This is a genomic window from Rhodococcus shunpengi, assembly GCF_048381395.1.
Classification (GTDB): Bacteria; Actinomycetota; Actinomycetes; order Mycobacteriales; family Mycobacteriaceae; genus Rhodococcus.
In genome coordinates this window covers 113,223-226,207 of sequence record NZ_JBLWIU010000036.1, presented here as the reverse complement: position 1 = coordinate 226,207, position 112,985 = coordinate 113,223, and the positions used below count along the sequence as shown (strand labels likewise).

The 112,985-nt window shown below is 68.4% G+C and carries 103 protein-coding genes (1 of these 103 only partly in view); 51 read left to right on the top strand and 52 right to left on the bottom strand.

Annotation, left to right across the window (positions count from 1 at the left end):
- Positions 1–2,886 carry the 3' portion of an alpha-(1->3)-arabinofuranosyltransferase gene (locus ACNJ7K_RS25295; protein WP_487042403.1) on the top strand. 1,401 nt of this gene lie to the left of the window's left edge, so 2,886 of the gene's 4,287 nt are visible here — the last part of the coding sequence; its start codon lies off the left edge, out of view; it ends in the stop codon at positions 2,884–2,886.
- Here the strand turns inward: ACNJ7K_RS25295 and ACNJ7K_RS25290 are convergent.
- The gene (locus ACNJ7K_RS25290) at positions 2,775–3,947 is read right to left on the bottom strand and encodes an acyltransferase family protein (protein ID WP_487042402.1); all 1,173 of its coding nucleotides are present in this window, start codon (positions 3,945–3,947) and stop codon (positions 2,775–2,777) included. The genes ACNJ7K_RS25295 and ACNJ7K_RS25290 overlap by 112 nt on opposite strands.
- Positions 3,948–4,192: 245 nt before the next feature.
- Between ACNJ7K_RS25290 and pgfA the strand changes: the two genes are divergently transcribed.
- The gene (gene pgfA / locus ACNJ7K_RS25285) at positions 4,193–5,428 is read left to right on the top strand and encodes a cell envelope lipid trafficking protein PgfA (RefSeq protein ID WP_487042401.1); all 1,236 of its coding nucleotides are present in this window, start codon (positions 4,193–4,195) and stop codon (positions 5,426–5,428) included.
- A 28-nt stretch (positions 5,429–5,456) separates the two neighbouring features.
- On the opposite strand, the gene ACNJ7K_RS25280 is transcribed toward pgfA, so the two are convergent.
- A complete protein-coding gene (locus tag ACNJ7K_RS25280) occupies positions 5,457–6,758 on the bottom strand; it encodes a polysaccharide biosynthesis protein (RefSeq protein ID WP_487042400.1) in 1,302 nt (433 codons plus the stop codon).
- Positions 6,759–6,800: 42 nt separating this feature from the next.
- On the opposite strand from ACNJ7K_RS25280, the gene ACNJ7K_RS25275 reads away from it, so the two are divergent.
- The gene (locus tag ACNJ7K_RS25275; RefSeq protein ID WP_487042399.1) at positions 6,801–8,612 is read left to right on the top strand and encodes an MmpA family trehalose lipid delivery protein; all 1,812 of its coding nucleotides are present in this window, start codon (positions 6,801–6,803) and stop codon (positions 8,610–8,612) included.
- Here ACNJ7K_RS25275 and ACNJ7K_RS25270 read toward each other — a convergent pair.
- Positions 8,523–9,752, bottom strand: a complete 1,230-nt coding sequence (locus tag ACNJ7K_RS25270) for a glycosyltransferase family 4 protein (RefSeq protein ID WP_487042398.1) — start codon at positions 9,750–9,752, stop codon at positions 8,523–8,525. The genes ACNJ7K_RS25275 and ACNJ7K_RS25270 overlap by 90 nt on opposite strands.
- Positions 9,753–9,918: 166 nt before the next feature.
- Between ACNJ7K_RS25270 and ACNJ7K_RS25265 the strand changes: the two genes are divergently transcribed.
- The 3 genes from ACNJ7K_RS25265 to ACNJ7K_RS25255 all read left to right on the top strand — a co-directional run bounded on the left by ACNJ7K_RS25265 (position 9,919) and on the right by ACNJ7K_RS25255 (position 12,137).
- A complete protein-coding gene (locus ACNJ7K_RS25265) occupies positions 9,919–10,674 on the top strand; it encodes a class I SAM-dependent methyltransferase (protein WP_120283687.1) in 756 nt (251 codons plus the stop codon).
- 22 nt (positions 10,675–10,696) lie between these two features.
- Positions 10,697–11,599, top strand: a complete 903-nt coding sequence (locus tag ACNJ7K_RS25260; protein WP_487042397.1) for an ROK family protein — start codon at positions 10,697–10,699, stop codon at positions 11,597–11,599.
- A 106-nt stretch (positions 11,600–11,705) separates the two neighbouring features.
- Entirely contained in the window at positions 11,706–12,137 is a 432-nt protein-coding gene (locus ACNJ7K_RS25255; RefSeq protein ID WP_174246985.1) for a CBS domain-containing protein, read from the top strand.
- A 7-nt stretch (positions 12,138–12,144) separates the two neighbouring features.
- On the opposite strand, the gene ACNJ7K_RS25250 is transcribed toward ACNJ7K_RS25255, so the two are convergent.
- Positions 12,145–12,561, bottom strand: a complete 417-nt coding sequence (locus ACNJ7K_RS25250; protein WP_230790623.1) for a hypothetical protein — start codon at positions 12,559–12,561, stop codon at positions 12,145–12,147.
- Between the two features lie 110 nt (positions 12,562–12,671).
- On the opposite strand from ACNJ7K_RS25250, the gene ACNJ7K_RS25245 reads away from it, so the two are divergent.
- Both ACNJ7K_RS25245 and ACNJ7K_RS25240 read left to right on the top strand, forming a co-directional pair.
- Positions 12,672–13,151, top strand: coding sequence for a nucleoside deaminase (locus ACNJ7K_RS25245; RefSeq protein WP_487042396.1), 480 nt, complete (start codon positions 12,672–12,674; stop codon positions 13,149–13,151).
- A 115-nt stretch (positions 13,152–13,266) separates the two neighbouring features.
- Positions 13,267–14,715 carry an aldehyde dehydrogenase gene (locus ACNJ7K_RS25240; protein WP_059383777.1) on the top strand — a complete coding sequence of 483 codons (1,449 nt, stop codon included), beginning with the start codon at positions 13,267–13,269 and terminating at the stop codon, positions 14,713–14,715.
- 86 nt (positions 14,716–14,801) lie between these two features.
- On the opposite strand, the gene epsC is transcribed toward ACNJ7K_RS25240, so the two are convergent.
- Both epsC and cysK read right to left on the bottom strand, forming a co-directional pair.
- Positions 14,802–15,380, bottom strand: a complete 579-nt coding sequence (gene epsC, locus ACNJ7K_RS25235; RefSeq protein WP_006552687.1) for a serine O-acetyltransferase EpsC — start codon at positions 15,378–15,380, stop codon at positions 14,802–14,804.
- 8 nt (positions 15,381–15,388) lie between these two features.
- Positions 15,389–16,324, bottom strand: a complete 936-nt coding sequence (gene cysK, locus ACNJ7K_RS25230; RefSeq protein ID WP_016694541.1) for a cysteine synthase A — start codon at positions 16,322–16,324, stop codon at positions 15,389–15,391.
- 243 nt (positions 16,325–16,567) lie between these two features.
- On the opposite strand from cysK, the gene ACNJ7K_RS25225 reads away from it, so the two are divergent.
- Genes ACNJ7K_RS25225 through ACNJ7K_RS25210 form a run of 4 tightly spaced genes read left to right on the top strand, consistent with a single transcriptional unit; the run spans position 16,568 to position 19,226 of the window.
- Positions 16,568–16,900, top strand: coding sequence for a DUF8129 domain-containing protein (locus ACNJ7K_RS25225; RefSeq protein ID WP_120280381.1), 333 nt, complete (start codon positions 16,568–16,570; stop codon positions 16,898–16,900).
- A 57-nt stretch (positions 16,901–16,957) separates the two neighbouring features.
- Positions 16,958–17,521, top strand: a complete 564-nt coding sequence (locus tag ACNJ7K_RS25220; RefSeq protein ID WP_120280382.1) for an SRPBCC family protein — start codon at positions 16,958–16,960, stop codon at positions 17,519–17,521.
- Entirely contained in the window at positions 17,521–18,690 is a 1,170-nt protein-coding gene (locus ACNJ7K_RS25215; RefSeq protein WP_487042575.1) for a zinc-dependent alcohol dehydrogenase, read from the top strand. Before ACNJ7K_RS25220 ends, ACNJ7K_RS25215 begins: the two co-directional genes overlap by 1 nt.
- Positions 18,691–18,749: 59 nt before the next feature.
- On the top strand, positions 18,750–19,226 hold the full coding sequence (locus ACNJ7K_RS25210) for a VOC family protein (RefSeq protein WP_159417500.1): 477 nt from the start codon (positions 18,750–18,752) through the stop codon (positions 19,224–19,226).
- Between the two features lie 3 nt (positions 19,227–19,229).
- On the opposite strand, the gene ACNJ7K_RS25205 is transcribed toward ACNJ7K_RS25210, so the two are convergent.
- The 5 genes from ACNJ7K_RS25205 to ACNJ7K_RS25185 all read right to left on the bottom strand — a co-directional run bounded on the left by ACNJ7K_RS25205 (position 19,230) and on the right by ACNJ7K_RS25185 (position 25,886).
- Positions 19,230–21,131: an NHL repeat-containing protein gene (locus tag ACNJ7K_RS25205; RefSeq protein ID WP_230790617.1), complete on the bottom strand. Its 1,902-nt coding sequence runs from the start codon at positions 21,129–21,131 to the stop codon at positions 19,230–19,232.
- 199 nt (positions 21,132–21,330) lie between these two features.
- Positions 21,331–23,163, bottom strand: coding sequence for a phosphoenolpyruvate carboxykinase (GTP) (locus ACNJ7K_RS25200; protein WP_230790615.1), 1,833 nt, complete (start codon positions 23,161–23,163; stop codon positions 21,331–21,333).
- A 280-nt stretch (positions 23,164–23,443) separates the two neighbouring features.
- Positions 23,444–23,821, bottom strand: a complete 378-nt coding sequence (locus ACNJ7K_RS25195) for a DUF6802 family protein (RefSeq protein ID WP_487042395.1) — start codon at positions 23,819–23,821, stop codon at positions 23,444–23,446.
- A 38-nt stretch (positions 23,822–23,859) separates the two neighbouring features.
- Positions 23,860–25,245 carry a hypothetical protein gene (locus ACNJ7K_RS25190; RefSeq protein WP_230790614.1) on the bottom strand — a complete coding sequence of 462 codons (1,386 nt, stop codon included), beginning with the start codon at positions 25,243–25,245 and terminating at the stop codon, positions 23,860–23,862.
- Positions 25,242–25,886, bottom strand: coding sequence for a hypothetical protein (locus ACNJ7K_RS25185; protein WP_487042394.1), 645 nt, complete (start codon positions 25,884–25,886; stop codon positions 25,242–25,244). Before ACNJ7K_RS25185 ends, ACNJ7K_RS25190 begins: the two co-directional genes overlap by 4 nt.
- A 135-nt stretch (positions 25,887–26,021) precedes the next feature.
- On the opposite strand from ACNJ7K_RS25185, the gene trmB reads away from it, so the two are divergent.
- The 3 genes from trmB to ACNJ7K_RS25170 are packed head-to-tail and all read left to right on the top strand — an operon-like array spanning position 26,022 to position 30,892.
- Positions 26,022–26,768, top strand: a complete 747-nt coding sequence (trmB, locus tag ACNJ7K_RS25180) for a tRNA (guanosine(46)-N7)-methyltransferase TrmB (protein WP_159417495.1) — start codon at positions 26,022–26,024, stop codon at positions 26,766–26,768.
- Positions 26,765–27,457 carry an NYN domain-containing protein gene (locus ACNJ7K_RS25175; protein ID WP_026061641.1) on the top strand — a complete coding sequence of 231 codons (693 nt, stop codon included), beginning with the start codon at positions 26,765–26,767 and terminating at the stop codon, positions 27,455–27,457. Before trmB ends, ACNJ7K_RS25175 begins: the two co-directional genes overlap by 4 nt.
- A 9-nt stretch (positions 27,458–27,466) precedes the next feature.
- Positions 27,467–30,892: an MMPL family transporter gene (locus tag ACNJ7K_RS25170; protein ID WP_487042393.1), complete on the top strand. Its 3,426-nt coding sequence runs from the start codon at positions 27,467–27,469 to the stop codon at positions 30,890–30,892.
- 55 nt (positions 30,893–30,947) lie between these two features.
- Here ACNJ7K_RS25170 and ACNJ7K_RS25165 read toward each other — a convergent pair whose 3' ends face one another.
- The 3 genes from ACNJ7K_RS25165 to macS all read right to left on the bottom strand — a co-directional run bounded on the left by ACNJ7K_RS25165 (position 30,948) and on the right by macS (position 33,515).
- The gene (locus ACNJ7K_RS25165) at positions 30,948–31,622 is read right to left on the bottom strand and encodes a DUF1707 SHOCT-like domain-containing protein (RefSeq protein WP_060650327.1); all 675 of its coding nucleotides are present in this window, start codon (positions 31,620–31,622) and stop codon (positions 30,948–30,950) included.
- Positions 31,623–31,685: 63 nt separating this feature from the next.
- The gene (locus ACNJ7K_RS25160) at positions 31,686–32,312 is read right to left on the bottom strand and encodes a response regulator (protein WP_487042574.1); all 627 of its coding nucleotides are present in this window, start codon (positions 32,310–32,312) and stop codon (positions 31,686–31,688) included.
- Between the two features lie 63 nt (positions 32,313–32,375).
- Positions 32,376–33,515 (bottom strand): MacS family sensor histidine kinase, encoded by a 1,140-nt coding sequence (gene macS / locus ACNJ7K_RS25155; RefSeq protein ID WP_230790611.1) that lies wholly within the window; start codon positions 33,513–33,515, stop codon positions 32,376–32,378.
- 174 nt (positions 33,516–33,689) lie between these two features.
- Here macS and ACNJ7K_RS25150 point away from each other — a divergent pair, with 174 nt between their 5' ends.
- The 5 genes from ACNJ7K_RS25150 (at position 33,690) to ACNJ7K_RS25130 (ending at position 39,175) form a co-directional block, all read left to right on the top strand.
- A complete protein-coding gene (locus tag ACNJ7K_RS25150) occupies positions 33,690–35,198 on the top strand; it encodes an adenylate/guanylate cyclase domain-containing protein (RefSeq protein WP_159419112.1) in 1,509 nt (502 codons plus the stop codon).
- A gap of 84 nt (positions 35,199–35,282) precedes the next feature.
- Positions 35,283–36,404 (top strand): lysylphosphatidylglycerol synthase transmembrane domain-containing protein, encoded by a 1,122-nt coding sequence (locus ACNJ7K_RS25145; RefSeq protein WP_225623646.1) that lies wholly within the window; start codon positions 35,283–35,285, stop codon positions 36,402–36,404.
- An 89-nt stretch (positions 36,405–36,493) separates the two neighbouring features.
- Entirely contained in the window at positions 36,494–37,048 is a 555-nt protein-coding gene (locus ACNJ7K_RS25140; protein ID WP_120280414.1) for a YceI family protein, read from the top strand.
- Between the two features lie 135 nt (positions 37,049–37,183).
- Complete coding sequence (locus ACNJ7K_RS25135; RefSeq protein ID WP_159417491.1) at positions 37,184–37,564, top strand: DUF3054 domain-containing protein; 381 nt, start codon at positions 37,184–37,186, stop codon at positions 37,562–37,564.
- Between the two features lie 138 nt (positions 37,565–37,702).
- A complete protein-coding gene (locus tag ACNJ7K_RS25130) occupies positions 37,703–39,175 on the top strand; it encodes a peptide MFS transporter (protein WP_159417490.1) in 1,473 nt (490 codons plus the stop codon).
- A gap of 22 nt (positions 39,176–39,197) precedes the next feature.
- Here ACNJ7K_RS25130 and ACNJ7K_RS25125 read toward each other — a convergent pair whose 3' ends face one another.
- From ACNJ7K_RS25125 to ACNJ7K_RS25115, 3 genes are all read right to left on the bottom strand, one after another.
- Complete coding sequence (locus ACNJ7K_RS25125) at positions 39,198–39,935, bottom strand: sulfite exporter TauE/SafE family protein (RefSeq protein ID WP_006552709.1); 738 nt, start codon at positions 39,933–39,935, stop codon at positions 39,198–39,200.
- Positions 39,936–40,039: 104 nt separating this feature from the next.
- Positions 40,040–41,719 carry an NTF2-like N-terminal transpeptidase domain-containing protein gene (locus ACNJ7K_RS25120; RefSeq protein ID WP_225623647.1) on the bottom strand — a complete coding sequence of 560 codons (1,680 nt, stop codon included), beginning with the start codon at positions 41,717–41,719 and terminating at the stop codon, positions 40,040–40,042.
- 79 nt (positions 41,720–41,798) lie between these two features.
- Positions 41,799–43,568 carry a penicillin-binding transpeptidase domain-containing protein gene (locus ACNJ7K_RS25115; RefSeq protein WP_230790606.1) on the bottom strand — a complete coding sequence of 590 codons (1,770 nt, stop codon included), beginning with the start codon at positions 43,566–43,568 and terminating at the stop codon, positions 41,799–41,801.
- 193 nt (positions 43,569–43,761) lie between these two features.
- On the opposite strand from ACNJ7K_RS25115, the gene ACNJ7K_RS25110 reads away from it, so the two are divergent.
- Positions 43,762–45,297 carry an ABC-F family ATP-binding cassette domain-containing protein gene (locus ACNJ7K_RS25110; protein WP_160874133.1) on the top strand — a complete coding sequence of 512 codons (1,536 nt, stop codon included), beginning with the start codon at positions 43,762–43,764 and terminating at the stop codon, positions 45,295–45,297.
- Positions 45,298–45,319: 22 nt separating this feature from the next.
- Positions 45,320–46,132 (top strand): alpha/beta fold hydrolase, encoded by an 813-nt coding sequence (locus tag ACNJ7K_RS25105; RefSeq protein ID WP_487042392.1) that lies wholly within the window; start codon positions 45,320–45,322, stop codon positions 46,130–46,132.
- A 16-nt stretch (positions 46,133–46,148) separates the two neighbouring features.
- On the opposite strand, the gene ACNJ7K_RS25100 is transcribed toward ACNJ7K_RS25105, so the two are convergent.
- On the bottom strand, positions 46,149–46,739 hold the full coding sequence (locus ACNJ7K_RS25100; RefSeq protein WP_487042573.1) for a TetR family transcriptional regulator: 591 nt from the start codon (positions 46,737–46,739) through the stop codon (positions 46,149–46,151).
- 328 nt (positions 46,740–47,067) lie between these two features.
- Positions 47,068–48,294 carry an acyl-CoA dehydrogenase family protein gene (locus ACNJ7K_RS25095; protein ID WP_487042391.1) on the bottom strand — a complete coding sequence of 409 codons (1,227 nt, stop codon included), beginning with the start codon at positions 48,292–48,294 and terminating at the stop codon, positions 47,068–47,070.
- A gap of 133 nt (positions 48,295–48,427) precedes the next feature.
- Between ACNJ7K_RS25095 and ACNJ7K_RS25090 the strand changes: the two genes are divergently transcribed.
- Complete coding sequence (locus ACNJ7K_RS25090) at positions 48,428–49,543, top strand: energy-coupling factor ABC transporter permease (RefSeq protein WP_487042390.1); 1,116 nt, start codon at positions 48,428–48,430, stop codon at positions 49,541–49,543.
- A gap of 27 nt (positions 49,544–49,570) precedes the next feature.
- Here the strand turns inward: ACNJ7K_RS25090 and ACNJ7K_RS25085 are convergent, their stop codons facing one another.
- Positions 49,571–50,206, bottom strand: a complete 636-nt coding sequence (locus ACNJ7K_RS25085) for a TetR/AcrR family transcriptional regulator (RefSeq protein WP_120280423.1) — start codon at positions 50,204–50,206, stop codon at positions 49,571–49,573.
- Positions 50,207–50,260: 54 nt separating this feature from the next.
- Here ACNJ7K_RS25085 and ACNJ7K_RS25080 point away from each other — a divergent pair, with 54 nt between their 5' ends.
- From ACNJ7K_RS25080 to ACNJ7K_RS25055, 6 genes are all read left to right on the top strand, one after another.
- A complete protein-coding gene (locus ACNJ7K_RS25080) occupies positions 50,261–50,353 on the top strand; it encodes a putative leader peptide (RefSeq protein ID WP_367269394.1) in 93 nt (30 codons plus the stop codon).
- A gap of 114 nt (positions 50,354–50,467) precedes the next feature.
- The gene (locus ACNJ7K_RS25075; protein ID WP_016694511.1) at positions 50,468–50,983 is read left to right on the top strand and encodes a DUF4242 domain-containing protein; all 516 of its coding nucleotides are present in this window, start codon (positions 50,468–50,470) and stop codon (positions 50,981–50,983) included.
- Between the two features lie 7 nt (positions 50,984–50,990).
- Complete coding sequence (locus ACNJ7K_RS25070) at positions 50,991–52,040, top strand: acyl-CoA dehydrogenase family protein (protein ID WP_088898274.1); 1,050 nt, start codon at positions 50,991–50,993, stop codon at positions 52,038–52,040.
- A complete protein-coding gene (locus ACNJ7K_RS25065; RefSeq protein ID WP_172414956.1) occupies positions 52,016–52,756 on the top strand; it encodes an ABC transporter ATP-binding protein in 741 nt (246 codons plus the stop codon). The genes ACNJ7K_RS25070 and ACNJ7K_RS25065 overlap by 25 nt, the downstream gene beginning before the upstream one ends.
- Positions 52,753–53,925 carry an ABC transporter substrate-binding protein gene (locus tag ACNJ7K_RS25060; RefSeq protein WP_088898275.1) on the top strand — a complete coding sequence of 391 codons (1,173 nt, stop codon included), beginning with the start codon at positions 52,753–52,755 and terminating at the stop codon, positions 53,923–53,925. The genes ACNJ7K_RS25065 and ACNJ7K_RS25060 overlap by 4 nt, the downstream gene beginning before the upstream one ends.
- Before the next feature lie 47 nt (positions 53,926–53,972).
- The gene (locus tag ACNJ7K_RS25055) at positions 53,973–54,743 is read left to right on the top strand and encodes an ABC transporter permease (RefSeq protein WP_269072686.1); all 771 of its coding nucleotides are present in this window, start codon (positions 53,973–53,975) and stop codon (positions 54,741–54,743) included.
- 7 nt (positions 54,744–54,750) lie between these two features.
- Here the strand turns inward: ACNJ7K_RS25055 and ACNJ7K_RS25050 are convergent, their stop codons facing one another.
- The 5 genes from ACNJ7K_RS25050 to ACNJ7K_RS25030 form a co-directional block, all read right to left on the bottom strand.
- Positions 54,751–55,224 (bottom strand): nitroreductase family deazaflavin-dependent oxidoreductase, encoded by a 474-nt coding sequence (locus ACNJ7K_RS25050; RefSeq protein ID WP_487042389.1) that lies wholly within the window; start codon positions 55,222–55,224, stop codon positions 54,751–54,753.
- Positions 55,225–55,228: 4 nt separating this feature from the next.
- Complete coding sequence (locus ACNJ7K_RS25045) at positions 55,229–56,128, bottom strand: alpha/beta fold hydrolase (RefSeq protein ID WP_174246984.1); 900 nt, start codon at positions 56,126–56,128, stop codon at positions 55,229–55,231.
- Positions 56,118–56,759: a TetR/AcrR family transcriptional regulator gene (locus ACNJ7K_RS25040; protein WP_487042388.1), complete on the bottom strand. Its 642-nt coding sequence runs from the start codon at positions 56,757–56,759 to the stop codon at positions 56,118–56,120. The genes ACNJ7K_RS25045 and ACNJ7K_RS25040 overlap by 11 nt, the downstream gene beginning before the upstream one ends.
- Positions 56,756–58,576 (bottom strand): N-acyl-D-amino-acid deacylase family protein, encoded by a 1,821-nt coding sequence (locus ACNJ7K_RS25035; RefSeq protein WP_487042387.1) that lies wholly within the window; start codon positions 58,574–58,576, stop codon positions 56,756–56,758. The genes ACNJ7K_RS25040 and ACNJ7K_RS25035 overlap by 4 nt, the downstream gene beginning before the upstream one ends.
- A 64-nt stretch (positions 58,577–58,640) precedes the next feature.
- Positions 58,641–59,504 (bottom strand): patatin-like phospholipase family protein, encoded by an 864-nt coding sequence (locus ACNJ7K_RS25030; protein WP_159417483.1) that lies wholly within the window; start codon positions 59,502–59,504, stop codon positions 58,641–58,643.
- A gap of 69 nt (positions 59,505–59,573) precedes the next feature.
- Here ACNJ7K_RS25030 and ACNJ7K_RS25025 point away from each other — a divergent pair, with 69 nt between their 5' ends.
- Positions 59,574–60,635, top strand: a complete 1,062-nt coding sequence (locus tag ACNJ7K_RS25025; protein WP_230790589.1) for an alanine racemase — start codon at positions 59,574–59,576, stop codon at positions 60,633–60,635.
- Positions 60,635–61,786, top strand: coding sequence for a PQQ-dependent sugar dehydrogenase (locus tag ACNJ7K_RS25020; RefSeq protein WP_487042572.1), 1,152 nt, complete (start codon positions 60,635–60,637; stop codon positions 61,784–61,786). The genes ACNJ7K_RS25025 and ACNJ7K_RS25020 overlap by 1 nt, the downstream gene beginning before the upstream one ends.
- 3 nt (positions 61,787–61,789) lie before the next feature.
- Here ACNJ7K_RS25020 and ACNJ7K_RS25015 read toward each other — a convergent pair whose 3' ends face one another.
- Genes ACNJ7K_RS25015 through ACNJ7K_RS25005 form a run of 3 tightly spaced genes read right to left on the bottom strand, consistent with a single transcriptional unit; the run spans position 61,790 to position 64,195 of the window.
- Positions 61,790–62,242 carry a MaoC family dehydratase gene (locus tag ACNJ7K_RS25015; RefSeq protein WP_159417481.1) on the bottom strand — a complete coding sequence of 151 codons (453 nt, stop codon included), beginning with the start codon at positions 62,240–62,242 and terminating at the stop codon, positions 61,790–61,792.
- Between the two features lie 28 nt (positions 62,243–62,270).
- Positions 62,271–63,017: a GntR family transcriptional regulator gene (locus ACNJ7K_RS25010; protein ID WP_120280430.1), complete on the bottom strand. Its 747-nt coding sequence runs from the start codon at positions 63,015–63,017 to the stop codon at positions 62,271–62,273.
- A gap of 26 nt (positions 63,018–63,043) precedes the next feature.
- Complete coding sequence (locus ACNJ7K_RS25005) at positions 63,044–64,195, bottom strand: acyl-CoA dehydrogenase family protein (protein WP_120280431.1); 1,152 nt, start codon at positions 64,193–64,195, stop codon at positions 63,044–63,046.
- Positions 64,196–64,407: 212 nt separating this feature from the next.
- On the opposite strand from ACNJ7K_RS25005, the gene ACNJ7K_RS25000 reads away from it, so the two are divergent.
- Together ACNJ7K_RS25000 and ACNJ7K_RS24995 are read left to right on the top strand one after the other, a co-directional pair.
- Positions 64,408–65,286, top strand: a complete 879-nt coding sequence (locus ACNJ7K_RS25000) for an HpcH/HpaI aldolase/citrate lyase family protein (protein ID WP_120280432.1) — start codon at positions 64,408–64,410, stop codon at positions 65,284–65,286.
- Between the two features lie 5 nt (positions 65,287–65,291).
- Positions 65,292–66,311 (top strand): MaoC family dehydratase, encoded by a 1,020-nt coding sequence (locus ACNJ7K_RS24995; protein WP_487042386.1) that lies wholly within the window; start codon positions 65,292–65,294, stop codon positions 66,309–66,311.
- 72 nt (positions 66,312–66,383) lie between these two features.
- On the opposite strand, the gene ACNJ7K_RS24990 is transcribed toward ACNJ7K_RS24995, so the two are convergent.
- Together ACNJ7K_RS24990 and ACNJ7K_RS24985 are read right to left on the bottom strand one after the other, a co-directional pair.
- On the bottom strand, positions 66,384–66,797 hold the full coding sequence (locus ACNJ7K_RS24990) for a DNA-binding protein (RefSeq protein ID WP_120280434.1): 414 nt from the start codon (positions 66,795–66,797) through the stop codon (positions 66,384–66,386).
- 43 nt (positions 66,798–66,840) lie between these two features.
- Entirely contained in the window at positions 66,841–67,890 is a 1,050-nt protein-coding gene (locus ACNJ7K_RS24985; RefSeq protein WP_487042385.1) for an enoyl-CoA hydratase/isomerase family protein, read from the bottom strand.
- A gap of 58 nt (positions 67,891–67,948) precedes the next feature.
- On the opposite strand from ACNJ7K_RS24985, the gene ACNJ7K_RS24980 reads away from it, so the two are divergent.
- On the top strand, positions 67,949–69,172 hold the full coding sequence (locus ACNJ7K_RS24980) for a CoA transferase (RefSeq protein WP_487042384.1): 1,224 nt from the start codon (positions 67,949–67,951) through the stop codon (positions 69,170–69,172).
- Positions 69,169–70,563, top strand: a complete 1,395-nt coding sequence (locus ACNJ7K_RS24975) for an amidohydrolase family protein (protein WP_487042383.1) — start codon at positions 69,169–69,171, stop codon at positions 70,561–70,563. The genes ACNJ7K_RS24980 and ACNJ7K_RS24975 overlap by 4 nt, the downstream gene beginning before the upstream one ends.
- Before the next feature lie 81 nt (positions 70,564–70,644).
- Here ACNJ7K_RS24975 and ACNJ7K_RS24970 read toward each other — a convergent pair whose 3' ends face one another.
- The 3 genes from ACNJ7K_RS24970 to ACNJ7K_RS24960 all read right to left on the bottom strand — a co-directional run bounded on the left by ACNJ7K_RS24970 (position 70,645) and on the right by ACNJ7K_RS24960 (position 74,481).
- Positions 70,645–71,715 (bottom strand): 2-oxoacid:ferredoxin oxidoreductase subunit beta, encoded by a 1,071-nt coding sequence (locus ACNJ7K_RS24970; RefSeq protein ID WP_487042382.1) that lies wholly within the window; start codon positions 71,713–71,715, stop codon positions 70,645–70,647.
- Positions 71,712–73,646 (bottom strand): 2-oxoacid:acceptor oxidoreductase subunit alpha, encoded by a 1,935-nt coding sequence (locus ACNJ7K_RS24965; RefSeq protein ID WP_487042571.1) that lies wholly within the window; start codon positions 73,644–73,646, stop codon positions 71,712–71,714. The genes ACNJ7K_RS24970 and ACNJ7K_RS24965 overlap by 4 nt, the downstream gene beginning before the upstream one ends.
- 121 nt (positions 73,647–73,767) lie before the next feature.
- The gene (locus tag ACNJ7K_RS24960; protein WP_487042381.1) at positions 73,768–74,481 is read right to left on the bottom strand and encodes a dienelactone hydrolase family protein; all 714 of its coding nucleotides are present in this window, start codon (positions 74,479–74,481) and stop codon (positions 73,768–73,770) included.
- A 215-nt stretch (positions 74,482–74,696) separates the two neighbouring features.
- Between ACNJ7K_RS24960 and ACNJ7K_RS24955 the strand changes: the two genes are divergently transcribed.
- On the top strand, positions 74,697–75,389 hold the full coding sequence (locus ACNJ7K_RS24955; protein WP_016692368.1) for an SDR family NAD(P)-dependent oxidoreductase: 693 nt from the start codon (positions 74,697–74,699) through the stop codon (positions 75,387–75,389).
- 5 nt (positions 75,390–75,394) lie between these two features.
- Here ACNJ7K_RS24955 and ACNJ7K_RS24950 read toward each other — a convergent pair whose 3' ends face one another.
- Together ACNJ7K_RS24950 and ACNJ7K_RS24945 are read right to left on the bottom strand one after the other, a co-directional pair.
- A complete protein-coding gene (locus ACNJ7K_RS24950; RefSeq protein WP_301951975.1) occupies positions 75,395–75,670 on the bottom strand; it encodes a WhiB family transcriptional regulator in 276 nt (91 codons plus the stop codon).
- A 202-nt stretch (positions 75,671–75,872) separates the two neighbouring features.
- Entirely contained in the window at positions 75,873–77,093 is a 1,221-nt protein-coding gene (locus tag ACNJ7K_RS24945) for a CaiB/BaiF CoA transferase family protein (protein WP_487042380.1), read from the bottom strand.
- Positions 77,094–77,298: 205 nt separating this feature from the next.
- Here ACNJ7K_RS24945 and ACNJ7K_RS24940 point away from each other — a divergent pair, with 205 nt between their 5' ends.
- Positions 77,299–78,732: an MFS transporter gene (locus ACNJ7K_RS24940; protein ID WP_487042379.1), complete on the top strand. Its 1,434-nt coding sequence runs from the start codon at positions 77,299–77,301 to the stop codon at positions 78,730–78,732.
- A gap of 52 nt (positions 78,733–78,784) precedes the next feature.
- Here ACNJ7K_RS24940 and ACNJ7K_RS24935 read toward each other — a convergent pair whose 3' ends face one another.
- Positions 78,785–79,681 carry a LysR family transcriptional regulator gene (locus ACNJ7K_RS24935; protein ID WP_487042378.1) on the bottom strand — a complete coding sequence of 299 codons (897 nt, stop codon included), beginning with the start codon at positions 79,679–79,681 and terminating at the stop codon, positions 78,785–78,787.
- Between the two features lie 71 nt (positions 79,682–79,752).
- On the opposite strand from ACNJ7K_RS24935, the gene ACNJ7K_RS24930 reads away from it, so the two are divergent.
- From ACNJ7K_RS24930 to ACNJ7K_RS24920, 3 genes are all read left to right on the top strand, one after another.
- Positions 79,753–80,670: a CoA transferase subunit A gene (locus ACNJ7K_RS24930; RefSeq protein ID WP_120280444.1), complete on the top strand. Its 918-nt coding sequence runs from the start codon at positions 79,753–79,755 to the stop codon at positions 80,668–80,670.
- On the top strand, positions 80,667–81,443 hold the full coding sequence (locus ACNJ7K_RS24925; protein WP_487042377.1) for a CoA-transferase subunit beta: 777 nt from the start codon (positions 80,667–80,669) through the stop codon (positions 81,441–81,443). The genes ACNJ7K_RS24930 and ACNJ7K_RS24925 overlap by 4 nt, the downstream gene beginning before the upstream one ends.
- Before the next feature lie 134 nt (positions 81,444–81,577).
- Positions 81,578–82,639 (top strand): DICT sensory domain-containing protein, encoded by a 1,062-nt coding sequence (locus ACNJ7K_RS24920; protein WP_487042376.1) that lies wholly within the window; start codon positions 81,578–81,580, stop codon positions 82,637–82,639.
- Positions 82,640–82,654: 15 nt separating this feature from the next.
- On the opposite strand, the gene ACNJ7K_RS24915 is transcribed toward ACNJ7K_RS24920, so the two are convergent.
- Entirely contained in the window at positions 82,655–83,881 is a 1,227-nt protein-coding gene (locus tag ACNJ7K_RS24915; protein ID WP_268654637.1) for an EAL domain-containing protein, read from the bottom strand.
- A gap of 316 nt (positions 83,882–84,197) precedes the next feature.
- Here ACNJ7K_RS24915 and ACNJ7K_RS24910 point away from each other — a divergent pair, with 316 nt between their 5' ends.
- Entirely contained in the window at positions 84,198–84,620 is a 423-nt protein-coding gene (locus tag ACNJ7K_RS24910; protein WP_268654638.1) for an STAS domain-containing protein, read from the top strand.
- An 18-nt stretch (positions 84,621–84,638) separates the two neighbouring features.
- Here ACNJ7K_RS24910 and ACNJ7K_RS24905 read toward each other — a convergent pair whose 3' ends face one another.
- The 7 genes from ACNJ7K_RS24905 to ACNJ7K_RS24875 all read right to left on the bottom strand — a co-directional run bounded on the left by ACNJ7K_RS24905 (position 84,639) and on the right by ACNJ7K_RS24875 (position 92,548).
- Positions 84,639–85,679: an acyl-CoA dehydrogenase family protein gene (locus ACNJ7K_RS24905; RefSeq protein WP_268654639.1), complete on the bottom strand. Its 1,041-nt coding sequence runs from the start codon at positions 85,677–85,679 to the stop codon at positions 84,639–84,641.
- The gene (locus ACNJ7K_RS24900) at positions 85,676–86,821 is read right to left on the bottom strand and encodes an acyl-CoA dehydrogenase family protein (RefSeq protein ID WP_159417464.1); all 1,146 of its coding nucleotides are present in this window, start codon (positions 86,819–86,821) and stop codon (positions 85,676–85,678) included. Before ACNJ7K_RS24900 ends, ACNJ7K_RS24905 begins: the two co-directional genes overlap by 4 nt.
- The gene (locus ACNJ7K_RS24895) at positions 86,818–87,426 is read right to left on the bottom strand and encodes a TetR/AcrR family transcriptional regulator (RefSeq protein ID WP_225623649.1); all 609 of its coding nucleotides are present in this window, start codon (positions 87,424–87,426) and stop codon (positions 86,818–86,820) included. The genes ACNJ7K_RS24900 and ACNJ7K_RS24895 overlap by 4 nt, the downstream gene beginning before the upstream one ends.
- Positions 87,423–88,991, bottom strand: a complete 1,569-nt coding sequence (locus tag ACNJ7K_RS24890; RefSeq protein WP_230790549.1) for an acyl-CoA synthetase — start codon at positions 88,989–88,991, stop codon at positions 87,423–87,425. Before ACNJ7K_RS24890 ends, ACNJ7K_RS24895 begins: the two co-directional genes overlap by 4 nt.
- A gap of 2 nt (positions 88,992–88,993) precedes the next feature.
- Positions 88,994–90,151 carry an acyl-CoA dehydrogenase family protein gene (locus ACNJ7K_RS24885; RefSeq protein WP_120280453.1) on the bottom strand — a complete coding sequence of 386 codons (1,158 nt, stop codon included), beginning with the start codon at positions 90,149–90,151 and terminating at the stop codon, positions 88,994–88,996.
- Positions 90,152–90,190: 39 nt separating this feature from the next.
- Positions 90,191–91,000: a crotonase/enoyl-CoA hydratase family protein gene (locus ACNJ7K_RS24880; RefSeq protein WP_120280454.1), complete on the bottom strand. Its 810-nt coding sequence runs from the start codon at positions 90,998–91,000 to the stop codon at positions 90,191–90,193.
- Between the two features lie 111 nt (positions 91,001–91,111).
- Positions 91,112–92,548 (bottom strand): ABC1 kinase family protein, encoded by a 1,437-nt coding sequence (locus tag ACNJ7K_RS24875; protein WP_268655789.1) that lies wholly within the window; start codon positions 92,546–92,548, stop codon positions 91,112–91,114.
- A 186-nt stretch (positions 92,549–92,734) separates the two neighbouring features.
- Here ACNJ7K_RS24875 and ACNJ7K_RS24870 point away from each other — a divergent pair, with 186 nt between their 5' ends.
- A complete protein-coding gene (locus tag ACNJ7K_RS24870) occupies positions 92,735–93,754 on the top strand; it encodes a sigma-70 family RNA polymerase sigma factor (protein ID WP_019290822.1) in 1,020 nt (339 codons plus the stop codon).
- A 9-nt stretch (positions 93,755–93,763) separates the two neighbouring features.
- Here the strand turns inward: ACNJ7K_RS24870 and ACNJ7K_RS24865 are convergent, their stop codons facing one another.
- The gene (locus ACNJ7K_RS24865) at positions 93,764–94,222 is read right to left on the bottom strand and encodes a VOC family protein (RefSeq protein ID WP_230790547.1); all 459 of its coding nucleotides are present in this window, start codon (positions 94,220–94,222) and stop codon (positions 93,764–93,766) included.
- 117 nt (positions 94,223–94,339) lie between these two features.
- Complete coding sequence (locus tag ACNJ7K_RS24860; protein WP_487042375.1) at positions 94,340–94,873, bottom strand: hypothetical protein; 534 nt, start codon at positions 94,871–94,873, stop codon at positions 94,340–94,342.
- 116 nt (positions 94,874–94,989) lie between these two features.
- Here ACNJ7K_RS24860 and ACNJ7K_RS24855 point away from each other — a divergent pair, with 116 nt between their 5' ends.
- The 5 genes from ACNJ7K_RS24855 to ACNJ7K_RS24835 all read left to right on the top strand — a co-directional run bounded on the left by ACNJ7K_RS24855 (position 94,990) and on the right by ACNJ7K_RS24835 (position 99,562).
- Entirely contained in the window at positions 94,990–96,195 is a 1,206-nt protein-coding gene (locus tag ACNJ7K_RS24855) for a sensor histidine kinase (protein ID WP_268654647.1), read from the top strand.
- The gene (locus ACNJ7K_RS24850; protein ID WP_159417460.1) at positions 96,192–96,848 is read left to right on the top strand and encodes a response regulator; all 657 of its coding nucleotides are present in this window, start codon (positions 96,192–96,194) and stop codon (positions 96,846–96,848) included. The genes ACNJ7K_RS24855 and ACNJ7K_RS24850 overlap by 4 nt, the downstream gene beginning before the upstream one ends.
- A gap of 53 nt (positions 96,849–96,901) precedes the next feature.
- Positions 96,902–97,513, top strand: a complete 612-nt coding sequence (locus ACNJ7K_RS24845) for a DUF1707 SHOCT-like domain-containing protein (RefSeq protein ID WP_159417459.1) — start codon at positions 96,902–96,904, stop codon at positions 97,511–97,513.
- A gap of 77 nt (positions 97,514–97,590) precedes the next feature.
- Entirely contained in the window at positions 97,591–98,514 is a 924-nt protein-coding gene (locus ACNJ7K_RS24840; protein WP_268654650.1) for a PaaI family thioesterase, read from the top strand.
- A 91-nt stretch (positions 98,515–98,605) separates the two neighbouring features.
- A complete protein-coding gene (locus tag ACNJ7K_RS24835; protein ID WP_268654651.1) occupies positions 98,606–99,562 on the top strand; it encodes a peptidase associated/transthyretin-like domain-containing protein in 957 nt (318 codons plus the stop codon).
- Here the strand turns inward: ACNJ7K_RS24835 and ACNJ7K_RS24830 are convergent, their stop codons facing one another.
- Positions 99,563–100,768, bottom strand: a complete 1,206-nt coding sequence (locus tag ACNJ7K_RS24830) for a serine hydrolase domain-containing protein (protein ID WP_487042374.1) — start codon at positions 100,766–100,768, stop codon at positions 99,563–99,565. It lies immediately after the preceding gene.
- 112 nt (positions 100,769–100,880) lie between these two features.
- Between ACNJ7K_RS24830 and ACNJ7K_RS24825 the strand changes: the two genes are divergently transcribed.
- Positions 100,881–102,851: a M13 family metallopeptidase gene (locus ACNJ7K_RS24825; RefSeq protein WP_487042373.1), complete on the top strand. Its 1,971-nt coding sequence runs from the start codon at positions 100,881–100,883 to the stop codon at positions 102,849–102,851.
- 86 nt (positions 102,852–102,937) lie between these two features.
- Here ACNJ7K_RS24825 and ACNJ7K_RS24820 read toward each other — a convergent pair whose 3' ends face one another.
- The 5 genes from ACNJ7K_RS24820 to ACNJ7K_RS24800 form a co-directional block, all read right to left on the bottom strand.
- Positions 102,938–103,660, bottom strand: coding sequence for a M23 family metallopeptidase (locus ACNJ7K_RS24820; RefSeq protein WP_060650268.1), 723 nt, complete (start codon positions 103,658–103,660; stop codon positions 102,938–102,940).
- A gap of 360 nt (positions 103,661–104,020) precedes the next feature.
- Positions 104,021–105,355: a cytochrome P450 gene (locus ACNJ7K_RS24815; RefSeq protein WP_487042372.1), complete on the bottom strand. Its 1,335-nt coding sequence runs from the start codon at positions 105,353–105,355 to the stop codon at positions 104,021–104,023.
- A gap of 79 nt (positions 105,356–105,434) precedes the next feature.
- A complete protein-coding gene (locus tag ACNJ7K_RS24810) occupies positions 105,435–106,271 on the bottom strand; it encodes an SDR family oxidoreductase (protein ID WP_447816847.1) in 837 nt (278 codons plus the stop codon).
- Positions 106,272–106,322: 51 nt separating this feature from the next.
- The gene (locus tag ACNJ7K_RS24805; RefSeq protein WP_447816846.1) at positions 106,323–107,135 is read right to left on the bottom strand and encodes a maleylpyruvate isomerase N-terminal domain-containing protein; all 813 of its coding nucleotides are present in this window, start codon (positions 107,133–107,135) and stop codon (positions 106,323–106,325) included.
- A gap of 73 nt (positions 107,136–107,208) precedes the next feature.
- Positions 107,209–108,669 carry an aldehyde dehydrogenase gene (locus ACNJ7K_RS24800; RefSeq protein ID WP_487042371.1) on the bottom strand — a complete coding sequence of 487 codons (1,461 nt, stop codon included), beginning with the start codon at positions 108,667–108,669 and terminating at the stop codon, positions 107,209–107,211.
- Positions 108,670–108,789: 120 nt separating this feature from the next.
- Here ACNJ7K_RS24800 and ACNJ7K_RS24795 point away from each other — a divergent pair, with 120 nt between their 5' ends.
- The 3 genes from ACNJ7K_RS24795 (at position 108,790) to ACNJ7K_RS24785 (ending at position 112,976) form a co-directional block, all read left to right on the top strand.
- Positions 108,790–109,791 (top strand): AraC family transcriptional regulator, encoded by a 1,002-nt coding sequence (locus tag ACNJ7K_RS24795; protein ID WP_487042370.1) that lies wholly within the window; start codon positions 108,790–108,792, stop codon positions 109,789–109,791.
- Between the two features lie 272 nt (positions 109,792–110,063).
- Complete coding sequence (locus ACNJ7K_RS24790) at positions 110,064–111,410, top strand: MFS transporter (protein WP_487042369.1); 1,347 nt, start codon at positions 110,064–110,066, stop codon at positions 111,408–111,410.
- Between the two features lie 24 nt (positions 111,411–111,434).
- Positions 111,435–112,976, top strand: a complete 1,542-nt coding sequence (locus ACNJ7K_RS24785) for an acyl-CoA synthetase (RefSeq protein WP_487042368.1) — start codon at positions 111,435–111,437, stop codon at positions 112,974–112,976.
- The last annotated feature ends 9 nt before the right edge of the window (positions 112,977–112,985 follow it).

Genomic DNA, 112,985 nt, shown 5'->3' with positions numbered 1-112,985 from the left:
TGGCTCGAGGACAACACGAGCGAGCGCGGCGAACGCGCCCTCATCGTTCCCGGCGCGCCGTTCGGCAGCCAGATGTGGGGGCTCACCCGCGACGAACCGATGCAAGCACTCGCGTCGACGCCGTGGGCCGTGCGCGACGCCGTCCCGCTCGTGCCGCCCGGCGCCATCCGTGCCCTCGACGCCGTGCAACGCGACATCGCCGACGGCCGTCCGTCCGACGGTCTCGCCGCGACCCTGCGCGGTCAGGGCATCGGCTTCCTGGTGGTGCGCAACGACCTCGATCCCGACACCTCCCCCGCCGCGCGACCGGCACTCGTGCATCGCGCACTCGACGGTTCGCCGGGAATCGAGCGGGTCGCCGAGTTCGGTGACGACATCGTCTTCGACAACCCCGACGACTTCGTCACCGACGCCGACCTGCGACCTGCCTATCCGGCCGTGGAGATCTACCGCGTCGCCGAACCCGCCGCGGCGCCCGTCGGTCCCTACGTCGTGGACGTCGCCGACGTGCCGGTCGTGCAGGGCGGCCCCGAAGCGCTGCTGCGCCGCAACACCGCGCAGCCCGATTTCGTCGGTCCCACACTCCTCGCCGCCGACGCGGCCCGCGCGGGTCTGCCCGTCGACGAGCTGACGGTCACCGACACCCCGACGGACCGCGAGACGGACTACGGGCAGGTCGACCATCATTCGTCGACGATCCGCGCGGCCGACGACCCGCGCCGCACCCACAACGCCGTCCCCGACTATCCGGTGCCCGACACCGAACTCGTCCGCGCCGAATGGGAAGGCGCCCGCATCAGCGTGTCGAGCGCGGCATCGGATGCCACCCAGCTCGGCGGCACGTCGGTCGCGAGCAGCCCGGCCGCGGTGGTCGACGGCGATCCGACGACCGGCTGGCACAGCAACGGTCTCGAATCGGCGATCGGCCAGTGGCTGCAGCTCGACCTCGACCGGCCGATCGAAGCGGGTCTGCTGCACCTGACGACGAGTTCCGGAGCCCTCGGCGATCCCGTCAAGTGGCTCGAGGTGTCCACCGACCGGGGCAGCACGGCGGTGCGCGTCGACGAACCGGGACGCGAACAGACGGTCGCGCTGCCGCTGGGCACCACCTCGTGGATCCGCATCACATCGGTCCACACCGAACGCGGCACGGTCGGCAACCAGTTCGGTCTCACCGAGGTGGTCGTCGAGGACTTCACCGACCGGAACGAACCGCACCCGATCGACATCCGTCGCCGCATCGTGGTGCCGGGCCCGGCCGAGGACGCCGCGGTGCGCGGATGGCAGCTCGGACAGGAATTCCCCGGCCGCGGCAGCTGTGTCGACACCGACGACCGCGTGCGCTGCGCGCGGGGACTCGCCACCTCCGCCGAGGAACCCGGCGTGTTCACCCGCACCCTGGACGTGCCGGAGGAGACCTGGGTCCGTCCGGAACTGCTCCTGCGCGGGCGTCCCGGGCCCGCGCTCGAGGATCTCGTGGACCGCTCGGATCGGGTCGTCGCGCGCGGTGACGCCGACGTTGTCGACCTGCAGGGCTCGGCGTTCGCCCTCACCGACGGTGATCCGCGGACGTCGTGGACCGCGGAGGAGAGCTCGCTCGAAGCAGGTGCGCCGCGGCCGTCGCTCACGCTGGAACTGCCCGAGGAACAACGCGTCACGGGATTGGACATCAGGGCGGCGCTGGGAGCGCTGCCGGTCGCGCCGTCGCGGGTCGCGGTGAATCTCGGCAACGGACCGCAGGTGCGCGAACTCGACGGTGACGACACGACCGTCGACCTGACCCCGCACGTCACGGACCGGATCGAACTCACCGTGGTGCGCTGGCGCGACACCCTCGATCGCACCGTGCTGGGTTTCTCGAAACTCACCCCGCCCGGGCTCGCCGAGGTGTCGGTGCTCGGCGACGACGGGCCGATCGGGGCACAGGGGTCCGTCTACGACGAGACGGTGACCGTCGACTGCGAGCGCGGACCCGTCGTGGAGATCGACGGGCGCAGCTACCGCACGTCGCTCACCGCGCGGGTCGCCGATCTCGCGGCGGGCGTGGAGGTTCCCGCGACGCTGTGCGACACCGACGTCGTCGGCACGAACCCGGGCCGGGTCGACATCGACGTCGATCCCGGTGCGGCCTTCGTCGTCTCGGGTCTACGGCTCGACGTCCCCGGTTCCGATGCGCCCGTCGCGGAGCCGACGGAACTCGACAAGGGCCGCTGGACGGAGAACCTGCGCGAGGTGACGGTCCCGGCGGGCGACGAGGACCGGCTCGTGGTGGTGCCCGAGAGCACCAACGTCGGCTGGGTCGCCCGCACCCCGGACGGTGCCGTGGCGACGCCGGTCGTCGTGGACGGCTGGCAGCAGGGCTGGATCGTGCCGGCCGGACCGGAGCAGACGCTGACCCTCGAGTTCGCGACCGACCGCTGGTACCGGCTCGGGATCTTCGGCGGGTTGCTGTTGCTCGTCCCGTTGTTCGCGGCGGCCGTGTGGCCGCGGCGGCGCGTCGACGATCCGGGTCCGATGCCGCGCACCTGGGGTTCGTCTGCTCTCGCGCTGACCGGTGTGCTGGTCGCGGCGACGCTCCTCGCGGGATGGGTCGGTGCGGCCGTCGCGGTCGCCGGCGCGGTGGGGGTCGGTGCGCTCGCGGTGCGCCGCGGACCCGACCTGGCGTCGCGCGTGCTCGTGGGCACCGCGGGCGGCGCGACGATGCTCGCGATGGCGCTGCTGTCCACAGGGCCGTGGCGATCACCCGACGGATATGTCGGGCACTCGTTCCTGATTCAGTTCGCGGCGCTCGTCGGCGTGGTCGCAGTGGGCCTGGCGGCGGTGCCGCGCCGGGCCTTGTCCCAGCGGTGGAAGGCGGCCCGCGCCGGCTCCTCGACGAGGGCGTAGCTGACGGACGCGACGGCCAGGCTCAGCACGACCGTCACCGTCAGGACGAACCAGAAGTGCCCCGCGAAGGCCGGGATCCCGAAGACGGGGAAGACGATCGACAGCACCGCGAGGTGCCAGATGAACACGCCGTACGACCAGCGTCCGACGGCCAGCGCGGCCGGGCTCGCCAGGATGCGGTGCCGCCGGCGCGGCGCGAGGGTCAGCGGGGCGAGCAGTGCGAAGCTCATGATCGCGCCCAGGGCGATCTTGGCGAGATATTCGGTGGGTGCGAGGTCGGTGAGCGTCTCCGGTCCGGCCAGCGGGGTGGCCGCGGCCGCGAAGGCGCCGACGGCGATCGCTCCCATCACCGCGCGCCGCGCCGCGAGCCGGTGCACCCACGTCTCGGGTCCGGTGACGAGTTCGGCGAGGATCATGCCTGCCGCGAACCAGGGCAGGTAGCCGGGCAGCCAGTTGGTGTGATTGATGTGGTCGGGGGTGCTCACCGGAACCCACGCCCACAGCAGCGACAGTCCGCTCACGGAGAGCAGCAGTGGGACGCGGTAGCGGGCAGCGTGCCCGCGCAGCCCACTCACCGCCAGGGCCAGCAGCGGCAGCACGAGGTAGAAGGCCACCTCCACCGACAGACTCCACATCTGGGTGAGGCCCTCGGTGAGGGTGAGTGGGACGAACACCTGCACGAGCGCGAGATTCGACCACCACACCGTCGCGCCGCCACCCGCACCGGGCAGCAACCACAGCACCAGGATCACGACGGTCCAGTAGGCGGGGAGGATGCGGGTCGCACGGGAGAGGAAGTAGCGGGTCGTCGAAGGGGACGGTCCGAGCCCGCGGGCCGCCGCGGCGTGCGGACGCCACAGTAGGAAACCGGACAGGGCGAAGAACAGGGCGACGGCGAGGTCGAACCGCGCCCACACCCGGCCGATCAGCGGGTCGTGCACTGCGCCGGTCTGGAACGCGACGTGGGTGATCAACACACCCACTGCGGCGAAACCGCGCATCCCTTCGAGTGCAGGAAGGAATCCGCTCACGCTGCGGGTCCGGTCGGTGGTGGTGGTCATCGGGCACCAGTGTGCCGTGTCGCGGGGCGGCGGACAGAGCAGGATCGCCCGGAACGGGACGATCCCGGCAGCGACGAAGATCGACTACGGATCCGTCCCAGTGGTGAGCGGACGCGCATATTGCCATACCGGGCTGTTAGTGTCTGAGCTCACGTGGTGTTCGCGGGCCGGATGCCAGGCGATCCGTGCAGCCCTGCTGCTGCCGGTGGGGGTACTCGATGACGACCGTTGAGTGAGGAGAAAGCATGGCTGAGCGTTCGAGCTCCGGCCGGATACTGGCAATGATTCTGGTGGGCCTGGGGGCCTTCCTCCTGGTGATCGCGATTCTTGTGCCGACGTACACGCTCGGGAAGCTGAGGACGACACCGCTCGATCTCGAGGTGACCACGGTCGCCGAGGGCACGGGCGACATCCTCAACTCCCGTCAGCTGCTCGCCGGCAACGCTCAGGTCGATCGTGACGTGCCGATCGTCGCGCAGCGCTTCGTCACCGTCGAGGATCCTTCGGACGCCGAGATCATGACGCTTCAGTCCGGTCAGACTGTGCGACGACTCGACATGCAGGGGGACACGGGTCTGGTCTCCGCCATCGTCGACCGCGTCACGGTCGACCGGAAGACGTCCATGCCCGTCTCGGCGGAGGACTACCCGGATCGCGTGAGCACGGTCCAGGTCAATGCCGACCGGCCGCCGGTGGAGATCGACAACCGCGAGGGACTGCAGTACAAGTTCCCGTTCGACGTCCAGCAGGAGTCGTACCCGTACTACGACATCAACGCTCGCGACAACTTCCCCATCGACTTCGTCGGTGAGGAAGAGATCAACGGCATGAAGGTCTACCACTTCCATCAGGAAATCGGCCCGATCGACCTGTCGAAGGCCGACCGCGAGGTCCCGACCTACAAGCTCAGCCTGCCCGCCTCCACCTGGGGTGTCGGCGAGGGCGACGAGCCGATCACGATGACCCGCTGGTACAACAACACCCGCGACCTGTGGGTCGACCCGGTCACCGGCGTCGTCGTCAAGGGCCAGGAGCAGCAGGACCAGTATTACGCCCGCGAGGCCGACAAGCCCGAGGTGACCGTTCTGAACGTGACGCTGCCGTTCAACGAGGAGACGATCGAGTACCAGATCGAGCAGGCCAAGGACGGCCAGGACACCATCTCCCTGTTCGGCCGCACCCTGCCGATCATCCTCGGCATCCTCGGCGTCATCCTGCTGATCGTTGGTTTCCTGCTCGGCCTCCGCGGCGGCGGCAACCGTCGCCCGGCCACCGCGACCGGCGGTCCCGCTCCGGCAGGCCCGGCCACGACCACGGTCGGCCCGGCGCATTCGGCCGGCGCACAGCGCGATCACACCGACGACCGCACCGAGGTCATCCCGCGCCAGACCGATCCGAACGCGCAGCAGCGCGACTGGACGACCGATCAGACGCAAGAGATCCCGCGAACCGATCTGCGGAAGCCTCCGACGCAGGAGTGATCGTCCGGTGGACGAACCGAGCCGCCCCTCACCGATCCCGGTGGGGGGCGGTGTCGTTCGTGGGTGACTCGTCGGCGGACGGGGTCGCCGCGTCGTCCGTGGACGACCGGGTCGCTGCAGCACCGCGCAGAGAAAGCACCGCGACCACCGCGGCCGTCGCGGCGGCCACACCGACGGCGATGGCGATGAACTGCCGCAGGGTCGACGCCACCGTGAACATCAGCACCGCCTCGAGGGCGAGTCCCGCCCACGCGACGAGCGCGAGATGGGTACGTTCCCCGGCGATCGCCGACAACAGCGCGCCTTGCAGGACGGCGAGACACGCGCCCTGCAACGCGAACAGCCACAGCAGCGACTGCACCGGCCCGTAGGCGTCGCCGACCAGCATCGGGACGATCGGTGCGCAGATCGCCGCGCCGGCGACGAGCACGGCGCCGATTGCGACGAGGACGGTGAGCGCCGACCGCACCGCGGCCGCCGACTGCGCGGGATTCGCCATCCGCGGATAGAGCACCACACCGACCGCCTGCGGCAACCAGAAGGCGACCTTCGTCGCCACCGCCCCCAAGGCGTAGAGGCCCGCCGAATCGGGGTCGAGCAGCATGCGGGCGAGCAGCAGGTCGAGCGACGTGAGCGCGATGAGGGCCAGCTGCACCTGGGAGGCACGCAGCACCGCGCCGGCGGTCGGGACCGGTTCCGTCCTTCCACCCGACGTGCGGCCCACGAGCACGCTCGCGGCCAGCGCGACCGCACCCGTGCCGAGCGCCCCGGCGAACAGCGCGGGGCCGGGACCGCCTCCGACGGCGAGCACCGCTACGGCAGGCACCACCTTCGCGACGCCGGCGGCGGCCAGGACGGCGCTGAGCGCTGCGAACCTGCCCCTTCCCTGCAGTAGACCCTGTTCGGCGGCGAGGAGGACGAGCAGCGGCGCGGTGACGAGCGACCCGAACGCGCCCCCGACACTCGTGTCGAGCGCCCAGGCCACGACGGGCACGAGGAGCATCGCGACGACGAAGGCGAGCACGGCGCAGCGGTAACCGAGACGACGCAGCGCCGCGGCGCCGGTGCCGTGCACGGCCTCCCGGGCGACGACCGTCTGCAACGCCAGTGCCGGCACGGCGAGGACGAGCTGCGCGGCGAGCAGGCTCGCGAATTCGCCGTATCCGGCGGGACCGAGCCAGCGTCCCGCCGGCAGGTGCAACAGATAGGACGCGAGGTTCGCGGTCATCGCGCCGACCGTCACCAGTGTCATGCCGGCGACGGCGGTTCCTGTCGCCGAACCACGAATGGTCTCGGTGCCCTCCGACGCGGGTCGGGGTGTTCGCGGCATCCGCCCATCCTCCCATCCGGAACGACACCGTATTCTGCCGCCATGTCCCGCCCGGAGTCGTCCCGCATGTCCACGACGGCGGCTCTCCCGGCGGTCTGGTCCCTCGTCCTGACGGTCGCGGTGCTCGGTCCGTTCCTCGCCTCCCCCGGCTACCTGCTCTTCCGCGACGCGGTGAGCACTCCCCGATCGTTCCTCACCGACTCCGCCCTCGGTCTGTCCGATGCCGCCGCCCGCGCGGTGCCGCAGGACGCCCTGCTGGCGTGGGTGAGCACCGTCGTAGACGGTGGTGTCGCGGTCACGGCGCTGCTCGTCGCGTCGTTGTGGGCGGCGGGATGGGGTGCGGCACGGCTGGTCGCGGTGGTGCTGCCGACGAGCGGAACCGGCGCCCGGCTCGTCGCGGCAACGGTCGCGATCTGGAATCCCTATGTCGCCGAGCGGCTGCTGCAGGGGCACTGGAGTCTGCTCGCCGGGTACGCCGCGCTGCCGTGGACGATCTGTGCGGCCGTCGCGATCCGGCGACGGAGACGCGGCGGCTGGGCGTCGCTGGCGGTCTGTCTGGCCGCTGCGGGGCTGACCCCGACCGGCGCCCTGCTGGCGATCGTGACGGCCTGCGCCGTCCTCGTCGCCCCCGGTGGACGGACGCGGGTGCTGCCGCGCGTGGGCGGCGCACTCGCGCTGGGTGTCGCGGTGTCGTTGCCGTGGCTGATCGCGACGGCGCTCGCCGGTGGCGGCACCGAAGCGGACCCGGCCGGTGTGCGCGCGTTCGCTGCCCGGGCCGAACCGCTGCTCGGCACGATCGGTTCGGTGGCGGGGCTCGGCGGGATCTGGAACGCCGAAGCCGTCCCCACCTCGCGCACCACGGCATGGGCGTTGATGGGCACCCTCCTGCTGCTCGCGGTGGTGGCGTGCGGGGTGCCGGCGCTGTGGCGGCGACGCAGGAATCCCGTGATCGTCGCGGTGGTGGTGCCCGCCGTCCTCACGGTGCTCGTCATCGCCCTCGCCGCGACCGGCCCGGGACTCGCCGTCGGCGAATGGGCGATGGTGCACGTGCCCGGCGCGGGACTGCTGCGCGACACCCAGAAGTGGGTCGCGTGGGCGATGCCCGCCTACGCGCTCGCCGCGGCGGCCGGCACGACCGTCCTCGCCCGGCGCTTCGCGGCGCCCGAACCGGTGTGGGCGACGGCCGCGATCGCCGCCGTGCTGGTCGCGCTGCCCGACCTGGTGTGGGGTGTGGGCGGGCAACTGCAACCCGCGCGCTATCCGGCGGGCTGGGAGAAGGTGTCGCAGATCGTCACGGCCGACGGCGGCGACGTGGCGGTGCTGCCCGCCGGCATGTTCCGGGTCTTCGATTTCTCCGGGCCCGTGCCGGTGCTCGATCCGTCCCCGCGCATGCTGCGCGCCGACGTCCTGCAGACCGGAACCCTGATCGTCGCCGAGGGCAGTGTCGCCGGGGAGGGTCGCCGAGCGGAGGACGTCGAAACCCTGCTGTTGTCCGGCGCGGATCCGAGTGCGCTCGCCGCCCGTGGGGTGGGCTGGGTGCTCGTCGAGCACGGCACACCGGGCGAATTGGGCGCCGCGAAGAGCACGCTCGGAGCCGTCGACACCGCGAAGAGCACGCTCGGAGCCGTCGACACCGCGAAGAGCACGCTCGATGCCCTCGAACCCGCCTATCGCGACGACGATCTGAGCCTGTACCGGGTGGAGGGGGTCACCTCGACCCCGTCACCCCATCGCGCCCTGGCGATCGGGGCGCACGTGGTGTGGCTACTGGTATTGGCCGGCGGCGCTGGCTGCGCGCTCGGGCAGCGGGTCGGCGAGCATCGACGGCTCGTCGACGCGCGGGAACAGTCCTGAGACGGTGTGCCCGAAGGTCGTGACGGACAGGACCTCGTGCACGCCCTCTCCCGTGGCCTCCCATGAGAACTCGCCGGCGCGGATGCGGGCCTTGTTGCCGAGCTGACGACGACGGTCGGCGTCGGCGAGCAGATCGGCGACGGCAGCGGTCAGTTCGGCGGGTGAGTCCACGAGCAGGCCGGTCACGCCGTCGATGATCGAGTCGGTCAGTCCCTTGGAGCTGCGGTAACCGATGGTGGGCACACCGTGCTGGGCGGCCTCGACCACCGCGAGACCCCACCCCTCCTTGCGCGAGGGCATCACGTGAACCCAGGCGCGGGAGAGCAATTCGTGCTTGCGCTGTTCGTCGACGTGGCCGTGGAAGGTGACGGCGTCGCCGATGCCGAGTTCGGCGGCCGCATCGCGGAGGTTCTGCTCCCACCAGCCGCCGCCGATGACGTCGAGATGCAGGCCCGGGACGGTGCCGCGCAGAGCCGCGACCGCGGCGAGGGCGTCCTCGATCTGCTTGTGCGGCACCAGCCGCGAGAGCACGCACACGCTCGGGTGGGCCGTGCGCGTGTCGTCGCCGCCCACCGCGACGCCAGCGGGGACGGCGTCGACACCGTTGCGGACCACCGCGATCCGCTCCCGATCGACGCCGAGAGCGCGCAGCTCGTCGGCGGACGGAAGGGAGACGGTGAGGTACTGGTTGCGGCGGTGTACGCGCGGCGACAGCGACGACTCGATCCACCAGCCGAGCTTGGCCATCAGCCTGCCCGCGACCGGCCACTGCTCACGATGGCAGTGGTGCACGAGCACCGTGACGGGCGCGCCGGCGACGAGCCGGGCGAAGAACGGGATGCCGTTCTGGGTGTCGATGACGGCGTCGGGGCGGATACCGGCGAGGGGGCCGACACCGAATCTGCCCGCGAGGATCGCGGCGAGCGCGCGCGGGTAGACGGTGAGCCGTCCCCCGCCGCGGCTGACGGTGATGCCGTCGATCCGGTCGCGCTTTGCGGCTCCGGGATAGGAGGCGGTCCGCAGGACGACGCGGACGCCGCGCGCCGCGAGTTGCGCCCCGACCTGCTCGAGATACCGCTCGCTGCCACCGCCCTGCGGATGCCCGGTATCGCGCCAGCAGAGCAGCAGAACCTCCCGCACGCGGTGACCCCCCTGTATGTCGACTCGACCACCCGGCCGGGCAGATGTGACTCGGACGATGACAGGGACACAGTAGCGGGTGCCGGTCGGCGACAGGTGAGGGACGAGTGCGCGGCCCGCATTAAGGTGACTGGACGTGCCATCGACGACCCGACCCCGCACCGACGTGACCCGGCTGTTCGCCCGCCGCGCCACACTGCGCCGTTCCGTGGGGTTGCTCGGCAGCTTCCGCTTCGAGCAGACGGCACCCGAGAAGTTCTACGGCGGTCTCGCGCGCGACACCGTTGATCTCATCGGCGATCTCTACTCGGGTCTGACCGGCGCCGATCTGACGGGCACCACGGTCGTCGACGTCGGTGGCGGACCGGGCTACTTCGCCGACGCGTTCACCGAGGTGGGGTCGCGCTACGTGCCGATCGAGCCCGACCCGTCCGAGATGCACGCCGCCGGCCTGCAGGTCGGCGGTGCGATCCGCGGCTCGGGCCTGGCACTGCCGGTGCGTACCGGCTCGGTGGACGTGTGCTTCTCGTCGAACGTCGCCGAACACGTCGCGACGCCGTGGGTGATGGCCGACGAGATGCTGCGCGTCACGCGGCCCGGCGGACTGATGGTGTTGTCGTACACCTTGTGGTGGGGACCGTTCGGCGGGCACGAGACCGGTCCGTGGCACGCCTTCGGCGGCGAGTACGCGGCCCGGCGCTATGCCCGCAAGCACGGCCGGGAGCCGAAGAACCGGTACGGGGTGTCGCTGTTCGACGTGGGCGCGAGCGACGGCCTGCGCTGGGCACGTTCGACGCCCGACGGTGAACTGCTCGCGGCCTTCCCCCGCTACCACCCGAGTTGGGCGTGGTGGCTCGTGAACGTGCCCGGCGTCCGGGAGTTCCTCGTCAGCAACCTGGTACTGGTCCTGCGGCGACGCTGACCCGTCGCTTAGTGTCGTCGCCATGACCGCATTGGCCCTGGACGTCGGCGGCACCAAGCTCGCCGCGGCCGTCGCCGCCGACGACGGCACCCCGCTCGAAGCCCGATCCGTGCCGGTCCCCCGGAAGGACGTGTGGGGCGCGTGCGCGGGACTGTTGCGGGAGGTCGCGGAGATCGGCGAGGGACCGGTGACCGCCGTGGGTATCGCCGCCGCAGGACCGGTCGACACGAACGCCGGGACGATCGGTCCGATCAACATCTCCGAGTGGAGCTCCGGCTTCGCACTCGTCGACACCGTGCGTTCCCTGTTCCCCGACGCCCGTGTCGATCTGGTGATGGACGGCGCGGCCGCGACCCTCGCCGAACAACGCTTCGGTGCCGGACGCGACGTCGCCGACCTGCTCGGGGTCGTGCTCGGCACCGGGATCGGCGGCGGTCTCGTGCTCGGCGGCCGGATCGTGCGTGGCCGCACCGGAAACGCCGGCCACATCGGGCACGTCGTCTCGCCCTACGGCACGACGGTGTGCGCATGCGGAGGGGTCGGCTGCATCGAGACCGTGGCGAGCGGCCCGTCGGCGGTGCGCTGGGCCCGTGCCCACGGCTGGGAAGGCCCCGACGGTGTCGCACTGGCCGCGGACGCCGAGGCCGGGGTCGGCATCGCCGCGGCGGCACTCGAGCGGGCCGGGACGGCACTGGGCCAGGTCATCGCGTCGGCAGCAGCACTGGCGGATGTGGGACGGGTGGTCGTCGGCGGGGGCTTCGCGCAATCGGGCGGGCACCTGTGGCGGCCGATGCTCGCGTCGGCGGCCCGGCACGCCCGCCTGCGGTTCGTGCAGGACCTGCAGATCGTCCCCGCCGAACTCGGCGCACTGGGCACCCTCACCGGCGCATCGATCGTCGCCGCAGGTCACGACTGGATAACCTGACCCGGCACACCCGGCTTTCCGGCCTACCCTGAGGACCACATCGGAGTCCCGGCGGAAACCGGTGACGGGCCGCCGGGATGCTCTGCGAGCAGATCGGCGGTACCGGATGCGGATTGCTGACATTTTGCGGAACAAGGGCTCGGCGGTGCACACGGTCGGGCCCGGCACCACGGTGTGCGAGCTCATCGGCGACTTCGCACGATTCAACATCGGCGCGATGGTGGTGTGCGAGGGCAAGAGCGTCGCCGGGATCGTCACCGAACGCGACGTCGTGCGAGCCCTGCACGAACGCGGACCGTCGATCCTCGCCGCCCCGGCACACGAACTGATGTCCCGGACGGTGACGACCTGCCTGCCCACCGATTCGGTCGACAGTCTCGCCGAGACCATGACCGAACAACGGATCCGGCACCTGCCGGTCGTGGTGGACGCTCAGTTGGTCGGGATCGTCAGTATCGGCGACGTGGTCAAGAGCCGCATCGACGAACTACAGACCGAACGCGACCAGCTCGCCTCGTACATCCACGATGGTGGCTGAGAACTGATCAGTTCTCGCCGGTCGCAGCGTCGTCGGGAGCCGTGTCGCCGGTGGCACTCTCCTCTGCGGCACTGTCTTCGGTGGCGCTCGGGCGGTCGAGGATGCTCACGCTCATCCCGTAGGGCAGGAACCGCACCGAGCGTCGCGGGTCGGTGTTGCCCTTGAGCGTGCGCAGCGCGTCGAGTTCGGTGCGATGGACCTGGTCGACGCGGGCCACGCCGTCGTCGTCGGTGGTGTAGACGACCCAGACGCCGTCGCCCTTCTCACCGGTGGTCTCGGGCCGCGGCTGCGTGCGCGTCGGCGCCACCGGCGGTTCGAGGAACGAAAAGATGCGGTCCTTCAGTTCCCGCAGTTCCTCACCGGCTTCCCGCACCACGCGGTCGAGATCTTCGGGGTCGAACCCGAACGGATTGTTCTCCGCCATGACATGTCTCCTGACCGTTGGGCACCCTCCAGTGTGGTGACGGTCGCCGATTCGCGCCACCCGACTCCTCCCCCGCCCTACTGTGCAGCCGAGGGAGGAAGGAGACGTCCATGGTGAACGACACGGATCTGCAACATCTGAGGCGGTGCGTCGAACTCGCGGAGGAGGCAGTCGCGGCAGGTGACGAGCCGTTCGGGTCGGTGCTCGTCGACGCGGACGGCGAGGTCCTGGCCGAGGACCGCAACCGCGTCGCCGACGGCGACAGCACCCGGCATCCCGAGTTCGCCCTCGCGCGGTGGGCCGCCGAACATCTCGAACCGGACCGGCGCGCCACCGCCACCGTCTACACCTCCGGTGAGCACTGCCCGATGTGCGCGGCCGCGCACGGCTGGGTGGGCCTGGGGCGGATCGTCTACGCGGCGTCCTCCGAGCAACTGGTCCGGTGGCTCGGCGAGATGGGTGTGCCGCCGGCGCCGGTCCGTCCGCTGCCGATCCGCGAGGTAGTGCCCGATGCCGTCGTCGACGGGCCCGTTCCCGAGCTCGAGCAGGCGATTCGGCTCCTGCACCGTCGCTGCCACCTCGGGGAGTGAGCCTTCCCGTCCCATCCGGTCTGGTCACCCCCTGGTCAATAGTTGTAACGTGTTCTAGTGTTCGAGGTCACACGAATACGGCCGATACACGAGCACAGCCAGGTGAGGAAGCGACATGACCGACTACGACAAGTTGTTCATCGGCGGCGAGTGGGTGGCACCGTCGACCGACGAGAGACTCGAGGTGTTCTCCCCCGCTACCGAGGAGCGCGTCGGCTCCGTGCCGGTCGCGGGACCGAAGGACGTCGACGCCGCGGTCGCCGCCGCCCGGCGCGCCTTCGACGACGGGCCGTGGCCGCGCACGTCGCCGGCCGAACGCGCACAGGTGCTCGCCAAGGCCATCTCGCTCATCGAGCAGCGCAACGACGAGATCGCCGGCGTCATCGCCTCCGAGCTCGGCCAGCCGGGCCCCTCCGTCCAGATGGTGCAGATGACCCCGGCCCTGGGGACGCTGAACTACTACGCCGGACTGGCGGATTCGTTCAACTGGGTCGAGGAGCGGACCGGATCCTTCGGCCGCACCCGCGTCACCCGCGAACCGGTCGGCGTCGTCGCCGCCGTCATCGCGTGGAACGTGCCGCTGTTCCTGTGCGCCAACAAGATCGCGCCCGCCCTGCTCGCCGGATGCTCGGTGGTGCTCAAGCCCGCACCCGAGGCTCCGCTGGCCGTGAACCTCATCGCCGAGATCTTCACCGAGGCAGGCCTTCCCGAAGGTGTGCTGTCGGTGGTTCCGGGCGGCGCCGAGACCGGCGAGAACCTCGTGTCCCATCCCGACATCGACAAGATCACCTTCACCGGCTCGACCGCGGTGGGCAAGCACATCGGTGAGATCGCGGCGCGCAACCTCAAGCGCTGCTCGCTCGAACTCGGTGGCAAGTCGGCGGCCATCGTCCTCGAGGACGCCGACCTCGACTCCACCATCGCCATGCTCGTGATGTCGGGTCTGATCAACACCGGTCAGGCGTGCGTCGGCCAGACGCGCATCCTGGCTCCGCGCTCCCGCTACGACGAGGTCGTCGAGAAGGTCGCCGGCGCAACCGCATTCTTCCCCGTGGGCCCTCCCGGCGACGAGGCCGCGCAGATCGGTCCGCTGATCTCCGCCAAGCAGCGCGACCGCGTCGAGGGCTACATCGCCAAGGGCAAGGAGGAGGGTGCCCGCGTCGTGATCGGCGGCGGCCGTCCGGCGCACCTCGACAAGGGTTACTTCGTCGAGCCGACGATCTTCGCCGACGTCGACAACTCGATGACGATCGCCCGCGAGGAGATCTTCGGTCCCGTGCTGTGCGTGCTGCCCTACGACAGCGTCGACGAGGCCGTGAAGATCGCCAACGACTCCGACTACGGCCTCGCCGGTTCGGTGTACACCACCGACATCGAGAAGGGTCTCGAGATCGCGTCGCGCGTGCGCACCGGAACGTACGGAATCAACTGGTACGCATTCGATCCCGGTTCGCCGTTCGGCGGGTTCAAGAACTCGGGCATCGGACGTGAGAACGGACCCGAAGGGCTCGAGGCGTTCTGCGAACTGAAGTCCGTGCTCTACCCGCCCGGCTACGAGGGCTGATCCCGCAAAAAAGGGGAGGATATGTGCGTTCTCGTCGGAGAACTCGCACATATCCTCCCCTTTTCGTGTTTCGGGAGGACGCGACCTCAGATGTACATCGCGGGATCGATGTACGTCGTCGGATCCACGAGCGGTTCGTGCTTCTTGCGGGACCGGACGGTCGCGGGGATACCAGTGGCGATCGAATCCGCCGGCACGTCGTGGGTGACCACGGCGTTGGCGCCGATCGCGCTGTCGTCCCCGATCACCACCGGGCCGAGGACCTTCGCCCCCGCCCCGACGGTGACCCGGTTGCCCAGCGTCGGATGACGCTTCTCCTTCGCCAGCGATCGGCCGCCGAGCGTCACGCCGTGGTAGAGCATCACGTCGTCACCGATCTCGGCCGTTTCACCGATGACCACGCCCATGCCGTGGTCGATGAAGAAGCGCCGGCCGATGGTCGCGCCGGGGTGGATCTCGATGCCGGTGAGGAACCGGGTGAACTGCGCGAGGATCCGCGCAGGTCCCTTCAGGGCGGGCACCTGCCACATCCGGTGCGCGATGCGGTGCGACCAGATCGCGTGCAGCCCCGAATAGACGATGGCGTTCTCCGCGTCGCTGCGCGCGGCCGGATCGTGGCCGCGCGCCGACTGCAGATCCTCCCGGAGAGTGTGCAGGATACCCACGACGGCGATCAGTCCCGGATGTGCTCGAACAGCGGCGTGGAGATGTAGCGCTCGCCGAAGTCGGGAACGACGACGACGATCAGCTTGCCGGCGTTCTCCGGACGCTTCGCGATCTCGAGGGCGGCCCACACGTTGGCGCCGGCCGAGATGCCGCCGAGGATACCCTCGTCGGTTCCCAGGCGACGGGCGACCTCGATGGCGTCGTCGAACTTCACGTCGACGATCTCGTCGTAGATCTCGCGGTCGAGGACCTCGGGCACGAAGTTCGCGCCGATGCCCTGGATCTTGTGCGGGCCGGGCTCACCGCCGGTGAGGATCGGCGAGTCGGCAGGCTCGACACCGACGATCTTCACGTCGGGCTTGCGGGCCTTGAGGGTGCGGCCGACACCGGTGAGCGTGCCACCCGTGCCGATGCCCGCGACGAAGATGTCGACGGCACCGTCGGTGTCGTTCCAGACCTCTTCACCCGTGGTGCGCTCGTGGATCTCCGGGTTGGCCGGGTTTCCGAACTGGCGGGCCAGGATGGCGTTCTCGGTGTTCGCGACGATCTCCTCGGCCTTCGCGACGGCACCCTTCATGCCCTCGGAGCCTGGGGTGAGGACGATCTCGGCACCGTAGGCGCGGAGCATCACGCGACGCTCGGTCGACATCGTCTCGGGCATCGTGAGGATGACCTTGTAGCCGCGCGCAGCGCCGACCATGGCGAGCGCGATACCGGTGTTGCCGGAGGTGCCCTCGACGATGGTGCCGCCGGGCTTCAGCTCACCGGACTTCTCGGCGGCGTCGATGATCGCGACACCGATGCGGTCCTTGACGCTGTTGGCCGGGTTGTAGAACTCGAGCTTCGCGGCGACGGTGGCGCCGGCCCCCTCGGTCAGACGGTTGAGCTTGACGATCGGGGTCCGCCCGACCAGCTCGGTGACGTTGTCGTAGATCCTGCTCATGCTCGATCCTCCTCATGGCCACACACGGCGGCTCGGGTCGCGGTCTCGGTCTATTGCACCATTTCGCCATCATCGGACGACTCGGCGGGCCCATCGATGTACGAACGTATCCGTACGCCGTCGTTATTCCCCGGCGAGTCGGCGTGTCTTCGCTCGGATCGGCCTCGACGGGTTCGTGCCCGGCGAGATTTCGGACCGGCTCGACCGGGTTTGCCCGGCCACCGAGCACGGGTAGCCGACCATATGAGTCATCACGATCTTCCCGTCCCCGATTACGACGAACTGGCGCCGGGCACGCTCGCGCCGAGGATCCGCGCACTCGACGAAGCACAGTTGACGGTCCTCATCGAGCACGAGCAGAAGAACCAGAACCGGCCGAACTATCTCGAAGTGCTCACCGCCCGGCGCGACGAACTCGCCTCCGGCGCGGAACCCACCGGTGGCGATCCGACGAACGCCCCACCGGTCGACCACACGTCGAGCGGTTCACCGGTCGATCCGTCGCACTCCCCGGACGATCACACCCCGCTACGGCACGGTGTCGCCGAACAGACGCCGAAACGCGGAAAACCCTGACTCCACCGAACACCGAGTACCGGACACCGGCCCGAGCATCCGAACAAGGAGACCACCGTGGTCGACTTCGACAGAGTCGTGCAGAACGCAAGCCGAGTCGTGGAGAACGCGAACAGGGCGATCGACGACGCCGGTCGCTCGGTGGGCGGATTCGTCCGGCGCGCCGTCGACCGGCCCGTCGACGCTCGGAAACCGCAGACGGTGACCGTCGCGGCTCCACGGGCGCAGGTCATGCAGTTCTGGCGGGATCCCGAGAATCTGAGCAGAGTCTTCGGCGACCGCGTCCGGGTGGAGACGGTCGAAGCGAACCGGCTGCGCTGGACCTGGGAGGGCCCCGGCGGGACGACCTGGGACACCCGCGTCGACGTCACCTCGGAAGGACTCGCCTTCGTCGGCGAGGACGACGCGGACACCCCGGGCCCGCGCGTGGTCCTCGCGGTGTCCGACGCACCCCGGGGCGGCACCGCGATGACCCTGCGTGCCGAGGTTCCCGTCCCCGATCTCGTCACCGGCGCCCTGACCTTCACCGCGCTCTACCGCGCGCGAGCCCTCATGCAGACCGGTGAGATCCCCACCCTGCAGGGCAGTCCGAGTGCCCGTGAATCGGAAGGAGACGCGTGATGCGAGCCCTGTGCTGGATGGGCGTGAACGAGTTGTCGGTGGAGACGGTCGACGATCCCGGCCTGGTCAATCCGCACGACGTGATCGTGCGGGTCCGCCTCACCACGACCTGTGGGTCCGATCTGCACTTCCTCGGCGGGTATCTGCCGGGGATGCGGGAGGGCGACGTGATCGGCCACGAGTTCATGGGCGAGATCGTCGACACCGGCCCGGAGGTGACCACCGTGCGGGTCGGCGACCGGGTGGTCGTGCCGTCGTTCATCGGATGCGGGAAGTGCCCGTACTGCGCCGACGGCCTGCACGCGGTGTGCGACACCACCAACCCGAACGCCGCGATGCAGCAACCGGTGCTGGGCTATCCCACCGGCGGAATCTACGGCTACACCCACCCGTTCGGCGGGTACCAGGGTTCGCACGCCGAGTACATCCGCGTGCCCTTCGGCGACGTCAACTGCTTCCAGATCCCCGAGGGTGTCGGCGACGAACAGGCCCTGTTCCTGTCGGACGCGGTACCGACGGGTTACATGGGCGCCGACTTCTGCGACATCACCCCGGGCGACACCGTGGCGGTCTGGGGCGCCGGCGCCGTCGGTCTCATGGCCGCGGCAAGCGCGAGGATCATGGGCGCCGACAGGGTGATCGTGATCGACCGTTTCCGCGACCGCCTCGACCGCGCCGCGAAGAAGGTCGGCGCCGAAACCGTGAACTACACCGAGGTCGACAGCGTCTACGAGACGCTCCGCGAGAGCACCGGCGGACGCGGACCGGACGCCTGTATCGACGCCGTGGGCATGGAGGGTCACGGAACCGGCGTCATGCAGGCCTACGACAAGGTCAAGCAGGCGCTGCGGATGGAGAGCGACCGCGCGACCTCCCTGCGCGAGGCGATCCTGTCCTGCGGCAAGGGCGGAGTCGTGTCGGTGCTCGGCATCTACGGTGTCACCGACAAGTTCCCGATGGCGCTGCTCACGAACAAGAGCCTGACCCTGCGGACGGCGCAGCAACACGGCCAGCGGTACATGCCCACCCTGTTCGAACACGTCCTCGAGAGCCGCCTGGATCCGAGTTGGCTCATGACGCACGACCTTCCGCTCACCGACGCGGTGCGCGGATACGAGATGTTCAAGAACAAGGAGGACGACTGCCTGCGCGCGGTCTTCCGCCCCTAGATCTTCACCGGTCGGATTTCTTCAATACGAGCGCACGGTCGGCGTCCGACACTGGCGCCATGACGAATTCGGTGAACCCCATTCCCGAGGGATACACCTCCCTCACCCCCTTCCTCGTCGTGGACGGCGCCTCCCGCGCGATCGACTTCTACTGCGACGCGTTCGGAGCGACCGTCGTCGACCGGATGGACGGCCCCGACGGGGCGGTGATGCACGCAGAGCTCGATTTCGGCAACGGCCGACTGCAATTGAGCGATCCCCATCCCGGCATCGGCCTGCACGCGCCGAGCGGAACGAACGACGTCGACCATTCGTACGTGCTGTACTGCGCGGACGCCGACGCGGTGTTCGCGCGGGCCGTCGCCCTCGGTGCCCGCGTGTTCGAGGAACCGTCGACCTTCGTCACCGGCGACCGGTTCGCGTCGATCCTCGATCCGTTCGGTCATCGGTGGGCCGTGATGACGCGGGTCGAGAACGTGCCCGCTGAGGAAGCGAAGCGACGACTCGACGAGTGGGCGGCAACGCAGAACGCGTGACGGTCAGGGCGTCACGGGCGCGGCGGCCCCGACGAAGGCCACCATCTCGTAACCGCCGGGGTTGGTCTGGATCGGGATCTCCTTCCAGTTGTTGGCCACCCACACGTTCCCGGCCTGGTCGATCGTGATGCCGGTGTTGCGGACGAGACCGTCGAATCCGTAGCCGGTGACGTCCGGGGAGATCGGTGCGCCCGTGGTGGTTCCGGGGCGGCAGTCCACTGCCCTGCTGCCGCAGAACTGGGAGACGGCCCGGCCGGCGAAGTTCGCGACCCAGATGTTGTCGTTGCCGTCGACGACCACACCCCACGGCACCCGGAGGCCGCCGCCGGTGATGGGGAACGGCGTGAGATTCCCGTCGATCATCGTGAGGCTGCCCTCGAGAGTGGGGGTCAGCGCGGGATCCGGGCAGGGGATGCCGATGACCCGCGAGTTCGCGACCCACGCGGTTCCCGCGGAATCGACGGCCACCCCGAGGGGTTTCTCGAGGCCGGCCCCACCGATGGCCGGGACGATCGGGGTGCCGGAGGCATCGAGCACGGCGACGGTGTCGCTGCCGTTGCCGGTGACGAACACCCGGCCGTCGGCGCCCTCGGCGAGGGCGAAGGGTTTCGTCACGCCGAGGTCGGTGAGGTTGCGTGCGGCGGCCGGGTTTCCGCCCGGATAGATCGTGACGCTGTCGTTGCCGCAGTTGGCCGTCCAGATGTCGCCGTTGCTGTGGGAGATCAGGCCCTGCGGCCAGTCGATCTCTCCCTGCGTGAACCCGGTGTCGGGTGAGATCGGCTGCCCGTCCGCCGTGAACACCGACAGGCTGTTGTGCGGTGGTTGCCGGTCGTCCGGGCAGCCGGGGGCGGGAGCCGCGAATCCGAAGTTGGCCACCCACACGTTGCCGTCGCGGTCGATGTCGATACCGAACCCTGCCCCGCTCAGTCCGCCACCGGTGTACGGCGATCCGGGGTAGAACTCGCCCGTGGGGGTGAGCCTGATGAGGTTGTCCGCGCCGCACACCGGAGTGTCGGTGCCGGGCGCGTATTCGTAATTGTTGGTCACCCAGATGTTGCCGTCGCGATCGACGGTCATGTTGCCGGGGCCGTCCATCGACACACCGTCGCCGACGAAGCGCAGCGCCAACGTCCATGCACTCGGGGGGAGGGCACGGTCGGGAACGATCGGGGACGGACCTGCCTTCGACACCGCGAACAACTCGACGACGTTCTGCCAGGGATGACGGGCGGTGTTCACCATGGCCTGCCAGGTGTCGGAAGCCGGTGCCCCACCGGGCGTCCCGGCGAGCCGCACCAGTTGGTCGCACACCTGCTGCAGGGCAATGCAGTTGGCGACCATGTCGGCGAGGGAACCGAAGGTGCCCAGCGCTTCGGTATCGGGGCCGTTCGGGGAAGTTCCGAGTACCGGAGCGATGTCGCCCGTGACGGGATCGACGAGATTGTGCGCCATACGTGCCGCGTTCTGCAGACCGGGCGACGGTCCGGCGACCCTACCGCCCTCGGTGAACTGCGCCAGCGCGTAAGCCGCTGCCACCGTGGTCTTCTCGTCGAGAACGACGTCCGCCGGCGAATTCCCCACGCCCAGCACGCCGCTCAGCACCGCCGGAGAGCCCGGTTTCCCGGCCACCGCATAGATCACCGACGACGCCGGCTGCGGTGTGTACCCGATCGCGAAGTCACCCGCCGGTCCCGACGTCGCGCGCCCCAGCAGGGCCGGACCGTCGGCCGACGTCGCGAACAGCGATATCTCGTAGCCGGGCAACGGAACCGCGGACGTGAGGACACGTCCGCGGAGTTGCTCTTCGTTCTGTGCGGTGGCGGGTGCCGCCAGGAGCGCCCAGGCCAGCGCCGTCGCTCCCACCAGTGCCGCACACTTCCGACCGATACGACTCGAACCACGCACGAGACGACCCTCTCGCCGACGGAAAGTAGTTGCAGTGCATCGTCGAACTACGTCACCGGTCAGCGTGGCACAACCGAGATGTCCGCTGTGGACGATTTCCCGGATTTCACCCCCGTATCCCCGCGGACGGCGTATCCCACAGACGGCGAATGCCGCCCCCGGCCGGAACCGGGAGCGGCATTCGTCGTGCTGTACGGACTCAGCCCAGACGCTGCTTGAGGGCCTCGAACTCGTCGCGGATGCCCGAGGGCACCTTCTCACCGAGGAACTCGAACCACTCGGCGATGCCGTCGATCTCGGCCTTCCACTCCTCGACGTCGACCTTGAGGGCCTCGTCGACGTCGGCGGTATCGACATCGAGACCGTCGAGGGTCAGATCGTTCGCAGTGGGCACGTAGCCGATCGGCGTGGACTGCGCGCCGGCCTTGTGCTCGATGCGGTCGACGATCCACTTGAGCACGCGCGAGTTCTCGCCGAAGCCGGGCCACAGGAAGCGGCCGTCGTCGCCGCGACGGAACCAGTTGACGTAGAAGATCTTCGGCAGCTTGTCCTCGTCGGCGTTCTTGCCGAGCGTGATCCAGTGGTTCAGGTAGTCGCCGGCGTTGTAACCGAGGAAGGGCAGCATGGCCATCGGGTCGCGACGGACGCTACCGACCTTGCCCTCCGCCGCGGCGGTCTGCTCGGACGACAGGGTCGCGCCGAGGAAGGTGCCGTGCTGCCAGTCGAAGGACTCGCTGACGAGGGGCACCGTCGTCTTGCGGCGGCCACCGAACAGGATCGCGGAGATCGGCACACCCTGCGGGTCGTCCCACTCGGGGGCGAGGATCGGGCACTGCGACATCGGGGTGCAGTAACGCGAGTTCGGGTGCGCGGCGTTGGTGCCGGACTCGGGGGTCCAGTCGTTGCCCAGCCAGTCGGTGAGGTGCGCCGGGGTCTCGCCGCCGATGCCCTCCCACCAGATGTCGCCGTCGTCGGTCTTCGCGACGTTGGTGTAGATGGTGTTGCCGGCCTCGATGGTCGCCATCGCGTTCGGGTTCGAGTCGGCGCTGGTGCCCGGCGCGACACCGAAGAAACCGAACTCGGGGTTGACGGCGTAGAGGCGGCCGTCCTTGCCGAAGCGCATCCACGCGATGTCGTCACCGAGGGTCTCGGCACGCCAGCCCGGGATGGTCGGCTGGATCATCGCGAGGTTGGTCTTGCCACAGGCCGACGGGAACGCCGCGGCGATGTAGTAGGCCTTGTCCTCGGGCGAGATCAGCTTGAGGATCAGCATGTGCTCGGCCAGCCAACCCTCGTCGTGGGCCATGGCCGACGCGATGCGCAGCGAGTAGCACTTCTTGCCGAGCAGGGCGTTGCCGCCGTAGCCGGAGCCGAAGCTCCAGATCTCACGGGTCTCGGGGAAGTGGGTGATGTACTTCGTGTCGTTGCACGGCCACGGGACATCCTGCTGACCGGCCTCGAGCGGCGCACCCACGGAGTGCAGCGCCTTGACGAACGGACGGTCGGTGCCGAGCTTCTCGAGCGCCGCGCTGCCCATGCGGGTCATGATGCGCATCGAGACGACGACGTACTCCGAGTCGGTCAGCTCGACGCCGAGCTTCGGGTCCTCGGCACCGAGCGGGCCCATGCAGAAGGGCACGACGAAGAGGGTGCGTCCGCGCATGCTGCCGCGGTACAGCTCGGTCATCGTGGCGCGCATCTCGTCGGGGTCGACCCAGTTGTTGGTCGGGCCCGCGTCGATCTCGTTCTTCGAGCAGATGAAGGTGCGCGACTCGACGCGTGCGACGTCCGACGGATCGGAATTGGCCAGGAACGAGTTCGGCTTCTTCTCGTCGTTCAGACGCGTGAAGGTGCCGGCCTCGACCAGCTGAGAGGTCAGACGGTCCCATTCCTCATCGGATCCGTCGGCCCATACGACACGATCGGGCTGGGTGAGCTCGGCAATCTCCTGGACCCAGGCAAGCAACTCGGCATGCTGGGTCGGGAGCTTGTCGTCGGTACCGTTCAAACCGGGAATGGTCGCTGAGGTCATCAAAACTCTCCTGGGGTGTGCCCGGAACCGGGATCCCACCTTCGACCTGCACGTTCTTCTGTGCGGACGATGGCAGACCCGGGCTTGCCCCTCTCGGCAGGGGTACCACCTACTTCGTCCGTGGCCGAACAGGCGAAGTAGGCGCCGGATGTCCTTTTCATAGAGGTTAACGTCGGAATGCAGACCGGCGTCACTCGGGGCCGGTCGGAAATCTCACAGAAACGATTCAGAACTTGCGCACAATACCGTCCCCTCCCCCTGCTGCGCAGCCGGATATGAATCACTTCGACTCTTCTCCGTGGTGTACGTCGTATTCAAGGCTACCTGTGTCCAGTCGGCTCCACCGACCCGATCCGTCGAGCTCGCGACAGTATTCCCACACGCCGTAACAGCCGTCGTCCGCGATCACCGACAGGCGGTCGCTGCTGCCGTCGAGATCGGTGTCGGTGGCCACCACCAGGCCGTCGCCCCAGTCGCCACCGACCCCCCAGCGCTCGGTATCGGCGACGACCGTCTCGGCAGCGCCGTCACCGTCGAGGTCCGTGGTCGGGGCGAGCGCGTCGGCCCAGGCGGCCACCTCGGCCGGATCGAACCCGGACGGATCGAACGGATCGGTGAACGGCTGGGGTGCGCCACCCGAGCCGGCGAATTCGGCCATCGTCTCCCCTTTCCGACCCGGCACCCGCCGGATCGCTCCTATCCGGTTGGACGCACCCCGGCACCCTGCGGTTCCGGGATGTGTCCGAGTGCCGCCAGGTCGCGTTCGCACGCGGCGATGCGGGCACGCCGCTCGCCACGGCGACGGGTGATCTCCACGTCGATCGCGGCGACGCGCTCACGCACGCGGGTCGCGTGCCGGTCGCGCGCGGCGACCGCGAGCGCGGTGGACTGCAGTTCCGTCTCGTGGATGCGGGTGCGGATCCAGGTGTCGAGTTCCGCCCGTACGGTCGCGAGCTCGTCGGCGATCCACCGCCGCATCCGGTCGCGGTAGGCGATGCGCCTGCGGATCCGCATCAGCCATCCGGCCGCCGGGACCGCGCACGCGATCGCGACCACCAGCGACATCCAGCCCGGCAGGTCCCCGAACGGGGTGAGGAGCAGTCTGCCGAGACCGGCACCTGCCGACGCACCGAAGACCACCGTCAGCGTGTCCTCCATCGACCGCGCGGTCTGCGGTGGGCGGGCCGTGCGCGTGGGTTCCGGCGCCGGCGTGCCCGGTGCGATCCTGGCCGTCTCGTCGGTGAGCCGCGCGCACAGGTCGTCGACGTGGGCGTCGATCGTCGTGACCACCGCATCCGCGTCCGCGGTCTCGAGCACCTCGCCCGCAGCGGTGGACGCCGCCCGCACGCGCATCGCGACCTCCTGCAACAGCGTCACCTGCAGCCGGCGCAGGTCGGGACCGGAGGTCGCGGGTGGTGCTGCGGCGATGAGGCGGGAGCGCTCCGCACGCAGGTCGCCTTCCTCGTCCTCCGCGCTCAGGCGCCCGATCTCCTCCTCGATCATCGGCCGGGTGGCGGCGACGACCGCTGCTCGTGCTCGTCGCGGGTCGTGCGACGACCGGACCGTCGCGGCCAGGACGTCCCGCAGTTCGACGAGTCCGGACGCGGTGAACAGGGTCTGCCGGACCGCCTCGCTCGCGTCGTCTTCGAGTTCGCGTGCCCGCCGCGCGGCTGCCGCGCTCACGGGCAGGATCACGACCCGCGGCAACCAGGACGCGTGCCGCTGCAGGATCTCGACGTCGGCGTCGCGCACCGCACGCCAGTCGGGGAAGCGGTCGATGCCCGTCAACGCACAGACGACCTCGATCGACTCGGCTGCCGCCGCGCGCACGAGGTCCAGTTCGGTGCGGCCGATCGTCGCCGACGGGTCGAGCACCACGAGAGTGACGGCGCGGCCCTCGTCCGTGATGTCCGGCCCGCCCAGATGTCGTAGCTCCGCTGCCAGCGTGCCGGCGCCGGAACCGGGCACTCCGACGACCCGCACGCCGGTCGCGGCCGGCCCGTGCAGTCCCATCCATCCGCGCGGGTTCCATCGGCGCAGGACGTCGTCGGCCGGATCCACGAGTCCGCTCGGCGGTGTCACTGCGGTCCTGCGGCGACGGACTCCATCGGGCCCAGCCCGATCAGGTCGAGGGTCTGTTCGACGAGTTCGCGCGCCTGCGGTGCAGCCGGGACACCCGCCACGACCCGGGCGAGCTCCTCGTCGCGTAGGCGGCGGACCTCGGCCGCACGCGCGGCGAGCGGTTCCGCGAGCCGCGCGTCGTCGCGGACGGCGACCACCTGATCCGGCGGCACCTCCGCCGCACGCGCGACGAGAGCGCACTCGGTGTCATCCGTCCCGCCCGTCACCACGAGGACGAGGCGGCGAGGATCGACGGCCGCCAGCGCGGCGCGGTCGGCCGGATGGGCGACGGCCGGGTCGAGACGACGCGGCACGACGTAAACGACGAGGTCACCGTCGAGGACCGGGTCGGGACCGTCCGGCGTGTCCACTGCCACTCCGGCCACGGCCGCGTCTACTTCCCCACCCTCGATATCGACCCTGCGGAGCAGCAGTTCGCGTACCTGCGCCTCGACGCACTCCCGGCCGGTTCCGGGCCGCCCCACGACCTGCACCCGCAGCGCGGCCGCATGCTCGGCCAGCGCCCTGCGAATCAACCGCCCTGCCTGCGCATCCAGTTGTTCGACCTGCGCGGCGAGGTGGTGCCACAACTCCCCCGTCATGATCCCCCGATCGTCGGCGGAGATTGTCGCAGAGAGACCGCTGACAGGCAGCCGAACGAATGCTTCCCTGAGAAAACACTGTGGCCACTCAGGTCACTCCCGCCACACACTCTCGGAATACGCGACAATGGACGGGTGAACGAAGCCGATCAGCACACCACCGAGACGCTCGACGAGCGCCCGACCCGCGGGAACCGCCTGTACCCCAGGGTGACGAGTTTCCGGTCCCGCCGTGGATCGCTGACCGACCCTCAGCAGCAGTGCTGGGACCGTCGTTGGCCCGAACTCGGTAAGGAGGTCGGCGACGAACCGCTCGACGTCGACGCATGGTTCGGCCGCTCCGCGCCCCTCGTCCTCGAGATCGGATCCGGAACGGGAACCGCCGCGGTTGCCATGGCCCAGGCCGAGCCCGAGGTGAACCTCATCGCCGTGGAGGTCTACAAGCCCGGCATCGCCCAGACACTGCAGAACATCGAACGCAGCTACGACACCGACGCGCCGATCCGGAACCTGCGGATCCTGCGCGGCGACGCCGTCGAGGTGCTCGAGAAGATGCTCACCACCGAGTCGCTCACCGGCGTGCGGGTCTTCTTCCCGGATCCGTGGCCCAAGGCCCGCCACCACAAGCGCCGGCTCTTGCAGGCCCCGACGTTCGCCCTGATCGCCGACCGGTTGAAGCCTGGTGGAGTGCTGCACGTGGCCACCGACCACGCCGATTACGCCGAGGCCATCGCCGAGGTGGGCGATGCCGAACCACGCCTCGCCCGCTTCACCGGCACCTCCCCGATCAGCCTCGAACGCCCGGTCACCAAGTTCGAGGACAAGGCACACCAGGTGGGTAGCGCGATCAACGAGTTCGTCTGGGGGAAGATCGGAGCATGAGTGTCCATGAAGAGCTTCCCGGCGTGACCGATTCCTCCGCGATCGACGGCGTCGAGCCGGTCCGTAAGGTCCTGCTCGTCTGGGACGCACCCAACCTCGACATGGGCCTCGGCGCGATCCTCGGCGGCCGTCCCACCGCCGCCTACCGTCCGCGTTTCGACGCTCTCGGCCGATGGCTGCTCGGGCGCACTGCCGAACTGTCGCGTCTGCACTCCGCGACCCTCGAACCCGAGGCCACGGTGTTCACCAACATCGCCCCCGGCAGCGCGGACGTCGTCCGCCCCTGGGTCGAGGCCCTGCGTAATGTGGGCTTCGCGGTGTTCGCCAAGCCGAAGATCGACGAGGACAGCGATGTCGACTCCGACATGCTGAACCACATCGAGCTGAGGCACCGGGAGGGTCTCGCCGGTGTCATGGTGGCCTCCGCCGACGGGCAGGCGTTCCGTGAGCCCCTCGAGAGGCTCGCTCAGGAGGGCATCGCGACCCAGGTGCTCGGTTTCCGCGAGCACGCCAGCTGGGCGGTGACCTCCGAGATCATCGAGTTCCTCGATCTCGAGGACATTCCCGGTGTGTTCCGCGAACCGCTGCCCCGCGTCAGCCTGGAATCGCTGCCCGACGAGGGTGCCTGGCTGCAGCCGTTCCGACCGCTTTCTGCTCTCCTGGTGGGGCGCAAGAGCGTCGCCGAATAGGAGACTTACGTGTTCGACCGTTGGGGAGAGCTCGTCTACCGCGCGCGCTTCACCGTCATTGCGGTGATGGTCGCGGGGTTGCTCGCGCTCGCCGGGTACGGGCTGAGCCTGAACGATCACCTCAGCCAGAGCGGCTGGGACGATCCCGGTTCGGAGTCCGTCGCCGCCGCCAAGCTCGCCGACGGCACCTTCGGCCGCGACACCGCGGGCGACGTGCTGGTGCTGTACACGGCGCCCGAGGGCAGCACGGTCGACGATCCCGCGTTCTCCGCGAAGATCACCGACAGCCTGAACTCGCTGGTCGCGGAGCACCCCGACGAAATCCTCAAGATCAACGGTGCGTACTGGCCCACGGACAACGCACCGTCGCTGCCGACGCTGGCCGACCCGTCGCGCCAGCACGCGATCGCGTCGATCGCCATCGCCGGCGAGGACGACACGGAGCTGACCGGCAACTTCCGCGAGGTCAAGGACGCCTTCTACATCGACGGCGTCGACGTGCAGCTCGCCGGTCTGCAGCCGATCTCCGGCGCGCTGAACGACACGATGGCCAACGACATCAAGCGCATGGAGATCCTCGCGATCCCCGCCGTCGGCATCCTGCTGTTCTTCGTCTTCGGCGGTGTCGTCGCGGCCGCTCTCCCGCTGATCACCGGTGGTCTCACGATCATCGCGGCGAACGGCATCGTCCGGTTGATCACCAACTTCACCGAGGTCAACTCGTTCGTCGCACCGGTCGTCTCACTGATCGGTCTCGGCCTGGCGATCGACTACGGCCTGTTCATGGTGTCGCGTTTCCGTGAGGAACTCGCCGAGGGCTACGACACCCCGGCGGCGGTGCGACGCACCGTCATCACCGCAGGTCGCACGGTGGTGTTCTCGGCGACGATGGTCGTCACCAGCCTCGGTGGCCTCGTGCTCTTCCCACAGGGCTTCCTCAAGTCGGTCGCCTACGGCGCGATCTCGGCGGTTTCGCTGGCCGCTCTGCTGTCGATCACGATCCTGCCCGCCATCCTGAGCATCCTCGGCCGGCGCATCGACAAGTTCGGCATGAAACGCTTCGGGCAGATCCAGTCGAACGAGCAGGTCGAGAACAGTTTCCTCGGCCGCCTCTGCCGCTGGGTGATGGTCAACCCGATGAAGGTGACCATCCCGACGGTCATCGGTCTGCTGCTGCTCATCATGCCGCTGACCGGCATCAAGTTCGGCGGCATCAACGAGACCTACCTGCCGCCCGAGCACCCCACGCGCGTCGCGCAGGAGACCTTCGACGAACTGTTCCCCGGCCAGCGCGCCGAGCCGGTCAAGCTCGTCGTCCGCGGCGCCGAGGGCGGCGATCTCAACAAGATCATCACGACGGCCAGCGAGGCTCCCGGCCTCGTCGAGAAGTTCCAGATCACCGGCCCCGCGAAGGACGGCGTCCGCGTGCTCAAGGCCGGTCTGACCGACCGCAACGAGTCCGCCGACACCATCGAGTACCTGCACGCGGCCGAATGGCCCGAAGGTGTCGAAGTGCTCGTCGGCGGCACCCCGGCGATCGAGCAGGACTCCATCGCTGCCCTGCTCGAGACCCTGCCGCTGATGGTCGTGGTCGTCGTGCTGTTGACGACGTTGCTGATGTTCCTGGCGTTCGGCTCGCTCGTGCTGCCGGTCAAGGCCGTGTTGATGAGCGCCCTGGGCCTGGGTTCGACGCTGGGCATCCTCACCTGGATCTTCATCGACGGCAACGGCGCCGATCTGCTCAACTTCACCCCGGGGCCGATCATGTCGCCGGTGCTCGTGCTGATCATCGCGATCGTGTACGGCCTGTCGACCGACTACGAGGTGTTCCTGCTCTCCAGAATGGTCGAGGCGAGATCGATGGGGGCGAGCACCACCGAGTCGATCCGTATCGGTACCGCCCACACCGGTCGCATCATCACCGCGGCCGCCCTGATCCTCATCGTCGTCACCGGTGCCTTCGGGTTCTCGGAGCTGGTGATGATGAAGTACATCGCGTTCGGCATGATCGCCGCGCTGATCATCGACGCGACCGTCATCCGCATGTTCCTCGTGCCCGCCGTGATGAAGCTGCTCGGCGACGACTGCTGGTGGGCCCCGGCGTGGATGAAGCGGGTCCAGGAGAAGATCGGCCTGGGCGAGCCGATCCTCGCCGACGAACTGATGCCCGAGGACGTTCCCGAGCTCATCACCGTCGGCATGTTCGGTCCGGCGACGGTCGCGGCCACCGGCGCGCACCGCTTCCCGGCAGGTGCCTTCGAGGGCGGCTCCGACCTCACACAGCCGTTGCCCAAGATCGCTCCGCCGAGGCCTGCCGCCGAACAGCGCAAGCTCCGCGATCTCACGCCGCCGCCGGTGCGACGGCAGGCCCCGGGCCGTCCTTCGGTCCGTCCGGCCGCGCCCGCATCCGGTCGTCCTCCTGCTGCTCCGCGGAACGGCGAACGGGTGCCGCCCGCAGCCGGGCGTCCGATGCCGGCGAGCCGTCCGGTGCAGCCCGGTACGGGTCCGGGGCGTCCGTCGCGTCCGGTCCCGGAGCCGCGTCGTCGCCCGGAGGATCGGCCACCGGTGGACGAGCGCAACGGCTCGGCTCTTCCGGGGCGCGGTGTCCCGGAGAAGGGTGTCCCGGAGAAGCCCGAACGTCGTGCCCCCGAGATGCCGCAGCGCGAGGTCACGCAGCGCGGTGCGCTCGATTCGACGCAGCGCGGTGCGCTCGATCAGACACAGCGCGGTGCGCTCGACCCGACACAGCGCGGTGCGTCCGACCCGTCGTCGCCGTCGTCGGTGCCTCCGCTCCCCCGCCGTCAGCGCGGGGAGGTTCCGCCGCCGTTGCCGCAGTCCTTCGTCCGGCCGCCCGCTGCCCCGGGCGATGCGGAGGCTCTGCCCGGTGCCCAGGCTCCGCGGCCGAGCGAGCCCGGCACCGGTCGTGGACGGGATCCGCAGGCGATCGAGAACTGGTTGTCCCAGTTGCGCCGCACGTCGCCCGGCGGGGAGTCTTCGGCCCAGCGGTCGAGGCCCACTTCCGGCGCACCGCGCCCCTCGGCCGCCGGAACGCAGCGACCCTCGGCGCCAGAGCCCCAGCGACCTTCGGCACCGGACTCGCAGCGTCCCCCGACATCGGAGGCACCGCGACCTCCGGCGCAGGGACCTGCCCGGCCGCCCGTGCCGGGTACTCAGCAGCCGCCCACGCAGGGCATGCTGCCGCCGACACAGGGCATGCAGCCGCCGCCACAGAACGGTCCCCGTGCGCCTCTACCCTCCCGGTCCCGTGGTCCGGAGCAGCCGTCCCGCCCGGCCGGCGAGCGGCCGGAAGCGCGGGCGAACGAATCGCAGCCGGAGCAGAACGACGCGGAGTCGCGGAGGCGTGGACGCCACGGTCCCGACAGCGGTCGTTCGATCAGCGTCAGCGAGCTGATCGCCCGGCAGCGTCGCGACTGATCTCCGAACGAACTCGAGGCGACCCGCAGAGCGGGTCGCCTCGGGTGTTTCCGGGTCAGCTGCCGTTGAAGAACTTCCGCAGCCGCGTGGACAGCGGATGGGTGACGTTGAAGCTCCCGCCGCGGACCTTGCCCGTCACCACGACGTGCAGCGGCCCGTACGGCGCTCCGCCGCGCACCTTCGACGACACGCTCGACGCGACGTTCTCGACGCCGTTGACGTCGGCCGTGGCCTCGGCGGGGAGCACGATGTTGATCGAGCTGAGGTAGTCGCTCACGTCGATCCGCACGACCTGCGTCTGCATCACCGCCTCGGTGAAGTCGAGGGTCACGGAGGACGCGACGGTGTCGAGGACGATGGTGGGCGGCACGTGCCAGCGACCCTTGCGTTCGATGCCGGAGACACGGCCCTTGATCACGAGAGGAGCGCCCTGGCCGGTCGCGGGGAATGCAGCCGCACTCGGCGCTGGGTAGCCGGCCGCACTCGGCGCGGGATAGTGCGCCTGCGACATACCCGGCAGATTCTGTTCCTGGAACTCGGGCCGGATCTGGATACCGGGTAGGTCGACGAGCACCTGGTTCAGGTCGCCTCGGGTCTTGGCCGCGAGGACGGTGTCCATCCGTTCGGTGAACTCCCCGAGCGAGAGCATTCCCTGCCCGACCGCCCGCTGCAGAAGTTCGCCGACGTGCTCGCGTTCGGCGTCCGACACCCGCAGATCCTTCGGTTCCATGCCCCCGAGCTTAACGGGACGAACGGTATGCCTCCGAAGTCGTCCGGGCCACTGTGCGGGGCGCTATTCGAGGCCCTGTTCGATGACGTAGCGGGTGAGTTCGACGCGGTTGGCGAGCTGCAGTTTGCGCAGCGTCGCCTGGACGTGGTTCTCCACCGTGCGGTGGCTGAGCGTCAGTCGCGCTGCGATCTGTTTCGCCGACAACCCTTTCGCGACGAGACGCAACACTTCGGTCTCTCGGCCCGTGAGCGTCGGTGGGAGTCTCCGGTCGGCGACGTCGTTCGACATCCGGCGGTACTCGCCGAGCACGAGCCCGGCCAGGCCGGGGGTGAAGACGGCCTGTCCCCGCGCGGTCGCGAGAACGGCATCGACGAGTTCGTGCACCGAGGCGCTCTTCACGAGATAGCCGGACGCGCCCGCCTTGATCGCGCCGAGCACGTCGTCGCGTTCGGAGGACGCCGACAAGACCAGCACCCGGCTGTCCGGAGAGACCTCGAGGACCGCGCGGGTCGCCTCGGTGCCGGTGCCGTCGGGCATCGCCATGTCCATGAGCACGACGTCGGGACGGACGACCGCGGCGCGACGCGCGGCGCTCGCGACACCGTCGGCCTCGGCGACGACGGTGAACCCGGCCTCCTCGAGGTCACGTCCGACGGCGTTGCGCCAGATCGGGTGGTCGTCGACCACCATCACGCTGACGGTGCCGCGTTCCTCCGTGGTGTTCCCGTGTGTTTCCACGCTGATCTCGGCCACTCATTCCCCCTTCGGTACCCGGATCTCCCATTCGGTTCCTTCGCCTACCTCGCTGTCGAGCAGTGCGACGCCGCCGAGCCATTCCGCTCGCCCGACGATCGACTTGGACACCCCCATGCGTCCCTGTTCGCGAGCTTCGTCGAGTCTGCCCGGTTCGATCCCGACGCCGTCGTCCCGGATGCTGAGCACGATCTCGTCGCCGAGATCCTCGAGAAGGATGTAGGCGGCGGCACCGGCACCGGCGTGCAGTTGCGTGTTCGACAGCGCCGCCGTCGTGAGCGCCGCGAGTTCCTCCGCTCGATCCCGCGGGATCATGATCGGGTCGGCGGGCGCGGACACCGTCGCACCGGTCCCGGCCCGGGCCCGGACGAGGGCGGTGAGGTCGGCGTACTCACCGCCGCGGTCGACGTCGGTGTCCTGTTCGGAGATCAGCTGCCGCAACGCGGCCTCCTGCTCCCGTGCCAGCTCGGCGAGTTCCGTCGCATCGCCGCCCAGCTCGAGTCCGCGCCGTTGCACGAGCGCGAGCACCTGGAGCACGCCGTCGTGCACCTGCCGGGCGAGCCGGTCCCGTTCCTCGGTGGCGGCTGCCACGCGCACGGCCTGCTCGAGTTGCCGGTGTGCACTGCGCGCGGTGGTGGTGGCGAAACCCATCGCCACACCGCATGCGACGAGCACGGGCGCCGTCGCGTCCCGCCACAGGTCGAGGTTGATCTGGTCGCGCACGACCGCGCTGACGACGGACATCAGCAGCGCCGAGCCGATGCCGGTGAGCGGACCGCCGAGGATCGCGGCCGACAGCACGGCGTTGGCGACCCACAGCGTGGTGGGCATGGTCTGGTGGTTGCTGTACCAGTCGTGGTCGGCGACCAGCCGGGTCGCCGCCATCAACGCGACGGCGAGGATCTGGTCCACCACGGTGACCGTGCGCCTCAGTCGTGCCTCGCGGGAGAGCAGCACCGCCGAGACGAGCGACCACGTCACGAGCACTCCGACGAAGAACCACGACAGCCCCGGACGGGTGTAGTTCACGACGGTCGAGAACTGCGATCCCACCGCGTATGCGACGGTCACGAGCCGGAAGACCTGGGCGGCCCGCCACAGGGGCGCATCCGCATCCGGACCGGTCGGAGACGGCCTCATGTGTACGTTTCGCACCTTTCGTCACAATGGGTGGGGCGAGTGAATCCAACCACTCCTCGCCCCCAACGGTGACCGCACCATCCTGTGACCGTCCGCACAGTGGTTTGATTTGAAGTCGTGCTGAGGTCGTACCGAGCTGTCGCCGCCACCTTGCGGAGTCGTTGGCCGCTCTACATGGTCTCCATGGGTGCGTCGAACCTGTTCGGTGCGATGCTCGTGTTCGCCTTCGTCCGATACGGCATCCCGATCGCCGAGACCGACGCCATCATCGCGGATCGGGTCCGCAACTTCGCGGTCTTCGCGGTGTACCTGGTCTTCGCCGGGATCGTGAGCCTCGGCGCCGCGGCGATCACGCTGCGCTCGGTCGTGCGGTGGCAGCTCCGCGGCGGCCCGCCCACCCGGGCCGAACAGATGGCGGCCCTGCACGCCCCGCTGCGACAGGCGATCGTGCATCTCGGCCTGTGGCTGCTCGGCGGTGTGCTCTTCGTCTTCCTCACCGCCGAGGAGATGCCGTCGCTCGCGGTGGCGGTCTCGCTCACCGTCGCAATGGCCGCGACCAGCACCTTCGGTTTCACCTACATGCTCGGTGAACGCATCCTGCGGCCGGTCGCCGCGCGGGCGCTGAGCGAGGGGAACTTCGACCGGACGATGGCTCCCGGCGTCGGTACGCGCCTGGCCATGACCTGGGGTCTGGGCACGCTCATGCCGGTCGCCGGGATCGTGCTGCTGTGCGTGACGCAGTTGAGCGCCAACACCGACTTCGACGCCGACGCGCTCGCCCTGTCCGTACTCGCGCTCGCGGTGACGTCGATCGGCCTCGCGCTCGTGTTGTCGCTGCTGACGTCGGCGCAGATCTCCGACCCGATCAAGCAGTTGCGCTGGGCGATCGAACGCGTGCAGCGCGGCGCCTCGGGAGTGCAGGTCGAGGTGTTCGACGGCAGTGAGATCGGACGCCTGCAGGTCGGCTTCAACCGCATGATGGCCGAGTCCGACGAACGCCGACGTCTGCGGGAGTTGTTCGGTCAGCACGTCGGCGAGGACGTCGCGCGCCGGGCCCTGCAGTACGGCACCGAACTCGGTGGTGAGACGCGCTACGTCGCGGTGCTGTTCGTCGACATGGTGGGTTCGACGGCGACGGCCGCCGAGCGCCCGCCGAGCGAGGTCGTCGAACTGCTCAACGAGTTCTTCCGTGTCGTCGTCGAGGTGGTCGACCACCATCACGGCTTCGTCAACAAGTTCATGGGCGACGCGGCATTGGTGATCTTCGGCGCTCCCCTCGACCGGCCCGACGCCCCCACGGCGGCGCTCGCGGCGGCCCGCGAACTGCGTTTCGCTCTGGACGAGATCACCGGACTCGATATCGGGATCGGCGTGTCGGCGGGACTCGCGGTGGCCGGCAACATCGGCGCGGCGGAGCGCTTCGAGTACACGGTGATCGGCGACCCGGTCAACGAGGCCTCGCGCCTGACCGAGCTCGCGAAACTGCGTCCGAGCAGGGTTCTCGCGTCATCGAGCGCGTTGTACTTCGCGGACGACGAGGAGCGCAGCCACTGGGAACTCGGCGACGAGGTGCAGCTGCGCGGCCGGCGGCGGATGACCCATCTCGCCTGGCCCGTGCGCTATCCCGGAGCCCCCGGAGAAGCGAACGGGACGGACGAATCGAACACTTCGACGGACGAGTGACGGCCCGTCCCGCAGGACCCGCGAACGACGCGGAACGTCCATAGCGCCCTCTTCGTGACCCGACGGTCGGTTACGGTGAACAGCGTGGCGCAGCCGCACGACGATCCTCCATGCCCCGACGCCACGCCGCGTCGGGGCTCGTTCCGGTGGATCAAGTGGGTGTCGGCGATCGCCCTCGTTGCTCTGCTGACGGTCGAGGCGATCTACCTGTGGCCGACGATGAGCGACTCGTGGCGCGCGGTCACGGAGATGCACTGGGGCTGGTTCGCGGCGGCCGTGCTGGCTCAGATGATCTCTCTCAGCGGCTTCGCGGGAGTACAGCAGCGACTGCTCCGCGCCGGCGGGGTGCGCGTCGGGCACTGGCGGTCGGCGTCGGTGATCTACGGCAGCACGGCGATGGCGGTGACCCTGCCCGCAGGCCCGGTCTTCTCCACGGCCTTCACCTACAAGCAGACCCGCAAGTGGGGTGCGACCCCCGTGGTCGCCTCGTGGCAGCTCGCGGTTTCCGGCGTCATCGCGGCCGTGACCCTGGCGTCGGTGGGCATGATCGGTGCGTTCGCGGTCGGCAGCCGGATCAGCCCTGTCACGCTCGTGTTGTCGCTCGCCGGGGCGATCGCGTTGATCTTCGGCCTGCGGTACGTCGCGAAGAACCCCATGTCGATCGAAGCGGCGGGCACGTGGGTGCTCCATCGGGTCAACCGCATCACGAGGAAGCCGAGGGACACCGGCTTCGACGTCTTCGAACGCACCCTCGCGCAGCTCGAGGCCGTCGAACTCGCGCGTCGCGACGGTGTGGCCGCTGTGGCGTGGTCGGCCGTGCACCGTGCCGCCGATGTCGCGTGCCTCGGACTCGCATGCTGGGCCGTCGGCGGCTCCCCGTCGGTGGCGGGGTTGTTCATCGCGTTCGCGGCGGCGAAGGCCGTAGGCAGTGTGCCGCTCGCGCCGGGCGGCCTCGGATTCGTGGACGGCACCCTCATCGCGACGCTCACCGCCGCCGGACTGAGCGCGTCGCAGTCGCTGGCAGCGGTCTTCGTGTACCGGATGGTGAGCTTCGCGTTCGTGGCCCTGGCGGGCTGGGCCACCGTCGCCGCGATGTACCGGGGCAACGGACCCGACGAGATCGATCCGATCGCCGAGCGCGCAGAACACGAGCGCAGCACCCTCGAACGGCGACGTCGTCCGGTCGAGAATTCCGAGCCGGCGTGATGCGCATCACAATGTAGTTGCGCAAGCAACTATTCGGTGGCATGGTTGTCGACAAGCAGTTGAAAGTTTAATCATCGAGGAGGACCACCATGACCACCGCCACCACCACCTTCCCCGGCCTGACCACCGGCACCTGGGCTATCGACCCCGTCCACTCGAACGTGGGCTTCACCGTCCGGCACCTCGTCGTCAGCAAGGTTCGCGGCACCTTCGAGAACTTCTCCGGCGCCATCACCGTCGCCGAGGACGGCACCGCATCGGTGAACGCCGAGATCGACGTCAAGTCGATCAACACCAAGAACGCCGACCGCGACGCGCACATCCGCTCCGCCGACTTCTTCGACGCCGAGCAGTTCCCCGTCGCCACCTTCACCTCGACCGACGTGCGTGCCGACGGTGACGACTACATCGTCACGGGCGACTTCACGCTCCACGGTGTCACCCGCCCGGTCGACCTGAAGCTCGAGTTCAACGGCGTCAACCCCGGCATGGGCCAGGGTCCGGTCGCCGGCTTCGAGGCCACCACCGTCATCAACCGCAAGGATTTCGGCATCAGCATCGAGATGCCGCTCGAAGGCGGCGGAGCCGTCGTCGGCGACAAGATCACCATCACCCTCGAGATCGAGGCCGGCCTGCAGGCCTGACCCCTCTCGCAGACGACAGCGCCCCTGCTCCGGCAGGGGCGCTGTCGCGTTCCACCCGCTCCACCGGCCCGAATCGTGCTCGAGAGCACGCACCGGAGATTCCGACGCGCCCCGCGCCGCCGCTACTCTGGACCCGTGAAGAAGTACACCCCGGCGTTGGCGATCGACGTCGTTCTCGTCGTCGTATTCGCCGTGCTCGGTCGTTCCAGCCACGACGAAGTGCTCGATCTCGTGGGGCTCGCAGGAACGGCATGGCCGTTCCTCGGCGGCCTCACCGCCGGATGGTTCTTCACCGCGTGGCTCTACCGCGACAAGTTCGACGCCTTCGCAGCCGTTCCCACCGGACTGCTCGTGTGGGTGAGCACCCTCGTCGTGGGGATGCTGCTGCGGGCCGTCACCGGTCAGGGCACCGCGACCGCCTTCATCATCGTCGCGACGATCTTCCTGGGCCTGTTCCTGGTGGGCTGGCGCGTCGTCGTCGGACTGCTCCAGCGTCGCAGGGTCGACGCTCACTGACCGCCCCGCGGTCGACGCCCACTGACCTGCACCGACTTCCCGGTCTCGTTTCTCACACTCGCACCGAAGTGTGATCTGCGACCGCGGGATACGCGAATTTTTCGCGCTCGCGCCCCGTGCGGTGGAACAGTGGAGATCATGTCCACGCTGGAACCACCTACCCTGACCGGGTCGCGATCCGACCATCGGTTCTTCGGTCAGCCACTACCCCTGGCCAACCTGTTCGGTGTCGAGATGTGGGAGCGATTCTCCTTCTACGGCATGCAGGGCATCCTGATCTACTACCTGTACTACTCGGCATCCGAGGGCGGGTTGGGGATCAGCCAGGGGGCCGCGACCTCCATCGTCGGCGCCTACGGCGGCACGGTCTACCTGTCGACGATTCTCGGGGCGTGGATCGCCGACCGATTGCTGGGTTCCGAACGGACCCTGTTCTACAGCGCCGTGCTCATCATGTTCGGCCACATCGCGCTCGCGGTGCTGCCCGGTTTCGTCGGGGTGGGTGTCGGCCTGGTGCTGGTCGCGTTCGGTAGCGGTGGTCTGAAGGCCACGGCGACGTCGATCGTCGGCGATCTCTACGACGAGCAGGACACCCGCCGCGACGCCGGTTTCTCCATCTTCTACATGGGCGTGAACATCGGCGCGCTCGTCGGCCCGCTGCTCACCGGCTTCCTGCAGACGCGCTACGGCTTCCACTGGGGCTTCGGTCTCGCCGCGGTCGGCATGTTCCTCGGCCTGCTGCAGTACACGATCTACCGCAAGCATCTCGGCGACATCGGCAAGGTGCCGCCCCACCCGCTGCCCGCCGAGACGCGCACGAAAGCCGCCGGGATCGGTCTGGTCGCCGTGGTCCTCATCGCGGTCGCCGCGCTGACCGGCCTCGTCACGACGAGCAACATGTCCGACATCGTCGTCGCCCTGACCATCATCGCGACGATCACCTATTTCGTCATCATGCTGTCGAGCAAGCAGATCACGCCGATCGAGCGCAGCCGGGTGCTGTCGTTCATCCCGATGTTCATCGCCAGCGCGGTGTTCTGGTCGCTCTTCCAGCAGCAGTTCACGATGGTCGCCGTCTACGCCGACACACGCCTGGACCGCGATCTGTTCGGGTGGGAGTTCCCGCCGTCCTGGGTGCAGTCGATCAACCCGGTCTTCATCATCCTGTTCGCGGGTGCCTTCGCCGCCGTGTGGACCAAACTCGGACCGCGTCAGCCCTCGTCGCCCATCAAGTTCGCCGCGGGCACGATCATCATGGGCATCGCCTTCCTGTGCTTCATCCCCATGGCCGGTGGCGGCCCCAACAGCGCTCCGTTGCTCGGACTCGTCTTCATCCTGCTGCTGTTCACCTTCGCCGAGCTGTTCCTGTCCCCCGTCGGACTGTCGCTGTCGACGAAGCTCGCGCCGAAGAACTTCCACACACAGATGGTCGCGTTGTTCTACCTGTCCGTCGCGTGCGGCACGGCCATGGCCGGCACCCTCGCCGGGTTCTACGACGAGAACAACGAGGTGCCGTACTACCTGTGGATCGGCGGAGCATCGATCGCAGTGGGCATCGTGCTGGCACTGTTCGCGCCGCGCATCAAGAAGCTCATGCACGGCGTGCAGTAATACCGCTGCACAGGGACACCACTCAGCGGAGAGCGAGCCATACCGCCAACCCGAACCCTGCGAGCGCGACACCCACGCGCAGCAGGTTCGGGGGTATGCGCCGTACGAGCGGCGGACCGCAGTAGCCACCGGCGAACGCGCCGACGGCCATCGCGGCCGCCGCTCCCCAGTGCACGGGCCCGAAGACGGCGAACCCGATCGCCGCGACGAGATTGGCGACGCCGAGCAGGTAGCTCTTGAGGATGCTCGCGCGCCAGATCTGCTCGGAGGTGCAGATCAGCACCAGCGCGTAGAAGACGACGCCCGCGCCGGCCCCGAAGTATCCGCCGTAGACCGCGACGACGAAGACCGCCACGGAGAACACCCGCGGCAGGTCGCGGCCGCCGGCCAGAGTGCGGATGCGTGGTTGGAGCAGCAGCGCGAGAGCGGCGAGCGCGACAAAGCCCGGAACGATCGCCTCGAACGAGTCGGGCGGGGCGACGAGCAGGACAGCCGCGCCGACCACGCCGCCGAGCGCGGCATAGAGCGTCCACCACCACACGCGGGGGCCGGTGTCGACGACCTCCCGCGCCGAATTGGTCAGCGCCCCGACACCGACACCGACCATCGCGACGGTGTTGGTGACGTTCGCCGCGACCGGCGGGAGGCCGACGGCGAGCAACGCCGGATACGAGACGATCGACGCCAGGCCGGTGACGAACCCGACGACACCCGCGAAGAATCCGGCAACCACGAGCAGGGCCAGATCGAGGACGGTCACGGTCGCTCAACGTACCTGTACGCCGCGGACCGGCCTCCGGTGGATCAGTACGCCGCGGACCGACCTCCGGCCGATCAGTACACCATGGACCGACCTCCGGCCGATCAGTCCCCGAGCAGTGGTTCTCCGAGCTTGCGCAGGAAGGTGTCGGCCATCTTGATCGCGCGGTCGCCGCCGTCGGCATCGGCGACGAAGACCGCGAAGGCCAGGTCGCCGCCGGTGTAACCGAAGAACCAGCGGTCCTCGCCGCTCGCCGCGGCGATACCCGCGAGACCGGCGTGTCCGCGGAGGAAGGACGCCGGACCGTTCTGCACGTTGTCGATCATCATGCCGCGCAGGGCGTCGATCACCGAACCGGGCAGCGCTTCGGGGGCGTCGTGGACGACCGTCTCCTGTCCCTGCACGATCGTCGGGACAGCGGCACTGCCCCGCGCGACCGAGGCGGCCAGCACCGCAGCGCCGAGCGGCGTGATCAGGTTCTCGTCGGAGTCCGATCCGGCGAACTGGACCACTCCGGAGCGGTTGTGCCCGATCTGCGAGGTCTCGAACTCGAAGCCCGGCACGTCGTAGTCGACACCGAGGCCGAGGCGACGGGCGGTGGAGGCGACGTCGTCGGACCCCACGTCGTTCGGATCGACGCCGCGCTCGAGGCCGGCCGCCAGCCGGACCGGATCGAGAACGCCGCCGGCCGGGTAGAGGCCGTGGGTGATGACGGGACCGAGTTCCATGGCCCAGTTGTTGACGTCGGCGGCGAGGATGCCACCGGTCGACGGCTGGATGGCCACCAGCGCGGCCGGGGTACCGGCGGTGACGACCGCTTCCTTCGCGGCGAGCTGCACCTGGGAGTCGACGGTCGCCTGCAGGTCCGGGGGCGGCGGGCCCTGGAAGCCGGCCACCTGGATCGGACCGTCCTCGGGATCCTCGAGGGTGACCGCCCAGCCCGCCGTCCGGTCGCGTTCGAGCTGCCACGCCGAGCGCAGCGAGTCGAGCAGTGGCGTGGAGATCCGCCGATCCGCGCTGATCAGGGTGGGTGTAGTGAGCACCTCGACCCCAGGGATCGACACGATGCCGTCCTCGAGGAACTGGTAGTCCTGGTCGCGGAGCTTGACCGCCGTGATCCGGTTGCCGGGGTTCTCCGCCATCCGCTCCTGCATCAGCTGGGCGGTGATGACGGGCGCGACTGGCTCGAGAACCGCCGCGAGACGAGTGGTGGTGTCGACGGGATCGGGCATCGCCGCCGGGTCGAGCACCACGGCGTTGATGGTCTGTTCCTCCATGAGGAGACGGCCCGTGCGGTCGAAGATCTTCGGCGGTGCGGCGTCGGTGCGCACGTGGTGGACGGTGCGTCCGCCCGACAGGTCGGGGACGACGACCTCCGGGTCCCAGGACACACGCCAGCCGACGGCGAGCTTCCGTACCGAACCGGTGACCTGATACGACCAGTCCTTGCCCTCGCCGAAATTCCATCCGGCGGAGAGCGTGAAGTATCCCGAGTCGTCGTTGAGTTCGACGAGCTGGGTGACGTCGTAGTCGACGGTGCCGTCGGACAGTCCGTCGTACATCTGCGAGATCGTTTCCTCCGCCGCGTTCGGGTAGGAGGTCAGGGCCGCTGCTGCGCCCGCATCACGCTCGTCGAGTGCGGCGACGAAGTCGTCGACGAGGCGTTGCGCCTCGCTTCGAGAATCCGAGAACACAACCGTCGTCAGCGCGACGACAGCCACGACGAGGCACACGGCCAGCGCGACGATGCGCCCCCGCTTCCCCCGCCAATCACGAAATCTCATATGTAACAACCTTCACTTCAGTCACACGAGATACCAGCACGCGTTGTGCACGAACACATCACAATTGCGCCACGCGTCCCTACCCCCTCAGCCATCGCCCCGCCGCCTCGACGGCAGGGGCCGAGCCGTCCGCCCCCGACACGAACACCGCAAAGGCAAGATTATCCTGTGATCCGATAAACCAGCCGTGCGCCCCGACGTTGTCACCGTACTCCGCCGTCCCCGTCTTCCCCGCCAGATCGGGAATGTCGCGCAACGTGCCGGCTGTACCCTCGATCACAGTCTCGCGCATCATCTCTCGCAGTGCCGCGAGCACGTTCTCGGGCATCGGTTCGGCGTCCCGATCCGCGGTCGCCGGCTGCCCCTCGACAATCGCCGGAACCGGCGTTCGACCGTTCGCCACCGAGGCTGCGACCAGCGCCATCCCGAACGGCGACGCCGTCACCTGCCCCTGCCCGATCGCTGCCTCCACGCGGGCCGCATCGGTGTCGGCGACCGGCACGTCACCCGTGACCGTGACGAGACCGGGCGTGACGTAATCGATGCCGAGACCGAACCGTTCTGCAGTCGCGCGCAGGGCGTCGGGCGGCAGGTCCAGAGCGAGCCGCCCCATCGTCGTATTGCACGAGAACGCGAACGCGGTGTGCAGCGGCACCGGGCCGAGATCGAAGTTCTCGTCGTTGGGGATCGTGCGCGAACCGATCGAGGCGACGCCCGGGCACGGCAGCACGGTGTCGGGTTCGGCGAGCCCGGCATCGAGCGCCGCCGCCGTGGTCACCACCTTGAACGTCGACCCCGGCGGGTAGAGGCCGGTCGCGGCGATCGGCCCCTCGGCGTCGGCCTCGTCGTTCTGCGCCATCGTACGGATCGCGCCCGTCGAGGGTTCGATCCCGACGATCACCGCGGGCGTGTCGAAACCGGCGAGGACCTCCTCGGCCCGTCGCTGCAGGTCGAGATCGATCGTGCTGGTCAGGTCGGGTGCCTCCGGTCCCGCTTCGCCGGCGACCTGGCTCGTCGTGCCGTCCGTCGCGACCCGCCGGATCACCCAGCCCGCCGAGGCATCCTGCCCCTCCTGCCAGAGTTCGGCGAGGCCGGACCACACGGGCGAGGCGAGATCGCGCTCGGTGGTGAGCAGACGGGTCTGCGGCACGAGCGTCACACCGGGCAGCGCGGCGAGGCGATCCTCGATCGGCGCGAGGTCCTCCTCACGCAGCGTGATCACTCCCGCAGTCCCGCCGGCGGCCGCCGCGACCTGCTCGGCGAGGCTCTCCGCCGTGATGGTCGGGACGACCGTGGCCAGCACGGGAGCGACCGCGGCGGGATCGGCGGTCGCATCCAGGTTCACGACGGTGACGACCTGCTCCCCCATGAGCGGCCGCCCGGCCCGGTCGAAGATCGTGGGCGGGGCGCCGACGGTGGTCAGGTACTCCAGCGACGCGCCACCCGCCAGCTCCGGCGACAGCACCGTGGGATCCCAGCGGACCCGCCACGCATCGGCCTCCGGATCCTCCGTCGCGCTCCCGGTGGTGCGGTACGACCAGTCGCGACCCTCCCCGAAGGTCCACGTCACGTCGAGCTCGAAGGTGTCGTCGTCGCCCGTCCCCGCGACACTCACGGTGGGATCGTCGTGGCCGAGCCCGGCGAAGAGGGCGTCGATCGCGGACTCCGCGGCCACCGGATCGGTGGTCGACGCCGCCGCGCCGGAGACGTCGCCGGCGTCGAGAGCGGCAGCGAACTCCTCCGCGATCGTCTCGGGCTGATCGGGGCCGGTCGCACACGCCGACAGCGACAGCACCGTGGCTGCCGCGACACCCATACCAATCAGTCGGATCCGCACGGTCCCGATCATGCCTGCACTTCCGAGCCCGTGCCTGTTATCGCAGGTAGGAGTCGGGGTGAAATATTCGGTTGCATACCGGACGGTGCGGGATCACCATGGTGTTCGCATCCCGTACCCGTCGATCGGAGAAGTCCGTTGCTCCTGTGAGAGGTCCCGTCCCCCGCGCACTCGCGCAATCGACCCTCACCCTTCGGGAGCCACCATGTCTTCATCCGGTATCACGCTGTCCGCACTCTCCTACGTCCATCCGGACGGCACCGTCGCCGTGCAGGATCTCGACGCCGTCGTCCCGGCCGGGCGGATCGGCCTGGTGGGCCGCAACGGAAGTGGGAAGACCACCCTGCTGCGGCTCATCGCGGGTGAACTCCGCCCGACCTCCGGTTCGTCGACGGTGCGCGGACGGGTCGCCTACCTTCCCCAGGACGTGACCCTCGATCCGACGGTGCCGGTCGATTCCGTCCTCGGTATCGGAGAGATCCGGAAGTCACTGCGACGCATCGAATCCGGATCGTTCGACGATCGGGACTTCGAGGTCGTCGCCGACCGGTGGGACATCGAGGACCGCGCCCTCGCGCTCATGCACCGAGTCGGCCTCGACCGGATCCTGCACGACGCCGGGGATTTCGATCGCACCGTCGGTCAGCTCTCCGGCGGGGAAACGGTGCTGCTCGCCTTCACCGCACGCCTGCTCGACGAGCCGGACGTGCTGCTGCTCGACGAGCCGACGAACAATCTCGACGCCGACGGTCGTGCGCGCCTGCAGGATGCACTCGACCGGTTCCCCGGCACGGTGCTCGTCGCCGGGCACGACCGGGAACTGCTCGACCGCACGGATGCGATCGCCGAACTGCGCAACGGCGCGTTGCGCCTGTTCGGCGGCGGGTTCGGCGAATACGAGCGGATCGTCGCGGAGGAACAGGAGGCGGCACGGGCTGCGGTGCGGGATGCCCGCAACGACGTGCGGCGCCAGGCACGCGAACTGGCGGCGGCGCACGTCACGATCGCCCGGCGGCAACGCTACGGGCAGAAGATGTACGAGCAGAAGCGCGAACCCAAGATCGTCATGGGCGCGCGCAAACGGCAGGCGCAGGAATCCGCCGGGCGTTTCCGCCGCGAGCACGAGGAGGATCTGACCACGGCACGGGAGAACCTGGACCGTGCGAAGGACGCGGTGCGCGACGATCCGGAGATCCGCATCGACCTGCCCGGGACCGCGGTTCCGCCCGGTCGGCGGGTGGCGGACGCACCGCTCGAGATCGTCGGGCCGGAGCGGATCGCGCTGCGCGGGCCCAACGGGTCGGGGAAGACGACCCTGCTGCACCGCATCGTCGAAGCGGAACCCCACGTTCCCTTCGCGTTGCTCCCGCAGCGGCTCGACATCTTCGACGACGATCGTTCGGTCGCGGAGAACGCCGAGGATCGGGCGCCGCACCTGACTCCGCAGCAGGTGCGGGCGCGTCTGGCGCGCTTCCTGTTCCGCGGCCGTCACGCCGAGGTCGCCGTGGGAGCCCTGTCGGGTGGGGAGCGACTGCGGGCCGCGCTCGCGATCGTGCTCGCGGCCGATCCCGCTCCGCAGTTGCTGCTGTTGGACGAGCCCACCAACAACCTGGACCTGGCGGGTCTCGCGCACCTGACCCAGGCCCTGCGCGCCTACAGCGGTGCGCTCGTGGTGGTCTCGCACGACGAACGATTCCTCGAGGAGGTGGCGGTGGATCGGTCGGTCGAACTCGAAAGATGAGCCGTTCGGCGATACTGCTGGGATGAGCCATGCGACGAATCCCGCCGACGGCACCCGGATCCGGTTCACCACGGCAGGCCCCGAGGGGGCACCGGTCGTGCTGCTGGTCCACGGCAGTGCCCTGTCGTCGGCGGTGTGGCGGGCCTTCGGGTACGTGAAGGCGCTCGGCGGGGATTTCCGCCTGGTCATGCCCGATCTGCGTGGCCACGGCCGCAGCGACACCCCGCACGACGAGGACGCCTACGCGATGGACGCGATCGTCGGGGACCTGCTCGCCGTCCTGGACACGGCGGGAGCCGACCGGGTGCACTACGTCGGCTATTCGTTCGGCGCCCGTGCAGGACTCGCGCTCGCCGTCGCCGCTCCGGAGCGGCTGGCGAGTCTGACCCTGCTCGGCGGGAGCGCACGCCCCCAGCAGGGAGCGATGGACGCGATGTTCTTCCCCGGCACCGTCGACGTGCTCGAGCGCGAGGGCATGGACGGTTTCATCCGTGCCTGGGAGGAAAGGCGTCGCACACCGGTCGATCCCGCGACGCGTTCGGCCTTTTCGAAGAACGACGCGCAGGCTCTCGCCGCCTATTTCCGCCGGTCGGATCGGGAACCGGGAATCGGCGACGAGACACTCGCGGGCATCGACGTGCCCGTGCTCGCCGTCGTCGGGTCGGACGACCGCCTGCGTGTGGAGGACACCCGCGCGTTGTCGCGCACCGTCCCCGGTGCGCGACTCGCGATTCTGCGCGGGGTGGACCATGCCGAGACGGTCTCGGCCGCACTACCTGCGGTCGAGACCTTCCTCTCGGCACGCGCCGGCCGGAAACCGACCGACACGCGCTGATACTCGGTTCGGGCGCTCAGGCCGGGACGACGACCTGTTCCCGCGGTGTCATCGCCGGCACCGGCCGGGACTGCTGCACCTTCCGGTGCGGTGCGACCACGGCTTTCTCCTGCGCAGCACGGGCAACCGCTTGCTGCCGGCCGACTCCGGATGCCTCCGCGAGCAGCGCCGACACCGACCGCTTCATGACCTCGACCGCCTCGGGCACCGACAGGCGCAGTACGTCCCGCAGCGATACCCAGGTAGGCCAGGTCGTCGACACTCCCAGCAGGTTCTCGATGTGGGTGCGGACGGTGTCGTCGACGCCCTCGAACTGGTCGGAGAACAACGCCCTGATCTCGTATCGCGCCCGGTCGAGATAGCGCAGGCGGTTGCGCTGCAATTCGCGCGAGAACGGCGCGCGGATCTCGGACGACCGCGCGAACGGCGCGATGTATTCGAGCAGTTCCGCTCGCTGCCTGCAGTAGGCGTCGATCCGTTCGTCGAGCGGCAGCGACGGATCGATCGGCTCGTAGGCGTCGTCCTGGCGCCGCATCAGTTCGGCACCGGTGGCGGCGAACAACGTCTCGAGATCGCCGAAGTGTCCCCACAACGATCGCAGGGACACCCCGGCCCGCGAGGCGATCTGCGCCCCTGTGGGTTTGAGCTCTCCCGCCCTGATGAGCGCGATATGAGCCTCTATGACGGCCTGCCGGGTGCGCTCTGCGCGAGCACTCCTGCCGTCCGTCGTGACCGACGGCTTGTCGCCGTCCTTTCGTTCCGCGTACATCGCTCCCCCGATTTCCGCTCGGATTCCCCTCCGGACCGGTCACTCCCCTCGTCGGTGACCGGCATAACTTTTCTCATGGCGAACAATAGTCGACACAGCGGGGGAATTGTCATCCCCCATCCGAAAATTGTCCCGTTTGCGAATTTCGAGCGGCTGTACGCAGGGATTACTGTGTAAGCAATCCCTTCGCGATATGTGTTACTTGAATTTCGTTGCTACCCGCGTAGATCATCAGCGATTTCGCATCACGTGCAAGTTGTTCGACCCGATATTCGGCCATGTACCCGTTTCCCCCGAACAGTTGCACGGCCTCCATCGCCACCTCGGTCGCCGCCCGCGACGAGTACAGCTTCATCGCCGACGCCTCCGACAGGCTCACCGGCTTCCCCGCCTGCGCGCGCTCGATCGCACTGAAGACCATGTTGCGGACGTTCACCCGCGCGATCTCCATCTCGGCGAGCTTGAGCTGGATCAACTGGAACTGTGCGATCTCCTTGCCCCACAGCTTCCGCGATTTCGCGTACTCGGTGCACAGTTTCAGGCACTGCTCGATGATGCCCAGGGCCAGATAGGCGATGCCGATACGTTCGGTGGCGAAGGACTCGCGCGCGCTGTCCTTGCCGTCGCTGCGACCGCCCTCCTCGGTCTCCCCCAGCAGCCGGTCGCGGGTCAGGCGCACGTTGTCGAAGAACAACTCGCCCGTCGGCGAGGAGTTCATGCCCATCTTCTTGAAGGGCGGGCTCTGGGTGAGCCCCTCCATGCCCTTGTCCAGCACGAATGCGAGCACCTTGCGGTCGCGGCGATCCACCGAGGGATCGCCTTCGTCGAGCTTCGCGTACACGATGATCACGTCGGCGTACGGACCGTTGGTGATGAAGGTCTTCTGGCCGTTGAGGATGTAGTCCTCCCCGTCGCGGCGCACCGTCGTCTTCATCCCGCCGAACGCATCGGAACCCGAATCGGGTTCGGTGATCGCCCACGCACCGACCTTCTCGAAGGTCACCAGCTCGGGCAGCCACCGCTTCTTCTGCGCGAGGGTGCCGCGGCTGCGGATCGTGCCCGCCGTCAGGCCCAGGCTGACACCCAGCGAGGCGATGAGCCCGAGACTCACCCCGGCGATCTCGATGTTGAGCAACGCCGCCATCCCCGGCGACCCGCCGGTACCCCCGGACGGTCCCGAAGGCTTCTCTCCGCGTTCCTCTTTCGCGAGGGCCCGTTCGAGCGACTCGCGGGCCATCTCGTCGATGCCGAAAGTCGCGTACAACTTCCGGATGATGTCGTACGGCGGCAATTCTCCCGACTCGAGACTGTCGACGTGCGGACGGATTTCCTTCTCGATGAAACCGCGAAGTGCGTCGCGGAACATGAGGTCTGTGTCGGACCACTCGTACATGCACCGAACATAGAACAGGTGTCGATTCCGTCCCGGCCTTTCGTCCCACTGGGCATCCGAAAACGCTCCACGTACAGCGTGCCGGTACTAGCCTTCGCCGCAGAGCACTCCGTCGGCGAGAGGGACATCGGAGATGGTCGATTCGAGTGGGTTTGCCGGCACGGACGTCCTCGCCCTGCACATGGGCGACGGCCTGATCGCCGACCGCGCGTCCGCGTGGTTCTTCGTCATCGCCGTGATCGGGGTCAGCATCGCCGCCTGGTACGCACGCAGCGACCTGAACAAGAGGTCGGTGCCGACGGCGGCGGAAGTCTGCGCCCTGTTGTTCGCCCTGCAGGTGGTCGACGTGCCGGTGCTGCCGGACGTCAGCGGCCATGTCGTGGGCGGCGCACTCGCGGCGATCCTGCTCGGGCCGTTCGTGGGGGCGGTCGCATTGACGATCGTCCTCGTGGTGCAGGCCTTCGTCTTCGCCGACGGCGGCCTGTCGGCGCTGGGCGCCAATGTCACCAACATGGTGCTCGTCGCCATCGCCGCCGGTTTCCTCACCGCGACGGCGCTGCGTGCGCTGTGTGAGCACCGCGGTGTGCGGCGGTTCGTCATGCTCGGCCTGGTCTCGTTCGTCGGTGGGTTCGTCTCGGTCCTTGCGGCCGTGACGGGTTTCGTCGTCGAGTACGCCCTCGGCGGCACCTTTGCCGTGCCGGTGTCGAACATCGGATTCCTCTACGCGACGCACATTCCCGTCGGGTTGGTCGAGGGTGTGGTGACGGCCGCCGTCGTGCTCGCCGTCGCGCGGGTCTCCCCGGAATCCGTCCAGCTCACGCGACTGCCGGTCAATCCCCTCGACGCGACCACGTCTCCGCCCCCTCCTCCGCGTCCACGCGCTCAGGGGACGCTGTTCATCGGTTTGGCGTTCACCTCGCTCGTGGTCGCGGGGATCGTCGCGCCGCTCGCCGTCGACACCCCCGGTGCTCTCGAGGTGGCCACCACGCGGGGCTGTGAGATCGACTCGCTCGCCGAGGATCTCACGGGCGACTGTATGGCCCGGGACGTCGAGGAACACCGGCTCGCCGCCAGCGCGCTGGCCGACTACACGATCGACGACCGCCCCGGTTCGACGGGCGTGGCCGCGGTGCTGGGCACGCTCGGCACCTTCGTCCTGGCCAGCATGTGTTTCCGCGCTCTCGTGCCGCGGCCGGCGAAGACCACCGCCGAGCAGCGCACGCAGCAGCGGAGCAGCTCTGCGGGCTGAGTCCTCAGGCTGCCGCGGCGGCACGGATCAGCGGGAGAGGTGCGCCTCGATGGTCGCCGCAGCCATCTCCCTACCGAACCGGATGGGCTCGACCGAGTGCTCGAACTTGCTGCCCGACAGGGCACCGTCGTAGATCAGCTGCACGCGCCGTGCCACCGCCTCGGACTCGGACACCCCGGCGAGACCGAGCAGTTCGACGAGCGTCGAGTTCAGCCATTCCCGGTGCGCGAGTACCGGTTCGAGTGGTTCCTGCGGAAACTCCGTCGCAGCGTTGGCGTACTGGCATCCCCGGAAGTTCTTCTTCGGCGCCGACTGCATCGCGAGATCGAAGAAGGTGAGGATCTTCGCGATCGGATCGTCGAGCGGTTCGACGGCGGCGTGCCACCGCTGCCGGTCGCGCCGGTCGAGGTCGTCCAGATAGGCGAGCACCAGTGCATCCTTCGACCCGTACGACGAGTAGAGGCTCGCGCGGGCGACGCCGGCCTCGGCGAGGATGCGGTCGATGCCCACCGCGCGGATGCCGTGCTCGGCGAAGAGCGCGCTCGCGGTGTCGAGCAGGCGTGTGGCGGGTGAGGGCTTGGACGGCGACCCCTCGGCTTTCCCCTTCGGACCGGCCGTGCCCTTCGGAGTGCCGGTTGATTCACTCTCGACGAACGTACGCACGTGCCCAGCGTAACGGACAGCGCGCGATAGACAGACCGTTCTATTCACAGTACGGTGGAGCACGTGACACACAGCCTTCTGACTCGCCGCCTGCACGTGGATCTCGTGCGGGTGTCGACTGCTGCGTGTTGTCGCTCCACTCTCTGACCGGCCTCGTCTGCGTGCGCCGCATGCCGTAGTCGCCCCGTCCGAAGACGAAACGGCGCCCCGTCGTGCCCGGACCGGTCACAGTTCCAACCCGCTTTCCCGGAAGGTGACCCCATGTCGCTGTATCTCTACGAACTCGTCCCCACCGAAGGCCAGGCCGAGGCTGCCATCAAGGCCTTCGACGATGCTGTCGTCGCTGCCGGCGGCGAACTGATCGAATCGCAGGTCACCACCGGTGGCACGCGCGTCTTCGCGATCGCCGAGTTCGACGCGTGCCGCCCCGCGCAGCTCGAGTCGGCCTCCCTCGATGTCGCCGAGATCGTCGGCCCGAACGAGGTCCGTCTTGTCGGCGCCGAGCTCGACCAGATCAAGGCCACCCGCCCCGAGGCCGGTTACCTCGTCGAATGGGACATCCCCGACACGATCGACATGGAGACCTACCTCGCGCGCAAGAAGGCGAACTCGCCGAAGTACGCCGACGTCCCCGAGGTGAGCTTCCTGCGCACCTACGTCCGCGAGGACATGGACAAGTGCCTGTGCTTCTACAACGCCCCCGACGAGGCCGCCGTCGTGCGTGCCCGCGAGGTCGTCAGCACGCCCATCGACCGTCTCCACTCCCTCGAAGGATAAGCATCCGATGACCGCGGCCATTGACCGAGCGAGCGAGCAACAGCGCGCGGCGATCGCAGAATTCGTACGCGATCGCGCCGCTGCTCTCGATCGCGGAGAAACCGACATCCGCACCGACATCGCCCGCACGGGCGAGCTCGGCCTGCTCCGCAAGGGGCTGGACGGGGAGTGTCTCTCCGAGATGGTCGCGGTCATCGACGAGGTCGCCGGCGAATCGCTCACCGTCGGCTTCTCGCTGTGGGCGCAGCGCATGGCGCTCGAATACATCGACCGCGCACCGCAGTTCCTGCGCGATCGTTATCGGGACGACCTCGCGTCCGGTCGCACGATCGGCGTCACCGCCATGGCCGCGGCCCTCAAGCATCTCGCCGGTCTCGGCGAACTGCCCCTCGTCGCCGAACGGACCGACGACGGCATCACCGTCACCGGCCCGATCCACTGGGCATCCAACGTCTTTCCCGACTCGGTGATCGTCTTCCCGGCCCGCACCGCCGACGGCGATCGCCTCGTCGCCGTGGTCCGCGCCGATGCCGAGGGCATCACCATCGCGGATTCGCCCGAACTGCTCGCGCTCGGTGCCACGTCGTCGACCTCGCTGAAGTTCGACGGTGTGCGGATTCCGCAGTCGCACATCCTCACCGAGGATCTCGCGAACTTCTGCGGTTCGATCCGGCCGACCTTCATGATGTTGCAGACGTCGTTCTGCGTCGGCATCGCACGCGCGTCGCTCACGGAGGCGGCCGGCCGTCTGCACGGACTCGGCGAGCAGTTCACCGGTGAGTACGAAGAACTTTCGGCGCGTTACGAGTCGCTGCGCGAGCGGCTGTACCGCTTCGCCACCGATCCCGCCTCGATCGCTCCCGCGGAGTTCATCCGTCTGCGTCTCGACGGTTCGGTGGTCGCGGTCGCCGCGACCCGCCTCGAGGCGACGCTGCGCGGCGGCGCCGGATACGCGACGGCCAGCGCCACCAACCGCCGGTTCCGTGAGGCGGCCTTCCTGCCCATTCAATCGCCGTCGGAAGGACAGCTTCGGTGGGAACTGTCGCAGTACGAATAACGAACGGATACAAGAGTTTCGCCGGCCGCCGTAGCCCGGTCCTCCAGGGGGTGGACCTGGATATCGCGACCGGCGAGTTCCTCGTCGTGCTGGGCAGCAGCGGTAGCGGCAAGTCGACGCTGCTACGGATCGTCGCGGGTCTCGATCACCTCGATCGCGGTTCCGTCGACTGGCCCGACACCGAGGGCGACAACCGTCCGCACACCGGAATGGTCTTCCAGCAGCCCTTCCTGATGCCGTGGCTCACCGTGCGCGAGAACATCGCCTTCGGTGGACGTTTCGCCGCGCACCGCGAGCGGTTCGACACCGCCTACGCCGATTCGCTCCTCGAGCGTTTCGGCCTTTCCGCGCTCGCCGGCTACTACCCCGACCAGCTGTCCGGTGGTCAGGCCCAACGTATCGCCGTCATCCGCGCCGTCGCGGTGCGTCCGCGACTGCTGCTGCTCGACGAGCCGTTCAGCGCCCTCGACCCGGCCACCCGTTCCGATCTGCGGTCGTGGCTCGGCGAACTCGCGCGCGATCTCGGTTTCACGACGGTCCTCGTCACGCACGACATCGACGAGGCGCTCGAACTCGCCGACCGCATCGCACTGTTCGGGAGTTCGGGCGTGGTGCAGCAGGAATGGACGCTCGGCGGCATGTCGGCGCTCGACCGCGACGCGCTGCGTCCGGCCATCCTGGCGCACTACCGCGATTCGTCGCTGTCCGCGACATGACCGATTCGGGCCTGTTCAGCCGTCGCACCCTCATGCGCGGTGCGCTCGGCCTCGCGGCTGCCGGTGGTATCGCCGGCACGATCGACCTCGCGCGCACCGCGACCACCGACCGCGCCAACCGCACAGGGCAGTTGCGCATCGGTTACCTGCCGATCACCGACGCCGCGCCGCTGCTCGTCGCGCACGGGTCGAGTCTGTATCCCACCGGCGTCGTCGATTCCGCGAAGCCGGTGCTCTTCCGAAGCTGGGCATCGCTGGCGGAGGCCTTCATCAGCCGACGCGTCGACGTCGTGCACCTGCTCATGCCCATGGCCGTCCAGTTGCGGTACAGCCTCGGCAGTTCCGTGCGGATCCTCGGCTGGAACCACACCAACGGCTCGGCGCTGACGGTCGCCCCGCACATCACCGATCTGAGCGATCTCGCCGGGCAGACGGTGGCCATCCCGTTCTGGTGGTCGATCCACAACATCGCCCTGCAGCAGCTGCTGCGGGCGCACGGACTGACACCGGTCGTGCGGGAGGCGCCGTCGAAGTCCGCGCGCACCGTGGGTCTCGTCGTCATGGGTCCGTCAGACATGATCCCGGCCCTGGCGAACGGCTCGATCGCCGCGTTCACGGTCGCCGATCCGTTCAACGCCGCGGCGGAGGTTCGCGGGGTGGGGCGGATCCACCGCTTCCTCGGCGATGTGTGGCGCGACCACGCGTGCTGCGCCCTGCTCGTGCACGAGGACCTGATCGAACGCGACCCCGTCGCCGTGCAGGCCCTCACCGACTCCGTGGTCTCCGCCCAGCTGCAGATCGGCGCCGACCGTCCGGCCGCGGCCGCGATGCTGTCCGCCGGATACCTGCCGCAGCCGTTGCCCGCGATCACGAAGGCGCTGACCTATCCCGATCGCGAGGCCGGCACGGTGCACCCGCAGTGGCAACCGCAGCGCATCGGCTACCAGCCGTTCCCCTTCCCGACCTTCACCGCGGCGCTGATCGAGGCGATGCACGACACCGTCGTCGACGGCGACACGCGGTTCCTCTCGCGCCTCGACCCTGCGACCGTGCACGACGACCTCGTCGACGACCGGTTCGTCCGCACGTCCCTCACCCGCGTCGACGGCACCGATGCCTTCGGCCTTCCCGCCGATCTCACCCGCACAGAGGAGGTCGATCCTTCGTGAGCGCCCCGACCAGCACGGCGCCGGAGACGGCCCGCACCGCCCGGCAGTTGCCTCTCGTCCCCCAGGCCGTCGCCATCGTCATCGCTGTGGCCCTGTGGTGGCTCGTGACGACGGTGCTCGTCGCGCCGGATTCGCTCGTGCGGGACTTCGCCCCGCAGTACGTCTTCCCGGCGATCGTCGATCTGTTCGCGCGCGGCGTGCTGTTGCCCGACACCCTCGCGAGTCTGTGGCGGTTGCTGGTGGGTCTGCTGATCGCCGCGACGCTCGGCATCCCGCTCGGGCTGCTGATCGGACTCAACCCGCTCGTCGAGCGCGCGACGATGCCCATCATGCAGTTCCTGCGGATGATCTCGCCGCTGTCCTGGGCGCCCATCGCCGTGGCGCTGTTCGGCATCGGGCACCAGCCGGTCTTCTTCCTCATCGCCGCCGCCGCGATCTGGCCGATCGTCATCAACACGGCTGCCGGGGTGCACGGCATCGACCAGGGCTATCTGATGGTCGCCCGCTCGTTCGGCGCGACGCGTCTCGAACTGCTCACCACCGTCGTCCTACCGGCCATCCGCGCGCAGGTGCAGACAGGTCTACGGGTCGGCCTCGGTATCGCGTGGGTCGTGCTCGTGCCTGCCGAGATGCTCGGCGTGCGGTCCGGTCTCGGCTACCAGATCCTCAACGCCCGCGACCAGCTCGCCTACGACCAGGTCATGGCCGTGATCGTCGTGATCGGCTTCCTCGGGTTCTGGCTCGACTGGGCGGCGCGGCACCTGCTGCGCGAACGGCGTAAGCCGGTGAGCGTCGAGGAAGCCGACCGCCCGCTCTGATCTGAGGTCAGGACTCGAGCGGCGTCAGCACGAAGACGGGAAGCACCCGGTCGGTGCGCTTCGCGTACAGCGCGTCGTTCGGCCACGTCTGCAGCAGCACCTGCCACAGCCGCTCGCGTTCGTCGCCCTCCGCGATCCGCACCGACACCGCGTATTCGTGCCCGTCGTACAGCACCTGCGCCCGGTCGGCCGCACGCAGGTTGACGGCCCAGGACGGCGCCTTCGGATGCCCCCAGTTCGAGCCCACCACGAGCCATCCCCCGTCGTGCGGCACGCACAGCAGCGGTGTGGACCGCGGCTCCCCGGTCTTGCGGCCCTTCACGGTGAGCACGAGCGACGGAAGTCCCGCGATCGCGAGCAGGGTGACCTTGCCGCGTGTGAGCCGTTGGATGGTCTTGTCCACCGCGATGATCGGCCGTGAATACCGCGGCAGCCACGGCAACGCTCCGATACGGACAGCGACCGGTCGGAGCGGATTCATGCGGCTATCTCCCCCAGGCTCCCAGCAGCGTTCGGGCTGCAGCGACGACGGCCAGCGGCTGATCGATCATCGGATGGTGGCCGGAGGCCGGAAGATCGATCAGCAACGCATCAGGGCCGAGATTATCGACGATCCGCCCGTAGAGCGCGTCGTCGATGATGCCGCGTTCGCAGCGGAAGTAGGCGACGGCGCATCCCGGATTCATCACCTCGAGGCTACGGCGCCCCTCACGTCCCATGCGGAGATTGTCGAATTTCCACGACCAGCCCCCAGCGGGCACCGCGTCGCCGTCATCGCCGTCGACCTGCTTCAGCGACCCGCGGGCGATGTGCTCGAGCACGTAGGGTTCGGCGTCGTCCTGCGGCGGCACGAGGCGGAACCGTGCGACGGCGTCCTCCGCCGCGGCGTAGACCTTCGGCGGTCCGGCGTTCGCGACGGCCTTCGCGCGCATCTCGAGTTCCTCGGGCGTCATGTCGCGGATCGGCGAATCGATGATCACCACACCGGCAAGTTCGTCGCCGTGGAGATGGGAGGCCGCGAACGACACGATCCCGCCCATGCTGTGGCCGATGAGGACCGGCGGACCGCTGATACCGCCGGCCCGGGCCGCGGCGAGAACCTCCGCGGACCACGCTTCCAGGGTGTAGTGCTCGCGGTGGTCGCTGTCGCCGTGACCGCTCAGATCGAGAGCGACGACGCGACGTCCGGCGGCGAGCTGCGGGCCGATGTGGTCCCACCACCCCGAATGCGCCATGCCGCCGTGGACCAGCACGACGCCCGGCAGACCGGATTCGCCCCACGCCCGGAAGGCGATGGTCGCACCCGCTGCCTCGACCTTCCCGGTCTCGACGGGTGCGGCCAGGGCGTCGACGAACCACTGAGGAGCAGATCCGTTATTGCTCATCACCCGAACTTATGTCAGATGTGACGAGCGCCAACATCCGGGCCATCAGTTCGATCCGTTGCACGTCGAATTCCGGCTGCGGATGCACCGTCGACGCCAGCGCTTCGCCGTCGAACATGTGCACGAGCGACAGCAGCAGGGTGTCGAAGACGTCGGACGGGAACCGGGCCGCGACCGGCAGCGACCTGCCGAAATCGACGATCTGGGCGTGGTAGCGCTCGGCCATCGGCGCCAGATGCTCCCGCAGCGCCGGATCGGTGCGCGCCGCGCCGAGCAGTTCGTACCAGGCGGCGTTCATCGGCGCTCGGCAGGCGGTGCGCAGCAGTTCGAGGCACACCCGCAGCGACTGGGAGATGTCCGCGTGCTCGTCACCGAGCGCCGCGAGGCCGGCCTCGAAGTTCGCGAACTGGCGTTCCCGGACGGCGTCGGCCGCCGCGATCATCAGATCGAGTCGTGTCGGGAAGTGCCGGAACACCCCACCCGACGACACCCCCGAGCGCCGGCACACCTCACCGATCGTGGTCGCGGTGTAGCCGAGCTCGGCGAGGGAGGTGATGGTCGCGTCGAGGATGCGACCGATCGTCTCCTCCCTGCGCTCCTGCTGGGTGCGGCGTACTGCGGGTGCGCTCACGCGACGGGCTCACCTGCCGGGGTGCGGATCGGCGCGGGTCCGCGCTCCTCCACTCCGGCGCGCAGGAACCGGCCGGTGCCGACGGTGCGTCCGTAGCCGGGCACGAACTCGCCGTCGCGGTAGACCACCCGGCCGGCGACCGCCGTCGCCGTCACGGCGCGATCGTTGCGGTTGACCATGCGGCGGATGCCGCCGAACTCCTCGAGCGGAGCCTCGTGATAGGCGTCGACGTCGGCGTTCAACCCGGCAGGATCGACGACGACGAAGTCGGCGCGGTCGCCCACCCGCAGGTGGCCGGCGTCGATTCCGTAGAAGTCACCGAGTTCGCCGGTGAGCTTGTGGACGGCCTCGGGCAGCGTGAGGAACGGCTTGCCCGCCTTCTCGGCGTCGTGGACGCGGCGCAGCAGGCAGATCGCGAAGTTGTAGAAGGCCATGTTCCGCAGGTGGGCGCCGGCATCCGAGAATCCCACGGTGACGCCGGGCGTGCGAATGAGTCGATCGGCGACCTTGCTGCGGTCGTTCGCGATCACGGTGTGCCACCGGAACTTCCGGCCGTGCTCGACGACGAGGTCGAGGAAGGTGTCGACGGGATGCAGCTTTCTTTCGCGCGCGATGTCGCCGATCGACCGGCCGACGAGTGAGGCGTCGGGGCATTCGACGATCCGGGTGTCGTCGAAGTCGCGGTGCCACACGCGGGGTGAGAACTTCTTCTCGAAGTCCTGCCGGAACCAGCGGCGGTAGGCCTCGTCGCGCAGCAGGTCGTTGCGGACGAGTTCGTCCTGCAGATGCAGTGCGGCACGGCCCGATCCGAACTCCTCGAAGACGACGAGGTCGATGCCGTCGGAGTACACCTCGAAGGTCGTGGGCAGGTGCTGCCAGCGGAAGGCACCCTTGCCGATCCGATTGGCCGCAAACGCGATCGGACCGAAGATTCGGTTGACCCACCGTTCGGCCTTCGTGTCGGCCGCGGCGAGCACCGACGCCTTCATCGGCTTGCGTCCGATGCCCGTGCTGGCGAGGGCGAAGAACGCGACGTCGTACTTGGTGTTGAGGTTCGGCACGGCCTGCAGGATGCGACCGCGTCGGCGCAGGATCTTGTGCAGGCGGCGGAATTCCGACCACGACGCGTGGGTCGACGGCAGGGTGCGCGAGCGGTAACGGTCGCCGTCCATCTTGTCCCACGGGTTCGTCATCGTCGACACTCCGAGGAAGCCCGCGTCGAGGGCGTCCTCGACGCGCGCGTCGATGTCGGCGAGTTCGGCGCGGGTCGGGCGGTTCGCCGACTCCGTGGAGCGTCCGAGTCCCATCACCGACGCGCGGACGTCCGAATGCCCCACGAAGGCCGTCACATTCGGTCCGAGCGGCAGCTTGTTCAGCGCCTCGATGTATTCGCGCGGCGTGCTCCAGGTCTTGGACTTCTCGAGAGCCGAGAGGACGTGCTCTCGCGGAAGCGCCTCGACACGGCTGAACAGGTCGGCAGCGTCGACCGGCGGCACGAACACCGTCGAGATCGAGCAGTTGCCCATGAGCACGGTCGTGACGCCGTGCCGCACCGACTCGGACAGACCCGGACCCACGAGCACTTCGGCGTCGTAGTGGGTGTGGGTGTCGACGAAGCCGGGCATCACCCAGCGGCCGTGCGCGTCGACGACCTCGGTGTTCGGGCCTGCGGGAAGGCTGTCGGAGGTCGCGGTGACGACGACCCCGTCGCGGATGCCGAGGTTGCGGACGACGCCGGGCGCGCCCGTCCCGTCGAACCAGAGACCACCTCGGACGATGACGTCGAAATCCCCATGATTGTGATCCACACCACTCATGGCGCGAGGGTAACACGAAAAAGAGGTCGCGCACTCTCTAAATTCCCGACCCCGATCGTCGAGCTCACCAGCCTGCACGCCGGAGCCACTCCGCAACCTCGACGGCCTGCCGCTCACCCGCCCGATATGCCGGACGTCGCCTGGCGCCGTCGAGCGGGTCGGGACCGAACACATCCACAGCGTCGCGGTCCGGTTCGATCGTTACGACGCGACGTGCCCTCGCCGCGGCGAGTTCCCGCTCGAGATGGTCACGTGGAAACAGGTGCGCGAACGGATCGACGACGACCAGCACATCCGCCCCGGTCCCGAGGTCCGCATTGGTTCCTGAGCGGATACCACCGTCCATGTACCGCCGACCACCGATCGTGATCGGCGGGTACGCACCCGGCATCGCGGTACTCGCCGCGACGGCGGTGGGCAACGGCACCCCACTCGTCCGGGACCACACCACGGGCTCACCGGTGTCGACGTCCACCGCCGTGATGAGCAGTCGCCGAGCCGGCCAATCACGGACGGCGATCAGCGAACCCGTCCGGGCGATGTGCGCCTGTTCGGTCCCCGTGTCGGCGTCGCAGGCAAGCCGGCCGACACGGCGCCGAGCGGTCTCGGGGTCGAGGGCGGGGTCGGCCAGCACGGCCAGGACCGAGGCCGGTCCGGCAGGGTCGGGTTTTGGAGGAGGATTCTCCTCCGCGAGGAGAGGCGGAGGGTCCGCGAGACGCTCGAGGTCTCTTCCGGCCGCGAGCAGGGCACCCACGATCGCACCGGCCGACGTGCCGACGATCAGGTCGGCGCCGCCGAGGTCCGTCCCCTCACGGCGTAATCCACTCGCAAGCCCCGCCGTCCAGGCGGTACCCACGATTCCGCCGGCTCCGAGCACCACGGCGTATTCCGGGAAGGACTCCCCTTCGTCGGACGGCGGACCGTACACGGACTCCCCCTTTCGGTCGTCCCACTGGTCATGATGCGGCCGAGCCGGACGACCGTCTACGGTTCGGCCATGGATCTCGACACCACTCCGGCACTGCTCGTCGACCGCGACATCCTCGATCGCAACATCGCGCGGATGGCGCAGTCCGCCGCCTCGCGAGGCCTGTCGCTGCGACCCCACGCGAAGACGCACAAGTGCTCCGAGATCGGACGACGTCAGCTCGACGCGGGAGCCCGAGGTCTCACGGTTGCGACCGTCTCCGAGGCCGAGGTCTTCATCGAAGAGGGCTTCGACGACCTGTTCGTCGCGTATCCGCTGTGGGTCGACGCCGCCCGCGGTGCACGGTTGCGTGCGCTGGCCGACCGGGTGCGCCTCACGGTCGGGATCGATTCGGCGACCGGAGCCCAGCAACTCGTCGAGCACGCCGGCACCGCGATCGGTGTGCTCGTCGAGATCGACAGCGGCCACCATCGCACCGGCGTGCTGCCCGAGCAGGCCGGAGCCGTGGCGTCGGCGGCGCGTGAGGCAGGCCTCGACGTGCGCGGTGTCTTCACCTTCCCCGGCCACTCGTACGCACCCGACGCGCCGCGCAGCGCCGCCCGGGAGGAAGCCGACGCTCTGGCGGCCGCAGCGGAGTCGCTACGAGCAGCCGGGATCGAGCCGTCCGCGATCAGTGGTGGCTCCTCCCCCACTGCTCTTCTCGAAGTACCCACGGTCGCAACCGAACTGCGCCCCGGGGTGTACGTCTTCGGCGACGCCCAGCAACTCGAACTCGGCGCGGTGAGCGAATCCGACATCGCGCTGACCGCCCTGGCGACCGTCGTGTCCGCTCGCGACGAAGTGGTCGTGCTCGATGCCGGTTCCAAGGTGCTCGGCGCCGACCGGGCCGCGTGGGCCACGGGGTACGGACGCATCCTCGGGGAACCGGACGCACGCACCACGGCACTGTCGGAGCACCACGCGACGGTTCAGTGGCCGGAGGCGTCGACCCGCCCACGACTCGGCGACAGGGTCCGGGTGATTCCCAACCACGTCTGCAATGCCGTGAACCTCGCGGACGAACTGATCGTGATCTCGAACGATGAAGTGGTGGACACCTGGCGGGTGGTCGCGCGAGGATGTACGACGTGATGCGCAGACGTCTGGCCTGCCTGACCGCAGCGGTGGTACTGCCGCTGAGTGCGTGCGCGTCCGAATCGACCGCGCCGGACACCGAGACCATCACAGGGGCGACCACCGCAGGGACGGCGGCCACCGAGACCGTCACGGACGCAACCGCCTCCACGGTGTCCGGAGCCGGTGGGGCGGACAGGGTGGACGGGGTGCCCCGCGTGGCCGGGACCGTGGCGTCCGGACTCGACACGCCGTGGGGGATCGCCTTCCTGCCCACCGGTTCCGCGCTGGTCACCGAACGCAACAGTGGCCGGATCGTCGAGATCATCAACGGCGAGGTCCGCGAGGTGGGCCGCGTCGGCGAGACCCTCGCGCAGGGCGAGTCGGGATTGCTGGGGATCGCGGTGTCGCCGACCTTCGACACCGACCGCTTCGTCTATCTCTACGTGACCACCGCCAGCGACAACCGGGTACTTCGAGCCGTTTTCGACGGCACCACGCTCACCGAACCGGAGGTGATCCTCGACGGCATCCCGGCCGCTCGGATCCACGACGGCGGGAGGATGATCTTCGGTCCCGACGGGATGCTGTACGTCGCGACCGGCGAGGCGGGCCGCCGCGAACTGGCGCAGGATCCGAATTCGCTCGGCGGCAAGATCCTTCGCATCACGGGCGACGGCGAACCCGCGCCCGGCAATCCCGATCCGGCATCGCCGGTGCACTCGCTCGGTCACCGCAACGTACAAGGACTCGCGTTCGACGACCGGGGACGGTTGTGGGCGTCGGAATTCGGGCAGAACGACGTCGACGAGTTGAATCTCGTGGCGGCGGGCGCGAACTACGGCTGGCCCGTGGTCGAAGGAGCCGGGGGCTCCGGCGAATTCGTCGATCCGGTTCTCACCTGGCCGGTCTCGCAGGCGTCGCCGTCGGGCCTGGCGTGGTCCGACGGCAGCCTCTGGATGGCAGGCCTGCGCGGAGAACGACTGTGGCGCATCGATGTTCAGGACACCGCAGCAACCGCGACCGACTTCTTCGTCGGCGAGTACGGAAGATTGCGGACCGTCGTCGCCGCGCCGGACGGCTCACTGTGGCTGACGACGTCCAATCGAGACGGTCGCGGCAGCCCGGCCGGCGACGACGATCGCATCCTCCGGATCGAGATCTCCTGACGATCAGGGGACGAGAACGACGACCGTCTCGGCGACCAGCGCCGGGCGCTCTCCACCCTCGATCTCGATGGTGTATCCGACGACGAGGTTCGCACCCTTGGCGGTGCGCTCGAGCGACTTGAACTCCGCGCCGGCACGGATCCGCGAGCCGACGGGCACCGGCGCGGGGTAACGAACCTTGTTGCTGCCGTAATTGACCTTCATCTTCAGGCCTTCGAGGGAGAAGATCTGGGTGCCGAGGACCGGCAGCAGCGACAGGGTCAGATAACCGTGGGCGATGGTCTTGCCGTACGGGCCGTCCTTCGCGCGCTCGGGGTCGACGTGGATCCACTGGTGATCGCCGGTGGCCTCGGCGAACAGGTCGATGCGCTTCTGGTCGATCTCGATCCAGTCGCTGTAGCCGAGGTGCTCGCCGACGGCCTTCTCGACCTCGTCGATTCCGTTGAAAACCCGCATTGTTGCTCCTGTCGATGTGCGGCGACGGTCAGAGACCGGCTCGCCTGAGGGTGACGCGATAGGTGTAGTGCTCGGGCAGAAAGTAACTCACCGACAACTCGGTGGGCACCCCGTCGTCGTTCGAGTACAACCGGTCGACGCGCAGCAGGGGATGTCCCACCTCGCAGTTCAGCTCGCTCGCCACCTGGTCGGTGGCGAGCGCGACCGTGATGGACTGTGCTGCTTCGACGATCGGGCTGTCGAGATGCGGTTCGAGCAGCCCGATCATCGTGTTCCGGCTGGACGCTCCCGCTTGGAGCTCCGGCGACTCGAGTACGTGCGCGGCGACAGGTTCGGGCAGGTGAACCGTGGTGAGCACGAACGGGATTCCGTCGTGCAGTCGCTTGAACACCGCCGTGTACAGCACGTCGGTGTCGAGACGCAGTCGGCTCGCGGCGTCGATGTCGACTCCGCGTCGCAGCGGCGAGACGATCTGCATGACCGTGTCGGCCGACAACGCGAGCAGATCCTCGATCGAGCCGAGCTGGCGCCGGTAGCGCCGGCCCGACTCGTTCGCGAAGGTGCCGCGGCCGGGAACGCGGTAGACGATGCCGTCGGCCACGAGATCCTGGAAGGCGCGACGCACCGTCTGCCGGCTCACGCCGTGCTCCTCGGCGAGTTCGGCCTCCGTGGGCAGCCGTGTGCCGTCGCTGTACCGTCCCGCCTCGACGGCCTCCCGGAGCTGGCGCGCGAGTTGCGCGTACGCCGGTTCCGTTTCCCGCACCTTGTAGTCCATGACGGACCGATCCTAGCGGCCGGTCGTCACAGTCCGCCGCGTGCTACGAGCTGGCCGGCGATGACGTTGCGCTGGATCTCGTTGGTGCCCTCGCCGACGATCATCAGCGGCGCGTCGCGGAAGTAACGCTCGACGTCGTACTCGGTGGAGTAGCCGTAACCGCCGTGGATGCGTACCGCGTTGAGGGCGATCTCCATCGCGATCTCCGAGCAGTACAACTTGGCCATGCCGGCCTCCATGTCGCAGCGCTCGCCGCTGTCGTACTTCTCCGCCGCGTAACGCGCCAGCTGCCGCGCCGCGGTGAGCTTGGTGGCCATCTCCGCCAGGTAGTTGCCGATGGACTGGTGCTTCCAGATCGGCTGACCGAAGCTCTCGCGCTGCTGCGCGTAGGCGAGCGAATCCTCGAGTGCGGCGGTCGCGACACCGAGGGCGCGGGAGGCGACCTGCAGACGGCCGGTCTCGAGGCCCTTCATCATGTGGGCGAAGCCCTTGCCGGGCTCGCCGCCGAGGATCGCGTCGGCGGAGATGCGGTAGTTGTCGAAGCTCAGCTCGCACGACTCGACGCCCTTGTAACCCAGCTTGGGCAGGTCGCGCGAGACGGTCAGGCCCGGGCCGTGCTCGACGAGCACCACGGAGATGCCCTTGTGGCGCGGCTGCGCGGTGGGGTCGGTCTTGCACAGCAGGGCGATCAAGCCGGCCCGACGGGCGTTGGTGATCCACGTCTTGGCACCGTTGATGACCAGCTCGTCGCCGTCCCGCTTGGCGGTGGTGGTCATCGCCTGCAGGTCGGAGCCACCGCCGGGCTCGGTGAGCGCCATCGTCGCGCGGATCTCACCGGTGGCCAGCTTGGGCAGGTACTTGCTCTTCTGCTCCTCGGTACCGAACAACGCGAGCAGCTTCGCGACGACGGTGTGCCCGCCCATCGCACCCGACAGCGACATCCATCCGCGGGCGAGTTCCTCGGTGACCTGGACGTAGCAGGGCATCGACACCGGCGATCCGCCGTACTCCTCGGGCACGGCGAGCCCGTAGATGCCGATCTGCTTCATCTGCTCGATCCACTTCTCGGGGTACTCGTTGGCGTGCTCGACCTCCTGCACCGACGGCTTGACCTCCCGATCGATGAAGTCGCGGACGGTCTTGACCAGAAAAGTCTCTTCGTCGTTCAGGTAGGTCACGGGGCATCCTTCGCTTGGGACGGGCCATACGGACCCGGGAAACTTTGTACGGCCATTTTGTGGACCAAGTTCGGACGTTGTCAACGCGAAGACCGCCATTCGACGTCGTGATTGCAAAGTTTTCGACGATACGAACGACTGCACCTTCCTATGAGCACACCTCTCTGTGGGGTGGCATACCGCCAACAATGGCCGTACATTTAGCGCCGTCATTGCCGACCGAACTCCCCGAGGTCCCCGTGTCTTCCGAGCAACACCTCCGCCGGCGCGCCGTTCTCGTCGCCCCCGGCTCCGACGAACGCAAAGCCGGTAAGGCCCTCGCCTCCGCCGCCGACGAGGTCGTCCTCGACCTCGAGGACGCCGTCACCGCCGCCCAGAAGGACGCCGCCCGCGAACTCGTGGCCCCTCTGGTCCGCGAACACGGCGCCACGCGCACCGTCTCCGTTCGTATCAACGGACGCGGCACCCCCTGGTTCGAGGACGACCTGCGCGCGTGCGCCGCACTCGGCGACGCCCTCGCCTCGATCGTGATTCCCAAGGTCGAGAGCGCCGACGATCTCGTCGAGGCCGACCGCATCCTCGGCAGCGAGTCGACCGTCACGGTGCAGGCCCTCATCGAGACCCCCGCCGGCGTGCAGCGCATCGACGAGATCGTCGCCGGTCCCCGGGTGGCCGGCGTGATCATCGGTTACGCCGACCTCGGCGCCTCACTGGGCCGCGCCCGCACCGCCGCCCCCGAGCACTGGCTCTACGTCCAGGACCGCGTACTGCACGCCGCCCGGGCCGCCGGTGTCCAGGCGATCGACGGACCGTTCCTCGGCATCGCCGACGACGACGCCTTCCGTCACTCGGCGCAGTGGGTGTCCGATCTCGGATTCGACGGCAAGTGGGTCATCCATCCTGCGCAGATCACCTCTGCGGCAGCGGCCTTCACTCCCACCGACGATCAGGTCGACGCCGCCCGCAAGGTCCTCGCCGCACTCGAGGAAGCCGAGAACCGCGGCGCCGGAGCTGCCCAGCTCGACGGCCAGATGCTCGACGAGGCCGTCGCCGTCGCCGCCCGCCGCACCCTGTCGAAGATCGGAGCCTGAAAGCCATGACCACCTCGTACGTCGGCGGACCCTATTTCGACGAACTGACCGTCGGTCAGGTCTTCGACACCGCCCCCGCCGTGACGCTCACCGACGGCCTCGCCGCCGCGCACCAGAGCATTCTCGGTGACCGCCTGCGTCTTCCGCTCGACAAGCACCTCTCGACCGCCGTCGCGGGCGGGCCGGTCGCACACGCCGGCTTCGTCACCGACATCGCGATCGGGCAGTCCACGCTCGTCACACACCACGTCAAGGCCAACCTCTTCTACCGCGGCCTGCGTTTCCGTCGTTTCCCGCACATCGGCGACACCCTCTACACCACCACCGAAGTCGTGGGGCTGAAGGAGAATTCGGCCAAGCCCGGACGCAAACCCACCGGCCTCGCGGCGCTGCGCATGAACACCGTCGACCAGGACGGCAACACCGTCCTCGACTTCTACCGCTGCGCGATGCTGCCGCTGAGCGAGAATCCCGACCCCGACCGCGTCGTGCACTCCGACGACCTGTCGGCCATCGGACCGCAGGACGAACCGCAGTGGTCCGCGCCCGCCGACTGGGATCTGGATGTCTACCGCTCGAAGGTGCCGGGTGAGCACTTCGACAAGTCCCTCGCCGGTGCCGTGCTGCAGTCCAGCGGCGACGTCGTCTCGAGCGCACCGGAACTCGCGCGCCTGAGCCTCAACATCGCGGCGACGCACCACGACGAGCGGGTCGGCGCATCCGGTCGTCTCGTCTACGGCGGCCACACCATCGGCCTGGCCTTCTCACAGGCGACGCGCGCGCTGCCGAATCTCGTGACGGTTCTGGGCTGGAAGTCGTGCGACCACACCGGTCCGGTGCAGGAGGGCGACACCCTCACCAGCGATCTGCACGTCGAATCCGCCGAGCCTCTCGCGGAGGGTGGTGGCGTGCTGAACCTTCGGTCGCTCGTCTACGCACACCGCGGCGGTGCCGCGAATGGCGACCGCGGTGATGCCGAACCGGCGCCCGTGCTGGATTGGCGGTTCACCGCTCTCATGGCCTGACGGCCACCGCTGCCGAGACCGACGTTGTGCGCGAAATCCCTTGAGAAATCGCGCACAACGTCGGTTTCGTCGTTATGCGTCGACCCGTTTGACGAGGCGTTCGTAGCGCTGCCGGGCCGCCTGGGTGCTTCCCAGGCCCAGGCCGAAGGCGATCTCCTGCCAGGTCATCCCGCGTTCCCGCGCGATCCGGAGGATCAACGCCTCGAGTTGGTCCATCTCGGCGCGCGCCTTCGGGACGAGGCCGAGCGCGGCGATGACGTCGGCGTCGTCGACTTCGGGTTCGTCGGGGCCGGGACTGTGCACGCCGCCCGCCAGTGCCGCGACGAGACGGATGGCGCCGAGCGGGTCGAGCATCTCGGGGTGCGACTGCCTGGCCCGTTGCTCGGGAGTACTGCCGTGCCGTTCGGCGATTCGGAACAGGCCCGCGTACTCACGATGGGCGCGTTCGCGACTCGGATTCGGTGGGGTGAAGCCGTCCTCGGACATGAATCCAGGATCGCGTGTGAACAAGTTGTTGTCAACAGTTTGTTCACATGTCGCGGATCTCGTCCACCAATCCCCAGTCGAGTGCACGGGAGGCGTCGAGGGGCGCCGCCGTGACGAACAGGTGCAGCGACCGCCACCGGCCGATCCGCCGCGGGATGCTGACCGTCCCCCCTGCCCCGGGGATGAGACCCATCGAGACCTCCGGGAGACGGAAGACGGTGCCGGAAGTCGCGACCACCCTGCCCGCGAAGGCCGGGATCTCGATCCCCGCGCCGATGCAGTGACCGTGCAACCGCACCTCCATGCGACCGGCGAGCTGCGCAACGAGACGACCCGCTCCCCCACGTGTGCGGACGAAGTGCGCGAGCGTGATGTCGGGTGTGCGGCCGAACTCGTCGAGATCACCTCCGGCGCAGAACGACGACCCCGCCCCGTCGAGCACCACCCGTTCGATGCTGTCGTCGACGACCGCGAGGCGCAGAGCGTCCACAAGAGCGTCGCGCAGCACCGTTCCGTAGGCGTTGCGGCGCTCGGGCCGATTGAGGGTGATGTGCAGGAGGTCGCCCTCGCGGGCGATCAGCACCGGTTCGTCCGAGGGCGGAGGCAGCGGGCGCGGGCCGCGTCCGGCAAGCCACGCGGCGAACTCGGGTCCGCCCTGCAGCGTCGAGTAGCCGAGCGACTCCACGTCGATCGCCTCCGGCACCGCGAGCGTCTCCGAGGCCCGCGCGACCTGCCGTGCCACCAGCGCGGCCTGCGGGTTCGCGGCGACCGCCTCGGCGAAGGTGGCGATGCTCGCATCCGGGTCCGGTGTCTCGACCACGCCGCGGGACGAAGCGACCGGCGCGTAGGTGAGGTCGAGCGCGTCGATCAACGGCCGGACCCCGGCGGGAACCTCACGGGTCGCGCGGCCGACGAGGATCCGGTCGGCGAGCGCGGCCTGTTCGACGGCACGCTCGATCAGGGGAATGTCTCCGTCGAGATCGACGACGACCATCGGCCGGGAGACCACACCGCCCTCACCGAGAAGGGGCTCTCCCGCCGCGCCGTTCGCCAGATCCGCAGCAGAGAGAAGCATCGCTCGTGCCGTGTCCATATGGTCCGTCCTTGTACTCCACCAGGCCCCATCCGGCACGAAATGTAACATCACGGTCGTGGCCACCGACCTCGCCGCAGACCCGGTACGCGACTGGGCCGACAGCGGAATCGCCTCCCTGACCGGCAGAGTCGACGGTCCCCCACTGCTTCCTCCCGGCCGTGCCGCCACTGTTGCGCGCGAGCGCTCCGCGTGGATCGCCGCCGCCTCCGGGGGCGTCGTCGAGGTCGACGGTGCGCGCTTGTTGTCCGAGCGTGCCGCGTTCACCGGTCATCGTCGCGGTGGGGCAGTCTCGGCCGGAGGTGCGTGTCGTCTGCTGCCGACGATCGACGGGTGGGCGGCGGTCTCGTGCGCGCGTCCCGACGACTCGCTCCTGCTCGGCGCCCTGATCGGCGACGAGATCCCCGACGATCCGTGGCCCGCCGTCGCCGACTGGCTCGTCGAACACACCGGGGCGGAGCTGGCCGAGCGAGCCGAACTGCTCGGGATCGCCGCGGGACCCGTCGTCCACGGCGTCGCCGCTCCGCTGACGCCGTCGGAACCGCGCTCGGTCGACGGGTTGCTCGTCGTCGACTTCAGCGCCTTGTGGGCCGGGCCGCTGTGCGCGCATCTGCTCGGTCTCGCCGGTGCGCGCGTCGTCAAGGTCGAGACACCGTCGCGGCCGGACGGTGCGCGTCGCGGCAATGCCGACTTCTACCGGCTCCTGCACGGCGGACACGAATCCGTCGTGCTCGACCCAAACGATCCCACGCAGCGACGCGAACTCGCGGAACTGGTGGCAGCGGCCGACATCGTGATCGAAGCGTCGAGACCGCGGGCACTCGCCGGTTTCGGCCTCGACGCTGCGAAGGCCGTCGACGACGGCACCACGTGGATCTCGATCACCGCGCACGGACGGGATTCGCACCGCGTGGGTTTCGGCGACGACATCGCGGCCTCCGCCGGCCTGATCGCCTACGACGCAGAGGGTCCCGTCTTCGTCGGCGATGCGATCGCCGATCCCCTCACGGGTCTCACCGCCGCTGCGCTGGCCATGTCGGCGCCACCCGACGGGCGCGGAAAGCTCTGGGACATCTCGATGTCCGCTGTCGTCGCGGCGACTCTCGACGAACCCACGACCATCTCGCAACCCGCCATCCGCGAGGGCGAGCAGTGGGTGCTGCAGACAGCGGACGGTGGCGTCGCCGTCACCGAACCGCAGAAGCGTGAAATCTCCGGTGACGTCGCCGAATCCGGACGCGACACCCAGCGCGTACTCGCCGATCTGGGCATCCGGTCGTGAGCGTCCTCGTCGTCCGCGACGTCGAGATCGACGGCGTCGGCGGAACCGATGTCCTCATCCGTGACGGGATCGTCGCATCCCTCGGGTCGGACGTGCCGGTGCCCACGTCTGCGGACGTCGTCGACGGCCGTGGAGGCGCACTGCTTCCCGGCTTGCACGACCACCACATCCACCTGCACGCTCTCGCGGCCGACCGCGCATCGGTCCGCTGTGGTCCGCCTGCCGTCCGCACCGCCGACGAACTCGCCCGCACACTCGCACGCGCGGCCGGCGACGGATGGATCCGGGGCGTCGGGTATTCGGAAGACGTTGCGGGTCTGCTGGATTCCATCTCGCTCGATGCGTTGCACGCCGAGCGTCCCGTGCGCATCCAACATCGCAGTGGCGCAGTGTGGTTCCTGAACTCCATTGCCGCCGGGCTCACGGGCCTCGCGACCGCTGATCACCCCGGTGTCGAACGCGACGAGAAGGGACATCCGACAGGACGGGTATGGCGCGCCGACACATGGCTCCGCGACCGGCTACCCGACACCGGCCCTCCGTCGCTCGCAGATGTGGGCGTCGAACTGGCGTCCTACGGCATCACCGGCCTCACCGACGCGACGCCCGACCTCACCCCGTCGACCCTCGAACACCTCCACGCTTCCCACGTCGAGGGGTCCGTCCCGCAACACATCCGGCTTCTCGGTGCGCCACTCGATTTCGTCGACTCCGAGACGTTCGCCGCCGGCCCGTACAAGATCGTGCTCGCCGACTCCGGACTGCCCGACCTCGACGACCTCGCGACGACGATCCGCCGCGCCCACGATGCGGGTCGCGGGGTGGCGGTGCACTGCGTCAGTCGCGAGGCGTTCGCGATCCTGCTCGCCGTCCTCACCGAGGTGGGCACCGTCCCCGGCGACCGCATCGAACACGGCGCCCTCATCCCGGCCGAGTCGATCGACGACCTGAGGCGCCTGGGCCTGCAGGTCGTCACCCAGCCAGGCTTCCTCACCGACCGCGGCGACGCCTATCTCCGCGACGTGCCCGCCGTCGACCTGCCCGACCTCTACCGTTGCAGGAGTCTCCTCGACGGCGACGTGCCGGTCGCGCTGTCCAGCGATGCCCCTTACGGCCCCGCCGACCCGTGGGCGGTGATCTCCGCCGCGGTCTCCCGCACGTGCCCGACCGGTGAGGTCGTCGGAGTGGACGAACGCATCCCTGCCGCGACCGCGCTCGACCGGTATCTGGCCCCGCTCGACGATCCCGGTGGTGCTGCCCGTCGCGTGCGGGTCGGCGCGCCGGCCGATCTCGTCCTTCTCGACCGCCCCCTGGTCGACGCCCTCGCGGCACCCACCGCGGAGATGGTCCGCGCGACCGTCATCGTCGGTCGCGTCGTCCACCACGCCTGATCCGCTACAACTTCGGCTATCCGCTACAGCAAATTCGGAAATTGCCGTAGCGGATGACCAGGACGGTAGCGGATACAGCCATCAGGGCACGGTCCACGTGTTGTCGCCCCGCAACAACTGCTGCAGGTCGGCGGTACCGGCCTCCTGCGCGGTCCGCACCCTGGCGCGCTCGGCGTCGTCGTAGGTCGTCCGCGCGACCTGCCGCACGATCCCCGTGACGACGTAACGCAGGTCCTGGTCCGACAGCCGCGACAGTGCGTACGCGTACTCGGGGTCGTCGGTGCGCGCGTCGTGCACGACGATGTCGGCGGCATCCACCTCGGAACGTTGCACCACCCGCAGGCCGAAACCCTTTCTGACGACGCACAGCTCGTCGTCGACCCCGAAGACGATCGGTTCGCCGTGCCGCAGCGGGATCAGATGCGACGGCGCTTCGTCCTTGCGCAGCACGTCGAACGAGCCGTCGTTGAAGATCGGGCAGTCCTGCAGGATCTCGACGAACGCCGCACCGCGATGGTGCGCTGCCGCGCGCAGGACCTCCGTCAGCCCGGCGCGGTCGGAGTCGAGAGCACGTGCGACGAAGGACGCTTCGGCGCCGAGCGCGAGTGAGAGGGTGTTGAACGGCGCGTCGACCGACCCGCCGGGTGAGGACTTGGTGACCTTGCCGACCTCCGAGGTGGGCGAGTACTGCCCCTTGGTGAGGCCGTAGATGCGGTTGTTGAACAACAGGATCCGCATGTTCACGTTACGGCGCAGGGCGTGGACGAGATGGTTGCCGCCGATCGACAGGGCGTCGCCGTCGCCGGTGACGACCCACACCGACAGATCGGGGCGCGTCACCGCGAGACCGGTCGCGAGAGTCGGGGCGCGTCCGTGGATCGAGTGCACACCGTAGGTGTCGAGATAGTAGGGGAACCGCGACGAACAGCCGATGCCGGAGACGAACACGAGATTCTCACGCCGGACACCCAATTCGGGCAGCAGGCTGCGGACCGTGGCGAGGATGACGTAGTCGCCGCAGCCCGGACACCACCGCACCTCCTGGTCGGAGGTGAAGTCCTTCGCCTTCTGCGGGTCCTCCGTGCGGGGCACACCGTCGAGTGCGTCGGTGTGCGGGCGGAGTCCGAGATCGTGGCCGAGGAGTCCGGTCATGCTCGTTCCCTCTCTGCTGTGGGGTCGAGTTTCGTCGACGAGGCGACCGCGGCCGGTGTCCGGGATCGTTCGGTGTCGGCGAGTGTTCCGGCGAACTCGGCCTCGATGGCGTCGTGGAGTTCGTCGGCGCGGAAGGCCATGCCCGCCACCTTCGTCACCGGCTGGATGTCGGCGTCGAACCGCGACCGCAGCAGGAACGACAGCTGGCCGAGGTTCATCTCGGGGACCAGCACGCGCCGGTAGCGGCCGAGCACGTCGCCGAGGTTCTTCGGCATCGGCGCCAGGTGACGGAGGTGCGCACGGGCGACGACATGCCCTGCCCGCCGGGCGCGGCGCACGGCTTCGCCGATCGGCCCGTACGACGAACCCCAGCCGAGCACCAGTACCTCGGCGTCACCCGTGGGGTCGTCGACGTCGAGATCCGGGACGTCGATGCCCGCCACCCGCGCGACCCGCAGTCGGGTCATCAACTCGTGGTTGGTGTGGTGGTACGAGATGTCGCCGGTGCCGTCGGCCTTCTCGAGTCCGCCGATCCGGTGCTCGCGACCTGCGGTTCCAGGTATCGCCCAGTCGCGCGCGAGGGTGTCGGCATGGCGGGCGTAGGGCTGGTAGCCGGGGTCGTCGTCGCCCGGCGACCCGGCGAAGCGCGGATCGATACGCGGCAGGTCGTCGATGTCGGGGATGCGCCACGGTTCGGATCCGTTGGCGATCGCACCGTCGGACAACAGCATGACCGGGGTGCGGTAGGTGATCGCGATGCGCGCGGCTTCGAGCGCGGCGTCGAAGCAGTCGGCGGGCGACTGCGGAGCGACGATCGCGACGGGTGATTCGCCGTTGCGGCCGAACATCGCCTGCATCAGGTCGGCCTGTTCGGTCTTCGTCGGCAGGCCTGTGGACGGTCCGCCGCGCTGGACGTCGACGACGATCAGCGGCAGCTCGGTCATCACCGCCAGTCCGATGGCCTCGGATTGCAGGGCTATCCCCGGGCCCGACGTGCTGGTGACGCCGAGCGCGCCGCCGTAGGACGCGCCGATCGCCGCGCCGATACCCGCGATCTCGTCCTCGGCCTGGAAGGTGTGTACGCCGAAGCGTTCGAGCCTGCTCAATTCGTGGAGGATGTCGGAGGCCGGGGTGATCGGGTAGGTGCCGAGGAAGACGTCCATCCCCGCCGCGCGACCCGCCGCGACGAGACCGTAGGCGAGGGCGGTGTTGCCGGTGATCTGCCGATACGTCCCGGGTGGCAGCGACGCGCGGGCCACCTCGTAGGTCGTGGCGAACGTCTCGGTGGTCTCCCCGTAGTTCCAGCCGGCGCGCAGGGCGAGGACGTTCGCGTGCGCGATGTCGGGTTTCGACGCGAACTTGCGCTCGAGGAACGTCTCGACCGGCGCGATCGGCCGCCCGTACATCCACGATAGGAGACCGAGCGCGAACATGTTCTTCGAACGCTGCGCGTCCTTCTTGCCGACGCCGGCCGGTTCGACGGCTCCGGCGGTGAGCGTGCTCATCGGCAGGGCGTGGACGGTCAGATGCTCCACGGCGTCGGTACCCAGCGGATCGGCGTCGTAGCCCGCCTTGCTCAGGTTCCGTTTGGTGAACTCGTCGCTGTTGACGATGACGGTGCCACCTCGGGGCAGATCGCCGACGTTGGCCTTGAAGGCCGCCGGGTTCATCGCGACCAGCACGTCGGGCCGGTCCCCGGCGGTGAGGATGTCGTGGTCGGCGATCTGGATCTGGAAGCTCGAGACCCCGGGAAGAGTGCCCTGAGGTGCGCGGATCTCGGCGGGGAAGTTGGGTTGTGTGGCCAGGTCGTTGCCGAAGGCGGCCGCCTCGGCGGTGAACCTGTCACCGGCGAGTTGCATGCCGTCGCCGGAGTCGCCGGCGATGCGGATGACGACCTGTTCGAGTTTCGCGCTCGACGCCATGCGCTCCATCGTGGCCCTCACGCGCGCATGTGCAACCGTTTCTCCCGAAAAATTCTGTCCATCCGCTACAAGATCGGCTTTCCGCTACAGCGAATTTCCGTAGCGGAAAGCCAACTTTGTAGCGAATACGTCAGGACTTCACGGTGTCCCCGACGAAGCTCAGCGTCTGGGGCCACGACACGGCGTAGGCGTCGGCGTTGACGGGGTTGCCGTGCCGGCCGCGGGAGGAGAAGCCGTGTTCGGCACCCGGGTAGACGTGGGTGATGGTCGCGCCGGTCCCGCGCTGTTGCAGCGTCGCCTGTAGGTCCGCGAAGGTCTCGGCGCTCATGATCGTGTCGGCGCCGGCGTGCAGCACCATGACGGGTGCCGCGACGCGACCGGCCTGCTCGACGGCGTCGATCGTGTGGTTCGGGGCGGGCGGCACCGCGATCGACGGGTGGTAGGCCACGACGTTCGCGACGCGCGTGTCGCGGGCGCCGAGGATCAGGGCGAGACGTCCGCCGAGGCACCATCCGATCACGCCGACCTTCTCCAGGCGTAGTTCACCGAAGGCGTGGTCGAGCAAGATCGCCATTTCCGCGAGGCACTTCTCGTCGTCGAGACCGTGCATCAACTCCATGAGCTCCTCGCGCGAGGTGTCGTCGGCGCTCGGTCCGTGCCAGGGGTCCCAGACGAGCGCGGTCACACCGGTTCCGGCGATGTCGTGCGCGTACTCGCGGACCTGGGCGTCGATGCCGGTGATCATGGGCAGCAACAACATTCCTCCGGTGGCACCGCCGAGCGGTCTGGCCAGATAGGCGCGCAGACCTGCGATGTGAACGAATTCTGCCTCGATGTCGGTCATCGACCGTCCTTCCACTTGCGTCGTTTGTTCGTCATGATCTTCGTACGAAGTCGTTCAGCGGGCAGCGCATCCACCCGTCGCTGCAGCTCAGGGACCGCCCGTCCCACCCACCGAAAAAATGAGAACATCATTTCCGTTTTACGGTATCGTTCCTCTCGCGCACCGGCGGACGCTCGGAGCGCAGCAGACGGCTCGCTCGAAAGGGATACAGGCAGATGGCTCGCACCGTATTGGTCAGTGGTGGCACCGGCGGCCTCGGCAGCGCCGTGACGAAACATCTCCTCGACACCGGATGGCGGGTCGTGGTGCCGTGGCTGGTCCGTGACGAGCTCGAGCGCGTGGGCACGCATCCGAACCTCCAGCTCGTCCAGGCCGACCTCTCCGACGAGCAACAGCTCGAGGACGCCCTGAACCTGGCGTGCGACGACCCCGACGCCCCCCTCTTCGGCGTCGTCAACCTCGTCGGCGGCTTCACCTCGGGACCGCGGGTGCACGAGACTCCCATCGAGGTGCTCGACTCCCAGCTCGACCTCAACCTGCGCACCGCCTATTCCGTCAGCCAGGCGGCACTGCCCCACCTGATCCGCCGCGGCGGTGGATCGATCGTCTGCATCTCCACCGCCGCGACGCTCAACCCCTTCCCGGGCGGCGCCTCCTACATCGCCTCCAAGGCCGCAGTGTCGGCCCTGGTCGAGACCATGGCGCTCGAGTACCGCGACGACCACATCCGCGTCAACGCGCTGCTGCCGGTCGTCATCGACACCCCGGCCAACCGCGCCGCGATGCCCGACGCCGACACGAGCCGCTGGTCGAAGCCGGCCGACATCGCGAAGGTCATCGAGTTCCTGATCTCCGATGCGGGTGCCTCCATCACGGGTGGCCTGATCCCCGTCACCAACGTCGGCTGACAGCGTCAGGCCGACTGGAGGCGACCGAGTTTCATCGAGCGCTCGAACGCTCGCCGTTCGGCGTAGTTCATGCCGCCCCACACGCCGTGCGTCTCTCCGGTGCGCACGGCGTGCGCTCGGCACGCGTCGATCACCGGACAGGAGCGACAGACCTCCTTCGCCTGCCGCTCGGCCCGGAGCACCGCACCGCGGCCGTCCTCGGGCTGAGGGAAGAACATCGACGTGTCCACCCCGCGGCACCGCGCCGCGACCACCCAGTCACGGTCGCCGGATCCGTACATCGCCGCCTCCTTGCCCATCGGGCCATCGCGGACCCGCACTCGTCGAACGAGTATTTGTACGGCCATTTTTCGGTACCCGGCGGGGATCGTCAATCGCTGAGCAGCACAAATCCATCAGAATCGACGATGCCAGTCGCTTCGGATACCTATAAGTACCGGACGCTATGGCCGCACATTTGATGAGCGGACGGGACAGGGCGGATCAGCCGACGATGCCGGCCTTCTTCAGACCCGCGATCTGCTCGTCGGTGAGCCCGAGATCGGCGAGCACCGTGTCCGTGTGCTGACCGAGACCCGGAACCGCACCCATGGGCAGTTCGACGTCGCGGAAGTTCATCGGTGGCAGGATGCCGCGCACCGGACCCGCCTCGGTCTGCACCTCACGCCAGCGGTCGCGCGTCGCGAGCTGGGGGTGTTCGATGAGCCCGCGCAGATCCCGCAGCTGCGCAGCCGGCACACCGGCGTCGGCGAGTTTCTCGTCGAGCTCTGCGCTCGTGAACTGCTTGGTGGCCTGCCCGACCAGCGCATCGACCTCCTCGCGGCGACGCACCCGCTCGAGATTGGTGGCGTAGCGCGGATCGTCGCCCAGTTCGGGCATGCCGAGGACATCGGTGAGCGTGCGCCAGCCCCGGTCGTTCTGCACTCCGATGAGGATCTCGCCGTCCGAGGTGGGGTACTTGTCGTACGGCGCGATCGAGGTGTGCGACAGACCCATCCGCGACACCTGGCGCCCCTGATACATCTGCAGGTACATCGGGTAGCCGAGCCACTCGGCGGTGGCGTCGAACATCGACACGTCGATCGTCGCGCCCACGCCGGTGCGGTGCCGGCGCAGCAGCGCCGCCTGGATCGAGGTGAGCGCGTACATGCCCGCGGCGATGTCCGAGGTGGGGATGCCCGTCTTCACCGCAGTCTCGGGCGTGCCGGTGATCGAGCACAGGCCGGTCTCGGACTGCACGAGCATGTCGTAGGCCTTGCGGTCGCGCATCGGCCCGTCGGTGCCGTATCCCGACATGTTGACCACCACCAGTTCCGGGTGGTCGGCGCGCAGCTCGTCGGCACCGAGTCCGAGACGCTCCACCGCGCCGGGTGCGAGATTCTGCAGGAAGACGTCGGCGCCGCGGATCAGCTTCTTCACCGCGTCGATGCCCTCAGGCGATTTGAGGTCCACGGCGAAGGACTCCTTGCCGCGGTTGAGCCACACGAAGTGGGCGGCCAGTCCCTGCACGGCACTGTCGTAGGCACGGGCGAAGTCGCCGTCGCCGACGCGTTCGACCTTGACGACCCGGGCTCCGAGATCCGCGAGATGGCGCGTCGCGAGGGGCGCGGCGACCGCCTGCTCGAGACTCACCACCGTGACGCCCTCCAGCGGCAGGCCTGCAGAAACCTCCACCTCGCTCCGATTGGTTCCGTCGCTCGTCACCCTGTGTGTCCTTTCGCGTCCGCGGTTCCCGTCCGGCGTCGCTGTATGTCTACCAGGCCGAACACCGACTCCCCGGTAATACCTCTGAGGTATCGATCTGCGTTCCATTGGGTATTGGACGGGAAAGCCGAGCCCTGCCACTCTCTGATGAGACGCAGACCACATTCCACCCGCCTCGTCGGGGGGCGTAAGAGACGGAGGGCGCATGAGTTCGTCCACACCCACCGAGCAGGAGATCGCGAAGAAGGCCCGCAAGGCCGGCATCGCGTCCTTCATCGGCACCACCATCGAGTGGTACGACTTCTACATCTACGGCACGGCCGCCGCGCTGGTGTTCGGCCAGATCTTCTTCTCGGACGAACTCTCGAGCGGTGTCGCGACCCTCCTCGCGTTCGTCACCCTCTGGGCCGGCTTCCTCGCCCGCCCGCTCGGCGGCGTCATCTTCGGCCATCTCGGTGACCGCATCGGACGCAAGAACACCCTCGTGATCACGCTCGTCATGATGGGCATCGCGACGGTGGGTATCGGCCTGCTCCCGACCTACGCGCAGATCGGGATGTGGGCGCCGGTCCTGCTGGTCTTCCTGCGCATCGTGCAGGGCGTCGCAGTCGGCGGCGAATGGGGCGGCGCCGTCCTCATCGCCAGCGAGAACGCCCCGAAGGGCAAGGGAATCCTGTATTCGGCGTTCGCGCAGCAGGGTTCGCCCGCAGGCAACCTGCTGTCGACGATGGCATTCTTCTTCCTCGCCGCGCTGCCCACCCCGCAGTTCATGATGTGGGGCTGGCGCATCCCGTTCCTGCTCTCGGGCGTGCTCGTCGTCATCGGCATGGTGATCCGCCTCAAGCTCGAGGAATCGGACGCGATGAAAGCCGTTCTGGCACGCAAGAAGACCGTCAAGCTCCCGATCAAGGAAGTGCTGCGCAAGCACTGGGTCCTGGTCCTGCTCGGCGCCGGCGCACTGCCCCTCGCCCAGGTGACCTACTTCAAGAACACCTTCGCTCTGTCGTGGGCGACGAGCGAACTCGGTTACGAGCGCGGCACCTTCCTCGCGATCATCGCGATCGCCCTCGTCGTGCAGTTCATCGTGCAACCGTTCGGTGCCGTGCTGGTGTCGAAGATCGACATGCGCAAGGCAATGCTCCTGATGATCGTCCCGGAGCTGTTCCTCATGCCCGCGATGTTCTTCGCGATCCGCACCGAGACCTTCGCGGTCGCCGTGATCGGTATGTGCCTCGCGACGATTCCGCACTCGATGTTCTACGGCGCGATCGCCGGCATCCTCGCCCGCGCCTTCCCTGCGAACATCCGCTACTCGGGCCTGTCGCTCGCCTACCAGCTGTGCTCGCTGATCGTCGGCGGTGGCACCCCGGTGCTCGCCCAGTACCTGCTCAACTCGTCCGGTGACGTCACCGGTGTGGCCATCGCGGCGGCCTGCTACGCAGCGGTCTCCCTCGTGTGCACCCTGGCACTGCTCAAGCGCACCGGATACGACCCGAAGGCACCCTCGGTCGCCGAGAAGTCCGACGCCGACGAACTCGCCCTCGAGCAGTCGGAGGCGGCCGAGCGCGACCGCCGCACGCCGGGCGCCGAGGACACCCCTCGCTCCGACGACACCCCACGAGATCGCGTCCATGCCTAGGACGGATCCTTCACACTCGGGGCCGGCCGGCGCAGTCGCCGGCCGGCTCCGGTCACTCCGGAGTCGGCAGTGCTTCCTCGGAGAGGCGGAGAACCTCTCGCAGCGCGGCACTGTCGTCGTCCTCCCGCCACACGAGCCGCACGTCGAGCGGCTCGGGATGATCGGCGAGGGGAACGAACACGACTTCGGGGTTGATGACGTTCGCCGCGACCGACGAGACCGTCATCGAGCATCCCACCCCGGCCGAGACCAGGGCGATCAGCGACAGCGAATCCGGGGCGCTCTGAACGATTCTGGGTGTGAAGCCGACGTCGTGGGCGAGACGGAGCAACAGCTCGCGCAGCATCGATCCGGGTTCGGCGGGCAGCATCACCCACGCCTCGTTCGCGAGGTCCTCGAGCCGGACCTGCTCACGGTCGGCGAGCGGGTGTTCCTTGGGCAGCGCCACGACGAGGTTCTCGCGAGCCACGACGCGCGACGCGATCCCGGGCGGGAAGAACAACAGGCGCACGATGCCGATGTCGAGCTTGCCCGCGGCCAGCTTGTTGAGCGCCTCGCTCGCGTACGCCGAACTGTCGAGCACGAATTCGATACCGGGATGGGTGCGCCGCACGAGCTTCGCCCACCGGCCCACGAGATAGTGCGAGGACGAACCGGCGAAACCGATACGGACCCTGCCGGTCTGACCCGACCCCGCGGCGGTCACCGCCATCTCGGCGAGCCGGCAGGCGACGAGGATGTTCCGGGCCGGCTCCACGAGCGCACGACCGCTCTCCGTCAACCGCACGCTGCGGGTGTTGCGTTCGAAGAGTTCGGCGCCGAGTTCCTTCTCGAGTCTGCGGATCGTGCGGCTGAGCGGCGGCTGGGCCATGTGCAGCCGTTGCGCCGCCCGACCGAAATGCAGTTCCTCCGCCACCGCCAGGAACGCCTTCACCTGCTGGATCTCCACCCGTCGATTATTGCGCCTGCGGGCGCCTGATATCCGACACCGAATTACCGACCACACGGAGGACGACCGGTATGCCGGACAAACTCATGACCATGCGCGAGGCGATCGCCACCTATGTCGAGGACGGCATGACCGTTGCCCTCGAGGGTTTCTCGCACCTCATCCCGTTCGCGGCGGCGCACGAGATCATCCGACAGGGCAGGCGCGAGCTGACGTTGTGCCGCATGACCCCCGACATCATCTCCGATCAGCTCATCGCCGCCGACTGCGTCTCGAAGCTCGTCGCCTCGTTCTTCGCCAGCGGCTCGGCCGGTTCGCTCTACGAGATCCGCCGGCGCATCGAGAACCACGACCCCGTCTCACTCGAGGTCGAGGAGTACAGCCACTACGGCATGGTCTGCCGCTACCAGGCCGGCGCGGCCGGGCTGCCCTTCTTCCCGCTGCGCTCGTATGCCGGCAGCGACCTGCCGAAGATCAACCCGAACATCCGGCTCGTCGAGGACCCCTTCGGCGGTGGCAGCGTCTACGTCGTGCCTCCACTGAACCCGGACGTGACGATCATCCACGCCCAGCGCGCCGACCGCTCCGGCAACGTCCAGATCTGGGGCATCGCCGGTGTGCAGCAGGAAGCGGTCTACGCCGCGAAGAAGGCCATCGTGGTGGTCGAGGAGATCGTCGACGACGACGTCATCCGCTCCGATCCCAGCCGCACCCTCGTCCCCTCGCACGCGGTGGACGCGGTGGTGCTGAGCCCGCGCGGAGCGCACCCCTCCTACGCGCAGGGCTACTACGACCGCGACTGCGCTTTCTACCGCCGCTGGACCGCGATCAGCAAGGACCCCCAGCAGCTGCGCACCTGGTTGAAGGAATGGGTCCTCACCACCGCCGATCACGCCGAATACCTCGAGAAACTGGGCGAGGAGTACTGGGCCGACCTCGAGGTCGCGCCGCGCCCCTCCGGGACCGTCGACTACGGGAGCCGTAAGTGATTGCCACCGAAACCTTCTCCACCACCGAACTGATCGTCTCCGTCGCTGCGCGGGCCCTGGCCGGCAAGGCCCGGGTCTTCGCCGGGGTGGGTCTGCCCACCCTCGCCGTCGACCTCGCCGCCCGCACCTCGAACCCCGACGTCGAGCTGGTCTACGAGTCCGGGGTCTGCGGTGCGCACCCCGAGGCGATGGCCGAGGGCATCGCCGACTCCGTCGTGGTCTCCGGCGCCGAATCCGTGGTGTCCATGGCGTCGCTGTTCGGGTACGTGCTGCAAGGCGGCAACGTCGACGTCGGCTTCCTCGGTGCGGCGCAGATCGACCGCTACGGCAGCCTCAACACCAGCATCATCGGCGACTGGGACAAGCCCACCGTGCGTCTGCCGGGCGGCGGCGGAGCCGTCGAGATCATGCCCAACGCCGGCGAGGTGTTCGTGATCATGCGACGCCACGATCCGAGCGCCTTCCCCGCCGAACTGGACTTCTGCACCACCCCGAGCCCGGTGCGCGCCCGCGAGGCCGGCGTCGGCATCATGCCCCGCGGCCGCGGGGTGACGAAGGTGTTCACCAGCCTGGGCGTGCTGTCGCGGCAGGACCCCTTCGACGAACTCGAACTGACCAGCATCCACCGCGGTGTCACCGTCGACCAGGTCCGCGCCGCGACCGGCTGGGATCTGAAGATCTCCGACGAACTGACGCTGACCGAGGACCCCCCCGCCGAGGAGATCGACCTGCTGCGCAACGAGATCGACAAGGTCCGCCTGTATCTGCGGTGATCCCGTCGACGTGACCGACGTGGCGGCTGGCAGGATGTCCGCAACGGACGACGCCCTAGATTCTGCGAGCCTGCGCGCGTCCGGCGTGATGCTCGGCGGACGGACCGCCGCGTGATGCGGGAAGGCGGCACGTCATGCACGCGAGCGCGATCCACGACCTCGTGGACGGCACGGTCGTCGCGGCCGTGATGCCGTCGACCGTGGCGGACTCCGGCGCGGATCGGGGCGTCCCCATCCTGATGCCCTTGCCCGAACTCGCGCGTGGGTCGGTGGCCGGTCGCGCTGCCGTCGCACTGGTCGACGAGCACGAGGTGTTCGCCGATCCCGCGACGGTCCTGCGCGGGATCGCGGCCGTGCGCGAGCGCGGATTCGCCGTGGCGGTACGCATCGCGGAATCGGCGTCGCGCGCCACGGTGGTCCTGGCCCTGGTGGAACCGGAGGTGGTCCTGGTACCGGCCGAGGCACTCGTCGCATCCGATGTGCGGGCCGCCACGACCCTGCTGTCGTTGCGGGCCCACTGCGAGCGCACGAACTCGGTCGTTCTCGCCGAGGGCGTCGACTCCGACCTGCATCGCGAGGCGGCCCTCGCCCACGGCATCGGCTTCGGTTGCGGTGCAGCACTACACACTGTGGAGGGCAAGGCCGATCCTTCCTCGCCGCGCGGTGGGTTGTTCCGTGAACCCACCTGGAGCGCACCGCTCGACGATGCGACCGCCACGCCCTTCCGTATCCTGTCTGCCGGGCGGGAACGCGTGCGGAGCGGCAAGGGTCTGCTCGTGTCCATGAGCGCCGACCTCGAGGCGCGAGCCGGGGAGTCCGGCCCCGACACGGTCGCCCTCGGCACCTTCCAGCACCACGACCACTTCACGGGAGCCGCACGCAGGCGATGGATGTCGATGGCCGACACCCTCGCGCACGTCGCGGTCTTCGCGGTCGGCTTCGGCACGAGCGCCTCGGGCCCGGACCTCGTCCCGATCGAGCCGCACGATCCCCTCGTCGACGAGTGGAACGTCATCCTCCTGGGAGAGTCGTTCGCGTGCGCACTCTCGGCCCTCGACCTGCACCGTCGAACGGCCGGCGGCGAGCGGGAGTTCGAGTACGTCGTCTCCTACGACCGGGAGGCCGTCGCCCGCGCGGCGCGCGCGACCCTGTCCCGTCCACGACCGGTACCCGTGGAGATCCCACCGTCGTCCTGAGCCGCTCCCCGCGGGTCACCCCTCGAAGCGCGCCAGGATGCTGTGGGCGCACCGGATCACGGTGCCGCGGTCGTAGGACAGCACGTAGTGGAACTCTCGGTCGAGATCCGCTGCGTCGGTGTGCATGTCGAGCGCGGCGAGCACGCACGCGAAGTGCGGGCCGAGGACGACGACGTTCCATTCGTCGACCATCGGATCGTTCGGGTCCAACGGCGCGTGGTGTACCGCGGAGTCGACGTAGGGATCGATTCCGACGCCGTAGACCCCGGTGTAGGCGACCTGCTCGGCGAGCTGCGCCCATCGTGCCCGGGAGGTCGGGGTGAAGTGCTCAGCGCGCTGGAAGGTGCCGAGCACGATCGTCTCCGGTCCGGCTCCCACCGCGTTGGTCTCGAGCAGCTTGCTCATCGATACCAGAAGTCGCTTGAAACTACGTGTGCGCCTGCGTCCTTCGGACGCCAGAACGAAGGGGGTGAGTTCGGGGTCGTCCGGAACGGCCGGTCGCGGACGCAGCGACATCGGTTCGACATCCGAATCCGCTTGTGCGGTATCCCCGGTCGATCCGACTGCCGGATACAGCGCGCCCATTCCGTATTCGGCGGCCAATCCCAGAGCGCGGCGGCGATGCAGTTCCGAATCGACACCCTGCGCGATGACGACCGCGCTGCTGGATTCGGTGTACGCGGCGACGGCGTGCGCGATCCTCGCCGTCGAGGCGTCGGCCGCACGCGCGATCAGGGCCGGCGACGTGATGATCACATCCGGTTCGACGAGCGGCAGCAGCGCGAGGGCCTGGGCACGCGCTCCCACACCGTCCACCGCGACGAGCATGCCGGCGGTGCGCGCCGCCGCGATGGTGCGCAGCGTCCTGGCAGGGGCGGCGATCAGCGCCTGTTCGGTGATGAGCACGACCGTCGTCGGGCTCCGGCGGTCATCGAGCGCGCCGAGTTCATCGAGGGAATCGAGATCGAGGGTGACCAGATGCGGCACGGCCGACTCGGCGTGCCGGCCGGCCCTGCGCCATTTGATGCGGTCCAGCTCCGACTTCTGGTGCATGGCCCGGGCGGCCTCGCTGAGCGCGGTGGCGTCGTGCAACGATGATCCTTCCGGACCACGCAGTTGCAATTCGACGGCGGACAGCGCACCGCTGCCGAGCCGGTGGATGGGGGCGAGCTCCGTCTCCACGGTGAGGCCGCCGAACGCGGCCTCCGCGTCGGCGGCAGCGTCGGCAGGAACAGCGCTCATGGATCCAGCATCCCATCTCCGGGCACCGATCATCCGCTCGGGCCGACGGAGTCGAGACATAGGACATTTCCGCAGTTCAGACGGATGCGTTATCGAACCGTGATTTTGCGTTACCGTTCCGTTACCGGACGGGTCGTCGGGAAGCGACCTCCGTCGGACAGGCTCTGTGCAAGCCCGAGGCGAGTTCTCACCGCGACCCACTTCCCACCGTGACCACGGCAGGCCGACCGCCTGCTGATGACCACAGCAGGCCGACCGCCTGCTCATGATCCAGCCCGCACCGGACGGCACGAATCCACGCCGACAGGAGACCGCAATGAGCACACGTACGAGCACCACCCGCAGGATCATCACCGACACCGGGGCACTCTCACGAGCCGGTGCAGCGACCGTCGCCCGAGCGCCGCGCTACCGCCTCGACGTCCACTCGCCGTCCCGTCGCTGCAGTGTCCTGCGGGCGAAGGGCGATCTCGACATGACCGCCCGAGCGGAGTTCGCCTCCACTCTCGGCGACCTCGCACACTCGGGCGATCACGTCGTCGTCGACCTGTCCGAGGTGACCTTCATGTACTCCGAGGTCGCCTCGACACTCGCCGATGCCGATCACATCCGGCCCGGCCGTTTCCACGTCGTCGCACCCACACGTCAGGTGCGCATGCTGCTCGACATCCTCGCTCCCGACCTCGACGTCACCGACCGCACCGAAGCCGACCTCGTGGGGAGCGCGTCCGCCGCCTGATACGGCGACGAATGCCCGTCAGCGGGTGGGGCCGCCCGTGATCAACGCCCACACGTCCCCCGCCTCGCCGGCCGCGGCGAGCAGTTCGGAATCCCACGACGCGACCGTGCCGAATTCGCTGCGCCACGACAGGATCCGGTTGGCGTGCCGATGCAGCTCGTGTTCCATCGTGAAGCCGATCGCGCCGAGCGCCTGATGCGCGTTGCGGGCGACGACCGAGGCCGCATGTCCGGCGCACGACGCGGCCGCTGCGATCGCGAAGCGGGTCGACGCGTCACCGAAACCTCCGGCGAGAACGGCATCGACTGCGCCATCCGCGGCGGCGTGCACGAGCGAGGCCTCGGTGGCGATATCGGCGACGAGCGCCTGCACCGCCTGGAACTTGCCCAGCGGACGACCGAACTGCACGCGTGCTGTGGTGTGGTCGACGACGAGCTCGAGGATCCGATCCATCGCGCCCGCGGTGGCCAGTGCGCGGACGAGCGCGCCCCGGTAGCGGAACTCGTCGGCGGTGCCCGCCGGAACGTCGCGTCCCGACAGTGCCGACAGGTCGACACGCACGTGATCGCGGGGCTCCGCCGCCAGGTTCACGGCCTCGACGATCTCGACGTCGTCGCGCGCGACATCGGCGACCCGCCATCCCTGCGGCGACTGCCACAGCACGACGATCGAATCCGCGAACCGGGCCCACGGCACGTGGCGCGCGCGGCCGTCGGCGTCGAGCACCGCGGCAGTGCGCACGGCCGGCGCCGCATCGAGGCCCGCCTGGTCGAGGAGCCAGCCCGCGAGCAGATCGTTCTCGGCGACCGGCACGGCAGCAGCGGCGCTGCCGGCGGCTTCGAGCAGCAGGGCGGCCTCGAGCCATCCCGCGCCGCTTCCGCCGCTCTCCTCCGAACCGGTGAGCCGATCGAGGCCGAGCTCGGTGAGGGTGCTCCACAGGGCACGATCGAGTTCGACGACCTCACCGATCCGATGGTCGTCACCCGAGGTGAACACCTCGGACAGCATCTGTGCGAAGTCGCGTAGTTCCGTCGACTGCAGTGCGTCCTGTCCGCTCATCTCATCCCCAATCCTCGTGCGATGACCCCGCGGAGGATCTCGCTCGTGCCGCCGCGCAGTGTGAAGCCCGGTCGTTGCATGACACCTGCCCGGACGAGCTCGGCCAGATGGTTGTCGGCCGCGGTGTATCCCGCGATCTCATCGGCGAGATCTGCCAGATCACCCTCGGTCTTCGTGCCGAGCACCTTCACGACCGACGCCGCGAGTTCGGCGTTCTCGCCGCGTTCGAGGGACTCGGAGACCGCGGTGGACATGCGGTGCAGGCCCGCCATGCGCCCGATGGTCGCTCCGATGCGGGTGTCCGCCTCGACGCTGCCGTCGGCCACACCGTGCACGAGGGATTCGAGTATCCCGAAGGTCGACAGGAAACGCTCGGGACCGCTGCGCTCGTAGCCGAGCTCGCTCGTCACCTGTTCCCAGCCGGCACCGATCTGTCCGAGCACCAGGTCGTCCGGGACGAAGACGTCGTCGAGCAGCACCTCGTTGAAGTGGTGGTCACCGGACATCGACAGGATCGGGCGGATGGTCACGCCCGGGGAGTCGAGCAGCACGATGAACTGGCTCAGCCCGTCGTGGCGGTGTGCCGGATCGAGCGGTGCGGAACGCGCGAGGCCGAAGAAGGCGTCGGCGTGGTGCGCCCCGGACGTCCACAGCTTGGTGCCGGAGATCCGCCACCCACCGTCCACCTGCGTGGCCTTCGTCTTGACGCTCGCGAGGTCGGATCCGGAGTCGGGCTCGGACATGCCGATGGCCCAGCAGATCTCACCGGCCGCGATGCCCGGCAGGAACCGCTTCTTCTGCTCCTCGGTGCCGTACTTGAGCAGCGACGGTGCGGCCTGACGGTCGGCAACCCACTGGGCGGCGACCGGCGCGCCCACCGCGAGCAGCTCCTCGGTGACGACGAAGCGCTCCATGAAGGTTCGTCCGTGTCCGCCGTACTCGACGGGGATCGTCATGCCGACCCAGCCGCGAGCGGCGAGCGCGCGCGTGAACTCGGGGTTCCATCGCGTCAGCCAGGTGTCGATGCCCGGGGTGAACACGCCCTCGTCGATCTGTTCCTTCAGGAACGCCCGTACCTCGGCACGGAGTTCCGTCAGTGCCGGGTCGGGGGTGCCCGCCCTCGGCACGAGTCGTGCACTCATCGTGAATCTCCTTCTCCACCGGTGATGGTGGGACACAGCAGCGCCAGCGACAGGTCCGCGTAGCGTTCGGCGATCTCGTCCGGGCCGTCCGGGCCAGCGGGGTCGTACCAGTTGGCGATCGCCGAGACCATCGCCAGGATCGATCGACGGCAGTCGTCGGGATACTTCGTAGTGAAGACGCCTTGTGCGACACCGCGATCGATGATGTCGCGGATCCGCCTCCGGCCGTCGCGCCGACGCTCCTCGTACAGTCGCGCACCCTCGGGTTCGAGGTTGCGCACCTCCGTCGCGATCATGCGACCCTGCTCGGGGAACTGCGTGCGGAAGATGACGTTCCCCTTGACGAACGCGCGGATCTGCTCGACCGGATCGTCGCCGGCGCGGGCGAGTTCGGCGTCGCAGACCGCGTCGTAGGTGTCGACGCCGTCGAGCAGGATCGCCAACAGCAGATCCTGTTTGTTCTTGTAGTGGTAGTACAGGGCGGACAGGCTCACGCCGGCTTCCTGCGCGATCGTCCGGATCGACGACGAGCCGTATCCGTTGCGCACGAATTCCTTCCGGCCCGCCTCGATGAAGACGCGCTGTTTCGGCGACAGCACTCTCACGACACCGCTCCGGTATCGGCGTACTGCGCGATCAGCTCGCCGAGCGTGCCCTTGACCATCTTGCCCGTCGGCGTGCGCGGCAGTTCGTCGACGAACCGCACGTGCCGGGGGCACTTGAAACGCGAGAGGCGTTCCCGGCAGAACCCGATGATGCCGTCCTCGAGCTCGTCGGATCCGTCCACATCGGGAACGAGCTGCACGAACGCTTCGACGCGTTCACCGCGGTCCGCGTCCGGCACACCGACCACCGCGACATCCGCGATCGACGGGTGCAGCGCGAGGACGTTCTCGATCTCCTGCGGGTAGATGTTCACCCCACCCGAGATGATCGTGAACTTGTCGCGCCCGGTGAGGAACAGGTAATCGTCCTCGTCGAGATATCCGATGTCTCCGGTCGTGTACCAGTTACCCTCGAAGGGGTGCCTGGTGGATGCCGTTTTCTCCGGATCCTTGTGGTACTCGAACGAGAAGTCGTCCCGCTCGAAGTAGACGGTGCCGATCTCCCCCGTGGGCAGCCGGTTGCCGTTCTCGTCGCAGATCCGCGCCAGCCCGAGTGTGCCCGGGCCGCCGGTCTTCCCGACCGTTCCAGGTTTGTCGAGCCATTCCTGCGGGGTAACGAGAGTATTGCCGATCGCCTCGGTCGCGGAATAGTACTCGTAGACGATCTCGCCCCACCACCGCATGAGTTCCTGCTTGACCTCGACCGGGCACGGCGCCGCCGAATGCAGTGCGCACCGCATCGACGACAGGTCGTAGCGCTCCCGGACCGCGCGGGGCAGTTTCAGCAGGCGCACGAAATGCGTGGGCACCCACTGGCTGTGGGTCACGCGATAGCGTTCGATGCACGCGAGACTGTGCTCGGGGTCGAACCGCTCCATGAGCACGACCGTGCCACCGAGTGCCTGCGTCGACACGCCGTACCGCAAGGGCGCGGCGTGGTAGATCGGTGCCGGTGACAGGTAGACGGTGTTCTCGTCGAAACCGAAGCGGCGCACCTGCTTCAGCAGCGGAGGACCGGGCTCGTCACCGACCTGGGCACCGGAGAGAGCGGGCTTGATGCCCTTGGGGCGACCGGTGGTGCCGGAGGAGTACAGCATGTCGCTGCCCCGCGGCTGATCGGCCATCGGGGTGACGGGAAGACCCGCCACCTCCTCCTCGTACACGAGATGTCCGGGCACCTCTCCCCCGAAGGCGACGCGGTGCGTCACCTTCGGGGTGAGCGGCGCGATCGCCTCGGCGAGTTCGGCGAGAGGCGCCGAGACGACGAGCACCTTCGCGTCGCAGTCGTCGACGATGTACGCGGCCTCGACGGGAGCGAGGTGCGTGTTGACGAAGGTGACGTAGACGCCCGATCGAACTGCACCCCAGTACAATTCGAATGCCGTGGCGTCGTTGACGGTGACGACCGCGATGTGGTCGCCCTTCCCGACGTCGTGTGCGCGCAGCCAGTGCGCGAACCGGACGGACGCGTCCTCGAGTTCCCGATAGGTGAGCGTCCGTCCGGTCGCGGCCTCGTGCACGGCGGGCCGGTCCGGGGCGACGGCGGCGTAACGGCCCGGGTACATCCCTACAGCCCCAGGTCCTTGGAGATGATCGTCTTCATGACCTCGCTGGTGCCACCGTAGATCCGGGTCACGCGGGTGTCGGCGTACAGCCGGGCGATCGGGTACTCGGTGATGTAACCGTAGCCGCCGTGCAGCTGCAGACACTTGTCGATGACGCGACCGGAGACCTCGGTGCAGAACAGCTTCGCGCGGGCCGCGTCGGCGACCGTGAGTTCCTTGCGGTCGAGCAGTTCGAGGCAGTGGTCGACGTAGACACGCGCGGCCTGGGTCTCGGCCGAGCACTCGGCGAGCACGAACTTGGTGTTCTGGAACGACGCGACCGGCTTGCCGAACACCTTGCGTTCCTTGGTGTAGGCGATCGCGTGCGCGATGGCGGCCTCGGCGAAGCCGACCTGGTTCAGGGCGATGCTCAGACGCTCCTGCGGCAGGTTGTGGGTGAGGTACCCGAAGCCCGCGCCTTCCTCGCCGAGGAGGTTCTCGACCGGCACCTTCACGTCGGTGTACGACAGTTCGGCGGTGTCCTGCTGGTGCAGGCCGATCTTGTCGAGCTTGCGGCCCACCGCGAAGCCCTCGCTGTCGGTGGGCACCGCGATGATCGACAGGCCGCCGCGGCGGTTCTCGGGATCGAACGGGCTGGTGCGGCAGACCGTGAGGATGAGGTCGGCGGTGACGCCGCCGGTGATGAAGGTCTTCGCGCCGTTGATGATGTAGTGCTTGCCGTCCTCGGACAGCTTCGCCGAGGTCGCGATGTTGGCGAGGTCCGAGCCGGTGCCGGGCTCGGTCATCGCGATCGCGGTCATGATCGAGCCGTCGGCGAAGCCGGGCAGCCAGCGCTGCTTCTGCTCCTCGGTCGCGTATTCGAGCAGGTAGGGCAGGATCAGGCAGGCGTGCACCGTGTAGGAGCCGAACGAGACTCCAGCGCGCGCAACCTCTTCGAAGACGATCGTGTTGAACTTGAAGCTGGACTCGCCGCCTCCGCCGTACTCCTCGGGGACCTGGATTCCCAGGATGCCGAGTTCGCCCAGCCGGCGGAAGAATTCGCGGGGCGGGCGACCCATCTCGTCCCATTCCTCGCGATGCGGCGCGACCTCACGTTCGATGAAGTCGCGCACCATCTTCCGGAACTGATCGTGTTCTTCGGTGAAGATCGTCCGCTGCATGGCTTGTCCTCCGGGGTGTGGGGGAAGGAGAGGGGAAGGTCAGTTACCGGTGAAGTTGCCGGTGCGTCGTTCGAGGAACGCCGAGAGGGCTTCGCGGTGGTCCTCGCTGTGGTGCGAGAGCGCCTGGAGGGAGGCCGACAGTTCGAGGAGCGTGTCGAGATCGACGCGCTGGCCCTCGCGCAGCAGCTTCTTCGTCATGCGCAGTGCGTTCGGGGGGTTGACGGCGACGCGGGCGGCGAGCGCGTTCGCGGCGTCGAGGAGCTGCTCGGGTTCGACGACCTGCGAGACCATGCCCCAGTCGAGAGCGGTCGCGGCGTCGACGCGGTCGCCGGTGAAGGCCATCTCGGCGGCGCGCGCGGCACCGACGGCGCGCGGCAGCAGCCAGGCACCGCCATCGCCGGGGATGATGCCGAGCTTGACGAAGCTCTCCGCGAAGAACGCCTTCGACGAGGCGATCCGCATGTCGCACATCATCGCGAGGTCGCAGCCGGCGCCCACGGCGGGTCCGTTGACCGCGGCGATGATCGGGACCTCGCAGTGGTAGATGGCCCGGGGCAGGCGCTGGATGCCGCGGCGGTAACCCTCGCGCAGGGCGTGGGGTGCGCCGCCGAACATGCCGCGACGCTCGTCCATGTCCTTGACGTTGCCGCCGGCGGAGAAGGCCGATCCGGCGCCGGTGAGGATGACGACGCGGGTGTCGATGTCGCGGTTGGCCTCCTCGACGAGCTCGACGAGACGGTCGACGACGTCGTCACCCGAGATCGGGTTGCGCGCCTCCGGAAGGTTGATCGTCCAGGTCACGACGTTTCCGTCGCGCGTGCTCAGTACGACGTCCTGCGAAGTTGCCATTGCGGTCGCGGTCCTTCCGGTAGCCAGTGTGGCTCGCACCATAATTAGGTCGAACGATCGTTCAAATTACGGGGCGCGTCGGATTCTGTAAAGACCCAACGGGCTCGTGCCTCAGTCGGGGAGGCTCACGTTCGATTCGGCGATTCTTATGGCTACCTCGTCCGGGAAGATGTTCCGGAAGACGAAGGGATCACGGCCGAGCACCCAGCCCGGCGCCAGCGCGGTCGCATAGCGCTCGAAATATCCGAGCTGCTTCCCGAACAACACGAGCTCCTCGGGAGTCGACGTGTTCCACTTGCGTCCGAGCGAGACGAGCGCACCGATCAGCTCGCTGAGCCGCAACTCCCCCACGTCCTGACCGAGCAGCGGACCGAAGATCTCCGCCACCTGCCGGCCGACCGCCGCGTCGTCGACGTCGAGGTCGGCGGCGACACCGAGCGCCCGCACACTCTGCGCGACCGCCGTGAAGTCCCCATCGAGCAACGCGGCACGGAACAACGCCCGCAGCAGCGCGCGCCACTTCTCGGGCAGTTCGCCGACGATGCCGAAGTCGAGCAGCGCGACACGTCCGTCGTCGAGCAGCCAGAGATTGCCCGCGTGCACGTCGCCGTGGAACGGACCGTGACAGAGCACCGCCTCCATCCACACCTTCACCCCGCGGCGCACGAGCAGGGAGGTGTCGAGCTCGTCCTGTCCCGGCACCACCCGGTCGACGGGCTTGCCCTGCAGGCGCTCCATGCAGATCACCCGCGGACCGCACCACTGCCAGTACACCTCGGGCACCGTGACATAGGCGTTGTCGCCGAACGCGGAGATGTTGCGGCGGAAGCGATCCTGACGATCCGCTTCGACCGCCGCGTTGAGCTCGGTCATCGTCGCGTTGTAGAGATCGCGGATGATCCCCGGAGTGTTCGCGATACGGAAGAACTCGAAGAGCTGCAGCAGCTTCGCGCCCATGTAGGCGGCGCGCAGATCGACGAGCATGCGGTGCGCGATCCCCGGCCGCTGCACCTTCACCACGGCCCGACGGCCGTCGCGCAGCACGCACCCGTGCACCTGGGCGACGGACGCCGCGGCGAGCGGCACGTCGTCGAACGACTCGAACATCTCGTCGATGCGGTGTCCGAGATCCTGCTCGATCACCGCGCGGGCCTGCTCGGAAGGGAAGGTCGGCACGTCGTCGAGCATGCGCAGGCACGCGTCGGCGAGGGCCACGGGGAACAGTCCGGGCGACGACGCGATGAGCTGGCCCAGCTTCACGAAGGTCGGCCCGAGATGTTCGAAGGCGTCGACGGTGCCGTGCGCGGCCGCTTCGACGACGCTGTGCTGCCGGGGCCGGACGGTCCACCGCAGCACCGCCCACACCACGAAGGTGATCAGGACGACGGCGACGACCACTGCCCGTCCGAGCTCGGCCGGCCCGAACCGGTCGAGCGGAGGCCGCTCGACGTCCAGGGCACCGGGTGGAAGTCCGTCGGCGAAGGGGCCGACGGGCCCGTTGCGCTCGGGCCTGCTGTGCCCCTGCGCTCCGGATACGCCTTCGCGCAGCGTGTACTCGTGCACGACCTGTCCCCACTCCGTCCACCACACGCTCACCTCGGCGCGACTTCGTGCACGGTACCTGCATCCGGCGCCCCGATCGAGACCCGGCGATCATCTGTCTTCTGTCGGTGCCCCCGACTACTCTCTGACGGGTAGCGGATTCGGGTCCGACCAGCCGGGGGTATCGCGCTCATGACCGAACAACTGCTCGAAGAATCTGCCGGTTCGACATCGACGTCGACCGATTTCATGGAACTCGCCGAGCCGTTCCGTCGCGAACTGCTCGCCCACTGTTATCGCATGAGCGGGTCGCTGCACGATGCGGAAGATCTGGTCCAGGAGACCTATCTGCGCGCCTGGCGCGGTTACGAGAACTTCGGCGGCCGCTCCTCACTGCGCACGTGGCTGCACCGGATCGCCACCAACGTGTGCCTGACGGCGCTCGAAGGCCGCAGTCGCCGGCCGTTGCCCACCGGGCTCGGCGCGCCCAGTTCCGATCCCACCGACGATCTGGTCACCCGCCCCGAGGTGCCGTGGCTCGAGCCGTTCCCCATCGGGTACGCCACCGACGATCCGTCGGATCCCGCCACCATCGCCGCCTCCCGCGATTCCGTCCGCCTCGCGTTCGTCGCCGCTCTGCAGCACCTGTCCGCCCGCCAGCGCGCGGTCCTGCTGCTCCGCGAGGTCCTGCAGTGGCGCGCCACCGAGGTCGCAGCCGCGCTCGACACGTCGACGGCGGCGGTCAACAGCCTCCTGCAGCGGGCACGCGCGCAGCTGAAGGACGCCCAGGTCCGCGACGACGACCTCGCCGAACCCGACAGCGCCGAGACCAAGGCGTTGCTGCAGCGCTGGGTCGACGGCTTCGAGAAGTACGACATCGATTCGCTCGTCGAGATGCTCACCCAGGACGCCGTCTGGGAGATGCCGCCGTTCGAAGGCTGGTACCAGGGCCCCGAGGCGATCGTCACCCTCATCAAGCAGAACTGCCCCGCGAAGGGCCCCGGCGACCAGGTGCTGCTTCCCACCGTGGCCAACGGCCAGCCGGCCTTCGGCCTGTACATGCGAGGGGAGGACGGCCGCCACCACCCTTTCCAACTGCAGGTGCTCGACATCGTCGACGGTAGGGTCACGCACGCCACCGTCTTCTTCTCCGACGACACGACGGCGTTGTTTGCCAGGTTCGGGCTACCGGAGGACCCGGCAGCCCGCTGACGTCGAAGGTCACGCCTCGGCAGGCGCGGCTTCCGTGACGTCGGCCTGCTGAGCGGCGGTCATGTCCATCCACATGACCTCCCAGACGTGGTTGTCGAGGTCGCGGAACGCCCGCTGGTACGCGTAGTCGCCCATGTCCTCCTTCGCCTTCTCGGCCCCGGTGGTCACCCATTCGGTGCCGCCGGCCGCGATCGCGCCGTCGACGAGCGCGTCGACACCTTCGCGACTGTCGGCCGATACGCACATCAGCACCTCACGGGCCTTCGTGGTGTCGCAGATGTCGTCGTTGGTGAACATCCGGAACATCTGCTTCTCGAGCAGCATCACGTAGGTCTGGTCGTTGATCTTCAGGCAGGCGGCGTTCTCGTCGCAGAACGACTCGTCGAACGTGAATCCGAGCTTGTCGAAGAATGCGCGGGTGGCGGTGATGTTCTCGACGGCGAGATTGACGAACAGCATGCGCGACATGGTTTCTCCTGTGGTCGGTTCGTCCCGCGGGGACGCGGTGTGGGTGTCACCGATACAGACCGGCCACCCTGCGAGAACTCATCGCGCACCCCGAGATTTCTCGACGCGGTGTGGTCGTCACTGCTTGCCGAGCACCCAGACCGGGCCCGTGATCAGCCAGATCACCGTGATCGTGGCGAGGGTGGGGAAGATTCCGTACAGCGCCGAGGCCTGCTCGCCGTTCGCGACGGTCGACCCGAGCCCGAGCACGGCGGCCGCGCTGATCCCGGCCGCGAGCAGCCATCGTCCGAAGTCCGCACATTCCTTGCGGAAGGCCTCCGGCCCTTTCTTCGGAGCGGGTTCCGGTTTCGCACCACCCGCGAAGTGATAGGCGAATCGCCGGTCGGCCCACCGGACGACGCTCGGTCCGAAGGCGACACTCACACCGAGATAGATACCCGCCACGCGATGGACCCAGCCGACCTCCGCCCCGTTGTGCAGATCCACGGCGACGGCCGCGAGCAGGACGACGTCGATCAGCGGGATCAGGGCGAGCAGCACCGCACCCGTCCTGCCGAGCCGGAGCAGATACCGGAACACCAGTCCGGCCGCGAGCACGACCCAGAACGCGATCTCGCATCCGACGATGAAAGCGGCGATGTGGCTGAACATGGCCTCAGAATCGCGCGCACCTCCCCACGCGCGCGTCGCCCGATGGGCGGCAGATGCCTCATCACTTCGGGTGACGTCGACCCTGATCATCCCCCGGTTGTGGTCGAATCGTTGCCGTGGACAACCGTGAATCCGAGATTCGAGTGGGATTCGTGAACCCGCGGTACAACTCCCTGCTCGTCGCCCTCGCATACTTCGCGGGCGGCGCGCTGTTGTACGCCCTGGATCTCGGTGTGCTCGTCGAGGACCGCCCGCCGCAGCCGCTGTGGGTGTGGCTCGTTCTGCTCGCCTGCGTGTGCGCACCGATGACGATGCGCCGCACGCGACCGCTTCTCGCCCTCGTGCTGGGCACGGTTCCGGTACTGGTCGACCTCGTCGTCGGCCCCTCGCTGCCGGTCTGGATCGCATACGGCGACCTGCTGTACGCCGCAGCGCTCTTCGGCTCGGCACGCACCAGCCGCTTCCTCGAACGCGCCCCTGTTGTCCCGATCGTCGTCGGCGCCGTCGCGCTCGGCGTGTACTTCGGAGAACTGCGCATCGCCGTGTGGGCCGTGTCGATCGCCGCGCTCGTGATCATCGTCCCGATCTGGTGGGCCCGATCCGTCCGCATACATCGGGACGCCGCCGACATCGAACGGGCACGCGCCGAGGCTCTCTCGCGGGTCGCGGAACTGGACCGTCGCGCCGCCATCACCACCGAGCGGCAGCGCCTGGCCCGCGACCTGCACGACGTCGTGGCCGGGCACCTGTCGTCGATCGCGATCCAGAGCGAGGCCGCACTCCGCCTCCGCGAGTCCGACCCGGACAGGGCACTGACCGTGCTCGACTCCGTGCGCTCCGGCAGCGTGGCCGCCCTCCAGGAGATGCAGTCGATGGTGCGCCTGTTGCGCAGCGACGACACCGACGACGAGATCACCACCGCGGGGCGCCTCGCCGACCTCGAACCGCTCACCGCCTCCGCACGTGCCGCCGGCACCTCCGTCCGGATCGACGGTCGTCCACCCGCAGACCTCGACGCGGAGGTCGATCTCACGGCCTACCGCATCGTCCAGGAGACCCTGACGAACGCGGTCAAGCATGCACCGGGACGGCCGGTGACCCTTCGGTTCGACGACACCGACGGCCGGCTCGGGATCGAGGTGGTGAACCCGATCGACGACCCGGACACCCCAGACCCGTCACCGGCCCGCGGCGCCGGGCACGGCCTGCGCAACATCGCCGAACGCGCCGCCGCGGTGGGCGGGCACGCCCGCTCCGGTCGCGACGGGAACGAATGGAGGACATACGTGCAACTGCCGCTCGCGAACAGGAGGACGACGTGACGATCAGGGTGTTGCTCGCCGACGACCACAGCGCCATCCGCGCGGGTCTGCGGCTCCTGCTCGACACGAGCGAGGACATCGAGGTGGTGGGCGAGGCCGCCGACGGCGCCGTCGCGGTGTCGCAGGTCCGCGCGCTCGCCCCGGATGTCGTTCTCATGGACATCCGCATGCCGCATGTCGACGGGATCGCCGCGACCCGCACCATCACCGAGGAGACGAGTGCCCGGGTGCTGGTGCTGACGAGTTTCGAGATCGACGAATACGTCTTCGAGAGCCTTCGTGCCGGGGCGGCCGGATATCTCCTCAAGACCGCCTCGGCGGATGCCATGCTCGACGCGATCCGGGCGGTGCACTCCGGGGAGTCCGTGCTCTCACCGCAGGTCACACGAACCGTCATCGACGCATTCGTCTCGAAATCCGCTCGGCGGGAAGGTGTTACGAACGGGCCGGATTTCGATGCTCTCACCGCGCGCGAACAGGAGGTCTTCGCGTGTCTGGGCGAGGGATTGTCCAACCGCCAGATCGCCACCCGTCTCGGGATCGGTGAGAACACGGCGAAGACGCACGTCGCCCGGGTGCTCCACAAACTCGGGCTGCAATCGCGGATCCAGGCGGCCATCCTCGCCCGGGACATGCCCGATCATCAGCTCTAGGATCGGGGATGCACCAGGATTCGACAACCGACTCCGAAAGCGCGGGAAAAGAAATGACCGGCACTTCCGATCACGACGACCTGCTGCTCAGCGACGCCGAACGCATGCACGCGTTGAACGCACTCGGCGAACACTACGCCGCGGGCCGGCTCGACAGCGTCGAGTTCTACGAACGATCCGGGGAGATATCTTCGGCGCGAACGTTTTCGGCGTTGCTCCCGTCGTTCCGGGGACTGCCCGGCGGTGTTCCTCTCGAACAGGTCGACGGTCACATCCGGATGATCCACGACTCCTCCGCGCCGGCGGTCCGCCACGACAGCTCCCCTGCGGCGGCATCCCAGTCCCCGGAGGACGAACTGGCCTCGCTCCGCGAACGCGGCAGCATGGTCGAGACGCTGGACTGGATCATCATCGGCGTCACGCTCGTGACCTTCCTCGTCCTGCAGATCGCTCTCGACTGGAGCTACGCGTGGATCGTGTGGCCGTCGCTGATCGTCACGCTCAGCGTTCCGCGGTTGATCCTGAAGTACAGCGACGACGACGAGAAGGTCTACGAGGAGCTCAAGAAGTCGGAGGCCGCCGAACGGAAGAAGCGGCTCGAGGAGGCGTCGAAGAGGATCCGGGAACTCGAGGGTCGTCGCGGTCCGGAGACGCCCCGAAGTTGAAGCGACGGGCGACCGCGAACCGGGGCGAACCGCTCCCCGACTGCTCCCCGCTGCGCTGTTCCTGGTAGAAGCAAGGAATGGCAATCGAGACCGCACAGTTCACCGTCGACCGTCCGGGTCGTTTCATGGGTGTCGGAATCGAGGTCGCCGACGACGCGTCGGTCTCGGTCACCCAGTCCGTCGGATCGCACCTGTTCGACCACCGCGGGCAGACCACGCTCGCTTCCATCGGCGTCTTCACCGACGTCGCCGCGGGCGCACCCGCCGGCATCGCGCGGTTCGCGGAGACCGGTGAGCGACCGCAGGGCGTGCTGTCGCACGTGACGGCGACGCTCGCCCACCCCTTCCCCGTCTCGGGGACCCTCGTCGGTCACGGCAGCAGCCTGTTCTTCGACGAGTCCACCGCCGTGTCGGGCACCGACGTGCGCGACGAGGAGGGTGTTCTCGTCGCGCACCTGGTCGGCCGCTCGATCGTTGTCGGGCGCGCCCCGATGGACCACGGCGCCGAGACGTCGGAGGCCGTGCCGGAGCGGGGCGAGCCGGAACTGTGGTCGGATGCCGCGATCCTGGCCGAACTGCCCGGCCTCGACATCGTCACGGGCATCTCCACCGGGACACTTCCGCGGGGCCCGCTCGCCGGTCTGCTCGGACTCGAGGTGACGGCTGCCGAGCGCGGTGCCGTGCAGGCCCGCGTGTCGCCGTGCGAGTGGATGGCCAACGTGATCGGTTCGGTGCAGGGCGGTGTGCTCGTGTCGATGGCGGAGGCAGTCACCGGCCTGGCCGCGCAGACGCTGACCGGCATCGATCAGGACTATCGCGTGCTGGAGATCGGCCTCGACTATCTCCGCTCGCCTGCCGTCCCCGGGCCGGTCATCGAACTGCGGTCCGAAGCGGTGCGGGCCGGACGGCGACTCGCGTCCTTCGAGACGACGCTGTGCGCCGCCGATGGCACCGTCTACGTGCGCGCGCACGCCAACGTCCAGCTGTTCCCCCGCGCGTAACGGGTTCGCAGGAATCTCCCAGCCTTCTCGCACCGTGCCTCGAGCGTCCGGACGCACGATGGTCGGAACAAGAACGCACGGAGGAGAGATCATGAACGAGGACGTCGAGGCGAGCCGCAGACGTGTCAGCCGCCGACGGGCGTTGGCGCTCGGCGGAACGATCGGCCTGGGTGGGCTGATTGCGGCGGCGTGCGGCACGAACGAATCGACCACCGCGACGACCGGCACCGCATCGGCGGCGACCACCACGACATCCACCGCGACCGGCATCGACGCGCAGCTCGTCGCGATGCTGGACGACGCACCGAGCTGCGTGATGAGCGCCGAGGTGACGCAGGGACCGTACTGGTTCGACGTCGACTCCATCCGCCGCGACATCGTCGAGGACCGGCCTGGCCTTCCCCTCACGCTGGCGGTGCGGGTGCAGGATCTCGCGAACTGCGATCCCGGTGGGTCCTCGGCTCCGGTCTCGAACGCCGTCGTCGAGATCTGGCACTGCGACGCCGGGGGCGAGTACTCGGGCTTCGAATCGGGCACGGCCTTCCCGGGTGGCCCGGTTCCGCCGGCGGGTGGGCGTCCACCGGAGGGGATGGCACCCCCGGAAGGCATGCAGCCGCCCGCCGGGATGGGCCCACCGCCCGGGATGCCCGGAGCACCGGGTTCCGGCGAGACGTCCGACGGCTCGTACAGCTCGGGGGACGTGGAGGCCACGACCACCGACGACGGCACATACCTGCGCGGCGCGCAGGTGACGAATGCCGACGGCATCGTCTTCTTCGACACGATCTATCCCGGTTGGTACCGCGGCCGCACCGTGCACATCCATCTGAAGGTGCACATCGATCGGTCGACGGTGCTCACCACGCAGCTGTACTTCGACGACGCGCTCACCGACGAGATCTTCTCGACGGTCGAGCCGTACACCGAGCACAGCGGCCGCGACACCCGCAACGACACCGACTCGATCCACGACCCGACGGGGACGACGGTCACCGCACGTCAGGGCGACCGGGTCCTCGCCGCGGTCAACGTGGGTGTCGACGTCTGATCACCCTGCCCGCCGCGCGGCCGTCACCGCCGCCGCGCCGAGTCTCGGGAACCGGCCGTCGGAGATCGTGGTGAAGGTGTTGCCCATGCGGTTGGTGACGAACGCGACCGACAATCCGGTCTCCGGGTCGGCGAACGCTCCCGAACCGCCGAAGCCGTAGTGGCCGACCGACCGCAGCGGCTGCTGCCTCAGGGCGACCCACCCGGGGTGATAACCCAGCCGCCAGTTGGGCCGGATGCCGAGGACGTAGTCGCGTCGCCGGGTCTGCACTTCGAGCAGCTGGTCGACGGTGTCCTCCTTCAGCAGGCGGGCACCGTCGATCGCTCCACCGTTCGCGATCGCCGCATACATGCGGGCCAGGGCCCGAGCGGTGAACACACCGTTCCATCCCGGCATGACGGCGTCGTGCGCGGACGGACTGCGCATCAGCTCGTCGAAGCCCTCCGCCATGCCTGCCTCGGCGAGACCCCGCACGCCCGGCGCGCGCGACAGCACCGCCGACGCCGTCGTCCACGGTGCCGGCAGGAAGTTGACCTTGGGGAACACCCGGGCGATGCGGTGCCGCTGGTCCTCGGGCACGTGATACCAGAACTCGTCCGTGCCGAGCGGCTCGGCGATCTCGGTGCGCACGAGTTCCTGGAAGGGCGCCCCGGTCACGCGTGACGCGACCTCGGCGACCAGGTTGCCGTAGGTGACGGCGTGATAACCCGGCCCGTGGAAGCGTCGTGGATCGGGCGGGGAGGCGGCGAGCGCGGCGGCCACCGCCTCGGAGTCGAGCAGTCCCTCCCGACCCGGCACGAGACCGCGCGACCTGTGCAGTCCGGCGCGGTGCGACATGAGCTGTCGCAGCGTGATGGTCTCCTTGCCGGCCGCGGCGAACTCCGGCCAGTACTCGGCCACGGCCGCGTCGTAGTCGAGCAGGCCACGCTCGGCGAGGCGGTGCACCACCGTGCTGGCCACTCCCTTGCCGGTGGAGAACGACAGCACGACGGTGTCGCGGGTCCACCGCTTGTCGCGCGCGGCCCAGCCCGCCCAGATGTCGAGGACGGGTTCGCCGTGCAGGTAGCAGGCGAGAGCACCGCCGCCCTGGCCCGGCTTGTAGAACATCCGGAAGAACAGATCCGCGACAGGCATGAAGCGGGGATCGACCAGCATCTGTGTCGACGGGGTCGCCGCGGGCGGCTCCGTCGTGGAACCTTCGGTCATGAGGGCGATGGTAGGAGTATGTAAACGCTCCCGAGGGTGTTCTCCCACTTCTACGGCGGTCCGGTCCGCGGGTGACTGCACGACCTACCCATCCGATGTAAGGATGGGGAGCATGACCCTCGCGCAGAACTCGGAGATTCGCTCCGGCATCGATCTCGGACACGTCGACGAACGGGTCCGCCCCCAGGACGACCTCTTCGAACACGTGAACGGCCGATGGCTCGCCGAACACGAGATCCCCGCCGACCGCGCGCTCGACGGAGCCTTCCGCACGCTCGCCGACAAGGCCGAGGTCGACGTGCGGACCATCATCGAAGAAGCCGCGGCGTCCGGCGCCGAGCCGGGCACCGACGCCCAGAAGATCGGCGACCTCTACACCTCGTTCATGGACACCGCGACGATCGAGGCCGCCGGTCTCGATCCGATCCGCGAGGAACTCGGGGCGGTCTCGGGAGCTGCCGACCGCGCCGCGCTCGCGGCGGTGCTGGGCCGGTTGCAGCGCGCCGGCGTGACGGGCGCGCTCGCGCACTACGTCGACACCGATTCGAAGAACTCCGAGCGGTATCTCGTGCATGTCTCGCAGGGCGGGCTCGGGCTGCCCGACGAGTCGTACTACCGCGAGGACCGCTACACCGAGATCCGCGGCCGGTACACCGCCCACATCGGCCGGATGTTCGCCCTCGCCGACCTGCCCTACGACGCGGCGAAGGTGGTCGCGCTCGAGACGAAGCTGGCCGCCGGGCACTGGGACGTGGTCAAGCGTCGCGATGCCGACCTGAGCTACAACCTGCTCACCCTCGACTCGCTGCTCACCGATCTTCCGCAGTTCGATTGGACCGGATGGCTCACCGCGACCGGCGCGACCACCGAACAGTGGGCGGAGATCGTCGTCCGTCAGCCGAGCTTCCTCGAGACGTTCGCGACGCTGTGGGCCGACGAGGACCTCGACGACTGGAAGGCCTGGGCGGTGTGGCGGGTGCTGCGCGCGCGGGCTCCGTATCTGTCCGAGGCGTTCGTCGACGAGAACTTCGCCTTCTACGGCCGCACGCTCACCGGTACGCAGGAGATCCGGGACCGCTGGAAGCGCGGCGTGTCGCTCGTGCAGGACCTTCTCGGCGAGGCCGTCGGCAAGCTCTACGTCGAACGGCACTTCCCCGCCGAGGCGAAGACGCGCATGCAGGTGCTCGTCGACAATCTCACCGAGGCGTACCGGCAGTCCATCACCGACCTCGAATGGATGAGCCCGGCCACGCGCGAGGCCGCGCTGCGCAAGCTCGAGAAGTTCACGCCCAAGGTCGGCTATCCCGACACCTGGCGCGACTACTCCGCCGTGACGATCACCGCGGACGACGTGGTGGGCAACTACCGCAGCGGGTACGCCGCGGAGTACGACCGCGATCTCGGCAAGCTCGGTGGTCCGGTCGATCGCGGCGAGTGGTTCATGACGCCGCAGACGGTCAACGCCTACTACAACCCGGGGATGAACGAGATCGTCTTCCCCGCCGCGATTCTCCAGCCTCCGTTCTTCGACCTGCATGCCGACGACGCCGCGAACTACGGCGGTATCGGCGCGGTCATCGGGCACGAGATCGGCCACGGTTTCGACGACCAGGGCGCGAAGTACGACGGCGACGGCAATCTGGAGAACTGGTGGACCGATTCGGACCGCGAGGAATTCGGCAAGCGCACCGCCGCACTCATCGCGCAGTACGACGAGTTCGAGCCGAAAGCCCTTCCCGGACAGCGCGTCAACGGCAGCTTCACGATCGGCGAGAACATCGGTGATCTCGGTGGTCTGTCGATCGCGTTGAAGGCCTACGAGATCGCGCTCGACGGCAAGCCCGCGCCCGTCATCGACGGCCTGACCGGGCTGCAGCGCGTGTTCTTCGGGTGGGCGCAGGTGTGGCGTACGAAGGTTCGTGACGAAGAGGCGTCACGACGCCTCGCCGTCGACCCGCACTCGCCGCCGGAGTTCCGCTGCAACGGCGTGATCCGCAACATCGACGCGTTCTACGACGCGTTCGAGGTCAGCGAGGGCGACGGGCTGTATCTCGAACCTTCGGAGCGCGTGCGTATCTGGTAGCTCCACGCACGACCACTGCCCCGACGCGGAATGCGTCGGGGCAGTGGTCGTTTTCAGGTTTCGTTCCCGGGCTGTCGCCTACCGGATCAGCCGAGGTGCGAGCTCGGCACCGGAACGCCGCGCGCGTGGAACCACGGGATGGGGTCGACCTTGGCGCCGCCCGGCTGCCACACCTCGTAGTGCAGGTGCGGTCCGGTGGACTGGCCGCGGTTGCCCATCGTGGCGATCTGCTCACCGGCGCGGACGTGCTGGCCGACCGAGACGAGGGACTGATCGATGTGGCCGTAGACGCCGGTCGTGCCGTCGTCCTGCGCGATGCGCACCCACAGGCCGAAGCCCGAGGCCGGACCGGATTCGATCACGACGCCGTCGGTGACGGAGACGATGGGCGTGCCGATCGAGTTGGCGACGTCGATACCGTTGTGGTTGGTCCCCCAACGCGGGCCGAAGCCGGACGTCAGCGTTCCTGCAGCGGGGAAGGCGAGCGCGGGGCGACGCGCGGCCTCCTCACGAGCGGCCTGCTCGGCGGCCTCGCGGGCGATCCGCTCGGCCTCGGCACGCTGTGCTGCCTCCTGGGCAGCGATCGCCTCGGCGACACGCTGTGCTTCCCGCTCGGCGGCGCGGTTCAGCTTCTCGGTGTAGTGCGATGCGTCGACACCGGCGACCTTCAGCACCTGCGGTGCGGTCGAGAGGTTCTCCCCGGCGCCCGTCCATGCGGTGGCGGACTCGACGCGGACCCGGTCGCCTGCAGCGTTCGCGACCGTAGTTCCGCCGACGGTGACGGCGCTCGCGAGGACCGCGACTGCCATCCACCTGCCGGCGCGGGTTGCGCGCCGGCGCAGATCGGTGGCTTCTCGGGTGTGGGTGGATTCAGGATTTCGGATCACAGCAGTTTCCTCTGGGACAGGCCCTCGGTAACGAAAGGGTCACGATTCCATCACAGAGTACTTCTACCTTTGACGACCTCAGCGTGTCGGCTCGACTCCAAACCGACCGGTATCGGACAAAAGGCGCCCGATTTGCCCTACTCGAATCACATCGACACCATCGACCTCACGCGTTGGACGCAAAACCGGGGTAAACAGTGAGTGACGTCACGCCATCGGATAACGGGGAAACGGTCTCCGATGGGGTATGGAGGCGGTATCGCGGCCCCAGCCGAGAGGGTCCTACCGCACCGCGAAACGCAGACCGAAATTGTCGAACGTCGCGGGCAGCGGACGCGCCGGATCCGGCTTCATATCCGACACCACGGTGAACTCGGCGGACCGGAGCAGAGTCGCAAGGAAGGTGCTCGCCGCGAACAGCACGATGCTGCGCCCGGGGCACACCGTCGGTCCGGCGCTGAACGGCACGAGCGCGGGATAGCGCTCGGCGCGGCCGTCGAGCCAGATCTCGGGTTCGAAGGTGTCGGCGAACGGCAGGTCGTCGGAGCGGTGGAAGGCCGAGGACAGGATCACGAAGCCCGTACCGGCGGGAATCGTGGAGGTACCACTCGCACCGTCGCTCCACGTGGTCTCTTCCACGGAGTCCCGGAGGATCACCGGAGTGGTCGGCCACAGCCGGGTCGTGTCCAACACGCAGGCCCGCAGGTACTCGTAGACCTGCGGTGTCCCGGCTTCGGTTCCCGACAATTCCGACTCGACGCGCAGACGCTGCTCGGAATGGGTCGACAACACCGCCAGGGTTCGGGCGCTGACCATGCCTGCGGCGTCGAACGCGAACAACCAGTGCGGCATCTGCCCGATCGGGTCGACGGACGCCGGCGCTGCGAGGTCCCGGACCACCCCGGCCAGACTCTCGGACGGAGCCGCCGTGACATGACGGTGCAGGTCCTGGGTGAACCGATCGCGCAGGCGGTGCCGGAGCGGATGCGCGAACGACCAGTTCCCGTTCGAGCGCAGCGTCCACAACTGGTCGGTGATGCTCTCGTCGTCGCGGGCGGCGTCGCCGAACGCGAGTCGCCGAACGAGGCGCCACCAGGTCTTCACGAAATCAGGAGCGTCGAGTTCACCGCGCGACCTCGCGTGCTCGAGCAGATTCTGCGCCTCCTGCTCGATCACGGGAACCCACTCGGCCGCGAGACGGTGCAGGGCGTGTTCCGGTTCGAGGACCGACTCGTTGAACGCGCGTCGCTGGGCGCGGATGTCCCCTCGGGAGATGAGCACACCGTTGGGCTGGAACGGACTGAGTGCGGCCACCTTCTCCTTATTGGCCGCAGTGAACGACGCCGTGTCGGTGCGCAGGATCCGGTCCACATCCTCGGGTGTCAGGACGATCGCGAGGGTGCGGCCGGGGATCGGCACGACCACCGGTCCGTCACCGTGCCGCTTCCGTAGATCGGCGACCAGGCGGACCACGCCGGCATCGGACTGGTTCTTCTCGAGCAACTTCATCGCCCAACGCCGACGAGCGATCGGTCCCACCGCCACGAACGGCACGGCCACCTGCCCGAGGAGCCGAGCGGCGTCGGTGGGCGAAACGGTCGCGGTCGTTGCAGGCACAGGCGCTCCCGACGTCGAGGGGACAGGACCTATGGAGAATCCCCCTCACGACCGTTTTCAAACGCCGGGAGTACCTGGTTCAGTACAAGTAGTCCTCACCGCTCGCGCGCACGGTGACGTCGGACAGACTGATGCCCCAGGGTTGGTCGATGACGTGTACCACGGCGTTTGCGAGGTCATCGGGCTGGATGAGCCAGTACTCGACGGAGTCGACGTCGGACAGTTCGGGCGCGAGCGTTCCTTCCATCAGGTCCGTGACATGGCCGGCGTACTGCTCGGCGCGATGCCCGACGAGACCGAAGATCGCGGAATCGTTGACGATCCAGCTAGCCAGGTTCGTACCGGTGATCCCGGTCGGCTTGACCGTCGTCACCTTGATCTTGCCCTTGGATTCGATCCGCAGGGAATCCGACAGGACGGTGACGGCGGCCTTGGTGGCACTGTACACACCCGACCCTGCAATTCCTGCGTTGCCGTAGATCGACGATATGTTCACGACCTGTCCGCGTCCTTGCGAGATCATCTGGTCGTAGACGGCCGAGATGCCGTGGACGACACCTTTGATGTTGATGTCGATCGCCTTGTCCCACTTGGGCAATGCTTGTTCGTGATCGGAAAAGTACGCCAGCGGCATGACGCCGGCGTTGTTCACGAGTACATCGATCGCTCCATAGCTGTCCACGGCATGACGGGCCGCTGCTGCGACCTGCTCGTAGTCGGTCACGTCCGCAACCTGGTAGCTGCCCTGATGCCCGGCGGCGAGGATACCGTCGAACACCTCTGCAAGCGCTGGGGCGTTGACATCGACGCCGACAACCTTCGCGCCGCCCGCCGCGCACTTTTCGGAGATGAGCTTGCCGAAGCCACTACCGGCTCCGGTGACGATGATGACTTTGTCCTGGAGGTATGGGGACACGGAAACTCCTCGATGGATGGGTATTCGGTTGGGGAGAGTCGGAGCGGCAGATCACACGATGTCGACGACGTCGAGGACCGCGCCGAGATGTTCACGGTCGCCGGAGATGTCGACGGCCGACCGCCAGGCAGAGCGGACGGTGCCCCAGCGTAGGAAATCGAGGGCGTCCGAAGTGGCCACGTCGTCGGGAAGGTCGTCGGTTTCGGTGACGACAACCGACTCGCTGTCCATATCGACATCGATGACGAAGCGACGCTCGATCGGTCCTACCAGCGCGAGACCGACGGGCCGTCTCAGCACCGAGCGGACATTCCTTCCGCACATCTGCGGGAGACCTGCGATCATCCAGTCGATGGCGGGGCCGAGGACAGTGGTGGCGTCGAACGAGCCGCCGACGAGCCGTTCGCCGGGCAGCGGGCCGTTCGGTGCCAGGATGTCCGAGGTGAGGTGCACGAGGTGGTCGAAAGCTACTGCGTCGCTGAGCTGTGCAAGACGATAGGTGCCGAGGTCGAGCATGTTTACCGGTACATCCCTTGTTCCCGGGGTCTGCAGTACCTCGAGTGCAGCCAGTCCGGCAGCCGACTGTTCGCGGTAGTAGTCGATCACTCTCGATGTGGGCCAGTCGGCACGCTCGCGGACGGCGGCATCGTTGAGCCGTTCACTCGTTCCGCTCGGGTTGTCGGGCAGGACGAGATCGGGATCGGCGATGAAGTTGAAGAAGAAGCCCATGTGGCCGATGACGTCGTGGATACGCCATCCGTGACAGGCACTGTCGGCGGCCCAATCGTCCGCCGTGAGCTCGGGGAGCATTTCGAGAGTGACATCGGAGAGTGCGCGTGCGGCGACTACGCCGGGTTCGGACATGCGCAACATACCTTTCGGTTGATCGACAGGGCTGAAAGGTCCGGTGTGCGGGGATGTTCACCGGGCGACCGGATCAGGAGGCCAGGAAGATCGACTTGGTCCGCTGATACGAGGCGAGGCCCTCGGGTCCGAGCTCACGTCCGATGCCGCTGGCTTTGACGCCGCCGAACGGGGAGCCCCAGTCGAGGTTGAAGGTGTTGACGCCGAAGGAGCCGGTATCGACCCGTCGTGCGACGTCGAGTCCACGGTCGTCGTCGGTGGTCCATACGGTGCCGCCGAGTCCGTAGTCGGAGTCGTTCGCCAAAGCGATTGCGTCGTCGACGGAGTCGTAGGACAGGACCGCGAGGACGGGGCCGAAGATCTCTTCTCTGGCGATTGTGGCGGCGTTGTCGACGCCGCCGAACACGGTGGGCGAGACGAAGAAGCCTCGACCGATGTCATCGGGTCGGCCGCCGCCGGTGGTGATGGTGCCACCTTCGGCACGGCCCTGCTCGATGAAGGAGAGCACTCGCTGACGTTGACGGTCGCTGACGAGCGGTCCGACATAGGTTTTCGGATCGAGTGGGTCGCCCACCACAAGGCCGGACGCCATGGCCGTGACGGCATCGAGGTACGTCGAATACATGTTCCGGGGGACCAGGACCCTCGTCGACATGTAACAGGTCTGTCCGGAATTGAGCAGCGACGCAGTAGCAAGACCCGTCACGGCCCGCTCCACGTCGGCATCGTCGAGGACTATGGCGGCGGACTTGCCTCCGAGTTCGAGCGTGACCGGACGAATCATCTCGCCACACGTCCGGCCGATGTGCCGACCCGCGGCGGTCGAACCGGTGAAGGCAACCTTGTCGATTCCGGGATGGGACACCAGATATCGACCGAGGTCGGCACCGCCGTTGACGATGTTGAGAACACCGGGTGGTAGGCCTGCCTCGAGGGCGGCTTCCGCGAGAATGTAGGAGTCCAGGGTTGTTTCGGGCGACGGTTTGAGCACTACCGTGCAGCCGGCAGCAAGAGCCGGAGCGATCTTGAACATCGAGAGGACGGCGGGAAAGTTCCATGGAGCGATCGCGGCTACCACGCCGATCGGATCGCGACGCACCACCGTCGTACCGGGTATCGGCCGACTGGCTCGGCGCTCCTCGGGAGCCGCCGTCTCGATGAGGTCGGCGTAGTAGCGGAGCAATTGAACGGGAGCCGCGCCCTCGGCGAACCGGGCGAGTTCGATAGGCATCCCGTTCTCGCGCGTGACGGTCGTGGCACGCACCTCGGCGCGAGCCTCGAGTGCATCCGCGAACCTGTGGAGGTACACGGCGCGCTCGGCGTGACTCGAGGTGCGCCATTCGGTGCCGCGGAACGCGTCGACCGCTGCGTTCACGGCAGCATCCACGTCGGCTTCGGAAGCTTCGGGAACGCTCCCGATCAGCTGTTCCGTCAGCGGGGAGATCACCGGGATCGAGGCCGATCCGGACGGACTCCGCCAGCCCCCGCCGATGAAGAACGACGTGCGAACCGCATCGAATGTAGTGGTGGACATCAATTCTCCTCGAGGAAGATGTTCAGTGCGGTCCGCTCGGGTTTCCGCGTGTGCCTATCGTCACATCGAGCATTCGGGTGAAGATTGACATCTCACGACAATTTTTTTACATTTCGACACATGGCTGACCTGATCAGCGCATCCTCACTCACCCAGGCCCCCGAACTCATCGGCGAACTGGGTGGCGATCCTGCCGATATCTTCGAACGGGTCGGAATCGACCCGACAGCGGTGGGTATGCACGATCAATTCGTCCCGTTCAGTTCGTTGGGAACACTGCTCGGGCTGTGCGCGCGTGAGTTCGCGGCACCCGATTTTGCCCTCCGCCTCGCCGCGCGCCAGAGCCCCGATATCCTCGGTCCGCTGGCCATCGTCGCGAGGAATGCGGAAACCCTCGGCGACGCACTCCGCGAGGTCACCGACTTCACCCATGTCTACAGCCCGGCCATGACGACACACCTCCGGGTGAACGGCACCGACGTCGCCTACGAATTCCGGACCCTGCCGCGGCGCCTCCCCTATCGCGATCACCTCGCCGAACTGGCACTCGGCGTCACCCTGTCCACATTCCGGATGCTCGGAGGAGACGACTTCCCGGTCACGCGGGTCGCGTTCACCCACCCTGCGATCGCCCGACCCGAGGTCTACCGCGAGTACTTCGACTGTCCCGTGGAGTTCGACGCACCTGCCAACCTGCTGCGCTTCCCGCGCGGACTCCTGCAGCGGCGACCTCCCGGCATCGACCCGCTGGCACACGACATCGCCATCCGCTTCATGGCCGGCCGCGACCGGGCCGCCTCCTTTCCCGACGTGGTGTCTTCTGTCGTCGTGCGAGCGTTACCGGCCGGGGCAGCGACCCTCGGGGAGGTTGCCGAACTGATGATGATGCATCCGCGCGCCCTTCAACGCCGCCTGGCAGAATCGGATACCACCTTCGAACACCTCGTCGACGAGACCCGCCGGGAGATCGCGCTCGGATTGCTCGCGAACCGCTCCGTCCCGCTGGCGACGATCGCCCAGCAACTCGGATACTCCGAGCAGAGCACACTGACTCGGAGTTGCCGGCGATGGTTCGGGGCCACCCCGCTGGGTAAACGGCGCGAGCTGACCATCACGCCGTAGCGGCTCCGGGCCCTCGCCGCCCAGCGGCAGGATACTCATCTGCAGGCAAACGAATGTTCGCCTGACGTCCCTGTTCGATTCGGCCCTTTTCGTCGATCCCGGAACGATATCGACGCAGCGAGCCTATTTCCCAGTAGCAAAAGAAGAATCGTCGACGGAGCAACGTGCCGGAGCGATCGGGCAAGAGGTTGACGCGGTGCCGTGGGTCACATAATGTCTCGGACGCCGACCGAACGATCGCTTGGCAATCATCTCCGACAGGAAGGGCCTCCATGGCTACCCATTCGGGTTTCCGAGCGAAGGACGCGCCTCTCGACGAGGCCGTGCACGCTGCGCGTCTCCAGTCACGCCGACCCGCCCGCAAGGCCGCTTTCGCTGCCGCGGTGTCGACCTCCCTCGAGTGGTACGACTTCTTCATCTACGCCACTGCCGCGGCGCTGGTGTTCAACACCACGTTCTTCGCCACCGACAGTGAAGTGGTTGCAGCACTCAACTCGTTCGCGACGGTCGCCGTCGGATTCATAGCTCGTCCGATCGGTGGAATCGTCTCGGGCCACTTCGGTGACAAATACGGTCGCAAGCCTGTTCTGGTAGCCGCCATTCTGATCATGGGTGTCGCGACGACACTGATCGGATTCGTGCCGAACACCTCGATCGCTTGGCTCGCACCGGCGATGCTCGTACTCCTGCGTATCTGCCAGGGTTTGGCGGTCGGAGCCCAGTGGGGTGGCGCAGTTCTACTGGCCACCGAGTACGCTCCCGCAAACCGCCGCGGCTTCTACGGCAGCTTCGCCCAGCTCGGCATCCCGATCGGTGTGGTCGTGGGGAATGCCATCTTCCTCGTGATGGCCTGGGCGGTCTCTCCCGAAGCATTCACCTCGTGGGGATGGCGGGTGCCGTTCTGGATCAGCCTCTTCATGCTCGTCGTGGCATTCGTGATCCATCGCTACCTCGAGGAAACGCCCGAGTTCCAGCAAGTGGAAGCCAAACTCGCGCAAGCGCCGGCGCAGCGCCGCTCCCCGATCCTCGAGGTCCTACGGCACAACAGTGGCACGGTCCTCATGGCCGGAGGCACCTACCTCGTCGGTATCGTCATGTTCTACATCACCATCACCGGCTCGGTGCAGGTGGCGACCACCGACCTCGGCATCGCGCGCTCCGATGTCCTGACGATCATCCTGATCGCCGCAGGCGTGCTCGTGCCGATGGTTCCCCTGACCGCGTACCTGTCGGATCTGTACGGCCGCAAGCTCATCTACGGAATCGGCATCATCGGTATGGGACTGTGGGCGGTGCCGATGTGGCTTCTCATCGGGTCCTCCACGCCGGAGAACATCTGGCCGCTGGCCATCGCCTTGATCGTCTCGTGCGTGGTCATGTCGTTCCAGACCGGTCCGCAGGCCGCGTTGTTCTCCGAACTCTTCCCGCCTGAGATCCGCTATTCCGGAGCGTCATTGGGTTATCAGGCCGCAGCGATCCTCGGTGGCATGGCACCCATGGCGATGGTTGCCTTGATCAACGGCGACGTGTCGAACTTCTGGCGGGTCGGCATGATGAACGTGGCGCTCGCACTGTTCGCTCTCGTCTGCCTGGTCGCCCTCGCCCGCCGACGCCGCTGACCCCTCCCGAACCTTGGAGTAGTGATGTATCCCGGTGCATATCTGGACACCACACCGAACAAGCCGGCCGCGATCATGGCCGACACCGGCGACACTGTCTCCTTCGCCGAACTCGATTCCAATTCGATCCGCATCGCCCGTCACCTGAAGACACTGGGACTGCGGCGCGGCGACCACCTGGCAGTGTTGTCCACCAACAACCTTCGCGTGTTCGACATCTATTGGGCTGCCATGCGGTCCGGCTTGTACATCACCATGGTGAATTGGCATCTCACCCCCGCCGAAGCGGCATACATCGTCACCGACTGCGGCGCCAGGGCCGTCATCGTCGACGCGGCATTGACGGAGATCGCCGACGCCTTGGTGCCGCTGATCCCGAGCACCACGCACCGACTCTCCTTCGGAGGCGCAGTTGCCGGATTCTCCGACCTGGACGTCGCGGCGGCCGGCGAATCCGATGCACCTCTCGACGACCAACCGCGCGGGGCCGACATGCTGTACTCGTCCGGCACCACCGGTCGACCGAAGGGCATCAAACCGGCACTGCCCGAACGCCAGGTCCACGAACCCGGTGACACGATGACGGCGATGAACGCCGAAGTGTGGAACGTGAACTCCGACACCGTCTACCTGTCGCCCGCTCCGCTGTACCACGCCGCACCGCTGCGCACCTGCGCCGCGGTTCAGGCCCTCGGCGGCACGGCCGTGGTGATGGATCGCTTCGACGCCGAGAGGGCACTCGAGTACATCGAGCGGTATCGGGTCACCTACAGCCAGTGGGTGCCCACCATGTTCGTGCGCATGCTCAAGCTTCCCGAGCAGGTGCGAGAGCGCTACGACGTGTCGAGTCTGCAGGTCGCGGTGCACGCTGCAGCACCGTGCCCGGTCGAGGTCAAACGGCAGATGATCGAATGGTGGGGCCCGATCCTGTCGGAGTACTACTCCTCCACCGAACTCAACGGATTGACCATCGTCGACACCGAACAATGGCTGCGCAAGCCCGGAACGGTCGGGCGCCCTGTTCTCGGTGCCGTCCACATCTGCGGGGAGAACGGGTCGGAACTGCCGGCCGGAGAGATCGGCACCATCTATTTCGAGCGCGAGACGCTGCCGTTCGAGTACCACAACGCCCCAGAGAAGACGCGCGACGCCCAACATCCGGATCACCCCACCTGGACGACGACCGGAGATGTCGGTTACCTCGACGAGGACGGTTACCTGTTCCTGACCGACCGCGGCTCGTTTCTCATCATCTCGGGTGGAGTCAACATCTATCCGCAGGAAATCGAGAACGTTCTCGTCGAACACCCGAAGGTGCTCGATGCAGGAGTGATCGGGGTGCCGGACGCCGAGATGGGCGAGGTCGTCACCGCAGTCGTACATCCCGCTCCGGGGGTGACCGGTAACGAGGCCCTTATCGACGAACTTGCCGCCTACCTGCAACAACGCATCGCCAAGTACAAACTCCCACGCCGGATCGTCTTCACCGACGACCTCCCTCGCACCCCCACCGGCAAGCTCGTGAAACGAGCGTTGCAGGAGCACTTCACCCGAGCACCGGCATAGGGAGTTGCA

What these genes read in the sequence shown, in the direction of transcription:
- ACNJ7K_RS25120 (WP_225623647.1), bottom strand. Translation starts at nt 41,719, where the DNA reads ATGAGATTTCGTGATTGGCGGGGGAAGCGGGGGCGCATCGTCGCGCTG.
- ACNJ7K_RS24915 (WP_268654637.1), bottom strand. Translation starts at nt 83,881, where the DNA reads ATGAGCGCTGTTCCTGCCGACGCTGCCGCCGACGCGGAGGCCGCGTTC.
- ACNJ7K_RS24805 (WP_447816846.1), bottom strand. Translation starts at nt 107,135, where the DNA reads ATGTCCGAACCCGGCGTAGTCGCCGCACGCGCACTCTCCGATGTCACT.
- ACNJ7K_RS24880 (WP_120280454.1), bottom strand. Translation starts at nt 91,000, where the DNA reads ATGGCAACTTCGCAGGACGTCGTACTGAGCACGCGCGACGGAAACGTC.
- macS (WP_230790611.1), bottom strand. Translation starts at nt 33,515, where the DNA reads ATGAGGCCGTCTCCGACCGGTCCGGATGCGGATGCGCCCCTGTGGCGG.
- ACNJ7K_RS25060 (WP_088898275.1), top strand. Translation starts at nt 52,753, where the DNA reads ATGACCGATTCGGGCCTGTTCAGCCGTCGCACCCTCATGCGCGGTGCG.
- ACNJ7K_RS24870 (WP_019290822.1), top strand. Translation starts at nt 92,735, where the DNA reads ATGACCGAACAACTGCTCGAAGAATCTGCCGGTTCGACATCGACGTCG.
- ACNJ7K_RS25105 (WP_487042392.1), top strand. Translation starts at nt 45,320, where the DNA reads ATGAGCCATGCGACGAATCCCGCCGACGGCACCCGGATCCGGTTCACC.
- ACNJ7K_RS24910 (WP_268654638.1), top strand. Translation starts at nt 84,198, where the DNA reads ATGAGCACACGTACGAGCACCACCCGCAGGATCATCACCGACACCGGG.
- ACNJ7K_RS25210 (WP_159417500.1), top strand. Translation starts at nt 18,750, where the DNA reads ATGACGAATTCGGTGAACCCCATTCCCGAGGGATACACCTCCCTCACC.
- ACNJ7K_RS24995 (WP_487042386.1), top strand. Translation starts at nt 65,292, where the DNA reads ATGACCACCTCGTACGTCGGCGGACCCTATTTCGACGAACTGACCGTC.
- ACNJ7K_RS24950 (WP_301951975.1), bottom strand. Translation starts at nt 75,670, where the DNA reads ATGTACGGATCCGGCGACCGTGACTGGGTGGTCGCGGCGCGGTGCCGC.
- ACNJ7K_RS25255 (WP_174246985.1), top strand. Translation starts at nt 11,706, where the DNA reads ATGCGGATTGCTGACATTTTGCGGAACAAGGGCTCGGCGGTGCACACG.
- ACNJ7K_RS24960 (WP_487042381.1), bottom strand. Translation starts at nt 74,481, where the DNA reads ATGACCGACATCGAGGCAGAATTCGTTCACATCGCAGGTCTGCGCGCC.
- ACNJ7K_RS24865 (WP_230790547.1), bottom strand. Translation starts at nt 94,222, where the DNA reads ATGTCGCGCATGCTGTTCGTCAATCTCGCCGTCGAGAACATCACCGCC.
- ACNJ7K_RS24970 (WP_487042382.1), bottom strand. Translation starts at nt 71,715, where the DNA reads ATGACCGGACTCCTCGGCCACGATCTCGGACTCCGCCCGCACACCGAC.
- cysK (WP_016694541.1), bottom strand. Translation starts at nt 16,324, where the DNA reads ATGAGCAGGATCTACGACAACGTCACCGAGCTGGTCGGGCGGACCCCG.
- ACNJ7K_RS25130 (WP_159417490.1), top strand. Translation starts at nt 37,703, where the DNA reads ATGTCCACGCTGGAACCACCTACCCTGACCGGGTCGCGATCCGACCAT.
- ACNJ7K_RS24830 (WP_487042374.1), bottom strand. Translation starts at nt 100,768, where the DNA reads ATGACCGAAGGTTCCACGACGGAGCCGCCCGCGGCGACCCCGTCGACA.
- ACNJ7K_RS25215 (WP_487042575.1), top strand. Translation starts at nt 17,521, where the DNA reads ATGCGAGCCCTGTGCTGGATGGGCGTGAACGAGTTGTCGGTGGAGACG.
- ACNJ7K_RS24930 (WP_120280444.1), top strand. Translation starts at nt 79,753, where the DNA reads ATGCCGGACAAACTCATGACCATGCGCGAGGCGATCGCCACCTATGTC.
- ACNJ7K_RS25250 (WP_230790623.1), bottom strand. Translation starts at nt 12,561, where the DNA reads ATGGCGGAGAACAATCCGTTCGGGTTCGACCCCGAAGATCTCGACCGC.
- pgfA (WP_487042401.1), top strand. Translation starts at nt 4,193, where the DNA reads ATGGCTGAGCGTTCGAGCTCCGGCCGGATACTGGCAATGATTCTGGTG.
- ACNJ7K_RS25150 (WP_159419112.1), top strand. Translation starts at nt 33,690, where the DNA reads ATGGTCTCCATGGGTGCGTCGAACCTGTTCGGTGCGATGCTCGTGTTC.
- ACNJ7K_RS24985 (WP_487042385.1), bottom strand. Translation starts at nt 67,890, where the DNA reads ATGGACACGGCACGAGCGATGCTTCTCTCTGCTGCGGATCTGGCGAAC.
- ACNJ7K_RS25200 (WP_230790615.1), bottom strand. Translation starts at nt 23,163, where the DNA reads ATGACCTCAGCGACCATTCCCGGTTTGAACGGTACCGACGACAAGCTC.
- ACNJ7K_RS25070 (WP_088898274.1), top strand. Translation starts at nt 50,991, where the DNA reads ATGACCGCGGCCATTGACCGAGCGAGCGAGCAACAGCGCGCGGCGATC.
- ACNJ7K_RS25225 (WP_120280381.1), top strand. Translation starts at nt 16,568, where the DNA reads ATGAGTCATCACGATCTTCCCGTCCCCGATTACGACGAACTGGCGCCG.
- ACNJ7K_RS24990 (WP_120280434.1), bottom strand. Translation starts at nt 66,797, where the DNA reads ATGTCCGAGGACGGCTTCACCCCACCGAATCCGAGTCGCGAACGCGCC.
- ACNJ7K_RS25140 (WP_120280414.1), top strand. Translation starts at nt 36,494, where the DNA reads ATGACCACCGCCACCACCACCTTCCCCGGCCTGACCACCGGCACCTGG.
- ACNJ7K_RS24905 (WP_268654639.1), bottom strand. Translation starts at nt 85,679, where the DNA reads ATGAGCGGACAGGACGCACTGCAGTCGACGGAACTACGCGACTTCGCA.
- ACNJ7K_RS24890 (WP_230790549.1), bottom strand. Translation starts at nt 88,991, where the DNA reads ATGTACCCGGGCCGTTACGCCGCCGTCGCCCCGGACCGGCCCGCCGTG.
- ACNJ7K_RS25090 (WP_487042390.1), top strand. Translation starts at nt 48,428, where the DNA reads ATGGTCGATTCGAGTGGGTTTGCCGGCACGGACGTCCTCGCCCTGCAC.
- ACNJ7K_RS25110 (WP_160874133.1), top strand. Translation starts at nt 43,762, where the DNA reads ATGTCTTCATCCGGTATCACGCTGTCCGCACTCTCCTACGTCCATCCG.
- ACNJ7K_RS24965 (WP_487042571.1), bottom strand. Translation starts at nt 73,646, where the DNA reads ATGGAGCGCATGGCGTCGAGCGCGAAACTCGAACAGGTCGTCATCCGC.
- ACNJ7K_RS24955 (WP_016692368.1), top strand. Translation starts at nt 74,697, where the DNA reads ATGGCTCGCACCGTATTGGTCAGTGGTGGCACCGGCGGCCTCGGCAGC.
- ACNJ7K_RS25160 (WP_487042574.1), bottom strand. Translation starts at nt 32,312, where the DNA reads ATGGTGGTCGACGACCACCCGATCTGGCGCAACGCCGTCGGACGTGAC.
- ACNJ7K_RS25185 (WP_487042394.1), bottom strand. Translation starts at nt 25,886, where the DNA reads ATGACGGGGGAGTTGTGGCACCACCTCGCCGCGCAGGTCGAACAACTG.
- ACNJ7K_RS24835 (WP_268654651.1), top strand. Translation starts at nt 98,606, where the DNA reads ATGAACGAGGACGTCGAGGCGAGCCGCAGACGTGTCAGCCGCCGACGG.
- ACNJ7K_RS24795 (WP_487042370.1), top strand. Translation starts at nt 108,790, where the DNA reads ATGGCTGACCTGATCAGCGCATCCTCACTCACCCAGGCCCCCGAACTC.
- ACNJ7K_RS25020 (WP_487042572.1), top strand. Translation starts at nt 60,635, where the DNA reads ATGCGCAGACGTCTGGCCTGCCTGACCGCAGCGGTGGTACTGCCGCTG.
- ACNJ7K_RS25240 (WP_059383777.1), top strand. Translation starts at nt 13,267, where the DNA reads ATGACCGACTACGACAAGTTGTTCATCGGCGGCGAGTGGGTGGCACCG.
- ACNJ7K_RS25015 (WP_159417481.1), bottom strand. Translation starts at nt 62,242, where the DNA reads ATGCGGGTTTTCAACGGAATCGACGAGGTCGAGAAGGCCGTCGGCGAG.
- ACNJ7K_RS25165 (WP_060650327.1), bottom strand. Translation starts at nt 31,622, where the DNA reads ATGGAACCGAAGGATCTGCGGGTGTCGGACGCCGAACGCGAGCACGTC.
- ACNJ7K_RS24825 (WP_487042373.1), top strand. Translation starts at nt 100,881, where the DNA reads ATGACCCTCGCGCAGAACTCGGAGATTCGCTCCGGCATCGATCTCGGA.
- ACNJ7K_RS24900 (WP_159417464.1), bottom strand. Translation starts at nt 86,821, where the DNA reads ATGAGTGCACGACTCGTGCCGAGGGCGGGCACCCCCGACCCGGCACTG.
- ACNJ7K_RS24790 (WP_487042369.1), top strand. Translation starts at nt 110,064, where the DNA reads ATGGCTACCCATTCGGGTTTCCGAGCGAAGGACGCGCCTCTCGACGAG.
- ACNJ7K_RS25280 (WP_487042400.1), bottom strand. Translation starts at nt 6,758, where the DNA reads ATGCCGCGAACACCCCGACCCGCGTCGGAGGGCACCGAGACCATTCGT.
- ACNJ7K_RS25195 (WP_487042395.1), bottom strand. Translation starts at nt 23,821, where the DNA reads ATGGCCGAATTCGCCGGCTCGGGTGGCGCACCCCAGCCGTTCACCGAT.
- ACNJ7K_RS25275 (WP_487042399.1), top strand. Translation starts at nt 6,801, where the DNA reads ATGTCCCGCCCGGAGTCGTCCCGCATGTCCACGACGGCGGCTCTCCCG.
- ACNJ7K_RS24860 (WP_487042375.1), bottom strand. Translation starts at nt 94,873, where the DNA reads ATGTTCAGCCACATCGCCGCTTTCATCGTCGGATGCGAGATCGCGTTC.
- ACNJ7K_RS25035 (WP_487042387.1), bottom strand. Translation starts at nt 58,576, where the DNA reads ATGAGTGGTGTGGATCACAATCATGGGGATTTCGACGTCATCGTCCGA.
- ACNJ7K_RS25245 (WP_487042396.1), top strand. Translation starts at nt 12,672, where the DNA reads ATGGTGAACGACACGGATCTGCAACATCTGAGGCGGTGCGTCGAACTC.
- ACNJ7K_RS25010 (WP_120280430.1), bottom strand. Translation starts at nt 63,017, where the DNA reads ATGGACTACAAGGTGCGGGAAACGGAACCGGCGTACGCGCAACTCGCG.
- ACNJ7K_RS24840 (WP_268654650.1), top strand. Translation starts at nt 97,591, where the DNA reads ATGGCAATCGAGACCGCACAGTTCACCGTCGACCGTCCGGGTCGTTTC.
- ACNJ7K_RS24820 (WP_060650268.1), bottom strand. Translation starts at nt 103,660, where the DNA reads ATGGCAGTCGCGGTCCTCGCGAGCGCCGTCACCGTCGGCGGAACTACG.
- ACNJ7K_RS24800 (WP_487042371.1), bottom strand. Translation starts at nt 108,669, where the DNA reads ATGTCCACCACTACATTCGATGCGGTTCGCACGTCGTTCTTCATCGGC.
- ACNJ7K_RS25175 (WP_026061641.1), top strand. Translation starts at nt 26,765, where the DNA reads ATGAGTGTCCATGAAGAGCTTCCCGGCGTGACCGATTCCTCCGCGATC.
- ACNJ7K_RS25115 (WP_230790606.1), bottom strand. Translation starts at nt 43,568, where the DNA reads ATGATCGGGACCGTGCGGATCCGACTGATTGGTATGGGTGTCGCGGCA.
- ACNJ7K_RS25025 (WP_230790589.1), top strand. Translation starts at nt 59,574, where the DNA reads ATGGATCTCGACACCACTCCGGCACTGCTCGTCGACCGCGACATCCTC.
- ACNJ7K_RS25095 (WP_487042391.1), bottom strand. Translation starts at nt 48,294, where the DNA reads ATGTACGAGTGGTCCGACACAGACCTCATGTTCCGCGACGCACTTCGC.
- ACNJ7K_RS25050 (WP_487042389.1), bottom strand. Translation starts at nt 55,224, where the DNA reads ATGAATCCGCTCCGACCGGTCGCTGTCCGTATCGGAGCGTTGCCGTGG.
- ACNJ7K_RS25045 (WP_174246984.1), bottom strand. Translation starts at nt 56,128, where the DNA reads ATGAGCAATAACGGATCTGCTCCTCAGTGGTTCGTCGACGCCCTGGCC.
- ACNJ7K_RS25075 (WP_016694511.1), top strand. Translation starts at nt 50,468, where the DNA reads ATGTCGCTGTATCTCTACGAACTCGTCCCCACCGAAGGCCAGGCCGAG.
- ACNJ7K_RS24845 (WP_159417459.1), top strand. Translation starts at nt 96,902, where the DNA reads ATGACCGGCACTTCCGATCACGACGACCTGCTGCTCAGCGACGCCGAA.
- ACNJ7K_RS24940 (WP_487042379.1), top strand. Translation starts at nt 77,299, where the DNA reads ATGAGTTCGTCCACACCCACCGAGCAGGAGATCGCGAAGAAGGCCCGC.
- ACNJ7K_RS24785 (WP_487042368.1), top strand. Translation starts at nt 111,435, where the DNA reads ATGTATCCCGGTGCATATCTGGACACCACACCGAACAAGCCGGCCGCG.
- ACNJ7K_RS24920 (WP_487042376.1), top strand. Translation starts at nt 81,578, where the DNA reads ATGCACGCGAGCGCGATCCACGACCTCGTGGACGGCACGGTCGTCGCG.
- ACNJ7K_RS25290 (WP_487042402.1), bottom strand. Translation starts at nt 3,947, where the DNA reads ATGACCACCACCACCGACCGGACCCGCAGCGTGAGCGGATTCCTTCCT.
- ACNJ7K_RS24885 (WP_120280453.1), bottom strand. Translation starts at nt 90,151, where the DNA reads ATGCAGCGGACGATCTTCACCGAAGAACACGATCAGTTCCGGAAGATG.
- ACNJ7K_RS25260 (WP_487042397.1), top strand. Translation starts at nt 10,697, where the DNA reads ATGACCGCATTGGCCCTGGACGTCGGCGGCACCAAGCTCGCCGCGGCC.